This window comes from Shimazuella sp. NTD248, assembly GCF_059510395.1.
The window spans coordinates 1-115,343 of sequence record NZ_JCAJZT010000008.1; the positions used below are offsets into that span (position 1 = coordinate 1).

The window sequence follows — 115,343 nt, forward strand, 5'->3', positions numbered from 1 at the left end:
TTCGTTCAACTAACATTTTTACGGCTCATTTCTTTGTTTTCTAGCCAAGTAAAAAATGCATCTCTTCCAACCCGCTTCGATCTCCCTAATCGAACCAAGGGGAAACCTTCAAATTCCATGATTTCATAAGCCTTTCTTTTTGATATTGATAAAATTTCAGATAAATGTTTTGCGGTTAGTATTAATGGATAGTCATTCTGATTCAACTGTTACACACCTTTCTCATTGTCCTTAGACATATAGTAAAAATCAATTTTCCATCAAAATAACAATTTCAAATATGTCTAAGGACATGATGGCAAAATAAAAGCTTTTAGACAATATATTTGCAATAAAAATTGTCTAAAAGCATAAATATGTCTTAAATCTCACAATATGCAATATTAGATTGTCTGTATGCATGCAAGTAAGTTAAAATACTAATGATGAAGAAATAGAAGGGATTAAAATAAAATGAAGAATGAACTGAGGTTAGGTCAATACATTAAACAAAAAAGAGAAGAGAAAAAACTAAGTCTTTCTGAGTTGGCAAAAAGATCAGGAGTAGATCAAGGTTATTTGTCGAGGATTGAGAAAGGTGAAAAAACCAATCCTTCCGCTAATGTATTAGCTAAGATTGCTGATGGACTTCATATTAAGCGGAAACTAGTTTTTTATGTAGCTGGTTATATCTCTGATGACGAAGACAAAGAGTTAGACTTGAAAGAAGCCTTAGTTGATCATTCTACTAAAGCACATTGGGATGGTCACCCTTTGACTGATGAAGAAAGAAAAATGATACAACGAGTTATTCAAGCTGTATTAATAAGAGAATCGAAAGATCAGGATTAGCTCACTTGATTATTGTTTTTCTGTAATCGCGTATGTATTAAATTTTGAACAATAAGAACTTCCTCTAGTTCATATATGGTCAATCTTTTTTCTACGTAAAGCGATTGAACCAATCCCTTTACATCAAAAATATTCTCTATTCCCACCTTCTCCTTTATCCTCATTAATGTTTCTTCTAGAGATTCGTTCTCGTCTTCTCTCTTCAAAGTCATACCTCTAGCTCCTCGCCCAAAAGATCAACTCGCTTGATTCTTTTCACCAAACCCAATATTTTACTCTCCTGTTATAAACAGAACAAATGATCCCTTATATGGTTTAATTATTATAACACATAAAAACAGTATTAAAATTACATGTATGAAATTTATATTTTCCGAATTAATAGGCTAAATAATTTTGTTGACATAACAAGAACATATGTTTACATTTGTGATTATAGTTGATATGAAAGGAGATAAGTGAACTTTGAAAGGCTATTACCGCAAAAGAGGACAAACATGGTCTTTTACTTTGGATATCGGCTTCGATGCACAAGGCAGACGAAAGCAAAAAACAAAAACAGGATTTAAAACAAAAAAAGAGGCTGAAAGAGCGTGTGCTGAACTAATTTCACAGATTGAAAATGAGGGCTATAAAGAACCAACTACAATGACTTATGGGCAATTTATTATCGAATTTATGGAGAATCATTCCGTTCACACAGTAAGGGCATCTACCTATCAATTCCAAATGACTGTGATTAATAAACACATTCTTCCCGAGTTAGGAAATATAAAACTAGTCGATTTAAAACCCTTAACGATTCAAAAATTTTACAGTAAAAAATTAAAAGCTGGATATTCAGCAAGCTACATTAAAAGCATTCACGCTGTTATCAGTAAAATATTAAAAGCAGCTGCAGAATGGGAGTACATACCTAAAAATATTGCTCCACTTATCAAAGCTCCTCGTATCCCTACTCGAAATGTTACGGTTTGGTCCATGGAAGAGGCAAACCAATTTATAAACTTTGTACAAGGCAGAAGATTTTTTATCGCTTATATCCTTGCAATCTATACTGGGATGAGAAAAGGAGAAATTCTTGGACTCAAATGGAAAAACTGCGATCTTGAAAATGCAAGATTAAGTGTAAGCCAGACATTATCCAAAGTAAAAGAAGGACTTGTATTTCAGGAGCCGAAAACAAAAGGATCGAAACGCACCATTTCATTGCCTAGTTTTGCTGTTCAGTGTCTAAAAAAACATAAAGCACTTCAAAATGAACTGAAGCTAAAATTCGGAAATGCATATGAGGATAATGATTTAGTTGTTGCAAGTGGTTTAGGGAGACCAATTGACCCCGCTGATATCAATCATGACATGAAGTACGTGATCAAAAAGAATAACCTCCCTCCCATTTCTTTTCATGATCTGAGACATACTCATGCCACAACTTTGCTGTTACTTGGTGAGAATCCGAAAGTCGTTTCTGAACGCTTGGGGCATGCCAATGTAGGGATTACACTAGATACGTATAGCCATGTACTCCCTGATATGCAAAAAGATCTTGCTAAAAATTTTGATCAAGCTATGAAAAAATTAGAGTCAAAAAATGAGGGTTTTAAGAGCGTGTAAATCTTATGTGGTCAAAATGTGGTCAAATGAGGTTTTAAACAAAAACGAAAAGCCAAAACCCCTTATATAGCAAGGAAAATTGGCTCTCGTTTAGTGAGTGTCGATTATACTTCCATAATTATTGGTAAGATCATAGGACGGCGGCGGGTGCGTTCGTAGAGAAATTTGCTTAATGAGTCACGAATACTCGTTTTAAGCGATGCCCATTCACTTACTTGATCTTTCATACATTTTTCCATTGTCTGGTTCACAACGGTGTTTGCTTCTTCTAGAAGCCTCTCTGATTCACGTACATAAACAAATCCACGGGAGATGATATCTGGACCAGATAAAATGGTTCCGTTAGCTTTACTTAGGGTAAGAACAACAACTAAAATGCCGTCTTGGGAAAGGAGCTTACGATCTCGTAATACGATATTACCTACATCTCCAACACCAAGTCCATCAATCAAAACTTTGCCTGTTGAAATTTTGGGACCGTATCTCGCTTTACCACCTGAAATTTCTACTGTATCTCCGTTATCACAAATAAAAATATTATCGGTTTTCACACCGACAGACTCGGCTAATTGGGCGTGAGCACGGAGCATCCGGTACTCACCATGAATCGGAATAAAATATTTAGGACGAATTAAATTGAGCATTAATTTCAGATCTTCTTGTGAACCGTGTCCGGACACGTGGACATGTGAGGTCGCACTATAAACTACATCTGCACCGATTCGGAACAACTGATCAACGGTACGACCAATCATTCTTTCGTTTCCAGGGATCGGGGTAGCAGCGATTACAACTGTATCTCCAGGAAGAATCTCGATCTTCCGATGAGATGCATTTGCCATTCTCGTAAGCGCTGACATGGCTTCACCTTGGCTACCTGTTGAGATCACAGCAACCCGATGAGCTGGTAGTCGATTGATCTCATCTGGCTCAATGATTAAATCTTTTGGAACATCGAGATAACCTAGATCAGATGCGATATTTACTACGTTTACCATACTCCGGCCGACTACTGCAAGCTTGCGACCATGATGATATGCAGCATCTACTACTTGTTGAATCCGATGAATATTGGAAGCAAAAGTAGCGACAATAACACGCTGCTTGGATTTCCGGAAAACCTCCATCAAGCTTTCTCCGACAGAACGTTCCGTTCCTGTAAATCCTGCACGCTCTGCATTTGTGCTGTCAGATAACAGACAGAGTACTCCTCGTTTCCCAATCTCAGCCATTTTATGAAAATCACAATTATTATCGTTAACAGGTGTCATATCAAACTTAAAGTCACCAGTATGTACGACCGATCCTTCTGGTGTATCAATGCATACTCCTACCGAATCAGGAATACTGTGATTGGTGTTGAAGAAACTTGCTTTTAACCGACCGAGTTGAATTTCCGATTGATTGGATATCACATGACGTTTCACATCATGTACATGTGCTTCCCGTAGCTTGTGTTCGATTAGCCCCATTGTGAGTTGTGTAGCGTAAATTGGTGCTTTGATTTGTTTTAAAATATAGGCTAATCCACCGATATGATCTTCGTGTCCGTGTGTAAGAATAATGCCTCTTAATTTGCTTTGATTTTCGATGAGATAAGATATGTCTGGAATAACGATGTCGATCCCCAGCATATCCTCCTCAGGAAACATCAGTCCTGAATCAATTACTACGATGTCGTCTTCATATTGGACAACATACATATTTTTTCCGATTTCACCCAACCCACCGAGAGCAAATATATGCAACTTGCCTCGCTGGTTCTTTGTCAAAAAACTTACCTCCTATATAATTTTTGTTGTTCACCCTATAACCGCACAAATCTCACTTGGTATTCATTATATACGAATTGAAAAAGCCTATGCAAGATAACAACTTAGAAAAACGAAAATGTCACAAATAGAGCGAACAAAAACATCTTTAGGTATTTGGTAGTAATTAGATCAAAGTTGATTTTTTTACGTCCGTTTCTATTCATCGGAAAATGATCGGCCCTCCTCCCAAGATGAACTTGAGAAGAGGGCCTATCGATTGCTCTCTATTTATCTATCAAGAGGCAACCGATGTCCTTACAAACTTCATGTAGGCTTCCTGAACTTCTTCTCGCTCTACAAAGTCAAGCAGTACGATAGCGAAAAGAAGTTCAGAGAGATTGCGTTTTCTCGACCCAAATGTATCTCCTCCAGAACGCTTTATCAGAGATACATGAATTTCTGTTACCTTTGCATCGGGCTTACAGCCCAGCGTAATGGAAAGGCCTCTCAGTTGCTCTGGCTCCAGCTTTTTCAGGAGTTGCAGGTGCAACTCCTGCTTTTGCAGGATACGACCATTCACTGGAAGGCTAGGCTGATTCTGCTTCACCGCTTCCAGTAGCTCCAGAGCCAGTGCTGTATTTTCGAAGTTCTCCTTATCTAGTTTCCTACACATCTCTCGTTCTTTCATAAATTTCTCTACGAAAGATGGTGTATACGCTTCTGGATAAACCGAATATCGTGTGTTTCCATTCAGCAAACGTTGAAGATATAGCAGTTCTTCATAATTTGCATCATGATCTCCCAGACTTGCCGACGAAGCTATATTCCGCTTGGTTCGAGTAATCGCCGACTGGACATATGTCTCATGGAGTCTGTCACCTCCCTTCTTGATAAAAAGAAGGGAGGTGAGGGACAGCAGGGGAAGAGGGATCACGATGAGCCACATGTCCGCTCGCAGATAACCCCACATTACACTGGAGTATGCTGTCCCGATCACACTACCCAGTTGAAGCATAAAGCCCCAAGTAGCAAACGCTGCACCATGGCTGCTTCTGGGAATATTCTGGCTGATGGTCTCTGTGATACAAGAATTGTTCCCACACTGCGCGATCCCGATCAAAACTCCGGTTAGCAGCATGAGCAGAAAAGAATCTGCCCACCAGATCATGACAAGACACAACACCATGACCATATTGCTGCACAGAATCACAGGAAAATAAAAGTCTTTCCGGCGATTTTCCAACAGTCGAGACATGACCGTTAGGTGCAAGGTTGCATTGCTTGCTGTTGCCACGGTCAATACTAGTCCAGGTTCCTTCAGCCAGTAGTTTGCAAACCAAGTCAGGAAGGACACATATGCAGCATTGACACCTAGTCCGGGGAGCGCAAGGAAGAAAGCCTCCTTATTCATCATCCCTTGTACATAGGTGACGAAAGACTGTTTGACCTGTACGACTGGATCACTTTGCTGTTCTTCTTTATTTTTGTCCAAAAGGACAAGGCCTGTGAATACCAAGACAACTGCAGCGATTCCCAAAGCAATAACTACTTGCCAGAGGAATGTAGTCGAAGCTAGCCAAACTCCTCCAGCAATAGCAAGACCAGAACCCAAGTAAAGACTTGCACTGCTGATGGCCGTCACACGAGTTTGACGATATGCAACACGTTTCCTCACAACAAGGAAAATCGAATTTACTACGAGGGCGTAGAACATCCCATGCACCACTCGTACTACAGTGAGCACAATGGTACTATGTGTTGCAAAGGGGTACAAACAGAGGATTGCTGCCATAGACGGCAGACTCCACAGCAACAGCTTCTTCTCTCCAATTGTGTCGTTGAGCCTTCCGAAGAAGAGCCGACACAGCATAACCGAGATCAGATAGGCTGTAGTGGTGACACCGGATCCTTCTGTATCCAATCTGATGTGCAGTGCTTGAGCAAGCGCATCTTGAATCGCGGCAACTGCGATGACTTGTCCTGCGATCAACAGAACAAAGCCTAGGATTTTTCTCATGAATTCTCCAAGTGATGATATCTCTCTCTTTTATTCATTTTACTTAATATTCCGCATCTATGCAAAAAAAGACACGTGCTAACAGCTTCATTTTGCATTTAAGTGATGACATACGAGATGATTTTCTCATTTTCATGAAACGTAAAAGTCTCCTCTTTTTTGTTGTGCACAAAAAACGTTTTACAACTGGCTAAACCATAAATAACAACACCACCCTCTTCCTGTGTGAAAAGAGTGTGCTCAAGCCACAAGTATTTTCTTATAAGTGCTATTTTATCTAAAAGTTTTAACAACGAACTGACCCTCTTCTCAAGTTGAACTTGAGAAGAGGGTCCATTGATTGCTCTCTATTTATCTATCAAGAGGCAACCGATGTCCTCACAAACTTCATGTAGGCTTCCTGTACTTCTTCTCGCTCTACAAAGTCAAGCAGTACAATAGCGAGAAGTAGTTCAGAAAGGTTGCATATTCTCGACCTAACTGTATCTCCTCCAAAACGCTTTATCAAAGATACATGAATTTCTGATACCTTTGCATCGGGCTTACAGCCCTGCGAAACTCCTCTCAGTCTCTCGGGTTCCAGCTTTTTCAGGAGTTGCAGGTGCAACTTCTGCTTTTGCAGGATACGACCATCCACTGGAAGGTTAGGCTGATTCTGCTTCACGGCTTCCAGCAACATCAGAGCCAGTTCTATATTATTGAATGTCTCCCAATCTAGTCTCTGACGTATCTCTCGTTCTTTCATAAATTTCTCTACGAAAGATGGTGTATATGCTTCTGGATAAACCGGGTATCGAGTTTTTCCGTTCTGCAAACGTTGGAGATCTAACAGTAGCACATAATTTGCATTATGCTCTCCCCAACTTGCCGACGAAGCTATACTCCGCTTGGTTCGAATAATCATCGACTGGACATGTTTCTCATGGAGTCTGTCACCGCCCTTCTTGATAAAAAGAAGAGAAGCGAGAGACAGCAGGGGCAGAGGGATCACGGTGAGCCACATGTCCGTTCTCAGATAACTCCACATCACACTGGAATATGCTGTTCCGATCACATTACCCAGTTGAAGCATAAAGCCCCAAGTAGCAAACGCTGCACCATGGTTAGTTCTGGGAATATTCTGGCTGATGGTCTCTGTGATACAAGAATTGTTCCCACACAGCGCAATCCCGATCAAAACTCCGGCTAGCAGCATGAGCAGAAGAGAATCTCCCCGCCAGATCGTGACAAGACACAGCACCATGACCAAATTGCTGCCAAGAATCACAGGAAAATAAAATTCTTTCCGGTGATTATCTAACAATCGAGACATGACTGTTAGGTGCAAGGTTGCATTGCTTGCTGTTGCCAAGGCCAATACTAGTCCAGGTTCCCTCAACCAGTAGTTTGCAAACCAAGTCAGAAAGGACACATACGCAGCATTGATACCTAGTCCAGGGAGCGCAAGGAAGAAAGCATCCTTATTCATCATCCCTTTTACATAGGTGACGAAAGACTGCTCGACCTGTACGACTGGATCACTTTGCTGCTCTTTTTTATTTTTGTCCAAAAGGACAAGGCCTGTGAATACCAAGACAACTGCAGCGATTCCCAAAGCAATAACTACTTGCCAGAGGAATGTAGTCGAAGCTAGCCAAACTCCTCCAGCAATCGCAAGACCAGATCCCAAGTAAATGCTTGCATTGCTAATAGCTGTCACACGAGTTTGACGATATGCAACACGTTTCCTCACAACAAGGAAAATCGAATTTACTACGAGGGCGTAGAACATCCCATGCACTACTCGTACTACAGTGAGCACAATGGTACTATGTGTTGCAAAGGGGTACAAACAGAGGATTGCTGCCATAGACGGCAGACTCCACAACAGCAGCTTCTTCTCTCCAATTGTGTCGTTGAGCCTTCCGAAGAAGAGCCGACACAGCATAACCGAGATCAGATAGGCTGTAGTAGTGACACCGGATCCTTCTGTATCCAGTCTGATGTGCAGGGATTGAGCAAGCACATCTTGAATCGCGGCAACTGCGATGACTTGTCCTGCGATCAACAGAACAAAGCCTAGAAACTTTCTTATGAATTCTCCAAGTGATGATATATCTCTCTCTTTTATTCATTTTACTTAATATTCCGCATCTAAGCAAAAAAATACAGGTGCTAACAGCCCCATTTTTGCTTTTCAGCGATATTCCATCCTCTATGAAAAAATCCGAGAAACGAAGCAGCCCCCTCTTTTTTATTAGAGGGGGCTGGTGATCGCCTTTTTCTATATGTTACGCGATCACAAGAGCAGTGGGGTTTTCTTTTTCGTAAGCTTCCACTACTTCTGAGATGTTTACAACTCCCAACAATCCAACAGCGTTAAGTAGATCCGGGATGCGGTACTTAGGTGGAGTGAAATGCATCATTGAGCCACCGTTGGTCACCATTTCCTCAATGATCTCGCTTCCACCATGGTCATGAGACCATTTAGCTTGTTCCCTAACCCTTTCTAGTACATACGCATGCAATTCACCAATTTCGATTACATTGTTGAAACGGCTATGCATAACCATTGCAAACGGTCGCAATTCGTCTGGTTCGAGCTCCTGCAAAAGTTGCAAAAGCAACTCCTGCAGTTGAATGATAGGACCATTGACAGGAAGCTGGCTGTCCTGTAGCTTCACCATCTCCAAGTAAATAAGTGCGTCTTTTACATTCACGATCGTCGATCTCTTGTTCTCTAGGGATGAACCTGATTTGTCTTGATCATGAATGACTCTGGTTACGTGCCAATACTCCTCATTATCTCCAAGCGCCAAACATCCAGCAGCCAATCCTTTAACATAAGCAAGATCAATTGACTTGTGCTGCTCATCGTTTTCATTCACTATACTACTCCTATTCCAGATGAAAAAGAGTGAGACAAGAGACAACGTGAGAAGCGGAATCATCATAGGCCACATATAGCCCCCAAAGTTGCCCCACATCACACTGGAATATGCTGTGCCAATCACACCACCTAGTTGCAGCATGAAGCCAGATGTTCCAAACGCTGCACCCTGTTGCGCAGCGTTTACCCTCTGACTGATCGCTTCTGTGATGCTCAGACTGTTTCCACAGATTGCGATCCCAATTAGGGTTCCAGCAAGGACCATGATGGGCAGAGAATGACCCTTCCAGATCAAGATCACACTCGCAACCATGAGCAAGTTACTGCTTCCCATCAACGGAAAATAGCCCTTGGGGTGTTTCGCAAACCAAGGCATTACTGTCAGTCCTGCGACAGCGTTCCCCAAGGTTGCCATTGCCAGTACGAGATCAGGTTGTTTCGACCAGTAGTTGGTGAACCATGTCAAAAAAGACATGTAAGCAGCATATACGCCCAGCCCTGGAAGTGCTAGGAAAAAAGCATCCTTGCTCACAACCTTTTTGACACCCTCGGCAGCAAACAGACCGCGATACAGGTTTCTCACTTTCTGTCCCAAGGAAACCCAAGCATTGTCGATAAAAGCAATTCCTGTGAATACCAAGACAACAGCGGAAATTCCCATTGCAACGACTACGTGCCAAAGGAAAGCGGTATGCACTAGCCTTAGGGCGACAGGCATAGCCAGCCCTGTTCCTAGGTTAATGCATGTACCAGCAAGGGCGCTTACACGTGCTTGATGATGCTCAGCCACACTTCTGCGAGTCACAAGAAAAACTGTATTAGTGACGAGTGCGAAGGTCATCCCATACAGCACACTAACCACTGCCATTGCCGGCGTGTTCCCCATGGTGAGAGGATACCCACAGAGTGTAACTGCCATCAGGGGCAAGCTCCACAAGAGCAGGCGTTTCTCCCCTACCCGGTCGGTCCACTTTCCAAAGAAAAGTTTTCCGAACATCACCGTCATCAAATAGGATGTCATAACAAGACCGACACCCTCCACACTCAACAAAATATGGAGCGATTGGGCGATAACGGTGATGATCATGGAAACTGCTAGCACCTGTCCCAAGATCAGCAGGATCAGTCCTACTCCTTTGGAAGTAGGTACTCTGGAACTGTTTTGTTTCACGAAAAACTCCAATGGTTGGATGGAAGTCTTTTTTTCATTTTACTTAATCTTCAAGTTATATGCAAAAGATATGAATCAAACAAACCGGCCCCCTCTTGTTTCGAAGAGGGGGCTAGTGATCGCTATTTTATCTATACCGCGATCATCTAAAAAATTCCATTCCCATCAAAAAACCTGCCCTTTGTTTATATTTGAATGTTCAGAATATAATTCTTAAACGGACTGTACCCTTCTCTCTACAAAAGAAAGAAGGGTATAGATTGTGCAGCACGGATCTTTTAGCATTTTATTATTGAACAAGTTCGTGAAACCAACGATCAACTTGTTGTTTTTCATCTTCTGTCATTTCTACAAGAGGAAGCCGAACGGTAGGATGGATTAATCTTTTTTTCGCTAAAGCATATTTGAGAGGTGATGGACTCGAAGTTAGAAATATCCCTTCAAATACAGGTTGATAGCGTTGATGCAGCTTTGCAGCCTTCCGGACATCTCCTGCTAAATAAGCATCGATCATTTCCTTCATTTCCAAACCAATCAGATGGCTTGCAACACTTACAATTCCATCTCCACCAGCTGCAAGTACTGGAAGAGTCAAGCTATCATCTCCACTATATACGACAACATCATCTGGTACAGAAGAGATGACTTTTGTGATTTGAGAGAGATTTCCGCTCGCTTCTTTAATCGCTACTACATTTTTTAATGCTGACAAACGAATCATCGTTTCGGCAGTCATGTTTGTGCTGGTTCTACCCGGAACATTGTATAACATTACTGGTAGTTCGGTTGCATTTGCAATAGCCGCGAAATGTTGGTAGATCCCTTCTTGTGATGGTTTATTGTAATAAGGAACGACTCCCATCACACCATCTACACCTGTTTCAGCAGCTAAACGGGTGAATTGAACCGTTTCAGCAGTGTTGTTACTTCCAACACCAGCGATTATTTTCGCTCTACCTGCTACTTTTTTTACAGTAAAAGAAAAAAGGGCTAACTTTTCATCTTTACTTAAAGTAGGAGATTCTGCTGTGGTGCCAGATACAACAATCGTATCTGTTTCCGTATGAATTAAGTGTTCAATGAGAGCACCCTGAGCATCCCAATCAATCTCTCCATCTGGTGTGAACGGAGTACACATTGCAGTCAAAAGACGTCCAAATAACATGATTTTAACCTCCGTTAGTATTTATGAAGTTCAAACTTCCGATGTAGAGCACGTATCGCTTTAATCATATCATCCCCTGGTACTAGTACCCAGATAGTCGTATGGGAATCTGCTGATTGAAGCACTTTGACATCTTCTTCTGTCAATGCTTCTAATATCTTTGCCATCACTCCTGGTACTCCAGCGATTCCTGCTCCTACAACCGAAACTTTCGCACAAGATGGATACAGTTCAGGTTCTAATCCGATATCCATCAGTAGAGACTTCGCTAAATCACCAAGTGGATCACTAACCGTATATGCGATACTACTTGGAGTCACACTGATAAAATCGACACTGATCCCCTTTGAAGCCATCAGACGAAAAACATCTAAATGTAGATCAAGATTGTCAGATTGTGTAGGAATCCGAATCTGTGTAACATTAGGCATTTGGGTAATACCCGTAATAAGACGATCGGATATTTCCGTCAACCCAACTCGTTCTGGCCTGCTTACAACTAGCGTCCCTATCCCATCCGATAAGGTAGACCTCACTCGAATAGGAACATTCGTCTGCATAGCAATTTCTACTGCACGAGGATGAACCACTTTAGCCCCTTGAAAAGCAAGATTACACATTTCGGTGTAGGTTACCATTTCTAAAGATGTAGCTTCTTCTACAATTCGTGGATCAGCGGTGAGTACTCCATCCACATCGGTAAATATGTCTACATACTCGGCATTTAAAGCTACTCCAAGTGCCGTCGCTGTGGTGTCACTTCCACCTCTACCTAAAGTGGTAATCTCACCATCTGCTGTTTGGCCTTGAAAACCAGCTACAATCGCAACTCTCCCTTGATTTAACTCCTCTTGGAGTCGTTTCGGATTTAAAGAAACAATTTGTGCGTTATTATGCTGGTTATTGGTAATAATGCCCGCTTGTCCACCGGTGAGCACACAATTCTCGATTCCATGATGGATAAGTAAACTGCTCAATACACTGGCTGAAATGATTTCTCCACAACTGAGTAACAGATCTCTTTCTCGTGAGGAGAGGTTCTCCAGTTGTTCTCCTTTTGTCAATTCTAACAGTGTATCAGTTGCGTATGGTTCTCCTTTTCTCCCCATAGCTGAAACGACAACCACTACTCGATAATCTTCTGCTAATGCTTGTTGGATATGATACAACACACGCTCTCTCATTTGAGGTGTTGCAACAGAAGTACCTCCAAACTTCTGTACGATAACTTTCATACTTAACCCCTTCTTATTCGTTGATCCTCTACTAATGCTTCGGCGATTTGTACTGCGTTAGATGCTGCTCCTTTTAACAGATTATCCGATACAATCCACATGTTGAGCCCTTTTGGATGTGCTAGATCTCTGCGCAAACGCCCAACAAATACTTCATCGAACCCTGCGGCATCTAGTGGCATTGGATATTCTTGTTGATCTAGATCGTCTTGCACAATGATTCCTGGGAAATTTTCTAATAGAGAGCGAACATCCGAAAGCTGATAGTTTTCATTCAACTCTACATAAACCGCCTCACTATGTCCTCTATAAACAGGAATGCGAACACAAGTAGGTGTGATGCCAAGGTTATCATCGCCCAATATTTTCTTTGTCTCTTGTACCATTTTCATCTCTTCAAAAGTAAAACCATTTTCCATCCCTACATCAATTTGAGGGATTGCATTAAAAGCGATAGGATAATGTTTATCCAGCTTCCCTACTGGTAAGAGATTGGATACGGGCTCTTCCCCAACAAGCATTGCTGCCGCTTGAGCACGCAACTCTTCAATTGCTTGAGAACCAGCACCAGATACTGCTTGATACGTAGAAACGATAATACGCTCTAATCCATATTTATCCTGTAAAGGTTTTAATGCAACAACCATTTGGATAGTGGAACAATTTGGATTGGCGATAATGCCTTGATGATCAGATAATGCTTCCCGATTCACTTCTGGAACTACCAGAGGCACATTTTCATCCATTCGGAATGCACTGGAATTATCTATTACTATAGCACCACGTTTGACTGCTTCAGGGGCGAGAAATTTACTTACTCCACCACCAGCACTGAACAAAGCGATATCTACACCTTCAAATGAATCTGGTGTAGCTTCTAATACAGTAACTGTTTTTCCTTGAAATTGAACAGTTCCTCCAGCTGATCTCGCAGAAGCTAGTGGAATTAATTTTCCGACCGGAAATTTACGCTTTTCCAAGGATTGTATCATTTGTTGTCCTACTGCTCCAGTCGCTCCTACAACAGCTACGGTATATGTCACAACTTTTTCCTCCTACAAATAAAGGGTAAGTCCCCAGATGGGGACTAATTATTGCTATTTCCTATTATGAGGGGAAGTAGCGATATTTTTCAACTAGTAATGGTTGAAGTTGTTTTCCTTCCATCGCAGCCAAGCATGTATCTGGGATTAAATCCATTCGTGAAACACACGATTTTGGTTTCTTTTCTGGGGCATCTTGCCCAAATGGCACAAAATAAATATCTTTGGCTGCAAGTAATTTAGCGAGATTAGCTGCATTTAATCCAAGCGCATCATTAGTTGAAATCGCCAAAATAACAGGACGGTGGTTTCTCATCATAGCTTTAGCAGCCATAAGTACAGGACCATCTGTTAAGGCATTGGCTAGTCTTGCTAGGCTATTTCCTGTACACGGAGCCACAATATAACAATCTAGTATACCTGAAGGACCTAACGGTTCTGCTTCTTGAATCGTCGTATAAGGATCACGGTCTGTGATATCTCTTATTTTTTTCTTCCAATCTTCTGCTGTTCCAAAGCGGCTGTCTACATTAGCAACAGTATGAGACATGATCGGAATAATATTAGCTCCGAGTTGAACGAGTCTTTCCATCTGCGGAAGTACTTCATCATGAGTACAATGAGAACCTGTTAATCCAAATCCGATTGTTTTCCCTTCTAAACTCATTGTCCTACCTCCTCGGCGATCTCTTCCATTATCAACTGATGAATCGTCGCTGCGATGATTCTACCAGCAGTTTTAGGTGCTACGATACCAGGTAGACTAGGGCACAAAATTGCTTTTAAGCCTCTTTTTTCTGCATAATGATAATCAATTCCACCAGGCTTCGAAGCAATATCAATCATTACAACATCGTGGCGTACACGAGCTAATACAGATGACGTCAACACTTGGGCTGGAATAGTGTTAAAAATAAGTTCAGCTTCCTCTACATAATCTTCCAACTCATGTAGATAAAAAGGAGTTACTCCCATTTCAAAGGCCCTAGCATAGTCCGCAGAATTGGATATCCCCATTTTCACCTGGGCTCCTATGGCTTGAAGAGTACGAGCCAAAGTAATCCCTACTCTTCCTAAACCAAGGACCAAGGTGTTGGAATTATGGATCGTTATGTCTGTGTTTTGAATTGCCATCATCAATGCTCCCTCCACAGTCGGAATGGAGTTATAGATAGCGACGTCATCTCTTTCCATTAACTCTGCACAGGGGATCTGATATTTAGAGCATAATTTTTTCAAATATGGCCTTGCCAAGCCTGTGAAAATCGTGGCATGGCTTGGTAGTGCCTTCATATGCTCCTCCGTTAAAATAAGTGTCTTTGTAGTAAATATACTACTTACTTCCCCTTTGTCATCGGTTCCAATAATCGGAAGGACTACAACATCAGCTCGTGCTAATATCGCTGGTTCAAACTCTTTTTGCATCGTACCGCTAAGTGGAGTTTGTAGGTTGTCAAAACCGATGAGTGTTATGTTTGCTCTCATCTTGATAAAACTTTTTATCACTTCGAGTTGTCTTGCATCTCCACCGATAAAAATAAAATGTTTATTCTTAAGCATCCGCTCAAACCCCTTTCCCCACATGGTGCACTATATTCTTCTGGGGCTTTGCCTGTTACCCATTTGCCTATTTTTACATTTAAGATTCAGAAGAATGCACCCGCTGTTGAACAATAACAAGCTCTGGACCTATTTTTTGGATCGTAGACCAACTTAAGGACAACTCAGGTGTATTTCGCCGGAAAATGGAATTACCAAGTGGCAATATAATCTTTTGTATTTCCCCTGTCTGCTGATCTATCACGAGATCCGAACGATGAAAAGTTCCTAGTTTCTCCCCTGTATCCATATTGACACACTCTTTTTCCACAAACTTACTCCATCTCATTCCTCTCACCTCTTACTCTTAAGTTATGGGACACTAGAGGAGTTCAGAAGTAGGCTGAAAAGAATGCGTAAATCAACAAGGAACCAACGATCGTTGGTTCCTTGTTTGCTTCTTAAATTAAAATCGCTAGGCTTTCTAAATTTAAGTTACCACCATTACTTTAGAGGAAGCTTTTTGTCATGAAGAAATTGTTTCAAATATAACCTTTGAGCATTTGTCAACTTATTTGCCATCATCCCTGTCCACCGATCTTCTCTCTTGCCGCCTGTCCTTTGCTTATAATAATCGGAAATATCACGGTTATAGGAATGAAGTTGTTCATTGATCTTTTCATCTGTTTGATACTCTTCCTCATGATAGATCGCTTCCATTGGCAAACGTTGCTTTTTATCTGTGCGCTTATCTACATAGCCGACACATAATCCAAAAAGCGGGACTACATGATCTGGAGTTTTTAACAGAGCTGTTACATCATATAGTGCATTACGTAATCCTCCAATGTAACAAATACCTAAATCCATGGATTCAGCTGCTAGAGATGCATTCTGTGCTGCCAGGGTAGCATCGACCACACCAACTGTGTATAATTCCGTTGATTCAAGACTTTCTAAAATTCTTCTTTCCTCTATACCTTCTATTTGAGCAGCTAACTGCAAGCGGTGTAAGTCCAAACAGAAAACAAAAAAATGACCGTTTTTCGCTACATATGCTTGATTTCCTGCCAATCTTGCCAACTCGGCTTTCTTGGCAGGATCTTTTATCCCAATAATCGAATAAGCTTGCACAAAACTGGATGTAGAAGCCGCTTGTGCACTTTCTACAATCAGTCTGATCTGCTCCTCACTTAATTCTTTTTCCAAAAAAGAACGGATAGATCTATGATCTAAGATTTTTTTTATTGTTTCATTCATATTTTTAGCTCCAGTTCAGAAATTTAAAATACCACCGTTTGGTGGTATTTCTACTTATCATTTCCAATTGTATCATAACAGAATTCAATCTTCTTTTGCCTCTAGCATATCATCAATCTGACCTTTCATCATTTCCATACCAAATGTAAATACATACATTGTTAAATGAAAGTGAAAATCTTCTACTTCTTCATCTTCTCCATATTGCAAAATAGAGGTAATATCATTGAGATGTGCTTGCGTCAGTAGTGTTTGTATCTTTTTTCCATTTTGTAGGCACCATTGAATAAGTTGGACAATTTGCTTTCGATCATTGGGAGGAAACGATGTTAATTTTTCATGGAGATTAATATCTTCACATGAATGGAGCAAATGCCAAGCTAGATATTTTATGGCTTCCAATGCTTTTCCTCTATCGTTTGCAAAATTATTTCATCTAGAGATACAACATCGATCGTTCTCCCTACTACAAATACACTCCCATTTGCCATATCGAAGATTTCTGTATTTAGAAGATATAATTTGATGGTTTCACCATTCATAAGATGCATTTCGACTTCTTTGTTTCTCAGGTTCTTTTTTGGAACCGATTGGAATTTCTCAAATTTACATCCCATAATTCTCACCCTTCTGAAGTTAATTTACAAAACCAACTTCAACTAGCAGAAATAATCTCATCCCCAAAAAAACTTGCTTTTTTCAGGAAATCCATAAAAATGCGAATAAATTAAGATGAATCCAGTCATTTTCTAGCCCTTATCTTTAGTATAAGAGCTAGAAAATGCAAATTCAATATATTACAAAAACAAGATAATTCTTTTATTCATTATGGTAATTCGAGAAGAAACAGGTTGAAAAATTATATTTGAATGCTAAATTCTCATACTTTATGATAATTTCCAAATTGACAATTAGTCATAATTTAATGATTATAAATAGATAGACCTTGAGAATGGGGTGGTTCATTTTGGATATTCCAAAAATTGGTTTTTATATCCGTAAGGTAAGGAAAGAAAGAGGAATGACATTAGATGATTTAGCTGATCAATATATCCCTCGTGCAACTTTGTCCTCTATCGAACGAGGCATTTCTCGAAATCCTACTAAAATAAACTACCTCCTACGAAAACTAGATATTCATCTTTCCGAACTCACACAACAAGAACATGAGGAGAAAGAAGAAAGATATTTAGATCTCATAACACTAGAGAATAAAATCAATCGCGACCCTGCGGCCGTACTAAAAAAACTAAGTCAACTGCCAGATAAATACCAAGGTTCATTACTCGACTTTTTAAAGGGGCGATGCTATTTCAAGTTAAATCAAAATGAAAAAGCAACAACCTATTTTAAAGAATCTCTGAAAAACTTAGATAGAGAAATTGACTCTACTAGTACGAATTTAAAACCATATTGCTTAAATCATTTAGCCCTCATTGCATTTCACAACCAAAACTACGCTCAAGCCTTACAATTTACCAATGATGGGCTGACATCTTTTGATAGAAACGGAGAACGTAAGTATTTATACACTACCCTATTATCCAATCGTTCTATTTACCTATACAACTTAGGCAGAACCGAAGAAGCTTTGAAAACAATCAAACAAATAAAAGCAGATTCATTTGATTTGGACATGGATACCATTATCGGCATATATGATTTTCAAGCAGAATTAAACTTAAAAATCAAAATGATAGAAGAAGCTTTTGCTTGTGCAAAAAAAGGCTTAGAACTAGCACTTATCAACGATAACTACGAGAGACAACTAGAGTTATATATTACCTTGTCCAATATATATAAGGAGAATAACTACTTAAAACACGCAGAAAAATGCTTGTTAACTGCTATTGGTTTAGAAGATATCATCTCCAAACGCCATCAACTTATTTTGGAAGCTTACCTAAATCTTGGGGTGCTCTATCAAGATCAACAAAAATACCACCTTTCACAAAAAATTTTGAAGAAGGCGATTAGGATTGCGAATAAACAGAATAACATGTTAGAATACACCAAAACAATGCTACATCTTGCAAAAACCTATCAACTAGATACTTCTTACGACCAATCGATTCATTACTATAAGGAGGTACTGCAACACGCAGTTGATCATCCCACAAAACTTGAGACCCTCTCTGGGCTTGCACAAGTTTACCTCCTACTCGGCGATAATGAGAATTATCTTAAATACTCCAAAGAGTATTTTTTTAGTAGCAAGATATCCTGAAAGGAGGATTCTTGATGCGTTATGGGACTCATCCATCTGGAGACTGAAATCATTCCACCCGTTTCCCTTTCGTGATGAAAAGGAAACGGTTTTTGATTACTTCATTTTTTTACATAGAGCATCGTTAACTTGGATGCTATTTGGTACAATAAAGCTACACTTGCCCCACAAGGGGCATCTGAGACCGAAGGATTCATCAAAGATGAGCACTCATATCCTCTTCACAGGTGGCTTTACTGCAAGCCATCAGAAGATGACAGATCTCGGTTCTCGCTTCGAGAGTCGAGGAATTGGGTACACAGCTGTCCAGCTTCCTGGTCACCCGGAAGACATCGAAAGCTCCAATGATTTCCAAGAGCGATTCAAGGCTAGGGTTTTGGCTCGGTACACTGCAACCGACTGGGTAAATAGGGTAGCAACCCACTATCAACTCTTGAACCAGCAGGAAAGTGTAGACCGCATTATCCTCGTCGGACACTCGATGGGCGCATACCTCTCGATCCTCGCTGCTCTGAAGCAAGCAGAGACAAAAACAGGGCTTCAGAAGCTGGCAGGGGTTGCCATGATCAGCACTCCATTCGAGGGGAAGCTCAACAATAAGTACGCCTACTTCCTGAAGCTTGCCAATTTGGCAAACCTCCCTTTCATGGGGGGACGGTTGTTCCACAAGGGGGGAGAATCAGGCTCCAATCAGTACGTCGCACTCAAGAGTGTGCGGGAGCTCGTCCGAGTCATCCGAATGGGGATGGGTGCTCTTTGTGACGTCACTTTCCCGGTTCTCTTGTTCAACTTCGAAGAGGACCCCTCTGTTAAGGTGGAGAGTGCTAAGGCCATCTTGCAGTGTCTTCCTGATCGTATTCGGGAGAAGTCAGACTCGATCATCCTTGCAGGTGATCGACACACCCCGAACAAAGAAGATCAATTGCTCATCGTCAATGAAATCCTGCAGTTCTTCCATGTAGTGTAGAACTGCGGTCTCGGATGGTGGCTGCATCAGCAGTCACCATCCCTGCTTATTTAGAGGTAATACTATAAACCTTTTCATCAGGCACTTGCAGATGATGGGTTTCTTTTTCATTTACAAACTGTCGTTGTTCCTCCACAAAAGCAGATATATCTTCGATTTCCATGATCCATTCCTCTACATATCTCTGCAAGCTTTCCCCTCTTAATCCTAACTGGATCGCTTTCCGTTCTTGTTTTTGACCGAACGGATCGTGGTCAGGGTCCCATTGAAGCCGTACAGAGGATTTTTTTACTGCTTGTCTCCAGTTTTCTTGTGTTTGGTAAGAAGATTGATAGCTGCTGTGCACTGCTGAGTTAACTATATGTTCAAATCCCTCTCGTTTTAAACGAATAGCTAACGTAACTTCTTGATTTGGCTTCGTTCCCCAGCCTGATCGATACATCATCCACAGGAAATTGGGCTTGATCCAAGTCATTCGGTTCATCGAAAATTCTCCGCCAAATGTTTGATGATCAACTGCATAAGAAGCAATTTTTTTGTTATAAGCTTGATATACCGTAATCGATGTTTCATCATAGGCTGCAAGTATATGTTGGCCACTTTCTGGCCATGTTTGTTTTAATGTGAGGTAATTAGCAGTGTTAATAAATCTCATGCTGTCACTCCTTAGCTTGCTCATGGGCACCATTCTACCACTTGAACATAAAAATAGCACCTAAACAGGTGCCATATATCGCGCTTTCAAATTTTGATATTGAACGATGAGTAAATCTAATTCACGACTAATGGGCAAAACGGTAGGATCCAACAATCTACTTGGTTCTCCTTTAACAGATTGATGTAACTTTTTGCGTACTCGCTCCAACTCTTCTTCTAAACGCTTCAATGGACGTGCATCTTCCATGGAAAGATCCCCCTGCCCTAGCATAGAATGGTAAATTGGTAGCTATACACTTCTTCTCTAACATTTGACCCATATTTATCTTCTCTATACTTATACGCCAGTATGTCCAAATCCACCTGCTCCACGAGCAGAACTAACCAATTCTTCTACTTGTTCTAGTTGAACTTTTGCTACCTCTTGAAAAACAAGTTGTGCAATACGATCTCCCCTATTTACGCGAAAGGGTTGATCTCCAAAGTTAACCATGATTACTTTGATTTCTCCACGGTAATCTGCATCGATCGTTCCTGGTGAATTTAACATAGTAATACCATGTTTAAATGCTAGACCACTTCTTGGACGTACTTGAGCTTCTAAGTTTTCTGGCATTGCAATAGAGATCCCAGTAGGAACCAATCTCCACTCCCCAGGTTGTAAAACCAATTCTTCTGTCACAGCAGCACATAGATCAAATCCACTAGCACCACTAGACATTTTCACTGGAAGTGCTAAATCATCATTTCCTGGAACACGACATAATTGAACAGTTAACATGTCTAAATTACTCCTTAAAAAAGTTTATGTAAAAGTTTATGTAATAGTAGGCAATTTTCCATCAGGCGAAATGACAGCCATTGACTTCTCTGAATGAAAAATTTTATTGGCTAATTTATTGACGCTATCTAAGGTCACTTGTTCTACTTTGCCAATAATCTCATCCAAGGAATGATGCTTTTGTAACAACAATTCATTTCGACCTAAACGACTCATTCGATTATTGGTGCTTTCTAATCCCAACATCATACTGCCTTTTAATTGTTCTTGTGCTTTTCTTAGCTCTTCCTCCAAAACTCCCTGAACAGTTAGTTGATGAAGTACATCTGCAATCACATTGCAAACCTCTTGTTCTTGTCCATGCTTCGTACCTGCATAAATCGCAAATAATCCATTATGACGGTGAGAAGAGTGATACGAATAGACGGAATATGCAAGCCCTCTGGCTTCTCGTACTTCTTGAAAAAGACGAGAACTCATATTTCCACCAAGGATATTGTTTAATAAAATAAGAGGATATATTTGAGCATCTTTCACGGAAAGCCCTTGGAATCCAATACAAAGATGCGATTGTTCTGTCGTTTTTTGTTTCGCTATTACTTGTGAAGTAAAGGTAGGAAGGGAATTATCCGATGCTGTATTCTCTCCACGGTGTTGGGAAAAATACTTCTCCACTTGCAAAATAAAATCATCAGGAAGATTTCCTGCAAGAGCTATGACCACGTTATGTGGATTATAATACTGTTCTCGATAAGCAATCAGTTGATCTCGGGTAAAGGAAGATACATTTTCCATCGTGCCAATAACAGGATAACCAAGAGGATGAGTAGAAAAAGAAATTTCCGATAGTATGTCATGGATCAAATCATCTGGTGTATCTTCCACCATCGCTATTTCTTCCAATACAACTTTCTTCTCTTTCTCCATTTCTTGTTCATCAAAGGTGGAGTGAAAAAACATATCGGCTAAAAGATCCAAAGACATTTCAAAATGTTGATCTAACACTTTTGCATAGTAGCATGTCACTTCTTTTGATGTAAACGCATTGACTTGACCGCCAAATTGATCAAAACCTTCTGCGATTTGTTTCGCTGTGCGAGTTGTAGTGCCTTTAAAGAGCATGTGTTCCATGAAATGAGATATACCATTTATAGTTTTTGACTCTCTCTCCGAACCTGCACCAATCCAGATTCCCAAAGCGATGGAACGGACATGAGGAATCTGCTCTGCCACAATGCGTATTCCATTTGTTAACGTATAGGTAATGATGTAAAAAACCCCCTAGCATGCTACTGGCAATGCCAAATTCAAGCAGTATTTTCACTATATCAGATTCACGGAAATCACTCAACGAATATTCATTCGTTTTGTGGATAGAACTTCTGAAACAGTTGCTAGAGCTAACTTTTTTTGTTTAATAGCACGGATCATTCCAGGAAGCGCCGATACGGTTCGATCTGTTGGATGCATCAAAATTAAATTACCAGGCTCTACTTTGAAACCAATCTTTTGCACCATAGAGGAAGAAGAAGTAGTTTTTCGCCAATCAATCGTATCTAGTGTCCATAAAACCGTTCCGAGATGATAGTCACTAGCAATTTGTACCACCCTGTTGTTAAAATCACCACTTGGAGGTGCAAACCATTTACTAGGATGATGAAAAACTTGTTTGATTACTTCTTCTGTTCTGCCAATTTCCCTATTCATTCTATCTACAGGAACTTGGCTCATCATTTGGTGTGTGTACCCATGATTACCTATCTCATGTCCTGCTTTCTCCAACGATAAACCTTCTTGGCGATGACTGTTTAACCATGTACCGTCCAAAAAAAACGTGACTTTTACCTTTTCCTGTTGAAAGATTTGAAGCATCTTTGGTAAATATTCGGTTCCCCAAGCTACATTGACCATTAAGGCTACAGCTTGTTGCTGTTCGTTACCTTTAAAAATGGGTCCAGTCCCTAAGTCTTTTAAATCAACAGCTGGCTTCACAGCTTTATAAACCCATTGAATTTGTTTACTATGGAGCTGCTTTGTCTTTTCATATGTTTTTTCTTTATCAACTATGAAACCATCCAAACCAGGAACTAACTTCCATACACGGTCATTTCGCGCATTAATAGGAGCTTTTTCGTGTTTGGGAGCTTTTTGATCGATTTTTGCTTTTAATTGGATATCATCTGATAAAAATGTTGGAATTGCAGATTGATTACGGATTGCGGATATATATACAAACACTGGAGAATGATAGCAGATAATCGTAACGACAATCAACGTCAAAATACCTATAATATAATAGTTCTTTTTCAAGGCTTGTCATCTCCTCTCTTGACTTACCTTATGAGAAGAGGTATAGATAAATGTTTATATCCAAACTAAAAAGAGACAGATTTACCATTTTGGCATATCTGACTCTCATTATTACTTCGATGCTTCTTTTTTTCTCGCTTCTTCTTCTCTTAGCAATACTTTACGGGAGAGATTCACACGACCTTGGTCATCTATTTCTGTAACTTTTACCATGATTTGATCTCCTACTGAGACCACATCTTGCACTTTTGCAACACGCTCTAAGGCTAGTTGAGAAATATGTACCAAACCTTCTTTGCCTGGGAAAAGCTCCACAAATGCACCGAACTTCTCTACACGCTTCACGGTACCGAGATACGTTTGTCCAACTTCCACTTCCCGAACGAGATCTTCAATTATTTTCTTCGCTTTTTCATTTTGTTCGCTATCAGAGGAAGCAATGTATATCCGACCATCTTGCTCTATATCGATTTTTACAGCTGTTTCCTCGATGATTTTGTTGATCACACGACCACTTGGTCCAATCACATCGCGAATTTTATCTGGATGAATGCGCATGGTCACAATTTTGGGTGCGAATTCTGAAAGCTGCTTACTAGGCTCTTTAATGGTAGCTTCCATATTATCTAAAAGGGTAAGCCTTGCTTTACTTGCTTGTTGAAGCGCTTTTTCTAAAATTGGACGATCGATTCCAGCAATCTTGATATCCATCTGAAGTGCAGTAACACCTTTGCGTGTCCCAGCTACTTTAAAGTCCATATCTCCTAAGTGATCTTCCATTCCTTGAATATCCGTTAAAACACTGACCAACTCTCCTTCTTTCACAAGACCCATTGCAATACCTGCTACAGGTGCTTTAATGGGTACGCCAGCGTGCATGAGTGCAAGAGTTGAAGCACAAATACTCGCTTGAGAAGTAGAGCCATTGGACTCCAATACTTCAGACACCAATCGGATAGTATAAGGAAATTCATCTTCACTTGGAATTACTTGTTCTAACGCACGTTCTCCTAAAGCACCATGTCCAATTTCCCTCCGGCCGGGAGAACGCATTGGTCTTGCTTCTCCAACACTGAAAGGCGGAAAGTTATAATGGTGCATAAAACGTTTCGATTCTTCTAAATCCAATCCATCTAGTATTTGTACATCACCTAAAGCCCCTAATGTACAGATACTCAATACCTGTGTCTGCCCTCTGCGAAATAGACCTGATCCGTGGGTACGTGGTAAGATGTTTATCTCACTAGATAGTGGACGAATTTCATCTGTAGTACGTCCATCTGGTCGCTTGCCTTCTTCTAATATGAGTCGACGCACTTCTTCTTTGACAATCAAATCAAGAGTCTTATGGATATCTTTTTCTTTTTCTGCGTACTCTTCTTCCGAATATTCATTTTGCAATTTTTCTATAACGGATTTCTTCACTTCATCAATTGCTGCTTGACGAGCTTGTTTTTCCACTACTTGAATCGCTGAAATCATTTCCGGCAAAGCTAGGTCACGCACACGACTTTGTACATCTTCAACGATAGTTGCGAGCTCAGGAACCATTTTTTGTTCTCCGCACTTAGCAACTATCTCTTCTTGAATCGCTACTATCTTTTTAATTTCTTCATGCCCCAATAAAATGGCTTCTAGAACAATAGATTCTGGAATTTCCTTTGAACCAGCTTCCACCATATTAATGCCATCTTTTGTTCCAGCAACGACTAAGTGCAAATCTGACTTTTCCATCTGGGAAACAGTTGGATTGATGATTAGTTTTCCATCAACACGCCCTACAATTACACCAGCTATTGGTCCCGCAAAAGGAATGGATGAAATCGAAAGGGCAAGAGACGCACCTATCATCGCAGCGATTTCCGTAGAACAGTCTTGGTCCACGGACATAACTGTTGTCACCACTTGAACTTCATTGCGAAATCCGTCAGGAAATAATGGTCGGATCGGTCTATCAATTAGTCGGCTAGCTAAAATGGCTTTCTCGCTAGGACGCCCTTCCCTTTTGATAAAACCGCCAGGTATTTTTCCGACTGCGTACAATCGCTCTTCATAGTTAACAGTAAGTGGAAAAAAATCCAGTTCTTTAGGCTCTTTTGAAGCAACTACTGTTGCAAGAACCGCAGAATCTCCATATCTCACCATGATTGATGCATTTGCTAAAGCTGCATATTTGCCAATTTCAAATGAAAGTTTTCGTCCTCCAAGCTCTGTTTCAAACAGTTGAGACTCCACTTCATTGCCTCCTTTCAGACGTTTAACAATTTTCTATTCTCGTTTTTATTAGTATTTCCTGCTTTACCAAATTTCAAAAGGTATAAAAAAACGGGGTGTAATACCCCCGCTTTATCTACGTAATCCAAGTTTTTGAATTAGCTCACGGTAACGAGTAACATCCTTATCTTTTAAATAAGTAAGCAAGTTACGACGTTGTCCAACCATCTTGAGCAAACCACGACGTGAGTGGTGGTCTTTTTTGTGATCCCGCAAGTGGGAATTCAACTCGTTGATTCGATGAGTCAAAATCGCTACTTGAACTTCAGGAGATCCAGTATCGTTCTCATGCGTTTTATACTCATTAATAATTTCTCGTTTTTTCTCAAGAGTAATAGTCATCTTTCTTTCACCTCCATAAATTCAGTAAACCCCAATAACCCAGTGTACCGTTGAGGCAAACGGAAAACCGAGTCACGGTTCCTTAGCCATTATAGCGTAAAGAAAGTTCATTGTAAATGTTTGCCGATAAGTCTTCTAAATCAAGATATTTTTCCTATCATCGAGGGAAATATCTTGATCTGATAACCATTGTGTTGCATTGGTGCGATCCAATTCAATTTGTTCTACAAGAGACTTTATGGAGGAGAACTTCGCTTCTTTTCTTAAATAGTGCAGTAGTTCTACCTGTAATACTTCACCATAAAGATCCAAATGGGGGGATTGATCAAAGAGATGCACTTCCAATTTGGTTTTTACGGCTGATTTGTCAAATGTAGGTCGCACACCAACATTCATTACCCCATATCCTACCGATTCTTTGAAATATGCCCTTACAACATAAACACCGTGAACGGGAAGATAATAGGGTTGATTGGGCTCTACATTTGCCGTAGGGAAACCAATTTGCCGACCCCGTTTATCTCCATGTACAACTTCACCCTGAATACGGTATGGTCTACCTAAAAGATCATTAGCTAGAGAAATGTCACCTGAAGACAAGGCATTTTTCGTTCTAGTACTGCTGACTGCCTGATCCCCCATAATTATAGGATCAACAATCTTCACATCAAACAAACCTTCTCCTAATTTCATCAAATCATTAGCTGTACCTAATCCCCGATGACCAAAAGTAAAATTAAAACCTGTAGTCACAGCCGATACATTCAATGGTACTAAAACATCGGAAATAAATTTTTCTTTTTCTAAATTGGCAAATGATTGATTAAAGGTAACTACATACACTTGTTCTATACCAAGTTGCTCCAACTGATACAGTTTTTCTTTTAATGGTGTAAGATAGCCCATAAAAGTAGTATTCCCAAGCACTTCTCTCGGGTGAGGAGAAAAAGTCATGACCGCAGGAGGGATATTTAATTTTTTTGCTTTGGAAATTGCCTTTTTAATTACAGCCTGATGTCCCAAATGTAGTCCATCAAAAAAACCAATAGCTAAGCTAGTTGATTCGGCAGGAATTGGTTTAGCATCAAATGGGTACGTAATTTCTATCGTTTTCATTATTCATGCACATCCCGAAATACTTTTACTGGTCTTAATTCTTGATGATGGATCTCGTAAATTGCATAAAATTTACCTGTTTCATCATACATGCGAACCATAGTAGAGCTGGAACTATCTAATGTAGCATCCCAATCAAATACATTTCCATCTAGTACACGTTTTCCATCTTCTTGACTGACTACAACTGCTGGTAGATGACAGAGTGCTTCATCCATAGCAACTAAAGTATCAGAAAACAGGCCATGATCTTTTGCCGTGTCCAACTCATCAAATGTATAGCAATCAGCGATTTGAAAAGGACCACTCTGCACTCTTGTCAACTTGCTCATATGTGCTGGATAACCCATAAATTTGCCGATATCCACACATAACGTACGAATGTAAGTCCCCTTTGAACAAGTAACATCGAAAGAAAACATAGGATGATCTTTTGAGTCGATCTGCTTAATATCCAATTGATATATAGTTACACATCTGGATGGTCGTTCTATCACTTTTCCTTTTCGAGCAAGTTCATACAATCTCTCCCCTTTTATTTTCACTGCTGAATACATGGGAGGAACTTGTTCAATCTCGCCTCGGAAATGCTCTATAACTTTTTCCAATGGAAACAAATCAGTTGTAACTTCCACTTGTTCCATAATAGTCCCTGTTTGATCTTCTGTATCGGTAGAGACACCAAGGACCATCGTTCCTGTATAACGTTTTGGTAAATCTTGAATATACTCAACAAGTCTAGTAGCTTGTCCTAAACAAATTGGTAGTACACCTTCTACTTCTGGATCAAGCGTTCCAGTGTGTCCTACTCGTTTTTGACCGGCCAATCTTCGAATACGCCCTACAACATCATGAGATGTAAGCCCTTTTGGTTTCCATACAGGTATAATACCATGCAATGTCATTCATTCACGCCCTCAAAAGCTTCCGTCATTTTCTCTAGTACTTTATGAATTACTTCGTTCATTGTCCCTTTGACCGTGCAACCAGCTGCTCTAGCATGGCCACCGCCACCTAGCGAAAGAGCTACTTGAGATACATCGATAATATTACGAGAACGCATGCTTACTTTTATATGGTGTTCATCTATGGGTCGAAAAAGAATACCTACATCTACCCCTTCTATATTTCGAGCTAGATTAACCAATCCATCGTTATCTTCTTCTTCTGAAGTAAGATAGGCTACTTTTCCATCAAGTACAATCTGCATTGTCCCTAGAGCTTCTTTTAATTGTGCCAAATATCGTACACTAATGGACTCCAACAAACGATCCGCAAGTTCATAGGAGTCTGCACCAGCCTCTAGTAAATTAGCTGCAATTCGTAATACATTCGGTGATGTATTGGAATAGCGAAATCCACCTGTATCGGTCAATAAACCAGCATAAAGAACGGTAGCTAATTGCTTGGATATAGGAATATCTAGATATGCAGCCCAGTCATACAAAATTTCTACTGTCGCAGCTGCGTCTGCTTTCACAATATTAATGGTGCCGAATTGGTCATTTGTTGCATGATGATCAATGTTGATAATGATTGGATCATCGGCAAAAAGCTGCTGACATTCCCCAATACGGGAAATATCAGCAGCATCAACTGTAACAATAACAGAAAAACGTTTTTTTACTTGAGACGATAACTGAATAAGCTCTGTCCCTGGCAAAAAAGCGAGTTTTTCAGGAACAGGCGATTCATTTACAAGTGACACCGAAATACCAAGTGATTTTGCTATTAATCCCATTGCTAATGTAGAACCAATAGCGTCTCCATCTGGATTCACATGTGAAACCACTAGGATTTGACTAGCATTTTTAAGTGTTTGAGTAGCACTTGTCCAGTCTAACATAAACCGTTTCTCCTAATCTTCGTCTCGTACATCATGAAGCAATCGCGTAATTTGATCACTATGATCAAGTGAATGATCAATAGAAAACTGGATATCAGGTACATGTCTGAGTTGTACCCGACGTCCTACTTCAGAGCGAATAAAACCTTTTGCTTTTTCTAATGCCGCAATTGATTCATCTTTCTCCGATTGGCTTCCTAAGATACTCACATAAACTTTTGCAAGTTGCAGATCACCACTCATCTCTACTGCTGTCACGGTAACAAAACCGATTCGAGGATCTTTTATTTCCTGTTGAATAATTTGGCTAAGCTCTTTTTTGATCTGTTCGCCAACGCGGCTCACACGGATGCGTGCCAAGGGCGACACCTCCTACACAAAAGTGATGTCAATATGAAAGATCATCATTTCATCTGTCGCTTCTAAAAGTTTTAAAGCGAGCTGAAGCTCCTTTTCCACCACATGCTTAGTTGTTGCTACCCCAACAATGGCAAGCTCAAACACTTGGCGATCATCTTGTCTTCCAACTTCTGAAACGGAAAGATTCCATTTGTTCTTGATACGAGTAAGTACAGACTGTAGCACTCTTCTCTTGTCTTTAAGCGAGAGGGAAGTGGGGATTTTTCCATCACACGTCAATAATCCAATAAACAATTACGTACGCGCTACCTCTTCAATGACGTAAACCTCGATCAAGTCCCCTTCTTTCATATCATTATAACCTTCTAATGTAATACCACATTCATAACCTTGTGCAACTTCTTTTGCATCATCTTTAAAGCGTTTCAAGGTATCCAGATTACCTTCATGGACAACAATGCCATCACGAATCAGTCTTGCTTTTCCATCACGTACTACTTTGCCTTCGATCACATAACACCCTGCAATCGTACCGACACGTGAAACTTTAAAGATTTGTCTCACTTCAGCTGTACCTACTACTTTTTCCTCATACTCTGGGTCTAATAAGCCTTTCATTGCAGCTTCAATTTCTTCTATTGCTTTGTAAATAACTCGATGTAAGCGAACTTCTACTTTTTCTTGTTCAGCAGTTGCCCGAGCATTTGGTTCTGGACGTACATTAAAGCCAATAATGATCGCATTAGAAGCAGAGGCGAGAATCACATCTGATTCGGTTATAGCCCCGACAGCAGTATGAATGATTTTCACTCGAGCTCCTTCGATATCAATCTTTTCTAAGGAACCTTTCATTGCTTCAGCAGATCCATGTACGTCTGCTTTAATAATAACATTTAATTCCTTCACTTCGCCCTCTTGAATTTGTTTAAACAAATCATCAAGGGTTACACGTGACCGCGCACCACGCTCTTCTTCTCGTTGTTTTTGGTTCCGTTTATCAGCTATAGCTCGACCTTTTTTCTCATCATCAAATATTATAAAGGGATCCCCTGCATTTGGGACATCTGGGAGACCTAAAATTTCAACAGGCATGGAAGGCGGCGCTGCTTTGACTCGACGGCCATGATCGTTGATCATTGCTCGGATTTTGCCAAAATAATTTCCTGCGACGATTCCGTCTCCCACCTTTAGGGTACCATTTTGGATAAGTACAGTAGCAACAGCACCTCGTCCTTTATCCAGCTCTGCTTCGATAACAACACCTCGAGCACGTTTATCTGGATTTGCTCGTAACTCTTGTACTTCTGATACTAATAGTATCATCTCCAGAAGATCTTCCATACCTTCTCCGTTTATGGCAGATACAGGGACAAATATGGTGTCTCCTCCCCAATCTTCTGGTACCAATCCATACTCGGTTAACTGTTGTTTGATACGATCCGGATTTGCATCTAGTTTATCCATTTTGTTGACAGCTACTATTATGGGAACATTTGCAGCTTTAGCATGATTAATCGCCTCAACTGTTTGTGGCATTACCCCATCATCCGCAGCAACAACAAGAATGGTAATATCCGTAACTTCCGCGCCTCGAGCACGCATCGTTGTGAATGCAGCATGCCCAGGGGTATCTAGAAATGTAATTTTCTTACCATTAATTTCCACTTGATAAGCACCAATATGCTGAGTAATCCCTCCTGCTTCCCCGGAGGTTACATTCGTACTTCTAATTTTATCCAATAAAGTTGTTTTTCCATGGTCTACATGCCCCATGATCGTTACAACAGGAGGACGTTCTAAAAGATTTTCTTCTGAATCTACTTCTTCAATCTCTTCGATATTCGATTCATCAAATTCCTCTTTATAGATCACTTCAACTCCAAATTCCTCTGCTACTAGTGACATTGTTTCTACATCGATTTCTTGGTTAATCGTCGCCATAACACCAATTGGAATTAGTTTGCGGATTACTTCAGATCCTTCTTTTCTCAATAACTTGGCAAATTCTCCAACAGAAAGAGGACCAGATACAGTGATTTCTTTTGGCAATACTGGTGCTTGTTTTTCCCTGTTTTGTGATCTTTTATCATTTCTTTTGCGATTTCCTTTTCCTCTTGGGCCTTTCCCTTTGGAAAAAGAATTGTTACTACGTGTTTGCTTATTTTTTTTAATTGGCTCTTGGTTCGCTCGAGAAGAAGGTTGGCCTTTTTCTTGTATTTCTTCTTGAGAATAATTGTTTGTTTGTTCCATAGACTTCGCCGCCCCATGTTGTACAGTTTGTTTCTGACTTTTCGGTTTCTCCTGTTTTGCAGTTGTAGACCCCTGTTTTAATTTCGTTACAAACTCTTCCACTTTTTTTGTTGCAGTTTCGTCCATGATACTCATGTGGTTATTTACAGGAATGCCTACTTTTTCTAATATGTTTAAAACTTCTTTACTACTCATATCTTTCTCTTTGGCATACTCATATACACGGATTTTCGTCATCCGTTCACCCCCATTAGTTACGTAACGAGCCCCCTTAACATCTGACAGAAACCTACATCTGTAACTGCCATTACGACTCGTTCTCCTTTTCCTACCGCAGCCCCAAGCTCATATCTTGTGCCTGCTTGTAACAAAGGCACTTGATAAGAACTACACTTATCTGTGAACTTTTTTGTTGTATTTTTACCTGCATCAGTAGCTAAAATAACCAATTTAGCTTGACCATTTCGTACAGATTGAAGAACAAACTCTTCTCCCAGAGTTAACTTGCGTGCTCGCTGTGCTAGACCTAACACTTGAAAGAAATTATTCTTCATGTGAAACTCCCTCTGCATACTCCCTAAGTTGATCATACAAAGCAGAATCAATTTTTGTTTGAAAAACGCGCTCTAACGCTTTTTTCTTTTGAGCCAAATCAATATATTCGACTTTTGCGCATAGATAAGCACCTCGCCCAGACTTCTTGCCTGTCGGATCAATCAATACTTCATTTTCGGGTGTTCTCACTACACGGATAAGACTTTTTTTAGGAAACATTTCTTGAGAGACAATACATTTTCGCATTGGAATTTTTTTCTTTTTCACTCGATCTCATCCTCAGAAATAGCAGGTGTAAATTCTATTCCTGCTTCAGACTCACTCTTGATGTCTATTTTCCAATTGGTAAGTTTAGCAGCTAAACGAGCATTTTGTCCTTCTTTTCCAATAGCTAATGATAACTGGTGATCAGGAACAACTACTCTTGCCATCTTTTCCTCTTCAAAAATTTCCACGGAAGTTACTTTAGATGGACTCAAACTAGATGCTATCCACTCAGTCAAATCATCAGAAAAACGAATAATGTCTATCTTTTCTCCACGAAGCTCATTGACGATTGTTTGAACACGAACTCCTTTATGACCTACACATGCTCCAACAGCGTCTACATTGGGGTCCCGTGAAGTCACTGCAACTTTTGATCGCTGGCCTGCTTCACGTGCAATGGATTTGATTTCAATTACACCATCAAAAATTTCAGGAACTTCTAATTCAAACAGACGTTTTAATAAACCTGGATGTGTACGAGATACAAAAATTTGTGGACCTTTGGTTGATTTTTCTACTTTCGTGATGAACGTCTTTACACGATCACCGTGTTTAAATCGTTCACCTGGCATAGTTTCTGAATGAGGTAATAATGCTTCCACTCTACCCAAATCAATAAAATAGTTACGATTATCTGAGCGCTGCACAATTCCAGTTACAATATCTTCTTCTCTATCAATAAAATTAGAGTAGATGATATTTCTTTCTGCCTCTCGAATACGTTGTGTTACTACTTGTTTTGCTGTTTGTGCTGCAATACGTCCAAAATCGGCAGGAGTTACTTCGATTTCCACAACATCATCTAACGCATAGTTAGGATTGATTTCTTTTGCTGCTTCTAAGGAAATCTCTAGACGAGGGTCCAATGCTTCCTCTACAACATTTTTACGTGCAAACACACGAACTCTACCAGACTCTCTGTTAATATCCACTCTTACATTTTGAGCAGAATGGAAATTTCGTTTATACCCAGATATTAATGCTGCTTCAATTGCGTCGATCAAGATATCCTTGCTGATACCTTTTTCTTTCTCTAGTTGACCGAGCGCTTCGATGAACTCCGCATTCACCGGCATAATCCTCCCTTCATCATGAAAAAACCACGCTTAGTCTAGCACTTGCTATTTTATTTCGAGGAATTACCTGTGATGCAACTACAACTTCATCAGGTGTAACATTTTCAAGTATCCCTTCGAACTTACGCTGGCCATCAATAGGTTCATATGTACTAACGTGGATATTTTTTCCAATTGCTTTTTGATAATCGGATTCTTTTTTCAATGGTCTCTCTGCACCTGGTGAAGAAACTTCCAAATAGTAGTTTCCAGGGATTGGATCATTTTCATCTAATGCTAAACTAAGCTGTTCACTAACTTTAGCACAATCGTCCAAATCGACTGGTTTGTTAATCCCATCGATAAAAACTCTCAAAAACCAATTCGACCCTTCTTTTTTATATTCCACTTCTACCAATTCCAGTTCTAAAGATTGGAGGAGTGGAACGGCAATTTTTTCTACTTGCTCTACAACTTGTCGACTCAAGAATACTACCTCCATAAGTAGCTTTTAAAATGCAAAGAGTGGGTGTTTACCCACTCTTTCATAGGAGCCTATCTAAAATCACCATTCCCTAGAAAAGCACTCCACCTGAAGTGTTTCTATAAGGTGAAGAATTTCACATCTGCAAAAACAAATGTAGTTAATGTGTGTAGTATTGCCAAAAAGATTATAACACAATCAGATTTTTAAAACTACCTAATTTTTAGTGTCTTTTTTCGATTCCTATTCATTGAGACTCCTATTTGCAAAAAAATCGTATAGAAGAATAAATAGCGCTTCCATTTTATTTAAAAAAAAAGAGGAGGATGACTCCTGCCTCTTGGTTGATAAAAAAAGGAAAGAACTATGTTGTTTTTATTAATTCCGATTGTATGATATACCGCTTTGGAGCGGGACCAATCCAGTTAAAAGGATAACAAGTAGTAAGGGTTAGGATCTGCTTTCCTTTATGAGAGACTATAACGGTTCGATCATTAGCATCTACTATCCACATTTTTACGATTTTATAAGTAAAAACACCTGCACTGGTCTTAGTAACCAATTGGTCACCAATCTTCAGTTTACCCACATTGCGAAATACCGTATCTCTATGACCACTTAAAACGGAGTTATCCTTCTCACCCGGAAGTACACTTTGCGCAAAGTGACCTACACCTTTTTCCAATTCATCTGGATCTGTACCTTCAATGATAGGCAAACTGGCACTTAGTTTAGGAATGATAAGATCCCCAACCTTTTCACCAGTTTTGGGTCGGGTCGGATATAAAATTCGCTTATCCACATTTGTTTGATTTTTTGCTTCTGCCATTACTTTGTCGATATCCGACTTATTGACCGAACTGCCGATAAACATTTGAGGTACGTATGCGAATAGGGAATAGCACATCAGGCACACTCCTGCTGCCATCAACAAGAGTGGTATTTTTTTCATGTTCTACATTTTCACTTTTTTACGAAGAACTAGGCCTAGAAAAGCAAGACCTGCACCAATCAATCCAGCAAGTGGTAAAGGAGTAGCTGTCTTTGGTAATTCTCCACCATTAACGGTAGTAGGTTGATCTGAAGTTGTATCAGAAACAGTGGTAGAATTAGCAGAGGTATTGCTATTTTGCGCAACTACAACAGGTGTGTTTGTGCTTGGTGCATCTACCCCACCATTATTTTCAGGAGAATCTACACCACCGTTATCGGTGCTTCCGCCATTATTGGTAGTTCCGCCATTGTCAGTAGTTCCGCCATTGTCAGTAGTTCCACCGTTGTCGGTAGTTCCACCATTATTGGTAGTTCCACCATTGTCGGTAGTTCCGCCATTGTCAGTAGTTCCACCATTGTCAGTAGTTCCACCATTGTCAGTAGTTCCGCCATTGTCGGTAGTTCCACCATTGTCGGTACTTCCACCATTGTCGGTACTTCCACCATTGTCAGTAGTTCCACCATTGTCAGTAGTTCCACCATTGTCAGTAGTTCCACCATTGTCAGTAGTTCCGCCATTGTCGGTACTTCCACCATTGTCGGTACTTCCACCATTGTCGGTACTTCCACCATTGTCGGTACTTCCACCATTGTCGGTACTTCCACCATTGTCGGTACTTCCACCATTGTCGGTACTTCCACCATTGTCGGTACTTCCGCCGTTGTCGGTGCTTCCACCATTGTCTCCGTTTTCATCACAATCAACGCCTGTGCATGGTGGCTTACCATCATCGGTACCAGGAACTTGAATTTTTACTTTTGCATCTAAATCTACTAAATTTTTGTTCGCCGCTAATGCTGCTGGACTTAAAGCAAAAACGGATAAACCTAGAACAAAAAAGCCTGTTGCTACTTTTTTCTTCAAATATAATCAACCTTTCCTTTTGTTCTATTCCCTTTTTCAACCATAAATGTATGGAATACTTTTCTTTATCTGTCTATTCTCATCTTAGTGTTCAGAGAAATCAGTGTCAATTGAAATAATCAATGTTTAATAAATTTGTTATAAGTTACAACTTTTTCAGATAGAACATGAATAGCTTCCCTTCAAAACCTTAGGCCTTTTTTAAAATTTGGCCAAATAACCTATCCAACAAAATAATGCAATTTTAATAAAGAAAATAAAAACACTCTCTATTAGAATTTATCATTTCCTACCACTTCATCAGCAACAATATACAATCTTATTTCCAAAAAAGTTGCTAAAATGACCATAGAGAAAACAATTTGTATAATTAAGTTTCAAAAAGTATCATGCCTAAAAAGCAATATTTAGTACAAAAAGGATAAATCATTGAATCTAATTCATTGGTACCTGAGTCCTACCATATAAAACCCCTTCTCTAAAAAAGAAAAGGGGCTTGATCAATTATTTTTTCATTATATCTAAAAGCTCTTCCACACTAAGTTCTTGACTTTCACCAGTACGACGAAACTTTAGTTCCACTATATCATCCTCAGCTTTTGACCCCACCACAATTCGTTTGGGAATACCAATTAAATCTGCATCTTTAAATTTAACTCCAGCTCTCTCTGGACGATCATCAAATAAAACTTCAATACCTGCTTGCATCAATTGTCGATATAGCTTTTCGGCTAGCTCACTTTGGTTTTTATCTTTCATATTTACTGCAATAAGATGTACTGCATATGGAGCAATAGATTCCGGCCAAATGATTCCACCATCATCATGATGTTGTTCTACGACAGCAGAGAGTGTTCGAGATATACCAATTCCATAGCAACCCATAATATAGGTTTGTTCCCGACCATTCTCATCGAGAAAAGTACCTCTCATAGCATCACTGTACTTAGTACCTAGTTTGAAGATATGTCCAACTTCAACACCTTTTTGAAAGCGGATTGTCCCTTTGCATCGCGGACATTTGTCTCCTTCTTCCACAGTACGCAAATCTGCATACTTGCTAACTTCAAAATCTCTTCCCTCTACGGCATGTAAAAAATGATAGTCTGTCTCATTAGCTCCAATATGCCATTCATCAAATCCGCGTAGAGCAAAATCTGCAAGAATAGTTATTTTTTCATTTACATGGACTGGCCCAAGTGAACCTGGGGTTGCACCAGTAACTTTATAGATGGTTGCTTCATCTGCTAAAGAACATGTTATTGCTTCTAATACATTTTTCACTTTTACTTCATTTACTTCATGGTCTCCACGAACCAAAACCATCACAGGCTTATCATCTACAATAAATAATAAAGTTTTTACTAGAGAACTCGGAGCAACTTGAAGATATGATGCAAGTTGATCAATTGTTTTTATGTTTGGTGTATAGATTTTCTCCATTGCTTGAACATCTTGCTTCTCTGAACGAATAACATCATCTATCATAATCTCAGCCATTTCAATATTCGCAGAGTAATCACAAGATGTACAAATCGCGATCTTATCTTCGCCGGCCTCAGAGAACACCATAAATTCGTGGGTTCCCTTTCCACCTATAGATCCTGAATCCGCCTCAACCGCTCCAAACTCCAGCCCGCATCTGGTAAAAATATTGACATATGCTTGATACATATCCTTATAAGTTTCATCTAGCGACTTGTGATCAGCATGAAAAGAATATGCATCTTTCATAATAAATTCTCTACCGCGTAATAGCCCTGAACGAGGACGCTTTTCATCACGAAATTTGGTTTGAATCTGATAAAGTGTCATCGGTAACTTTTTGTATGAGTTTACTTCTTTACGGAGTAAATCGGTTATGGTTTCTTCATGAGTCGGACCAAGAATAAAATTGCGCTCATGACGATCTTGTAATTTCACTAATTCTGGACCATATGTATCATATCGTCCAGATTCTTGCCATAGTTCAGCTGGATTGAGAGCAGGCATTAGTAGTTCTTGTGAACCAATCCGATCCATTTCTTCTCGAACAATCTTAGAAATTTTTTGCAATACTCGTTGGGCTAATGGCAAATAATTATACACTCCTGCTGCCACTTGGCGAATATAACCAGCACGGAGCAATAATTGATGGCTGATCATTTCTGCTTCCGCAACACTCCTAAGTGTAGGGATAAGTGCAGTCTTCTGTCTCAAAATCCTTCCTCTTCTCTAGGTAAAAAATATTTTTACTATATCGTTGTATGTTACAAAAATCATTAGCATCATTAACATTGCAAACCCTACAAAGTGAACTAAACTCTCTTTGTTTGGATTGATAGGCCGTCCTCTCAATCCCTCTATAATAATAAAGAAAAGACGACTTCCATCTAATGCAGGAATAGGAAGTAGGTTGAAAATCCCAAGATTTAAGCTAAGAAGAGCTGTCCATTTAATCAGAGCGATAAATCCAGCATCAGCTGCTTTCCCTGTCAAATAACCCATCTGCGCTGGTCCACCTAGACTTTTGACTGATATCTGACCTGTTACTAAACTCCGGAAACCATCTAGTATCACTACTGACCAATTATAGGTCTGTTTAAATCCTTCCTGAATGGTTTCACCAAATGTAGCTTTTCGTTTCATTTGTCTTTCATCAAATGTTGTCCCAATTATATAAACATCACCTTGTTTCTTAGGGGCAATATTTAGATGCAATTCTTGATTTCCACGTTTAATTAGGAAAGGTACAGGTTTTCCTTTTGAATTGACCAATTGGATACGAAGCATATCTATTGTACTGACACGCTGACCATTAACAGATTCAATAAGATCTCCTTGTTTTAACCCTGCTTTTTGAGCAGGCGAGTCTTTCGTCACGGTATGAATAGGAAGTTTTGCCTCTATACCCGTAACGGATGTATAAATCCCAAAAAGGATAATCGTCAAAATAATATTAAATACAGGTCCAGCCAAGATGGTTAGTGCTTTTTGTCCGACTGTTTTAGAGCTAAATTGACGATCAAGTGGAGCAATTTGCATCTCATTTGATTTGCTCAGATGAATAAATGCTTCACGATGCAAGGCATAACGTACTTGTTCTCCTGTTTCCAATCGAACAGTAAGAAATAGATCTTTTTCTGTATCCATTTCCACTAAGGTACCCGAAATCATTTTTTCTGCTTGGTCTGGTTTGAACATCCAAATATCTTTAACCAACTCATTTTGGAAATCCAAATAAAGTGTTGATTCTGGCTTGATATCAATGATCTCTGGATCTTCTCCCGCCATACGAACAAATCCACCTAAAGGTAATAGGCGTATGGCATATAGTGTTTCTCCTTTTCTTCTTGAGAAAACAACAGGACCAAAACCAATTGCAAATTCACGTACCAATATTCCAGCTCTTTTTGCAAACAGAAAATGACCAAGTTCGTGCACAAACACCAATACACTCAAAACCAAAACAAATGAAATAACAGTTTGCAATACGTGCACCAACACCACCACCTATAGGGTTAATTGACGAGCAAATTCACGTGCCCACTGGTCTGCATGTTGAATGTCTTCTAGTTGTGGGTTATTGATAGATACATGTTTACTTAGTGTTCTTTCTATCATAGCCTCTATTCCTAAAAAAGGGATAGATTTATTTAAAAATTTCTCGACAGCAATCTCATTTGCAGCATTTAAAACAGTAGGCACTGTTCCTCCAGCCTTACCAGCTTCAAAAGCCATCTCTAAACAAGGAAAACGAGAATAATCTGGTTTTACAAATGTAAGCTGTCCGATTTCACTCAAAGACAAGGAAGGCATTGCAAGTGACAATCTTTTAGGATAAGACAGTGCGTACTGAATAGGTACTTTCATATCATGTATACCTAACTGCGCCATCACCGCCCCATCTTGGAATTCAACCATCGAATGAATAATGCTTTGAGGGTGAACTAGCACATCGATCTGTTCATAAGGACAAGAAAACAGCCAATGTGCCTCCATTACTTCTAATCCTTTGTTCATCAAAGTAGCAGTATCAATGGTAACCTTAGCTCCCATTGCCCAGTTTGGATGTTTTAAAGCCATCTCAGGAGTAGCATCTGCTAGCTGTTCTCTTGAAAAATCACGAAATGCTCCTCCAGAAGCTGTTAATATTAACTTTTTAACATCTTCTCTTCTCTCCCCATTTAAACACTGAAATATGGCAGAGTGTTCACTATCAATCGGTAAAATATCTATCTTATTTTTTTTAGCGAGATCCATCACAAGATGACCAGCTGTAACTAATGATTCTTTGTTGGCAAGACCGATCTTTTTACCTGCCTCGATTGCAGCTAAAGTAGGTTCTAATCCTCTACTACCAACGAGAGAGGATACAACATAAGTCGAATCTGGATGCGTTGCCACTTCTAATAAACCCTTATCTCCCCATACCACTTTGATTGTATCAGGAATTTCTCTAGCTACTCTATCGGCCAATTCTTTTGTAGACATGGAAATTAATTTAGGCCGAAAAAATTGTGCCTGATAGATCATTTCTTCAATGTTACTACCAGCAGCTAGAGCAACCACTTGAAATTGTTCTGGATGCTGCTTAACTACATTTAGCGTACTGGTTCCAATAGATCCAGTTGAACCTAAGATAGATATTTTTTCTAACATCTATGTTCTCCTTTTACATTCCCATTAAATATCTTCTCTCTAAAAAAAACCAGTAAAGATATGAAGAATAAGATAAGTGAAAATTAAACTATCAAACCGATCGAGAATACCTCCATGTCCTGGAAGAATCCGACCTGAATCTTTTGTCCCAGTGGTCCTCTTAATAGCAGATTCAACTAAATCTCCTAGTTGCCCTACTACCGAAATAAGGAATCCTAATCCTATCGCAGATTCAATTGACCAAATCTGCGGGAACAGATACCCAAAAATGCCACTAACTACTAAACCAACTAATACTCCGCCAGCAGAACCCTCAATGGTTTTATTAGGACTAATCGAAGGCCATAGCTTGTGTTTACCCAAACTTTTTCCAGTAAAATACGCACCTGTATCGTTAGCCCAAATGATTAACAATATAAACAATGCCCATAAAAAACCATTCGGATGCCAAATAATATTAATCATATATGAAAAACCAAGACCTATGTATATCGTACCAATAAATAAGTGCGCCATTTGATAAATATCAAACTGATTACGAGAAAATACCAATAAAGCAAGAAATACAACCAAAATAAGAATTAACATATTTTCACTATGTAACAAGGCAATAGACTCTAACCTTAATTGCGTCCGTAATCCAGCGACAATAATCAAGAAAACGAACACCAACCCAAGGATTACTTGGGGTTTACGGTATGAATATCCGAACAGACGACAGTATTCCAAAAAACAGATGGATGCCAGTATCCAAATGAATGTAGAATACCACCAAGAGCCTAGCCATAATGCGAGCAAAAAGAAACCTGCTCCTAGTACTCCTGAAATGATGCGTTCTTTCATAATTGCCGACAGGATAACCACCTTATGACGTTGGTGTAGAGGAATGTCGGGATTTCTCAGTTTTTAACCGAGAGCAACTATCCTCCCCTGTCCTACCTCCCTTACAGGAATTGCAAAATACAAATCCATTAGATATGGCAGAATCATAATGTCACGATTCGCTATTTTCCAACTTAATAATGTTACCCTTTTTAGAGAGATCCATATCGTCTCGATCTCCGTTGATATTCCTTTATTGCTTCAAAGAACATCTCTTTCGAAAAATCAGGCCAGAGTGCTTCTGTAAACCAAAACTCACTATAAGCAATTTGCCAGAGCAAAAAATTACTTATTCGAATCTCGCCACTAGATCGGATCACCAAGTCTGGATCAGGCAATCCCTTAGTAAGCAAGCGTTCACTGACTACTTGTTCAGATATGTCTTCTTTACTAATATTTCCCAATTCAACGTCATCTATAATCTGTTGGATCATGGAAAGAATTTCATCACGCGAACCATAGTTGATTGCAAAGTTTAAAATCATACCTGTATTGTGTTTGGTTTTATCCTCAAATTTCGTTAGAGCTTCCTGAGTAAAATTGGGGGTTTGTCGTTTTTCTCCCAACATTTGCACCTTAACATTACGATCTATTAGTTCTTGTAAATCTGTTTTTAGGAATTCGACAGGCAATTTCATAAGATAGTCTACTTCTTCTTTAGGTCTTTTCCAATTTTCAGTCGAAAAAGAATAGAAAGTGAGTACTTCAATCCCCAAATCATTTGCTGCTCTAATCGTTTCTCTTACTCTCCTCATACCTGCTGCATGACCAGCTGTCCTCGGTAATCCACGTTTTTTAGCCCAGCGGCCATTGCCATCTGTGATAATGGCTACGTGTTTTGGCAAAGTTTGTTTATCAATCTCCTCAGTAAAACCATTACCTTGGTTGTGTTGGTTAAACAGCCCCTTTAATCCTAACCGCATAATATATACCTCCGCCACTGAAAATTGCTTCTGTGGATAAAAAGGTGTAGTCGAAAACCCCTTCAAATGAAGGAGTTTTCTATTACCCAATGTTAAATTTCCATTATCTCTTTTTCTTTATCAGCAACTACCTTATCAATCAATTTGATGAATTGATCAGTTACTTTTTGAATCTCTTCTTGGCCACGACGAGAAGAATCTTCATTTACTTCACTGTTTTTTTCTAACTTTTTCAATTCATCATTAGCTTCTCGGCGTATATTTCGTACAGCTACTTTTGCTTCTTCGCCAGTTTTTCTCGCTACTTTTACTAAATCTGCTCGACGCTCTTCTGTTAGTGGTGGAATTGTGATTCGTATGGAAGAACCATCATTATTTGGTGTAAGACCTAGTTCGGATTTGAGGATAGATTTTTCGATTTGTGCTACAGCTGATTTATCCCATGGTTGGATAAACAAAGTACGAGGATCTGGTGTACTAATGTTTGCCAGTTGATTTACTGGTGTGGGGCTTCCATAATAATCTACGATCACTTTATCCAATAAAGCAGGATTAGCACGCCCCGCCCGAAGAGACATTAAATCCCGTTTTAATACTTGAACCGCTTTTTCCATCTTATCTTGAGCAGTTGATTTTACTTCATTAATCAAGTGTGATTCCCCCTCACAACAGTTCCTATGTATTCACCCATTAATACCCGGCGAATATTACCTTCTGTCGTAATATTGAATACAATCAAAGGAATATTATTATCCATACACAAGGAAGAAGCTGTAGAATCCATTACGGCTAATCCTTTGTTCAATACTTCTAGGAAAGTAAGTGTATCATATTTTTCAGCATTTGGATCGAGGCGTGGATCTGTGTTATAAACACCATCCACATTATTTTTCGCCATGAGAATGACTTCTGCCTCTATTTCCGCAGCCCGTAGAGCAGCTGTCGTATCTGTTGAAAAGTAAGGATTACCGTTTCCGGCTGCAAAAATCACAACCCGTCCTTTTTCTAGATGGCGAATAGCTCTTCGTCTGATATAAGGCTCAGCAATCTGTCTCATTTCGATAGAGCTCTGTACCCTTGTAGCTACATCCATGGATTCCAAGGAATCTTGCAGTGCAAGTGAATTCATTACCGTAGCTAACATCCCCATGTAGTCAGCTGTGGCACGATCCATCCCGCGTTTCGTTCCAGCAATACCCCTCCAAATATTTCCTCCGCCTACTACTATTGCAACCTCTACACCTAAATGAATGATCTCTTTGATTTGACGGGAAATAGAAGTAAGTACCGCTGAGTCAATCCCATACCCTTGCTCACCAGCTAGTGCTTCACCGCTCAACTTTAAGACAACCCGTTTATATTTGGGAGTGCTCACACGATCCCCACCTTTCTGTCAGTATTTGAAAAAGGGGGATACACGAAATGTGCTCCCCATATCGCTTTAGCCTTTGTTTACCTGAGACATTACTTCTTCTACAAAGTTGTCTTGGCGCTTTTCAATACCTTCTCCAAGTTCGTAACGAACAAAACGACGGATAGTAATATTTTCTCCAATACGTGAAATTTGCTCTTTTACCAATTGATCAATCGTTTTGTCATTGTCTTTTACAAATACTTGATCAAGTAAACAGATTTCCTTGAAGTGTTTTACAAGACGACCTTCTACCATTTTATCCACAATGTTAGCTGGTTTGCCCTCTTGAAGTGCTTGTTGCTTCAAAATCTCACGTTCTTTTTCTACTTCTTCTTCTCCAACATCTTCACGACGAACATATTTTGGATTCATTGCTGCGATTTGCATAGCAATATCTTTTACAAATGCTCCAAATTCAGGAGTTTTTGCAACAAAGTCTGTTTCACAGTTTACTTCTACCAGCACACCAATACGGCCGCCAGCATGTATGTAAGACTCAACTATACCTTCTGCAGCGATACGATCTGCTTTTTTAGAAGCACCAGCGATACCTTTTTCACGAAGGTATTCGATTGCTTTCTCCATGTCGCCATTTGTTTCTGTAAGCGCTTTTTTGCAATCCATCATTCCAGCGCCTGTTTTTTGTCTCAAATCTTTTACCATTGATGCAGAAATAGCCATCTATTGCCACTACCTTTCACTACAAATCAATTAATCATCTATATGGTCAAATTCCCAAAATGAAACCATTTAACAATAAACTACTAATAAAAAGGGGTGGCTCTACCACCCCTACTCAAAAAACTTACGAAGCTGAACTTTGTTGTTCACCTTGTCTTCCTTCAATAATCGCATCAGCGATTTTAGCAGTAAATAGACGCACAGCGCGGATAGCATCATCGTTACCAGGAATTACATAATCTACTTCGTCTGGGTCACAGTTAGTATCTACAATAGAGATAATCGGAATGTTTAATTTGCGAGCTTCTGCAACAGCAATCCGTTCCTTACGAGGATCTATAATAAAGATTGCATCAGGAAGTTTTTTCATATTTTTAATACCGCCAAGGAATTTCTCCAAGCGAGCTTGTTCTTTTTTCAAGAGAACAACTTCTTTTTTAGGAAGTACTTCAAAAGTACCGTCTTCTTCCATGCGCTCTAGCTCATGTAGTCGTTGAATACGTTTTTGGATAGTTCCAAAGTTGGTCAATGTTCCACCTAACCAACGATGATTTACAAAAAACATGTCAGAACGAATTGCTTCATCCTTTACTGCTTCTTGTGCTTGTTTTTTTGTTCCAACGAATAATACATTTCCACCTTCACGAGATAGATCGCGAACAAATTGGTATGCTTGTTCCATCATTTTCACTGTTTTTTGTAGATCAATGATGTAAATACCATTACGTTCAGTAAAAATAAAACGACTCATTTTTGGGTTCCAACGACGAGTCTGATGACCGAAGTGAACACCTGCTTCTAATAATTGTTTCATGGATACAACTGCCATGAATTCAGCCTCCTTATGGTTTTTAATCCTCCGCCAAGGATCATCGAGAAACAGCAACCAACATTTTTGGCACCACTGTTCACTCCTCTGGCGTGTGTTTTACACCAATGACGAATATATCATATAAAGCAAATAGCTTGCAAGGCTTAAGTTCGTAAATCAGTGTAAATTACTGGGATTCTGTTGTTTTTGAGCAAATTCTTCTTTGTCCAGCAATAAATTCCCAAGATATGACATCGCATGAGTATGACCTGCGTTGGAGGATTTTTCCAACCACATAATTCCTTCAGGTTCATTGTGTGGCAAGGTAAAACCTTCAACTAAACGCCATCCTAATTGGTACATGGATTCTGCACTACCTGCATCTGCAGCTTTTTTCAACCAGTGCTCTCCTAATTCTTGATTATAAGGAAATCCACTTGCATCTAGATAACGCCATCCCAAGCTATCCATTGCATCTAAATTTCCACCTTCTGCAGCACGAGTCAATAATCTTTCTGCTTCAGCTAGATCATTATTTGGAAGAGTTCCCTTTAAAATAGCCCATGCTAGAGAGCACATAGCATATGTATTACCTTTATTCGTTGCTTCTCTAAGCAGGCGTTCACCTTCTGCAATGTTTTGCGTAATTCCCTTCCCATCTAAAAGTCTCCAGCCCAATGCACTTAATGCCGGATCATAATTAAGAGAAATAGCTCTTTTTAGCCACATTTCCCCTTCTTGCTCATTATGAGGAAGACCCGCAGCATCTAGTAATCTCCATCCTAGATTATGCATTGCTTTTACATTACCCATTTCAGCTGATTTTCGTAACCATTTTTCGCCATCAGACATAACGTGATCACTCATGTATATCCAGCTCCTTTGTTAACATTATTACAACAAATATTATTATCACAAAAATAGAGAAAATGGTAGACAAATACGAGGAAAAACATATAATAGATATCTTTCTTTTGTGATTCTAAAAAGACATCTCTGAACATTTCAGACTCAATATTTTCACATAACAATATCGAGAATTTTCTATTAAAATAAATTATGTAACAAATGAAAATAATATCATCCTAAAACAAAAGGGGAATCAACTTTGAGAAAATTACATCTATTATTGTTTTTTGTTATTTGTTGCTCCCTTCTCTCCTTTAACCTTTTCTCTACTCCATCTGCTAGTGCCATCTCCAAAAAGAGCAGCCCTATTCCAAGTAACCAATGGAAAATAACTGGAACGGTGAAAGGAACAGGAGATGTAAGCAAAAAGTTCACTATCCGTCCTAGTAACCTCCAATCATTAAAGATGGGGGAAGAATTGAAATTCGAAATAAATTCCCAAGATAAGAGCCTTATGTATATTTTGAACATACCTGTCAAAAAAGATGTAAAAGAAGCAGTATTATATCGATATGAATCTTCTGGAGAAGAAGCGGGATATTTTCGTGTAGAAAACCAAAGCTACGATGCTAAAAAAAATAAAATTTTAGCAGAAGTAACTGGGGGAGGAAACTTTATTGTTGTCACCCAATCCAAAACATTAAAAGATCCTGATACCTTAGCTCCAAAAATAACCTCACCATCAACCCGAATTGCAAGTACTCCACCTGCCATTTTTTTTATCCCTCACCAAGATGATGAAACCTTATCGATGGGAGTTGCCATCACCCAACACCTAGATGCTGGAAGAGAAGTCATAGCGGTTTTATATACCGATGGCGCTGGATCAGTTGCTCAAAAGATATTAAATGGGGAAGTTGGTTCCAGTTGGTGGGGCGGAACACACAACCCCGCTGTGGAAGGATACAAACCAATTGATAATCAAAGATTTTCTGATGCTAGAACAAATGAACTAAAATCAGCACTGATGCAGTTAGGTGTCAAACCTGAAAATATTCATATTCGTAATCTCACATCTGATGGAACTTTGACTTTAGATGAAATGAAATCGTTGGTACTGGAATATGCACAAAAATATCCTGGCGCAAGTTTTAAAGCGATGTCCCAACACGACAGCTCTTTATCGCACTCCATCAGTGGACAAGCTTTGGTAGATTTGTATAATCAAAAAGAATTAACAGATGTCCGTTTATATGTATCTAGAAACGATTGGAATACAGTTAAAGTTGGTTCCACTGTTACTCCCAATACAAACCAAGCCTTCCGAGTGAAAAAAGCTGCATTTGTATATCAAGCTTGGAATCCCATGGTAGATTCGTTTGCTATCGGCTATCACAGTGTTTCCCCACAGTTTATTTCTATGCTAGCAAACATTCAAAATAGACAGCATACATCAACACAGTAAAAAAAGAAGCCAAAACGGCTTCTTTTTGTTTACAAAATAAATTGGCTTAAATCTCGATCCGATACTATACTATGCAATCTTTCCTTGACATACTCAGGAGTTACTGTGATTTCCTCCAAAGTAATATCAGGAGCCTCAAATGAAAGCTCTTCTAACAATCGCTCAAGTATCGTATGCAACCTTCTTGCACCAATGTTTTCAGTTTGACTGTTCACATCAGCAGCTAACTTCGCAATCTCTCTGATGGCAGATTCTGTAAAGATAACTTTAATCCCTTCCGTTTCCAACAGAGCTGCATATTGTTTCAAAAGTGCACTTTTCGGTTCTGTCAAAATACGGACAAAGTCGTCTGATGTTAGATCATTTAATTCAACGCGAATAGGAAAACGCCCTTGAAGTTCTGGGATGAGATCAGATGGTTTTGCAACATGAAATGCTCCTGCTGCAATAAACAAAATATGATCTGTTCTAATAGAACCATACTTGGTAACCACAGTTGACCCTTCTACTATCGGCAAAATATCACGTTGCACACCTTCACGTGAAACGTCTGGACCATGCTTATCTTTACCGGCGATTTTATCAATTTCATCTAAGAAAATAATCCCTGTTTGTTCTACACGTTCCAATGCTTCTTGGGTCACTTGATCCATATCGATCAATTTTTGCCCTTCTTCTTGGATCAATATTTCCCTAGCTTCTTTTACAGGAAGACGGCGTTTTTTCTTTTTCTTAGGCATAATATTACTAAACATTTCTTGCATATTCATGCCCATTTGGTCTCCACCCATACCAGCAAACATATCGAACATGGAGCCCATTTGTTCTTCAATTTCCAGTTCAACTAATTGATTTTCGAGCTCTCCTTGCTGTAATCGTGCAGCCATCCTATTTCGTTCCAGTCGCATAGATGCATTCTCTTCTTTAGAAGGCTCTTCTTTTGGCTGACCTGTTTGAAAAAGCATTTCAATTGGATTTTTAAAAGAGGAAGTTTGCTTTTTATCTGGTACCAACAACTCCACCAGACGTTCGTCTGCCAATATTTTTGCTTGTTCCTTCACTTTCGATAGCTTTTCGCCTTTTATCATTCGAATTGCTGTCTCTGTAAGATCACGAATCATAGATTCGACATCTCGACCCACATACCCAACTTCGGTAAACTTGGTAGCTTCAAGTTTTACAAATGGTGCTCCCACCAATTTTGCAAGCCTTCGAGCGATCTCTGTTTTCCCCACACCAGTAGGTCCAACCATCAAAATATTTTTAGGAACAATCTCCTCTTTTAAATCAGCAGGTAACAAACTACGACGATAACGATTGCGTAGTGCTATCGCAACAGCCCGTTTGGCTTCATCTTGACCTACGATATGCTTGTTTAATTCTGTAACAATTTGCCTTGGAGTTAACATCTTTAAGCCTCCTCAACGATGATATGATCATTGGTAAACACGCAAACTTCACTAGCAATAGTCAAAGAGGCTTTGGCTATCTCTTTTGCGGTTAAATCAGAGGCATATCTTTTTAGTGCACGACCAGCAGACAATGCATAGCTTCCACCTGAACCGATAGCTAATACATCATCGTCTGGCTCGATCACTTCCCCATTACCAGAAACTAATAACAATTGCTCTTTATTTAAAACAATCAACATCGCTTCTAAAGATTTCAACATCTTATCTGTACGCCATTCTTTTGCTAACTCTACTGCTGCTCTGGTGAGGGAACCTTGGTATTCTTCAAGCTTCCCTTCAAATTTTTCAAACAATGTAATAGCATCTGCCACAGAACCAGCGAATCCTGCTACTACCTGCCCACGATAAAGTCGACGAATTTTTTTAGCACCGTGTTTCATGATCATCTGATTTCCAAATGTGACCTGACCATCACCAGCTATCGCAGCTTCCCCATTATGACGAATGGCAAAGATAGTAGTTGCATGAAATTGCTCCATTGTATCCCTACTTTCTATCTATCATGAGATGATCTGTTTGCTTGATTGTACATTGATCTGAGAAGATATTTTATCCAACTCTACTATAGCACGCTCAGCATATTGCTCTGCCCGCTCCTTCTTTCCTCTCATTGGAGAATCCAGTGGAGCGAATAACCCAAAATTTGCATTCATCGGTTGAAAATGTTTGCTATCTGTTGTTGTTATGTAGTGAGCCAAACTCCCCATTGTTGAAACAGGAGACATAGTGACAGGTTCTTCTACTCTAGCCATACGCGCAGCATTTATCCCTGCTAATAAACCAGATGCAGCAGACTCAACATACCCTTCTACACCTGTAATTTGGCCGGCAAAAAATAAATCGTCACGACCTCGAAACTGATAAGTAGGTTTGAGTAATTTAGGCGAATTTAAAAATGTATTGCGGTGCATAACACCGTAGCGAACAATTTCAGCATTTTCCAAACCAGGAATTAGTTGAAGTACTTCTTTTTGTGGTCCCCATTTAAGGTGTGTTTGAAATCCAACTAGGTTAAACAATGTTCCAGCACTATTATCTTGTCTGAGCTGGACAACAGCAAAAGGACGTTTTCCTGTTCGTGGATCTGTCAATCCAACTGGTTTCATCGGTCCAAAGAGCAATGTTTTCTTGCCGCGACGAGCCATCACTTCTATAGGCATGCATCCCTCAAAATAGATTTCTTTTTCGAATTCTTTTAAAGGTGCGGATTCTGCTGAGATGAGTGCATCATAAAACCGATTAAATTCTTCTTCATTCATTGGACAATTGAGGTATGCTGCCTCACCTTTGTCATAACGCGATTGCAGGAAAACCTTCTCCATATCTATGCTGTCTTTCTCTACAATAGGTGCAGCAGCATCATAGAAATACAAATATTCTTCTCCTGTCAATGTTTGAAGTTTAGCAGACAAATTTGGCGATGTCAGAGGACCTGTAGCAACAACCGTTATGCCATCAGGTAACTCTTTTACTTCTTCTTTGACTACTTCTATGTTAGGATGCTCGGATAAAGTACGGGTAATCGTCTCCGAAAATGCTTCTCGATCCACAGCAAGTGCGCCACCAGCAGGAACTGCGTGCTGGTCCGCGCTTTTTATGATCAAAGAATGAAGTTTCCTCATCTCTTCTTTTAAAATACCGACTGCATTGGTAAGACCAGCAGCTCTGAGGGAATTACTGCATACTAACTCTGCAAACTGGTCTGACCGGTGTGCAGGTGTTTTCCGTACAGGTCGCATCTCGATCAATTTAACGGCAACCCCACGGGAAGCAATTTGCCAAGCTGCCTCGCTGCCTGCCAGTCCTGCACCTATTACTGTAACGCTTTTCATGTTAACTTTTCTCCTCTTCGTAATCACACTTGGTGCAAACAATGAATGTTTCTTTCTTTTTCTTTTTTTCTACTAACATCCCCTTACATCGAGGGCATGGACGAGGCACTGGTTTATCCCAAGAAACAAAATCGCACTCGGGGTAGCGTGTACATCCATAGAACAAACGATTCTTTTTACTCTTTCGCTCTACTACTTCCCCTTCATGACAAACAGGACAAGTTACACCCGTAGATTTGACGATTGCCTTTGTATTACGACAATCAGGAAATCCAGAACAAGCTAAAAATTTCCCAAAACGACCATGCTTGTATACCATTACTTTGCCGCACTTCTCACAGACTTCATCTGATTCTTCGTCTGCAATCTCTACTTCTGCCATCTCTTCCTCAGCAACGGATAAACGACTTCGAAAGGGCTTATAAAATTCAGCCAACAACTTCACCCAATCGATTTGACCTTCTTCAACTTGATCCAAATCTTCTTCCATATGGGCAGTAAAGGTAACATCTAAAATCTCCGGAAAGAATTCCTCCATCATAGCTAACACAATTTCCCCGAGTTCAGATGGGACAAAACGTTTGTCCTCCATCAAAACATAGCCGCGTTTTTGAATGGTATCCAATGTGGGTGCATAGGTACTAGGTCTGCCTATCCCTTTTTCTTCAAGTATTTTGACCAATCTCGCTTCTGTATATCGAGGCGGTGGTTGTGTAAAGTGTTGCTTTGGATCTATTTTTTTCTTGGTCAATGTTTGTTTCGGTTTCAAAGCAGGTAGAAATTTTTCCTCTTCCTGCTTCTTTTCATCTGTTCCCTCAATGTATACCTTCATAAACCCTTGAAATTTTATTTTTGAACCAGTTGCACGAAATGTCGCTTCTCCTGCTTGTATATCAGCTGTAACGGCATCCAAAACAGCAGGAGCCATTTGACTCGCAACAAATCTTTCCCAAATGAGCTTATATAATCGGAGTTGATCTCGTTTTAAATAATCCTTTACCTCCGAGGGAGTACGGAGCACAGAAGATGGTCGAACTGCCTCGTGAGCATCTTGAGAATTTGCTTTCTTAGTAGCTTCATTGCTTCCTTTGGATACATAATTATCTCCATACGTCTTCTGAATATAATTTTTTGCTTCCTCTTTTGCCGTATCACTTATTCTCGTTGAGTCTGTACGCATATAAGTAATAAGTCCTACGCTACCCGCTTTTCCAAGCTCTATTCCTTCATAGAGCTGCTGAGCTATTGCCATTGTTTTTTGTGGACGGAAATTGAGTTTACGAGCAGCTTCTTGTTGCAACGTACTGGTTATAAAAGGAGGAGACGGATTTCGCTTGCGCTCTGTTAAACGGACGTCTGATACAATAAATCTTTTTCCTTTTATCGTCGCTAATAACTTTTCAACATCGGCCTCTTTTTTTAATTCTGTCTTTTTATTTTCATATCCATAAAATTGTGCTTCAATCGTGTCTTTGCCAGTCGATAAATGAGCAGTAACTGTCCAATATTCTTCTGGTTTAAAATTTCGTATTTCTTTTTCACGATCAATCACAAGTTTAACTGCAATCGATTGTACTCGACCAGCACTCAAACCTCGTTTTACTTTTCTCCAAAGAAGCGGGCTTATGCCATAACCAACCAAACGATCGAGAATTCGTCGTGCTTGTTGCGCGTTTACCAAATCCATATTAATGGGACGCGGTTGTTTAAACGCGTCTTTCACAGCCTGTTTGGTAATTTCCCGAAAAACAACACGACAACTTTCATTTGGATCAATATTTAAACTGTTAGCCAAATGCCAAGCAATCGCTTCTCCTTCACGATCAGGGTCAGCTGCCAGATAAACCCGTTTTACACGCTTTTTGGCATCTTTTAATTGTTTCATCACATCGCCTTTACCACGAACTGTTATATATTTAGGCTGAAAATTTTGCTCCACATCTACACCTAACTGGCTCTTTGGTAAATCTCGAACATGGCCCATCGATGCCTTTACAATATAGCCTCGACCCAAATATTTACTAATAGTTTTTGCTTTTGCTGGGGACTCTACGATCACCAACGAGTCGGCCATCAGGGGCCCTCCTTCCTCGCCTTTCGTTCATACCTGATAACATACCAAACCAAACATCAGTGTGCAACAATAGGTATAAGTTGTATATTTAGGTTAAGAAAAATGATTTCACCTTACATCCAATGCAGATCAGTATGGATCTGTACTGCAAATTTAAAACAAATCAAGATTTCTTTATGTATTGCGAACCTGGTAACTGAGCGATACAACCTTTTATTTCTAAAGATAACAAAGAACTATGTAGATCGCTAATTGTCATTTTATCAGCAATTCTTTCCATTAAAGATGTAAGATGCTCAGGTTCATCAGAAAGATATTTCCATACTTCTTGTTCTAGGGGAGTGAATTCGATCGTAACTGCAATCTCCTGCTTTGTTTCCGTAAAGGCTTCTGTCCGCCAATCTGGTAGTTCTTCTAATATATCGGTTACTGATTGCACACACTTTGCTCCTTGTTGAATCAAAGAGAGTGTTCCTCTGCTTCCTTGCGAATGAATCGGACCTGGAACAGCAAAGACTTCTCTGCCTTGTTCCATGCTAAACTCAGCAGTTATTAAAGACCCGCTTCTCTCTGCCGCTTCTACGACTACTGTCCCAAAAGACAAACCACTGATGATTCGATTTCGTTGTGGAAAAAGTCCAGGATGGCCAGGTGTACTTGGCGGATATTCGGAGATCACCAAACCAGATCGAATCAACTGATGATACAATTTTTGATGATATTTTGGAAATATTTCATCGATCCCTGTCCCTAAAACAGCGATCGTCTTACCTCCAACTGCTAATACACTCTGATGAGCTATCCCATCAATTCCAGCTGCCATCCCACTGACAACCGTCCAGTTCGCCTGAGATAATTCACGACTCAATTGTTCAGTTACTCTTCGACCATATATGCTAGCTTTTCTTGTTCCGACAATGGCAATACATTTTGTATTCAATAGTGCTCGGTCGCCGAGCAAGTACAATACCCACGGTGCTTGGGGAAGCTCACGCAACAGAGGAGGGTAATCATCATCAAATATTGTCATGGTATCAATTTGTTTTCCCTCCAGTTTGCGCAGCACTTTTTCCATATAACTAGATGACCAGTTTTTACGGATCACTTGGGCAGATTTCACTGGCAGTTTACTTAAAATACTCTCTTGTATTTTGCCACCTTCCCATCCAAATTGAAATAGGTGACGAATAGTTGACCAACCAACACCTTTTAGATGATGGATAGCAATTAATGATTTGCGCAGCAAGAGATGAGCCTCCTCTATTGGAAACAAAAAAGGAACCTATCATAGGTTCCCTTTTCATACTATTAGCTCTTTACGACAAATCCATCCAATAATCCTTTTGCTTCCAATAAGTTTACCAAGGTTTCTCCGATAACAGCAGGAGTTGATGCTACAGACACACCACAACGCTCTAAGGTAGCGATTTTCTCAGCTGCTGTTCCCTTCCCACCAGAGATAATCGCACCAGCGTGACCCATACGTTTTCCAGGAGGTGCAGTTTGCCCACCGATGAAGCCCACAACAGGCTTTGTCATATTTGCTTTGATCCATTCTGCCGCTTCTTCTTCAGCGGTACCGCCAATTTCACCAATCATGATAACTGCTTTGGTCTCTGGATCATTTTCAAATGCTTCCAACACATCGATAAAGTTGGTTCCGTTTACTGGGTCTCCACCGATACCAACTGCTGTAGATTGTCCAATACCACGAGTACTGAGCTGATGTACTGCTTCATAAGTCAAGGTTCCAGATCGAGAGACGATACCTACATGACCTTTTTTATGAATATACCCAGGCATAATCCCAATTTTGCATTCATCAGGAGTGATAACACCAGGGCAGTTTGGGCCGATCAGACGAGTTTTCTTGCCAACTAAATAACGTTTTACTTTTACCATATCTAATACTGGAATACCTTCTGTAATACAAACAACAAGATCGAGTTCTGCGTCAATTGCTTCCATAATTGCATCAGCGGCAAATGGAGCTGCTACATAAATAACTGAAGCAGTAGCACCAGTTGCTGCAACTGCATCTACAACTGTATTAAAAACAGGAAGACCTTCTACAGTGGTACCACCTTTACCAGGAGTTACCCCACCTACTACTTGAGTTCCATACGCAAGCGCTTGTTGGGTATGGAAAAGACCAACTGCACCAGTGATTCCTTGAGTGATCACTTTGGTGTCTTTATTAACGAAAATACTCACCTTGCATGCTCCTCTCTATCAACCTTATTTCACTAGTTCGACGATTTTTTGTGCTCCATCAGCCATGGAATCTGCTGCTACAATTGCAAGACCGGACTCATTCAACATTTTCTTGCCGAGTTCCACATTGGTTCCTTCGAGACGAACCACAAGTGGGCGATCAAGTTCAACTTGTTTTGCAGCTTGAATAACGCCATCTGCAATAACATCACATTTCATGATTCCACCAAAGATGTTGACAAATATACCTTTTACTTTTTCATCAGACAAAATAATTTTAAAAGCTTCTGTTACTTTCTCAGCAGTTGCTCCGCCCCCAACATCCAAGAAGTTAGCTGGGTCTCCATTATAATGTTTGATGATATCCATTGTTGCCATTGCAAGTCCAGCACCATTTACCATGCAACCGATGTTTCCATCTAAGGCAATATAACTCAAGTCATATTTGGATGCTTCGATCTCTTTTGGATCTTCTTCATCTAGATCGCGAAGAGCAACGATATCTTTTTGACGATACAAAGCATTGGAGTCAAAGTTTAATTTTGCGTCAAGAGCCATAACTCGGCCATCTGTCGTCGTAACAAGTGGGTTGATTTCTGCTAATGCACAATCTTTTTCTACGAAAGCTTTATAAAGAGCGAGCATAAACTTCACTGCTTCTCTCACTTTATCTTTAGGGATATTGATCCGATTTGCAAGGCGGTTTGCTTGGAAAGGCAGCAAACCTACTGCTGGATCTACCACTTCTTTGAAGATTTTTTCAGGTGTTTTTTCAGCTACTTCTTCGATTTCTGTTCCACCTTCTTCAGAACCCATCAATACAACAGAGTTAGAAGAACGGTCGATGACCACACCGATATAATATTCTTTTTCAATAGGACAGCCTTCTTCGACAAGAAGACGTTTTACTTCTTTTCCTTCTGGACCAGTTTGATGTGTAACTAGTACTTTTCCGATTAATTCATTTGCAAATTCACGTACTTCATCTAGGCTTTTTGCTAGTTTTACTCCACCAGCTTTTCCACGTCCACCTGCATGGATTTGTGCCTTTACCACCCATAGGTTTCCACCTAAGGATTGTGCTGCTTTTACTGCTTCATCTGCATTAAAAGCGACATATCCATTTGGTACTTGGACGCCAAATTTCTTTAGCACTTCTTTTCCTTGGTACTCATGTACGTTCATGCTCCATCCTCCAGTCCATAGATAAAAAGCCAAATCAGGGTATATGTAATGGCAAATAAAATCATTTGCTCAAGTTTTCTCTCCCTCGGCTCCTCTGCAAGTATAGTCCATTTTTTTTGACTTGCCAAGAGAAAAAGGACACCAAATCAAGGTGTCCTTACATCAATAACTTGATGATGGTTGCAATGATAAAAATCCCGAAGAGCAGTCCACCTGCTACCCCTGCGGATACCATAAAATCAATAAATTCATTTTCTTTGTTTTCATTGGAATCATCATGCGCTTGCACTTGTGAACTCACCAAGGACCCTCCCCTCTTATAACAGGCTTAGTATACCAAAAAAGCGAGAGTAAAAACATCTTATAGACTGAAAACTATTTTATAGAATTATTTATTTCATCACAAACGAAAGCCGTCAATACCTAGTGAGGTTTTGACGGCTTTTCTATAGTAAATTTGATTATTGGCATTTGGATGCCGGTCACAGATTGCTCTGCGACCGGCGCTCCAGAATGAATACCCGAGACGGGAGCTCAACTAATGGAGTAGGAGCTCTACTCCACAACGACCCCACGGTAGGGAGCCGGCTTCGACGGGACAGGCTGTCCGCCGGTGATGCCGTTGCCGTGATCCGCGCGGTTCCTCGGGGTCTCCACACGCTGGATGGGAGTACCACCGCTGACACCGTCGCCGTGGTCCGGGGCACCGTACGTCGGGGACGTCTTGGTCTCCACACGCTCGATGGGGGTACCGCCGGTGATGCCGTTGTGGGTCTTGGCACCGAAGTTCATGGATTCTCCTGGAGAGAGTGATGCGAACATGATGTTCTCATCGGTTATTTGTATTGTAACAACACTACAAACGTTTTGACAAGGAAAACACGTATATATGTAATTTTCAATTAATTATTTTTAAAACTTCTTTTCATCTCATGTTTTGGATTTATAATTCCAAAAAAATATAGTCATAATATAAAAATAACCCTATAATAATATATAAGATTAGCGAACTTGCAGACTCCCATATAACAGGTAAAAGGTCGAGGTCCACCATGAACCCTAACCCTTACATTCGCTCTTTCCTGTCGGAAGAATTTTCGAAACACGATAGGATTCCTCAGGATGGCGATCTTGAGCGTGCAGCTGATGTTGCACTCTGGGAACTGAAGAGGCATGGTGTTCGAGAGAGGGCAGACTGGCCGCTGCTCGACCTCCCGTTGCACCTGAAAGTCCGGTTTATCGTCGAAGTGCTCGAAACGGTACCAGACATGCAGTTCAAAAAACTCATCCAGATCAACGGCCGTATCGACTGGGCTCTGGATGCACTCAACAAACGACTGCAAGTTCTGCGAGTCGCTTATAAAAACAACACTCCCTCAACCACTCTGTGGAGGAGAAGCCGCCTCTCGGACTAGTAAATACTCCCTTTGTCATAGAGGCAGAGGCGCCCGAGCATGTACTCACGTACAAGCTCGGGCGCCGCGCGTTCCAAAAGAAATTATCCCAATTGGAAAAAAACAAATATTTGGCATATACTTAAAGTGCAAGGCATAGCAATCGCCGCACATTTAGAAAGGACGGCACATGCTGTCAACCGCTGTCGATGCCCTTCAGGAACACCTGAAGACGTTCCACCCGGAAGAGAAGCTGCCGCAGAATGCGACGTTCCAGAACGCTCTGGCTCACATCAGCGCTACGGTTGGTCTCTCGTACTTGCCTCAGTCTGTCGAGCAGCTCATCACCCTGCTCCAGATGGTGCGCGGAAGGGGGGATTCCCTCGGTACTCTCGAAGGAGCCGTCGGAGCCATGCTGGAGGTCATCCAGTATGAGCGAATGCAGGAAGCACCTGAGTCTCCTGTGAAGGAGGCAAAGGAAAACTGGATCAGTAGGATTCTCAACGGAGAACTCTGATTCAGCAAGCGCCCGGAGCACACAACTGTGTACTCCGGGCGCCGCACTTGAAAGGAGTTTTTGTCTTGAATATAAAATTTGCCACGGATCACCAATATCTCTTCTCCCATCATCAAGTCCAACATGCCCTGATCGTTTGGGACAAAGAATCACGAAAAGACATTTACCTTGTAGACACAGAAACACCCGATACTATCACCCTTCGCTTTCCAGGTGAAACATATCGGGAACGTTTATTGGACGAACTGGAGCCTTATTTTTTTCAAGTTTTGCTAACAGAAGATGATAGTGAAATAGCCGTAATTTTAGGAGCTACTTTTGATTATCAAGATAAATTAGTCGGCATGTATTATTCCAAAACAGAACAACACAGTACCTATTTCTTCTATTTGCAAGATGGGCAACTTTTAGAAATTGTGGAAAAAGATTACGCAACAGTCATTGGACAATTCCGTCTTCTCTATCCCCAGATGTTATAAACTTGGCGTGTTCCCTTCTTCATCTTTCATAATATAAGCCATAACAATCGCTGTTTCTGTTGCTAAAATAAGCGATGGATTGTTTTTCTTTTTCCTCAGATCAAGCGCTTCTTCAAAGCGCAGGATCGCATTTTCATACTCTCCTAATTCCAGTAAACATTTCCCCATATGTTGAAGTGCGTAGTCCCGATAATTCTCTAAATCTTTGTAGCTGCTGATCGCTAAGGCTTGTTCAAAACAAGCTAGAGCTGCTTCATGTCTCTCATCATATTTAAAAGCTTCCCCAAGTCGAATCAGGGCTCGTAATTCACCCTGTAAATCTTCCTCTTTTTTTGTCAACTCTAAGGCCTTCTCCAAATATTGTACTGCTTTTGAAGTTTGGTATAATACCCGATAACCATTGCCAAGGTAACTATAGAGAAAAATCAACACTTGCGGATCGACTTTTGGTTCTTGTAATACTTGCCGAAGATATGTATTTGCTTCTTCTAAAACAGCCTTTAATTCCCCTTCATCGACTGGCTGTTCACGGAGAAATTGAGCTGGATTATATTGCATATAATGCGATAGATTCGGTAATTTCTCTTTAAGTTTTGATAATCTCATTTTATTTTTCTGGCCCCTTCCGATTCCATTATAGCATGAAATTGGATGGTCCTACCTTATCAAACAGCATCAAAATAGGAAAGAATCAGACTTTAGAAAACCGGTATCATCACTTTAGCAAAATAACAGTTTGTCTTTACTACCAATCGGGGAAACTATAACCAAAAAGGAGCTCACCTATGTCATCCCTTTTCCTGTCTCATGGTTCTCCTCTTATTGCCATTCGAGAAGATAGTTATAGCAAATTTCTACATAAGCTAGGACAAGACCTGAAACGCCCAAAAGCCATTGTCCTCTTTAGTGCTCATTGGGAAAGCGAAATTCTCACGCTATCCTATCACGATGAAACTTATAAAATGATCTATGATTTTGGTGGTTTTCCAGATGAAATGTATCAGATTACTTATCCTGCAAAAGGTTCTACTGAAGTAGCGAAACTCACCCAGCAACTCCTTTCAGATAAAGGAATCTCTACAAAATTAGATCCCGTTCGAGGTCTCGATCATGGGAGTTGGACATTGCTCAAACACCTTTATCCCGATGCCGCAATCCCGATCGTACAAGCATCTGTAAATCCATTTCTTCCAGCAGAAGAACAATATCGGATCGGAGAGGCGCTCCGCGGATTAGCCAAACATGATATTTTGCTGATCGGCAGTGGTTCTACAGTCCACAATCTTCGAATCTTAAACTGGGATCAAGAAGAGCCTGAGCAATGGGCAATACAATTTGACCAATGGCTCATCGATCAAATCACAGCTCAAAATAAAGAAGCTTTACTACAATACACTGCACTTGCTCCTCATGTTGGTCGAGCAGTTCCAAGACCTGAACATTTTGTTCCTTTTTTGATCGCCGCAGGGACATGTTCTTCTAAAACATCTGTTTTATTTCAAGGCTATGAACTAGGTAGCCTTAGCTATCTTTGTGTTGGGTTTGATTTAAATCTATAAGCGGTATATACAACGGGATCGTGTGTATAAGAAATACGATCCCAAACAAATAGCAATAACAGAAAGAAAAAAATGTAGAAACGAAATAGATATGTTAATCTTTTCGCCACCTAAATAATGCTAATTTTCTTTATAATGGAGATATTCTCATACATTCAGAAAGGGGTTACTCCATTGCGAAAAATATTTTCATGCTTTCTTATTCTCTCTTTATTCATCAGCCTATTCTCTCTTATCCCAACAACTTTTGCTCAAAATGTCAGTTCAAAAAAAGAATACACCGTATCCAAATACGAACAACAAGTAATCAACTTAGTAAATGAAGAGCGAAAAAAACGCAATTTAAAACCACTAAAATTTGATCTTAAAGTGAGTCAACTAGCTCGTCAAAAATCAGAAGATATGCGTGATAAAAATTATTTTAATCACACCTCTCCTACTTATGGAAAACCTTGTGACCATATGAAAAAAGAAGGGGTAGATTACAGATATTGTGGTGAAAACATCGCAGCAGCATACAAAACTCCAGAAGAAGTGATGGAAGGCTGGATGAAGAGCGAAGGACATCGAGAAAATATCTTAAATCCCAACTACACACATATCGGGGTAGGTTATGCAGACGGTGGAGGAAAGTACGAAACGTATTGGACTCAACAATTTATAGGATAAGCAGTGGGTATTCCACTGTTTTTCTTATGTGATTGATTCTAATTTGTTTTTATGACGTTTTCTGTATGTTTCTCATAAAAAAACAGGTAAATGATTACTTTCTATCGAATAAAAAATGAATACCTATATGAATCAGTCGAAATGCGACTAAAGTCTTAGATAAAGTTAAACCTCTAGATCGTTTTGGTTCACTTCCATCTACTATATTCTAATGCTAGCAACAACAACAAAGGGGGGAAACAAGATGAAGAAAGTTGCTGGGATTATCCTGCTTGTCATTGGTTCCATTGTGCTGCTTGTCCATTTCGGACGCATTTTCCTCTTGGTACTAATGGCAAGCCTTGCATTTTATGGAGTAAAAAAATTAAAGCATGCCCATACAAGACAAAGGAAAAACAAAGCATATCTCCTTTTGGGAATAGCAGCGATATGTTGTTTGTTTATCGTACCTTTGCTATTTGCCTTACTCATCAGCGGAACCTTACTCTACTTCGGATGGAAATTACTCTATCAAGCCTCTTCGACTAGCGTTACTGGATCAACCGCTGCCAAACATTCTTTTGACAACAGCTTTGACGCCGATTGGAAGGCCTTTGTAGAAAAAAATAAACATACTTAGGTTCATTTTAGAAGGGAGAGAATAGGAATGGGACGCTTTCGTCGTTTTTTTAAATCCACCTACCGACAGGTAATCAGTGAAATAGAAGATCCAGAATCCATGTTAAAACAATATTTAAAAGATATGGAGAAAGAAATTTTCGTAGTAAAAGATGTGATTAGTAAACAGCTTGTTTATCTCCAAAACTTTCAAAAACAACAGGAAGAAGCAAAATTGCTAATAGTGAAACGAGAAAAGCAAGCAGAAATAGCTGCAAAAGCAGGCGAAGAAGCATTGGCCACAAAAGCTTCCAATGAAAAGATTCACTATCAAGCAAAAACAGAAGAATATGCAGTATATATCGCGGAAACGGAAGCTGGAATCGAAGATTTAAAAGAAAAACTTTACACCTTAGAACGGGAATACCTAAATCTCGTAGATAAGAAAAACAGCTTGGTCGCAAGAGTAAACCGAGCAAAAGCATATCATAGCATCAACCAAACACTCGAAGCCTTAAAATCAGAGGAATTACTTCACGATTTTCAAAGGATCAACGATGAAATCAATCACTTGAATGGTCATCAGAAAGAGATTACGAAAACAAATGAGATTGAAGAATTAGATGAAATCGACTTACGAATCGAAAAGCTAAAAGAATCAAAAGAAGCACAATAGAAAAAACAGGGGATGTACGAATGTACTCCTCTGTTTTTCTACTTCCACTCTCTACCTAAAATAAGCCAAAGACGATAGATTACGTACAACCCTAAATAAGCACCAGTAACTAAGAAAAAAGGATTGAGAAACAGCCCATGAATGCTGGTCATGAAAACAGTGTGATCATGAATAATCGTATAGATCCCAATGGAAGCAATGCTGCTAAAGATTAACAGAAACACAACAGCGAAACTATTCAAGTAAACTTCTAGTCTTGGCCATATTCGTTGAACCAAACAGAGAAAAAGTGGTAAAAATATGATTCCTATCACCAGCAACACTTTCATTCTTATCACCCATTATCAGTGTTTGCGGTGAATAAACTTCCCATACATGCTTCAATTAATCTATTTCGAGCTTGTTGCATTATTCAACGTAAAAGCGCAGATGTGCACCTCAGACAAGGGCACAAGTCTCGCTTTGGGTGAGTGGAGCGTCCTTTGTGTTTTTTCAACAACAAACGCGGAAAACACTCACATCAAGCGACTTTATCCTGAGTTCCATCTTATTTATGCAACAACCTCTATTTCTTAATCATTATTCAATTTCACATGCTGCAAAGGAATATACTTTGTTTTCTTTCTCCACTTATAAACACCATATAAAATAAGGAACAACGGAATACTGATATAAGAAACAAGCACACCTTGCCAATCAATACTAGGACCAGTAAATGCTTGTATGTTTTGACCAATAATAATCACAAAGCAAAATACCCCAGCAAAAATGGGTCCAAACGGAAACCATCGTGCACGGTATGGGAGTAAGGCTAGATCCTTCCCTTGAGCTACCCATGCCTTTCGAAATCGGTAGTGACTAATTGCGATTCCTAGCCATGCAATAAAACCAGACAGACCAGAGGCATTGAGTAACCATAGATAAACTTTCCCGTCCCCATATAAAGATGACAAAAAGGTAAGTCCTCCCACTAATACGGTTATGATTAATGCAATCACAGGAACTCCTCTATGATTTAACTTCCCTAATTTTTTCGGTGCTTGTTTTTCTTTCGCCAGATTCCAAAGCATACGAGTACATGCATAGATGGCTGAGTTACCAGCAGAAAGTACTGCTGTCAATACAATAAAGTTAATAAAGGAGGCTGCACCAGCAAGTCCCGCTTTTGAAAATACGATCGTAAATGGACTGAGGGCAATTTGAGTTCCATCTCCACCCAACAGTCTAGGATCGTTAGAGGGGATTAAGAAACCGATTACAAGTAATGCTAGAACATAAAAGAGCAATATACGCCAAAAAATCTGCTTCACTGCTTTTGGCAAAGACTTCCCAGGCTCTTTGCTTTCACCTGCTGTCACTCCCACTAGTTCTGTTCCTTGAAAAGAGAAACCAGCAACAATTAGCAACTGAAACAAAGTAAAATAACCGCCATGAAAAGCACCTGATCCAGCATGGAAGTTAGAAAAACCTACCGCTGACCCACCTATCACACCAAAAATCATTAAGATACCCACAATAATAAAAACAATAATAGCCAATACTTTAATTAATGCAAACCAAAACTCTGCTTCTCCAAATCCACGGACAGAGATGAGATTAAAAATTACAAATACGATTAAAAATAATAAACTCCAAACATAAGAAGGTGTATTCGGAAACCAAAACTTCATTAAAAGTGCCCCAGCTGATAATTCTACTGCGATGGTAATGGCCCAGTTATACCAGTAATTCCAACCCATAGCAAAGCCAAGTGCTGGATCAACGAAGCGAGATGAATATGTACTGAATGATCCAGTTACAGGCATATAGCTCGCCATTTCACCTAAACTTGTCATCAGAAAAAATACCATTATTCCAATGACTGCATAAGCCAATACTGCACCGCCTGCACCGGCTTGATGTATAGCAGAACCACTAGCTAGAAATAGCCCTGTACCAATTGATCCACCAATCGCCAACATAGATATGTGACGAGAAGACAACTTGCGATGCAAATTATTTTCTTCCAAGCAAAACACCTCCATGTTCTTAAGAAAAAATACCGCTGTGAAGCGGTATTTTTCCCCCTATTTTGCCTTCTTTTAAATAATTTTACCTTCATCTAGAATAAAGCTAAAAAATAAAAATTTCAACATTATTTTTAAATAATTATATATAACTTTAAGGGAAGAGTATGCTTCTAATCTGACTTAAATCTGTATCGTCATCGACAATTGGTTTTCCGGAAGCAGGCACAGCTCTTTCTCTCCCCCACTTTCGGATGGCTTTGATTTGCTCGGGGCTTGTTTGAGAAAGTGGTACCACATTTTGAAAACTTCGGCGAAAGAGATCGACCGTGATAGAAGTATCTCCATTGAGAAATGCTTGTTTAACGACATCACGCACAGCGGACTCAATATCAGCACCTGCAAATCCATCTGATAGACGAACTAGCTCATCTAATAATCTGTCATCTAAATTTCGTTTTAAACCACGATGTATATAGATATTAATAATATCTTTTCGTTCCTCTGGTGTTGGCAAATCAACAAAAAACAACTCATCAAAGCGACCTCGCCGTAAAAGTTCTGGGGGAAGTTTAGAAACATCATTTGCAGTCGCTACCACAAACACACGTGAACGTGCTTCCTGCAACCAAAATAAAAACTGACCTACGATACGATTGGTAACTCCAGTAGAGTCTCCTTGCGTACCTGCCAAGCCTTTTTCAATCTCATCGATCCATAATACACAAGGAGATACATGATCTGCAGTACTCAATGCATCTTTTAACCTACTCTCTGATTGACCTACATACTGCCCATAGATCGTAGCTAAATCTAATCGATAAAGGGGTAGGTTCCAACTAGCAGCTATCGCTTTTGCAGATAAGGATTTTCCACACCCTGGTACTCCAACGAGCAACACTCCTCTTGGTGGACGTATTCCCCTCTCTCGTAAATCCGCAGTAAGCAATGGTCTTTCATGATCTAACCATTTTCTAAGCCCTTCTAATCCTCCAACAGTTAAATCTTGATCGCGTATATAAATTCGTTCGAGTCCGGAAATATCAGAGAAAACGCTATCTTTTACTTGTGATAGTTCGGCGAGATCTCCTTGTTCAATTTTCCCTTTGGCTAACAGAGTAGCAATTACATTCTCCGCTTCAATTTGACTGATACCAGCTAATATAGCAGCTGCTTCCTTCTCTTCTTTTTCTGTCCAAGAAATTGGCATTTGCCCTCGGTATGGATTGATCTGCTCTCGAATAATCTCCAGCATTTCATCTTCTGTAGGAACATCTAGTGTGACAGACATTCCAAGTCGCGCCAGCGGGTTCCAAACTGGATTAGAGGTGATGACTACTACAGAACCACCCGTTTCCGCTGCTAACATTGCTACATCATAAAAATAACGTGCTGTTGGTGTATCATCTTCTAAATCAGAGACTTCTGTTAAGATATATGTGAGATTTTGTCTTTGTGAAAATTGGCTACTAATAAAATCAATCGCTCCTAAAACCGATCTATCCTCACTAACTGTCCGATGCTGCACTAAATCTCTCATTCCTTGTGACAGTGTATGAACATACATAGGTATATTTATCTTCTGAGCTAAATGGCGAACTACTTCCAATACCCGTGACCGTTCCGAACTCCTAATGGAAATAAACGGTATACGTGCCTTTAAATATCTCTCTACTACATCTGTAAAGCCTTTTAGGTCGCTCATTCGAATATGATTCTCCTCTTCGTTTTTCCCATTGGAATAGGGGATTGATTTTCCTGTGGTTGATTTACCCAAATTGGAGTGTGTTGAATAATCCGAAGCAGCCTTCCACTAGATTCTTTCTTAGCTTCGTCCAAAAGATAAGACTGAATCTCTTTCACATTCTTTTCCAATTCCTCATTCATTTTGCTCCTAAGTTCTTCTGGAAATACAGGAACAGACACAAAGCGTACAAGGTAATTAATTTGACGTCGAAAAGCGAGAATAGCTTGTACCATTGCATTTTCATTTCCATGTACACGACCTAATTCTTTTGTAAACTGATTTACTGCTTTTTGCAGACGAAAAGAGACTGCTTCCCCCATCTTTTGGGTAAAACGCTCTGCAACCCCTTTTGTCCAAGGAACTTGTCCGATAGCTACTGTTTCTAGTAATTCTTCGTCATGGTCTGCTTCACGAAAAATTTGAAAACTAGCGATCCAATCAGAATACGTAGTTGGGGGTTTGAATCCGCTCATTGTTTTTTCCCTCTTTTGATCAATTTAGATGGAGGTAATAGATCCCATTTTGGAAATTGGCTATACTCCCCATCTTCTAGATGATTATCTTGTTTTACAGGACTAGTATGTTTTGCTGTTTCTTTAGCCGGCGTATCTTTAAATACACTCATTGGCTCCTCATCTTTAAACGGATTATCATCCATCTTCTTTCTCCTCCTCATCTCATAATAACGCGCGTTTTATCATAGTTCCGTTGCAATGCTTCTTTTACATGTAATGGTTTTAACAGCTCTGGCAAGCGTTCTGCTTTCTGATCCGCTTCTTCAAATGCAGCTCGATAATCTACTACATCAGCTAAAGTTGCTTGCATCTCCATCTGTACATATTGTTCTATCTCTTTTAGTTGGTCACGAAATGGTTTTTCCTTTCGCCATTTATAGAAAAAAACTCCTGCTAAGATCGGAAGCAGACCAATAATGGGCGAGTACTGGAAAGAAAGATAGGAAAATACTCCGAAAGATAACACTGCTGTCAGAATGAGTTTTGCCTTTTTATGTTTTAAATAACTTTTAGAAAAGCGCGTTTTCCACATCTCTTTTATTTTCCTTTTACTGGACTTCTTTAAGGCTTCTCGAACCGATTCTTCGCATAATTTTTCATTGTTGCCATCTTGGGTAAAAAATTTCCAATCATCCATCAAGTGTAACTCTCTTACCTTTTTCGGACTGATTAGCTGAATATCAACAGGGATTTGATTTCGAATAGATAAGGCCAGATCATTGTGCGTTTCCAGCACTACATCTTTTAAAACAGCTAAAGCATATCGCTGAGATGCAGCCGAAACTTTTAGTGTCTCTGGATACATAGCCATATTCCGTAATAACTCTAAGTAATTTTGCGTTGGAGCAAATAATTCTGCTTCTGCTTTTACCTTTTGTTCAATCTCATCATCTTCTCCACCCGCTTCAATTATGATCTGCATGGATCTTTCTTCTCGCCGGAGCGGAAGCTCATCTTCCTCGTATTGGAATACTAGTTTTTCTAGTAAATCATCCACTGCTTCTTCTACTCGTGAAGAGGGTGTAAGATCTCTATTCAGTGCTTGTTCCATATAATTACCAATCTCTTCATGATATTGAACAATCTGAGCCGAGTATCCAACTTCTTTCCAGTTGGTGCTATTTTCTGCTAAATAAGGGTAATTCTCATCTTTTGACGGATAGTTTACACGTTGGAATAGAGCATCACGCCATTTGGCTCTCTCCTCTGTCAGTAAATCTACTTTAGATGTAAATTCCTCAATCCACTGCTCACTTTGATCCATAAAGGAATTACAGATAGATAGAGGTAAGATCCCATTTGTTATTCCATCGATCACCATCACCATATCCCGATCCATCTTCATGGGGTTTACTTCTTGGAAATATTGCGCAAACCACTGTCGACATGCTTCTTGTCGATTGTATCGTCTACTGACTAATGCAAAAAATAAACTGGCCTTCTTGGGGTCCCGTCGCATAGCTTCCTCTAAAGCTCTTTGAGCCAGATCTCTTTGATCACTTACCCATCCCGTTAACGCTACCAATGCAGGTGCTAGCCAGTATTTTGGGGTAACGACCATCATCTCTTCTGTCACACTTTTTATCATATTTGATCTGACTAACGATAAATCAATTGCTTGCAAGATTCCCGTAGCGGTACGCCGGAGTTGATCATAATGACCGTATTTTTGTTCTAGTTCTTGCTTCACACGTACCAATCGAATTTCAGCTAATTGCAAATCAATATCAGGCATAGTTTCACTCCTTTACAACAGATACTTCACCATTTACAGCAATGGCTCGTAGGCAATCCGGATATACTTCGATACAAGCATAACTCGGATGAAGTGCCAACCTTCTTGCTTTAGAGAATTCTTTAGGCAGGGAATCCGTTTTTTTTATGTGTTGTAGTATTGTTTTATCTCGATCAATCAGATGCACATCGTAGCAATCATCTAAATAACACTTTGCTAATATCCCAATTAATTGTTCTTTTTTTGGTACATCCATAAATTGTTTCTCAATGGAAGTGATAACCGAATCTACGTCCATTGATACTGCACTGTGTACATCTAAATCAGCTAATAATTCCAAATATTCTTTTGTCCTCTTTCTCCTTAATCGTTCTGCCAATTCCAACTTTGAAGTAATCGGGCGAGTGACCAAATTGGTTTCCTGATCTCTTTCTTTTAATCCTGGAATAATAGGTCGACGCAAAATAATCCGCCCCTTTCCCAAAATAACTTTCCTTCATTATATTGCAAATAGAGTATACAAAAAAGAAAAGGTTTTGGCATGTCGCCTACCTTTTCTTTCTGGAACATCTATTACACTTTTCGCTAGTTTGAAACTCGATTCCGAAAGTCTTCTTGAATGGATGTAAGCAGGGATGGCTCAGTAATTAAACGGACTCCAGTAAGTGCTAAAGCCTTACTCGAACAAATCAATGCTTTATCCCCTAGCGGAGATTTAGCTGCCTGGCGAAACTCATCCGTATGACCAACTAGATCAGATGGGCCGATCTTGATATATGCATGTACGGTAGGAACAACATGGCTAACATTACCAGCATCAGTCGAACCTAAACCTTTTGTTTGTTCTACTATCTTTTCCCCTAAATTTTCCAGCTCTTTTATTAATACTTCATCAAATGCAGGGTTGAGAAGTAAATCGTCAATCTCATTTTGCAATGGTTTGATTTCTACCCGAGCACCAGTAGCTAATGCTGCACCTTCCGCGATTGCTTTTACTTTTGTTGTCACACCATTGAGGATTGTCCGTTTTGCAGCCCGAATAAAAAATCTCGCTTCAGCGTATTCGGGGACAATATTGGGAGCATCTCCACCGTGTGTAATCACTCCATGAATCCGAACGTCATCTGGAACATGTTGTCTAAGTGCATTTATACCATTGTAGAGTTGAATAACTGCGTCCAATGCATTGATCCCTTTCTCAGGAGCAACTGCTGCATGTGCAGGTTTACCATAGAAAGAAAAAATCAAAGGATCTAATGCCAGAGATGGAGATGTTCTGGCGGTTTCCGAATTGGGATGAATCATGGCACAGGCGTCCACTCCAGCAAAGCGATTATCTTTTACAAAACTAGCTTTTGCGCTCCCATTTGGTCCTCCTTCTTCTGCTGGGGTACCAAATACTACTACTTCTCCGCCAATTTCATCTAAAACTTTACTCAGTGCAATCCCTGCTGATACACTTGCTGTGCCAATAATATTATGTCCACAAGCATGTCCTAACCCTGGAAGTGCATCATACTCTGCTAGAAAACCAATCACAGGACCAGGTTTTTGGCTTTTCTTTCTTGCAATGAACCCAGTTGGGTGACCTGAGATATCCACTTCCACATCAAATCCGTGTTCTTTTAGCAATTTGGTATGCAGACCACTTGCAAAATACTCTTCATTCCCTATTTCAGGACGTTCATGTATGTCATGACTTACTTGAATCCATGTATCACGTGTTTCATCAATATATTGAGTTATTTGCTCACGAATGGTTACTATTTTAGTTTGCGCCAAGTTTATCCTGCCCCTTTTTTATAAATTTTCAATTTCAGAAATGGGAACAACCGTTGGAATTACTCCTCCATTATAGACCTTCTTAATATATTCACTTACCTCAGAAGATTGATAGATTTTTACTAGTTTTTTCAAATTAGCATTATCTTTGTTCTTGGTTTGTGTAGCGATAATATTGATATATGGCTTTGCAGTTTTGTCTTCCTTAAATATTGGGTCTTTTACTGGGCTGAGACCTGCACTTACAGCAATCCCATTGTTAATAACTGCAGCAGCTGCATCATCCATCGAGCGAGGGGTCTGTGGTGCTGCAACCGTAACAATTTTTAAATGCTTGGGATTAGAAGCTATTGCTTCCATCAGACCTTTTCCATTAGCTCCCATCACCTTTGCTGCTTCTATCACTCCAGCATCTACTTCTAATAAAGAATTTTCTACTAAGCGTCCGAAATAAGGCGCTGCATAAAAAATCAATGGTACAATAGCAGCTGCTGTACCGATTGATGAGCCTGTTACCAATCGTGTAAAAGGGATGATCGCAACCAATAAAATAATAAAAGGAACGGATCGAAAAATATTGATGATTGCGTTGAGAATCGTGAAAAGCGTTCTGTTTTCTAATATATGTCCTGGCCGAGTTACAACCAGCACCACTCCCAATGGAAAACCAATCAATATGGAAAAAACAAGCGATACGAAAACCATGATGAACGTTGCAATTGTTCCATCTACTAACTGCGGCCAAAAAACCGCCCAATCAAACGCCAATTGATGTCACCTCTTTCACTAGTACTTGATGCTGTTGTAAATATTGAATAATGTCTTCTGTTACCTTCCAATCACCTTGAATACTTATTAATAAGTCTCCAAAAGGTTTCCCTTGTAATTCTGTAATACTACCCTGCAAAATATTGATATCGGTTTGAAATTTCCTTATTGCTTCTGCAATAAGTGGTCTCTTTGCGTTTTCACCAGTAAATACAATTCGTAAGATTTGATCCTGTTTTTTCAAGGATTGGCGTACACTTTCTGGTAGTTCCTGTCCAAAAATAGTACGAACAAATCGCTGTGCTGTTTCGGACTTTGGATTGGTAAACACTTCATAAACCGTTCCTTGTTCCACAATTCTCCCTTGATCAATCACTGCTACGCGGTCACACAAATTTCTCACCACATCCATCTCATGAGTAATCAACAAAATGGTGATCCCATAGTCTGTATTCACCTTTCGAAGCAAATCGAGTACTGATCTCGTTGTATCAGGATCTAAAGCAGAAGTTGCCTCATCACACAACAAGATATGGGGATCAGTAGCCAAAGCCCTAGCAATACCTACCCGTTGTTTTTGTCCACCTGACAATTGCCCAGGGTAATGTTCAGCCTGATCTGCTAAACCAACAAAGGTAAGAAGCTGCATTACTTTTTCTTCTACTTCTTTACGCTTTTTTCCAACTAAATAGAGAGGCAATGCGACATTGTGAAAAACTGTTTTGGACTCTATCAGGTTAAATTGCTGAAAGATCATACCAATTTTTCGACGAGCTTCCCTTAATTTTTCAGATGACAGAGCAGCCAATGCGACACCATCTACTATTACTTCACCTGTGGTTGGTTCCTCTAACAGATTGACAGATCGAATTAACGAACTTTTCCCCGCTCCACTCACCCCCACTACCCCATAGATCTCTCCTTTTTCTATATGTAGAGACACTTCTTTCAGTGCTTCCACTGGTGGCGATCCAGGGTAGATTTTGCTGATATTACTCAATTCAATCAAATTCCATACTCCTAGTAAAAATATTACATCCCAATAGATGGATAAATCGTAGAAAAACAAAAAAAGCCTCTTACTATTCATCAATAGAAAGAGGCTTTTAAACTAAGGAATATCCGCTCATTTAAATAACTCTTCCTATCTGCCAAGCAAACTTGCTTGCAGGAATTAGCACAGTATCGTAAATGATCTGTTGCTGAGATATCAAAGGGCCGGTCCCTCCATCTCTCTAGATAAGAAGTTAATATTTAATTGAGGTCATTTTATATTTAAATACATAGTAAGTCAATAGAATTTTAAATATTAATCAATAAAGGGTATAATGCTTGTTTTCTCCTTAAATCGCTTAACCCAAAAGAAAATAGATATCTCTAATGAGATGTCCAACCTCCATCGATAACTAATTCGGTACCTGTAGTAAATCTCGATTCATCTGAAGCTAAATATAAGACTCCGTAAGCCACATCATTTGATTCACCTAAAAAAGGGAGCGGTGTAACGGATTCAAAATGTTTTCGAATCCCTTCATTAGCAAGCAAATCTTCCGTCATTGGTGTATGTATCATTCCTGGATAAACAGAATTTACCCGTATATTGTACTTGGCATATTCGACAGCAGCACTTCTGCTAATCGCTCGAATCGCCCCTTTTGAAGCAGTGTATGGATTGACTCCACCAGCTATTAAACCTGCAACTGAAGAAATATTTATGATCGAACCACCACCTATTTCTTTCATAACTGGAACGACATATTTCATTCCTAAAAAAGTTCCAATCATATTTATATCTAATACTCGTCTCCATTCTTCAATCAAATCGTCATGACTCGCTGTTGTACTAGCATTATTTATTAAAACATCTACTTTCCCATATTTCTTGCAAATTGCTCTTATCAAATTACTCCAATGCTCTTCAATCGAAATATCATGAAAAAAAGCAATTGCTTCCCCGCCATTTTTTTGAATATCCTCTGCTACTTTATATACTTTTTGTTTCTGGATATCTGCAAGAATCACTTTTGCACCTTCTTTGGCAAAAAGAATAGCTTCTGCTTTCCCTTGTCCACTTGCCGAACCTGTGATAATTGCAACTTTACCCGCTAAGCGCCCCATAGCACCTATCCCCTTTGAAATCGCAGATGTTTTGCGATTCTATCATGATGAACCGCTTTCTATTGAATATATGGAACATTATAACATCTTTTAATTTGTATCTACATAATATTTGTAATAATATAAAGATATTATTTTACTTTCATGTGTTATAAAAATGATAATGAATTGTCAAAGATCTTTGTTAATAGAATGAAACGTTATTTATTTATTTTCTATTTATCTTTGCTTTATATATAAAAATACAAAATTATAAATAATAATTCGAATTTATATAAGTATTTCCACCTATTGATGAAGAATTCCCAAAATAAACACGAACATATCTTGACGAAAGTTTACTCATCAAGATATGTTAATGATAGAAACGAAGTGAGAAAATCACTCCCCTACGTTTCCCAAAGAGATCACAGAGAGGACACCATGCCATTTAACGAACTACTTGGCACCGATCTAAAAGAAGCAATCGAAGGTCCATTCTTCCTTCCGGGAATTCTCCTTCCGGTAACCAGTGACACCGCTGTTTATGCCATCCCAGGATGGTATGAGAAACCCAGCTGTATGCAACCAAGTTCCACAAAGCTGTCGAGTCTGGGTCATTCCGTAGAGGTGCCGAGTTATCCTGACTTCGATAACAGCAAATGGACAGACTGGGTGCGTTCGATCTGGACACAATTGCTGGAAATCCGTTCGCGGGGAATCAAGAAACTCTACTTGCTAGGATTCTCCTTGGGCGGGCTCATCGCTCTTCAGCTATCGACACTCAAAGATCGTCTGATGCAAGAGTACGGGCTAGAGGTTATCGGAGTGATCGCCGTCAGTCCCCCTCTTAAGCTCCGATGGAAATTGCGTCTTCCAACGGAAGTAATTCGAGCTTCCACCCTCGACCGCCAGATCGCTAAGCAAGCCAGTCGATTCTTCCCGACAATCCACTTCCCTCATTCCAAATATGTATTGGAAGAATACTGGAGCTCAGAGGTGGATCGTACCTTGATTTCCACCATCGAACTGATTCGAGCAATCAGATATACCAATCAGACACTCAAAGAGAATACCCTTCAACTGCCTGTTTTGGTCGTCGTGTCCGAAAAAGACGAGCTGGTTGACAGCACACAGACCACTCGGTTCGCCAAAAAAAGAATCAGGCAGGTAGAAGTAGTGGAAGTGCCGGGAGGACACAACAGTCTTCTCAGCACTTCCTGTCCGATCGTTTGTGAAGTAATGGATGGGTTCATCTCTCGAATCCAAGGAAACTAGGAGAAAGACGGCTGTCACGCGACAGCCGTCACCCCCTAAGTGTTGATTCTCTTTTTAAAAAATTTCAAGACTACACGAAGTCACCACATATGCTTACCTCCTGCTTTACTTCCATCCCCTCTCCAAAGGCATGTCCCACTTTCTGTATACTCATATGCAACTTGACTAATATCTAATTCTTCTGCTACAAGTATATTATACGCGTATAGAAGCTTTATCTTTTTTAATGAATTACAAAAAATACGCCTTTTGTAGAACAGCCCAAACAAAATCACAAGCAAAATGAGGCGATATAGTGGAAAAAAATCGGTACTGGGTATTGACCAAGCGACCTGTCGGTAATGATTATGCTTCTGCATTAGAACTCGTTGAAGAAGAAATCCCTCCACTTGTTGACGGCGATGTATTAATTCGTAACGCATATTTTTCCCTTGATGCTGGCACTAGAATGTGGATGACCGCTAGAGAAGATTCTTACTCCCCTCCAACTCCGCTGAATTCTCCGGTAATAGGAATGGTACTAGGAACAGTTGTCGAATCTCGGCACCCTGATTTTCGTGCTGGGGATTTAGCTCGTGCTTATGGACAATGGTCTGATTATTCGATCTCCAGACCAGATGACACCTATGTAGAACGAGTCAGTTGGCAACTTGATGACCTGCGTCAACATCTAGCTGTTTTTGGTCCGAATGGTTGGACTGCCTATTTGGGAGTAGTGGAGTATGGAAAAACAAAACCGGGGGATACTTTTGTCGTCTCTGCCGCATCAGGTGTAACCGGCGCTTTAGCTGGACAAGTAGCTGCACAGCTTGGCTGCAAAGTAATTGGGATTACAGGTTCAGCGGAAAAAGGGGCTTGGTTGACAGAGAAACTAGGTTTTACAGCGACTATTGACCATCGCAAGGAAGATGTCGCAACACGCTTACGTGAATTGTGTCCAGAGGGAATCAATGTATATTATGATAATGTGGGCGGAACTATTTTGGATGCAGCTTTAGAAAATATGGCTCTGTTTGGACAAGTAGCAATATGCGGCTTACTGATGAATTATGACCAAGAAAGCCCAATCCCAGGCCCGTATAAATTTGATCAAGTTTTAATGAAACGCTTGCAATTCACCGGATTTTTCTCCCCAGATTTTTATCATCGCGGACCTGATGTGAACCGAATTATGCGCCCTTGGTATGAAGCAGGAAAACTGAAAATGGAATTTGATGTCACACAGGGACTGGAAAACACCTTAGAAGCATATAAAAGACTTTTCACTGGTCAAAAAATAGGTAAATCTTTGGTTCAACTAACGGAATTATAGTTCCCTTTTCATCAAGACATCGCATTATAACATTGTGAGCGAGAAAGCCCACGGTTTCAATCGTGGGCTGGAAGCGAGCGTTGGACTGGTGAAGGAATCTTCCTTCACCAGTCCAACCTTTGATAAAAGCAACTTTACAAACAAACATTCTCATGGTGATATATGTATAGTCGCAGCAGACGAAAACCAAGTTGTTAGCGGCAAAAAAGAAATAAACATTTGTAAACCGTGGGGCACACGGGGTTAGCTTGGTAATGAAATAGTCATAAGCTATCGTCCCAAGAATCCAACGGCTTTAGCCGTGCGGAGTTGTCAAAATTAACATAACCTTATTATCACCAACTGATTTTGCTCGCGATCACGAAAGAACTTACCAGTTAATTTTCACCCCATGTTTAGCTTGATAGATTCACTACAAAGTATCACTCCTTTTAGAAATACAAGCACCACGAGAGATGGTTCATAAAGAAACCTACTCTCGTGGTGCTTGTCAGTCTTTTAAGTTAGGAAATTACGACCATACACTATGCTCTCGAAACAGCCGGTTACACTCTTGGAGTCGCTCTTCCATCTCTTGTTCTGTGCTGGCAACAATAACCAAGGATGCCATATGATCCACACTTGATTTTGGACCATTGAATTTCTCACCTGGTTTGGCAAGTAAACGATATTCGGTTACATAATCTGGCCATACTTCTGCACGGAAACCGTTGAAAATTCCTTTTCTTGGGGGCAGTAGTGCGGAACCGGTTAAAATATGTGGTTTTACTTGTTTTCTTCCACCTGTAGGCAATTCCAAAGGTAATCCGAGCTGGGCATAAATCCAAGATTTATTCAGGTTGATTCCAAAAGATTGATCGATCTGGATATTTACCCTTCCTCCCCCTGTTCTGCTCGCTATTTCACAAAGAATAATTTGATCATCAGGTGTATGGAAAAATTCAGCGTGAAATGGTGTATGCTCTGGAGGAGCCATAATACGTAGGTGTTTCGTTACTCGGTCAGATAGTCTTTTTGCCAAATCAGTTGTCTGATCTAAAATATAACTACCTGTGAATTTACCATCTTCGTGAAAAGATAAACATGATTCAACGTATTTGCTACAAGAAGTAAAGATCAATTCTCCATGATAAATAAACCCATCTACGTGATACAAATCACCTTCTACAAACTTTTCTGCTTCCCAGTTATGCGGGACACCTTCATACAAAATAGTTTCCAGTTGCTCTTGTGTCTCAATAACCATAGTACCTACGGAACCGGCACTGTCAATTGGCTTGATCACAACCGGAAGATTATGCTCTTCCACAAACTCAATCAGATCAAAACTATTATGAATCTCACGGTAAGCCGGGCATGGTAAACCATGTCCATTCGCCAATTCTTTCATTTTGATTTTACTGCGAAAATTCCATGCACTGTCCCATGTCTGACCTTCCAAGCCAAATCGGCCACGTAAATAAGCAGCACGAAGAACATCTCGTTCGGATAAGCCAATAATAGCACGATATTTATACCGATCAAACAAATCAATTGCTCTTTGTTCCACATTTGCATTGTAATTATAGTTCGAAAAAGACTCGAAATAGGAATAATTTTCTGGATTAAAGTCTTCTGCATATTCGTCGGATGTCAATAAAATTAAATCTTCGTTTAAGTGATTTAACCATTCTTCATATGGTGCAAGATCACGCGAAACACGATTTAAAATTAAAATACTCATGCCATCACTCTTTTCTGAATATTAAAATTTTTGTTTTTACCCTTGCCATGTGCTCCCTCTTAAGATAGACCTTATTTCCAATATGAAGACTGTTCAAACCAATTGGCTATATAAGTTAGTCGATCCTCTATTTCTTCTTCTGTTTCGCCTTGTACTACAAAAGATGCGATATGGTCAATACTTAATTTGGGATGATCATAACGTTGTCCTGGTGTTGCTAGCATACGATATTCCGTTACCCAAGAAGGGGGGCTTTCTGATGGACCAGAAATAAATTCTCCTTTTTTTGGAGGGATAAGAACATCACCCGTTAGAACCCTTTGATCCATTCGCATTACACTTGATACTTGTTCAAATAAATCTATTCCACACTGAGCTTGTACCCAAGCTCGAGTCAAGTGAATGCCATATGCTTGTTCCAAATAAGCATCGAGACGTCCTCCGCCTGTTCGACTAGCGATCTCACACAAAAAAATTTCATCATTTGGAGTATGAAATAATTCTGCATGAAATGCAGTATGTTGCGGAGTATCTAGTGCTTGTAACAAACGAGTTGTAAAAGTTACAAGTCTTTCAAACATCGGATTGTCACGACTGATTAAATAACTAGCATTATACCCACCTGATTGATATGCAAGACATCCGCTCGCATATTTGGAGACAGAAATAAATGCAACCTCTCCTTCGGTAACGAGACCATCCACGTGATACATATTTCCAGCAATAAACGTTTCCACTTCTGTGGAGTGGCATATGCCACTTTCTAAAACCAATTCTAGAGCCAGCGGATCATCAATTACTTGAATATTCTGTGATCCAGCACCATCAACTGGTTTGATCACAACAGGGTAACCATACCTCTCCACAAACGTTATTAAATCCAAATTGGTAGATAAGGATTCAAATTGCGGAACAGCAAGTTGATGCGCTTGTGCAATTTGTTTCATCATTACTTTATCCCGAAAATGGATGGCACTTTCAGGCAACTGTCCTTGCAGCCCAAAATATTGACGCAAGTAACTCGCACGAAGCACATCTCTTTCAGAAATGGCGATAATGGTATGAAATTGATATCGTGCAAATAATTCAATTGCACGGAGCTCCACTTTACCATTGATGTCAAACTGAGGAAAGGATTCGATATAAGCATAGGCTTTCGCTGGGAAACTATCCATTACTTCCTCTGATGTTAGAAGAAGCAATTCTTCATCCAGACCTTTTAGCCATTGTTCATACTGACAACGGTCATGAGCAAAACGGTTAATTATTAAAATGCTCATAAAAACCTCCCCACTGTATGGAGCAATTATTTTATAAGAAGAAACGCACTCCTTTCTGTAATATCTGTGTAAAATTACAAATGTCTTTGCTGGCCTGCTTAAAATTATACCATTTCACCAAATCGTCGATCAACTACAAATAAAAAAAGTTTTCTTAAAAAATAATAGAAATGACCGATTACTCTTCAGCATTGAAGGTATTCGATCATTTCTACTTGACAATTAAACCATGATGGAAGAGTAAGTGCTTTCATAAATCTTTATGCTTTCTTTCTCTCTCATCATAATGATGTAATTAATATAAAGTTGCCACATTGCTCTCCATAGTGGGTCATGATCTGCCTTATAAACGACATTTAACCCGATTTTTCTAGCATCTTGGTAATTAATAACTTGACCATGATTGGGATACTTTTCGATGTTTATCAGCTCTTCAGCAATACGTTTGGCTTCCTCTAGCTGTCCCTTAAACATGGATCGAGACAACCATTTGACGGCTAAACGTTTGGAATGTTCAATCGATTTTAAGCAATAATCGATTAATGCAGCATCTACCCCTTTTAAGAATGGATAGTATGCAGGATTCAGCGCTTGTCCACCTGCATGTTCTCTTTTAATCATTTCCAACCCATTTAAAAAAGCTTGGGCGGGTCGGAATGCAAGCCCAAAAGCGGTGGGGATTGTAACTTGCGGATCGATAGGTCCAAGCTCAGATGTATTGCTCATCAGGATCTCATCTGCAGCTAAACTGACTAACGTTGCAGCACTTTTTGCTGCTTGGGGCACCACAACGCGTAAATGTTTTGTTTTAGCAAGCAGGGTGTGTACAATGATTTCAGCTGCATTTGGATCGCCACCAGGACTTTGAATCATAAGATCAACTTCACTATCTTTATCAAGACTTGTTACCATCTCACTAAATGGAGCAATATCCTCACGAGTAATCGCACTTTCCGGATGGTTGAAATTGGCAATATATACAATCAAACGACGGCCAGTCGCCTTCTCAATCTCTTTCATTAAAGACTGCCTAGTGTATCGATCACGGTGAACAGCTTGGTATAGTGGTTGATTTGGCGGTAGTTGTGACATACTGGGAGATAAAAAATCCACGCCTACCCCCCTTTCTTAGCTAGACCGATAGGGTCTCCCATAAAGTTTTTTTCGTTCTGGTTTCTCTTCTATTGCTACCATGTTTTTCTCAAACTCTTGGAATGACTTAACAAACATTTCAAAGTTTTTATCAGTATTCGTCTCTTCGACAAATTGTTGTTTTGCTCTTAGAAGTGATTGGAACAACCAAAAAACCCCCTTTGATATTTCATCAAACTTAGTATATGCAACCTATTGAATATGATGAACGGTTTATGGTGATCAAAACACTAAGCAACTTTATTTTAACATGGTTTGGACAAGCATGTACATAATTGGAAAAACATTTCAGCGGGAAATCAGTACACTTATTACTTAGAAAACGTATAAGCTACAGTAATCAAACTATCCCCTAGTGTTGCAGGCACATTGGCATAACGAGTCCATAAGTACTCCTCTAATTTGCGTTTATCTTCTCCTTCCACGCGTCCGTTTTCATAGTTATATACGATTAAAGGAATATCAGAACCAGCCTTTGTAAGCTCATCAACAACAACTCTCACTCTGGCATCTTGGTTATTCCCCCATGCTGTCTTATAGCGGTATACAACAATATCAAAATCGTTATCGAGCAGTTTTTCTTTAAATAATTGTTCATCAAAAGGCATAAGTGTTATATCTGTTATTCCTCTGCGCTCAATTGGTTTGAGTTCTCTTGTCTTCATAAGATGTATCTCCTCTTTTGAGCCTGTGATCAATACCCTTACTTTTTTATAAGCGAGTTCACGTTCAATCATATATTGGATCGTCTTCTTTTCCTCTTCAATGCTTTCTTGAAAATGTTGTTTGTTCCGATTTAAGCTTTCTTTTAACTCTTGATCAAACTGGCGTTCCACTTCAGATTTCATAATATCCATCGAGTCATTGATATTTTCTTTAAATTCTTTCCTGCTTTGACCAATCGTAATAGACAAGACAACGGCCATGACTCCAAATAAAAACGCGGCTACTGCAATAAAAATATTGAATGTACTAATTAAATTTTCTTGATTCTTTTCCATATTATCTTTAAAATCATCATTATTCTTTTCTATTAGATTCAATTTTTCATCTAACAAATTGGATTTATTTAATTCTAACTCTAATTCATCTATTTTTTTTTGCATTGACTCCATCTGTGGTTCTGCTGCAAACGTTAAAGGTCTAGGCATAATTGAGATAAGAAGAAAAACGATAAATGTATAAGTAACAATCTTTCGCAATCGAAATACCTCCTGTTTAGAAAAAATCCCATTAATCCAACTATATCGTATTTTGGCAAAATTGGCTTCCCCGTTCATTTTTACGTCATAAAAAATAAGGAATCACATGTGGATTCCTTATCAAATAAAATCTTCAGGTAATAATTTTGCTAAGTCTTCTTTGTCAATATTGCCTTTATTGCCAAGACGTACAGATTGTTTCCGTACAGCATGCTCAAATAAATTCCGAACAAACCTACCATTGCTTGATTTACCACTTTGTATATGCGATCGCAACACAGAATGAACGACATTTTTACATTCTGGTACAATCTGGTATTGTTCCTCTTCAGCTATTTTTAACAAAATCAAATATAATTGATCAACTGTATAATCTGAAAACTGAAATACATTAGGAAAACGCGAAGTAAGACCCGCATTGGTTTGCAAGAAAACATCCATATCATGATCATACCCAGCGAGTATCACCAACAAATTTTCTCGATGGTCCTCGATCGCCTTAACTAACGTATCAATCGCCTCTTTCCCAAAATCACCTTCGGTTTTCGAAGCAAGCGCATAAGCTTCATCAATAAATAAAATTCCACCCAATGCTTCTTGAACGACCTCATTTACTTTTTGTGCGGTTTGTCCTATATATGTTGCAACTAATCCACTTCTGTCTGTCTCTATCAATTGACCTGATTTTAAAACTCCTAATTCTTTCAATGCTTTTCCGATAATTCGCGCAAAGGTAGTCTTTCCTGTACCCGGATTGCCTTTAAAAATCATATGAAGAGATTGCCCCGTTCCTTTTGAAAATCCTCGATCTCTTCGCAACTTTTGAATTTTCACTTGAGCAACAAGACTTCGAATATGTTCTTTTACTTTTTCATTGCCTATTATTTTGGCAAATTCGGCTTCTAAGTCAAAAACTTCATCTGTTTGATTAACTCCAAAATCTTCAGGTCGTAAAATCTTTAATTCCTCTGAAGAACGATAACCATCTTGCTTCAATCTCTTCGATTGTTTACGTATAGCTTCTTGGATGACATTTCGAACCAAACGGCCATTTCCATCATCATTTCTGCCAGCTATTTGCCGACGTTCTAATACGGAAAGCAATGTTTTTTCCACTTGTGGATCAAGTTGGAACTGTTCTTTTGCCAAAGATTTTTTTGCAATCGATAACAATTCTTCTGCTGTATAATCTGGAAATTTAATCTGACTAGGAAATCTGGATTTTAATCCACTATTGACCTTCATAAACTCCATCATTTCCTTGGTGTAACCAGCTAGAATAACAACCAGATCTTCTCTATTTTCCTCCATACCTTTCACAAGAGAATCAATCGCTTCTTTACCGAAGTCATTATCTCCACCTCGTGAAAGAGCATAGGCTTCATCTATAAATAAAATTCCACCAATCGCTTTTTCTATAACTTTTCTCGTTTTTGGTGCTGTATGTCCAATATATTCTCCGACAAGATCTTCTCTTGTCACTTCAACTAAATGTCCTTTGGAAACGACACCAAGTGCTTGGAATATTTTTGCTACTATACGCGCTACCGTGGTTTTCCCAGTTCCTGGATTCCCTGTGTAAATCATGTGCAAACTTTGATTTTGGACATTTTGTCCTATTTTGGCACGTTCAATTTGGATAGCTACCATGTCTTTCATCTCATGAACAAATTCTTTCACTGGAGCTAGTCCAATCATACCATCTAATTCTCGCATGGCTTCTTTTAGTAATTGAGCTCGATCCTCTTTCTTTAACTCAAATATAGATGCTGCTGTCTCCGATGAAAAATCATATTTCCAACCCTGATGATTGGGAATGGATATAGATGCTTGTTGCATCATTTTATCTAATTGTTTTCGTCTTTCTTCTTCCGATATTTGAGTTTGAGCCATTATATTGATACGAAAATAAACGTCTTTTTGTTGTACTGCATAGTGATAAATGCGTTGATTCAAATAGACTTCCAAATATTTTTGTTCTTGAAAAGGAGTAAGTGCACTATTGGCTTGTTGTTTTTCCAAATAAAAATCAAACCAGTCTGGATAATCTTTTCCACAAGATGCAACACGATAGGAATATAGATCTTGATCCAAATTAACCAGATCTATGATCAAATTCGTATAATGGACCAAATTATTTCGAAATCGATCTAACTCACTGCCCTTGCCCATTTTCTCCATTAACCAAGAAGATCGTTCTATAAAATAACCTAAAACAGCTAACCAAATAGGGGTAACCAGCAATAGAACAAAAAAGTAAGGTATAAATTTCCAGGAAACAAAGAGATACGCAAAAAGTATAGCAAATTTGAATACCCAAGGAATACTGAAAAAGCCAATTAATATATAACGAAACATACGCAGAAATGGATAGGAAGCTAGATACTGATTTGTTTTATATTCCGATTTTTTCCTCCAGATGTTCATTTCAGCGGGGGAAATTCTTCGATATCCATCTGAACGTACACGTGTATACAATAATTCAGTTAGTTCAGCCTTTCCTTTCTGTATAGGGGTTTGAGACAAATAAACACCTCCTAAAAACTAAAACATTCTTATTAATCTTACCTTTTGATCAAATGAGACGCAAGATTGGGAAAAGGTAAATAGAACCAACTACGCATAGGTATTCCAACTATTCGAGACAATAATAGAAACATAAAAAAGGGGTGGAACGGTGAAAAAATCCATTTTGGTCTTACAACTCATTTTATTTACCATTGTCCTCATATGGTCGGGTATCCACCCTATTAAACGAAGTATATGGTTTTTCGAGGTAACACCAGCAATTGCATTAATCTTAGTACTGATCTTTACATATAAACGATTCCCTTTGACTCCATTGTCCTATTGGATTATTTTTTTCGGAACTCTCATCATGCTAATAGGTGGTCACTATACCTATGGAGGGGTACCCTTATTTAACTCATTAAAAAAAGCTCTTCACCTTAAGCGAAATGATTTTGATCGATTTGGGCATATATTTCAAGGCATGATTTCTACCGTTTTATTCCGTGAATACTTCGCCCGTACGAAACTATTAAAACAAAAAAAATGGCAATTTCTGATTATAGGCATGTTAAGCTTATCCATCAGTGCTTTTTTTGAGATATTTGAATTCAGTGTTGCATATTTCTTCGATGGTAATATTCAAAACTTTTTAGGCTATCAAGGTGATATTTTTGATTCACACTGGGATATGATTTGCGCATTAATAGGTTCGATAATCATCCTTAGTTTAGGAAAACTTCAAAACAAACAAATGATTTATATGAAGAAGAAAAAGCAGTGGATAAAACATAGACCACGCCTTCAACCAAATTAACATCAAAAAGCTGTATTTTTTCATACAGCTTTTTTAGTTTTTATAATGATGGATAGCCTCCAAATCATACATACAAACCCTTCATTGTATAGATACTTCACAAAATAATCCCACTATAAATATATTTCATGACTAAAAACTATAGTAAAGTATCCGATAATAAATTAAAATTAAATAGATTCATACCAAATTAGAATAAGTACATAGGGGGTTATTTTTTGGAGTTATCTGTACAAAAGAAACCATTAAAATGGGCATTTACAAATGTTATTGCACTCTCTCTTATTCTTACACCATTTTCGATCGCAACAGCTAAACCAAAAGATGTTGGAGAAACAGCATACAACCAAGTAAAGTATTTATCTGAACAGATTGGGTCAAGAGTAACTGGAACAACTGCTGAAAAAACAGCAAGTGAATATCTTACTGCTCAACTAAAAAATTTAGGATTAAACCCAACCACTCAAAACTTTACGTACACCCGTAAAAACACCACCTATCAATCACAAAATATTATTGCAACAAAGAAAGGGAAATCGAACAAAGAGCTTATTATCGGCGCTCACTATGACTCCGTTTCTGTTGGAAAAGGAGCAGATGATAACGGATCCAGTATCGGTGTTGTGCTAGAGACACTCCAAGCTCTCTCCAAAAAGAAAACCCCTTTCACACTAAAAATCATTTTCTTTGGATCAGAAGAAGCTGGTTTACAAGGTTCCAAATACTATGTATCTCAAATGACAGATGCCGAGAAAAAAAATACAGTAGCGATGATTAACCTAGATAGCTTAATCGCTGGAGATAATATGTATGTTTATGGTGATCAAGGGAAACAAGGGAAGCTAAGAGACTTAGCGTTAGAGATTGCCAAAAAACATAAAATTCCGATGTCTACTAACCCAGGCTTAAATCCAGACTACCCAGCAGGAACAACTGGTGATTGGAGTGATCATGCTCCTTTTAAAGCTGCTGGTATCCCTTATGCATACTTTGAAGCAACAAACTGGGAAATCGGTGATTTAGACGGTTATACACAAACAGTTAAACATGGTGAAATCTGGCACACAGAAAATGATAACCTCACCTTTTTGGAAAAAGAATTCCCTGGGAGAGTAAAAGAACATTTAAGAGGGTTTACTATTGTTCTCACAGAGTTGATCGAAAAGGCAAATAAAGCATTCTAAATGATAAGAACCTCCATTTTTTTAAATGGGGGTTCTTACTGGGGGTAGAGGGAGCAAAGACCGATTTTGGTATCATTGATCCATTAAATGATTAAATGACTTGAAGCTTTGCAAGTAGCAAACCCAAGTTATTTCGTGTTTATACAGGAAACTTCGGGATGATACGTTCATATTCATACTGAGCGTCAGTTATGGATAATTTAGAATATGCTTCAAGCAATTTACATATATGCTTGGCCAAGAACTCAACTACTGGAAAAGGAATATTTTCTGGTCCACCAGGAAAACAAGCTTCGTGCTGAAAGTATTTAAATAAAACTGTAAATTCTAATTGTGTCTCGAATTTCTTGGCTGCAATCAATAGCCTCTCCGGCTGCAATAAATTAAAATGTTCAATAAATTCTTCTTTTGTCCATTGTTATTTCAACCAAGGTGCAATCCTTTCTAAATTTCCTAGTATGGTTAGAGTCGGTACTTTTCTACCTATCTGAATATAAGGCACTTTGATTTTTCAGGCAAGACCAAAGTAAAAATGCAGAAAGTTCCAATTTCAAAACAAAATTCGGAACAACAATAAATACAAAATGACTGGAGGCTACACATGTGCGATTTCTAGTCATTTTGTATTTGTGTAGGTAATTTGGGGGATGATACCTTTCATAGTCTGGATAAAACATAATTGGTTTGGATATAGTTTCCTGTTGCCGGCAACATAGAAAGGTGTTAAATTAAATATGTGTCCGGCAACATATCATCGAGAAAGGGATATACAAAATTGGAAACGATCAATCCAACTTATATATTTAAAAGGATTAGGAGGTATTTGGAATGGCAATCGGTGATGTAACCAATAAAAGTATTAGCGAATTGATTTCTCTTAAAGATAAAGTGGCAATCGTAACTGGAGGGGCATCAGGTATTGGAAAAGCAACAGCATTGTATCCAATAGTTGTAACTGGCGAAGCCGTGGGGATTGAAAGAATGATTAGTGAATAGTACGTTGCCGATAAAGTAAATGTAATAAATGTGGTCGTCAACTAATATTAAAGGAGTGTTATTTATGAAAAAAATGTGGAGTTCAGTAAAAGTAGGAAGATTAAATCTGCCACACCGACTAGCAATGGCCCCAATGACTCGTAGTAGAGCACAGGAAGATGGGACTCCGGGTGAACTTAGTACCCTTTACTATAGTCAACGAGCATCGCTTGGTTTGCTAATCAGCGAAGGAACACAACCATCTGACGATGGACAAGGATATTTGTGGTCACCTGGAATTTACACCAATAGCCATATGGAAGGGTGGAAAAAGGTAACAGATGCAGTACATGCTGCAGGTGGTTATTTCTTCATTCAATTAATGCATGCAGGGAGAATGTCTCACCCTGACAATACCCCTCACCATCGTCAAGGGGTAGCACCTTCAGCTATTGCACCTGGGGTTCAAATGTTTACAACAAAAGGTATGCAAGATATTCCAACACCACGTGCCTTAACAAAAGCAGAAATTCAAACCACCATTCAAGATTTTGTTCATGCTGCTGCGTGTGCAATTGAAGCAGGAGCTGACGGAGTGGAAATACATGGTGCAAATGGGTATTTGGTTCATCAGTTTATAGCGGAAAATGCAAACAGTCGTACCGATGAATATGGTGGTTCTATCGAAAATCGTGCTCGTTTTGCAATTGAAGTAGCAAAAGCAGTTGCAGATGAAATTGGTGCAGATCGTACAGGTTTCCGTATCTCACCAGGAAACTTTGATTTTATGGGCATTGATGAAGGCGAACATGGTTTAGACGTTTATCGATATCTCATACCAGAGTTAGCGAAACTGAATCTTGCCTATTTGCATGTCATGCATGCTGGAAATGATAAATTTCTCCGAGAAATTCATGCCCTCTCGGTTTGGTCGAATGCGTTGCTGGTAAACCGTTCAGGAAGACCTCTTGAGGATATTGATGTCGATATCGAAGCTGGCATTGCGGACGTCGCTCCTATTGGTGCATGGGCATTGGCAAATCCAGATTTTGTTGATCGACTCCAACAAGGTGCTCCGTTAAACGAACCTGATCGGACGACTTTCTTTGGTGGGGGAAGCAAAGGTTATACCGACTATCCGACACTGGCTGAACTACAAATGCTGAAACGTTGAGTGTTATGTATGGATAGAGACAAAAATAGTAAGGATATACCGGAAATTCAGGGGATTATTGATTTCCCTGAATTTCCGGTAGGCTTTGCTATCCTTGCTCTTACACGTGCTCACCACACCCTAGCGTCTAATCTACTTCGGGAAATAGGATTGTTTCCAAAACAAGAATTTATATTGATACAGTTATGGCAGCAAGACTATCAATCTCAGAACGCCTTAGGAAAAGCATTGTGCCTGAATCATTCCACTGTCGCGAAATCTGTTCGACGACTAGAGAATTCGGGACTTGTCACCCGAAGCCGGTCACAGGAAGATAAACGAGTTACGATTGTTTCTCTTACCAAAGCTGGTCGTGATTTAAAAGAGGATGTTTTGCGTGCTTGGAACACACTGGAAATGATTACTACTGACGGACTTACCGAACAAGAAAAAACGTTATTTCTCCATTTGGCACGGAAAATAGTGTCTACCATTCACTCTTCCGTTGCTGAGTAATTCATGAAACTGCAAATGTCATTAATGGGTAGAATTGTGAATGTTGACGATGGATATACAAGTTTTAAAAGTTATTAATGCAAATCAATACGATTGTAGGAAATAGAAGGTTCGTTTAAATGAATCCCTACCTATTCAAAAATAGATAGGGATTCACTTCTTATTTAGCATCGGAAGGTATTAGATAAAAAGGAAATATTCATGCGAAGGAGGGGTAAACAGCAAATGGAAACGAAAGTAACAGAACAAACAGGGGAAACATTGATGCGCATCGTAATGTTCACCGTTACCCTTTCCTCTATGAGTGTATTAATGTTTATTTATGTGCTTCCTGATATTAGTAAAGAGTTTCATCTAACGATTGCCGAGGCAAGCTGGCTCTCTTCAGCTTATAGTTTGATTTACGCTATTGGAACGGTTACGTATGGGAAATTGACGGATAGATATAAACTTAAAAATTTGTTGACGTTTGGCTTACTCATTTTTACGATTGGTTCCCTTTTTGGTCTTTTTTCCCAAACATTTTGGATGGCACTGACCGGAAGGTGTCTTCAAGCCGTTGGAGCAGCAGCTATTCCCGCAACAGCTGTACTGATTCCTATGCGCTATTTCGCTCCGGAGCGTAGAGGAAAAGCATTGGCAATGACTGCTGTGGGTTTGGCTCTTGGTAGCGCTCTCGGCCCTGTTATTTCTGCATTCATTGTCAGTATAGCTAACTGGCGTTGGTTATTTGCTGTACCACTTCTCATCTTGATCACGTTACCTTTTTACCGTAAATATTTAGAAGATGAGCAACAAGAGCCCTCTGGAAAATTTGACTGGATTGGTGGAAGTTTGCTAGCGGCTACAGTCGCATTGTTTTTACTTGGTATTACAAATGGAACGATCTGGTTTATCCTCATCGGTTTGCTTGCTCTCGGTTTATTTATCATTCGAATTCGCTTCACTGATGAACCGTTTGTGAAGCCGGAACTCTTTCTAAACAAAAGGTATACACTTGGTTTAACCATTGTTTTTCTTATAAATGGGATTGGTAATTCTCTTTATTTGCTAAGTCCTTTGCTACTCTCCCATGTGCAACGACTCCCAGCTTCATGGATTGGATTTGCAATGGTTCCTGCAGCAACAGCGTCCGCTATTTTTGGCAGAAAAGGTGGCAAACTGGCAGATCGAAAAGGAAATTCGTTTCTATTCTTTCTTTCATCGGGATTGTTATTCACCTGCTTTGTTTTACTCTCTACCTTTACAGGAAGTTCCCCTTTCTTCATTGCTATATTTCTGATTCTTGGTAATGTAGGACAATCCTTTATGCAAATCGCGATGAACAATTCAGTCTCCCAGACATTACCAAAGAATCAGGCTGGAGTGGGGATGGGAATGCTGCAGATGTTGAATTTTATTTCGCAATCAGTCGCTACCGGGATTTACACCAAAGTAGTGGATCTTGGCTCTCATGTCCACTGGAATCCAATAAACATCCCCTCAGCTGGCTTTATTTATAGCAATATCTATGCTGTTCTTGCTGTTTCGCATATTGTAATTCTAGGAGTTTACTATTTCCAATTCAGTAGAGGCAAAAGCACAAACATCCAACCAGGAAGTTGAAAAATTATCACTTTGCTACCATTTTTACAAAATCAAAGGGGAGAATCCAATGATATTGTAATAAATAAGGGAGATGCAGTAACTTACTCTTCCTCTGAGAGATCCTTGATTCATGTATGGAAAGATGTTTCTCTTGTTCTGTTCCTTGTAAAACTTGATGCTTCAATGACATTGGTTGGGCCATTCAGTGGAAGAAAACGATAACAATTTGATTTTCAGGATACAATCCCCACGATTTGGATGTGGGGTGACGAAGATCTTCCTCGAAAGATTGGAGGATTTGGCGGATGTGAAAGCTCGATCAACATTATTTCCAAATATAGATTTTGGAATAATTTATAAATTTAAAAATTATATCTAAAAAAAATCAATTTCATGTTTGAGCTTGAGTCTTTAAATTCGAACAAAATAAAAGCGGATCAGGGAGGATTTATCTTATGAAACGAAATACAAACATAAAGTGGGATGCAAATATCGCAAAGCAGATTGACCTCACGGGAATGAACGTTGTGTTTGTTGGTGGAACCGGCGGCATAGGCCGAGCTCTTAGTCGTATGATGGCCTCACGTGGAGCGAATGTTACTGTCGTAGGTCAGACATTCCGTGATGCGGGAATATCAGGCATATCGTCTATCAAAGCTGATCTGAGCCTTATGACAGAAGTACGGCGTGTCGTGAAGTTGTTACCTGCAGAAGATCTGGATCTGCTTGTCATAACAACAGGCATCTTTGCCGCACCGAAGCGCCAAGAAACCAGTGAAGGTTTGGAGCGAGATATGGCGGTAAGTTATCTGAATAGGTTAGTGCTACTAAGGGAAGTTGCCCCAAGACTCGGCAAAGTTCGTTCTAACACGAATGGAAAGCCAAGGGTATTTATCATGGGCTTTCCTGGTACCAACCAGTCCGCCAAGATAGATGATCTTAATTCCGAGCACGCATACAGCACCATGTCTGCACACATGAATACGGTAGTTGGTAACGAAGCACTCGTGCTTGATTCAGCCAAACGCTATCCACATGTCAACTTCTTTGGTCTCAATCCAGGACTGATGAAAACTAATATTCGTAGCAATATGCTTGGTGAGAATAGCCTTAAGTTCCGTTTCTTAGAGTCGCTGATTGGTCTCATGTCGCAAAGTCCCGAGAAGTATGCCAAGCGTATCGTTCCGCTCTTTGTATCTCCAAATATTGAGCATCATAGCGGCGCGATGTTTAACCGAAAAGGTCTTGCTATCCACCCCTCTGCGAATATGACAGATGATTATGTGAGTGAGTTTATTACAGCCTCGGAAGACTTGATTTTTCGAACAAAAATGGATTGAAAACAATAATTCTTTGGGAACAGAAGTGGGGATGAAAAGTAACACTTTATAGGGAAGATACTCAAAGCGAGGAATTGATGATGCCTTCATCCAGCCTTATTCCGGAAGACATGCAAGCAGGCAATCGTCTAAGTTAGCCTTAATCAATACTCAGTACGAATATGAACGTGTGATCCCTAAGTTTCCCGTATAAACACGAAATGACTTAAGTTGCATGTTGCAATTTAAGTCATTTTTTTCATTTAATGGATTGAAAATACCAAAATCGGCCTTCTCTCCCTCTACTCCTACTGCGTTACTTTCATCTTCCCTCCTCCCATATCCTACTTCTTCTCTTGATTTTGCAGTTTTTGCAAATAATCGTCTAAAGAATCCAATCTCTCCTCCCAAATCAACTGGTAAGAATACAACCAATTTTGAAATTCTTGAAATGGCTCAGCACGAAGTTTATAGATACGTCGATTTGCTTCTGGTTGCACTTGAACAAGACCAGCTTCACTCAAAACTTTTAAATGCTTCGATACTTGTGGTTGCCGTAGATGCAATTGATCTGCAATTTCACCAACCGTAAGTGGCCCATTCTTTAACAATTCTACAATTTTAAATCTATTTGGTTCAGCTAATGCTTGAAATGTCTCTTTCATATTCAAATATTACCAATTAGGAATATTCCAGTCAAGGAATACCATTGTATATTTAGAAGAAATAAAATAACATATAACCGATAGAAATACCTGCAATATATTTTGTCTTTTTGTTGACCATTATTTTTTATATTTTACTCCAATAAATAAATACTAGATACAAGAGGTGAGCAGGTTGATAAAACTTAGTGTGTTAGATCAATCCTTAATTTCGGCTGGTTCAACAGCCGCGGATGCACTACAAAATACAGTACGATTAGCATCTGAAACGGATAAATTGGGATATACACGTTTTTGGGTATCAGAACACCATTTTGCTAAAAATTTGGCTGGTTCAAGTCCAGAAGTTCTGATGAGTCATTTGGCTACTGTTACCGATAAGATTCGAATCGGTTCAGGAGGTGTGATGCTTCCTCATTATAGCGCTTATAAAGTGGCAGAGAATTTTCGAGTGCTGGAAGGATTATTTCCCAATCGTATTGATTTAGGACTTGGAAGAGCTCCGGGTGGAACACATCTAGCAACCAGAGCTTTGCAAGAATATAAAAATACATATACAGATAAGTATCCGGAGCAATTAGACGACTTAATTACTTATTTGCACGATTCAGCCGATAAAGATTTTCGATTCCCTTCCCTTTTTGCTACCCCAAAAATCGAAACTGCACCAGAAATGTGGCTGTTAGGATCAAGCGGGGGAAGCGCACTTCTAGCAGCACAAAGGGGAACAGGTTACGCATTTGCCCAGTTTATAAATGGGGAAGGCGGAGCAGATGTTGTTCACTATTATCGCGAGCATTTTCAACCTAGTATTGTAAATGAAAAACCTCAAACATTACTTGCCATAATTGTTTTTTGTGCAGAAACAGATGAATTGGCAGAAGAACTGGCAGTGAGCGGTGACCTAGCTTTATTGTTATTAGAAAAAGGAGCATCATCACAAGGTCTCCCTACTATAGAAGAAGCAATTTCCTATCCTTATACGGATCATGATCGATATCGAATTGCAATAAACCGAAAACGAATGGTTGTTGGCAGTCCTTCTACTGTAAAGAAACAAATCGAAAATCTATGCAATATTTATCAGACAGAAGAAGTCATGATCGTATCATTTCTGAATGATCAAACGCAAAAAATAAATTCTTATCGACTACTAGCTGATACCTTTAAGCTAAAACATTAAATAGAAAAAGTGTTAGATTTCATAAAAAGTACACATATCTGTGCGCATTTTTTACTCCATTCGACTATCGAGTTGATAAGATGGTAAAGATGGTTTTAAAAATAGCAAATAGGAAGTGGAATACATGGGTGAAATGGTTACTACCTTTGAAGGTTGGTATGTAAGCCACGATTTTCGCGTTATGGATTGGACAAGTTGGAAATCGACTGACCTTCAAACAAGAGAAAGAATAATACAACAATTACTTGACTTAACTCATTCTTATCGTGCAATAGAAGATAACCAACAAGGTAGTTTTGGACTATTTTCCATCCTTGGTCAAAAAGCGGACTTACTCTTTGTACATCTACGCCCTACATTGGAAGAACTTAACGAAGTTAAAAATCAATTTGATAAAACTGACTTTGCAGGATTTCTTCTTCCTGCTTACTCTTATACCTCTGTCGTTGAATTAAGTGGATATCAAATGCGGCCTGGTACAGACCCAGATACAGACCCCCATATCCAAGCCCGTTTAAAACCAATCTTACCAAAAAGTAAATATATAAGTTTTTATCCGATGGACAAACGCCGTGATGGTGAGGATAACTGGTATATGCTTTCGATGGAAGACAGACGCAGTATGATGAAGAGCCACGGGCTAATTGGCCGTTCTTATGCTGGAAAAGTAAAACAAATCATTACTGGTTCCACTGGGCTAGATGACTGGGAATGGGGCGTTACATTATTCGCAGAAGATCCCCTTCAATTTAAGAAAATCGTTCAAGAAATGCGTTTTGATGAAGTGAGTGCTCGTTTTGGAGACTTCGGCTCTTTCTATACAGGTTGCCGACTTATGGATGAAGAATTAAATAAATATCTTTCCATTTAATTATCAGAAGGGGGATGATCTCATATCATCCCCCTTTTTCGTTGAAAAAAAGAGTTGCAAGAGCAACAAATATTTTATATAGTGGAACATACGATCTACTTAATCATTCTACTGGTTCGTATTTTTGTATTTGCAATGACCGTTATGAGTTTCGATGATATTGAAATGTCACTTTCACAAAGAAACATTTGAGTTTATGGAATGTCAACTAGTTAATCTTATTGACAATTTTAATCATCTTAGAAGCAGCGTATTCCAAATCCTCTAGATCTTCTTTATCCAATGACTGCAATTTCTCACAGATTTCTTTCCAATGTTCTCTTACTACTTCTTTTCCCTTTTCTGTAATCGATAAGTTTACAATTCGTCTATCTTTCGCATCTTGTTCTTTTATGACATATTTCTTCTCTTCCAATTTGCATATTAAAGTAGTCAACTGTTGCTTACATATTTCCGTTTTCAAGGATAACTGTGTCATGGAAATATTGGACTCACATTGAAGTAGACTTTCTAACAGATGAATTTGCAACGATGTCAAATCAGACCGTTTTCGAGTGTGAAACTTTTCATAAAACAGGGGTAATAGTCTAATAAAATTATCTGCAACACACCCTATTTCTGCTGTCATTATCAAACAACCCTTTCAATTTAAAATAAGTTGACATTTAGTAAACAATAATTTATTATCTAACATAGCACAGTATGAATTATATACAATTTATCTGTGTTAATCTACTATCCTCTATTCAATTTTATAAACAAATACTAACGAATTAGAGAAAAGAAAGGAATTTTTATTGTGTTTTAGTCTATTTACATGAACCATGCAATAGAAACTTTTTTATGGATTCCAGCCTATAAAACGTTTCAAAAATTGCATACATTTCTATTTGCGTAAGAATGAAAATACAAAATTCGACATAACCTTGATAAATGAAAAAATGGAAAGGACGATATCGATGACTTCGAACAATCACCAAGAACCAAATATGCAACGCTTGGTTCCTTGGATCATTTATATTATCTTCTTTGCTGTACTAAATGAGACAGTTTTCAATGTCTCCACTCCAAATATCGCAAGTCAGTTTCACCTTAATCCTTCCCAAGTAAGTTGGATCATCACCATATTTATCATCTTTTTTGGAATGGGTTCTGTAATCTATGGAAAACTCTCAGATACCTTCAGCATTAAAAAGCTAATTTCTTTTGGTATCCTCTTATATAGTATGAGTTCCGTTGTTGGTTTTATATTTCATTCCAACTACCCGATCGTTATCGTTGCACGAGCTCTTCAAGGTGCTGGAGCTTCCGCTATTCCAGCATTGGTCATGATCATTATCGCAAGATATTTTACAAAAGAACAACGAGGTAAACTGTTTGGAATAATTACCTCTACTGTATCCTTTGCTATTGGTATAGGACCTGTTTTAGGAGGTTATGTATCTGGAACGTACCATTGGTCCTATCTGTTTGTAATTCCGGTATTTTCATTAGTGTCTCTACCCTTTATCCATCGGATACTGCCAGATGAAGCAGGCGATGGAGGAACATTGGACATTTTTGGTACACTACTCATGGGGATAACAGTGTCTTCTCTTATTCTCTACTTGACCGAAGCTGACTGGTTTTATCTCCCTGTGTTTGTAGTTGCTTTGATCTGGTTTATCATCCATATACGTCGTACAGCCAACCCCTTTGTGGAACCTGAACTTTTTTCCAATCGGCTTTATCGTAATGGATTGATCATTGGATTTCTCATTTTTAGTACCGTGATGGCTGTAATGTTTGTTCTCCCACTCATGCTACATGACCTTTATCAACTCAAAACACAATCTATTGGTCTTATTATGTTCCCAGGAGCTTTTAGTGCTGTTATATTCGGAACCGTGGCTGGGAACTTAACAGTAAAAAAAGGAAGCCACTTTGTTGTTTATCTTGGATTAGGACTTATTACCCTCAGTCTCTTTTTACAATCTTCCGTAGTAGGAGCATGGGTATGGTATTTCGGTATTGTTCTAGTTGTTCAGTATGTGGGCTTTTCTTTCCTACAGACAGCTTTGATCGAAAGTGTGACGAATATATTGCCAAACAAACAAATCGGAGTAGGTATGGGTTTTTATAATTTGATTACTTTCGTTTCTGGAGCTATTGGAACTGCACTTGTATCCAAGGCAATGGAATTACCTATTCTAAAAGTAGCCATACACCCACTAGTATCCAATCCTAATGCGTATTTGTTCAGCAATCTCATGTTAATCTTTACTTTAATCGTCTTAGCTAGCGCCCTCCTGTATTTCTTTACATTTGGAAAACAAGAAAACCTAACCGAAGAATCCGCCTAACCCTGAAACCGACCATTAAAGGTCGGTTTTTCTATGATGACAGCACCTTTGTTGGAGAAAAAGGAAAATTTCAATATTGTATACGAATTAAAATTGTGCTATAGTTAACTCACTTAAATTTAGAGCGGAGGGGTTTCCATTGGTATGGGTAAAATTGCGTCTCATCACTTGTGTCGCTAACTGAATAGTGATCAAAAACTCTGCAGGCACAGAGTTAGTGGGATTCGTCTACCTTTTTCGATGGGAAACCAGAATTTGCATACAAAAAGAGGGTATGATAAGACAAATCTACCCTCTTTTTGCTGCGCTTTTTTATCAAATAGATAAAAAAACTCAAGTTCATCAACGCAGATTTCTTTTTATCAACAAGGATAGGCAACCCTAAAATTGATTGCTTTGCGACACATCCATTAGCAAGGATAGAACTTCTATCCATAAAAAACAAATGAAGAATAAAGTGAGGTAAGCTAATTGGAACCATTACAAAAAGCAATCATTGTCGGAGTGAAACTACAACATCAGGATGATTTCGAAACGACTTTTATAGAGCTTGCAGATTTAGCTGCGGCATGTGATGTGGAAGTTGTCGGAGAAGTAGTGCAAAAACTCGATCACATCCAAGCATCTCATTATATTGGCAAAGGAAAAGTAAAAGAAGTTTTACGACAGATCGAGGAAAAAGAAGCAAATCTTGTCATCTTTAACGATGAACTCTCTCCTACTCAAATTCGTAACTTAGAAGCAGATTTGGATTGTAAAGTCATCGATCGTACCATTTTGATCTTGGATATTTTTGCTCAACGAGCAAAAACAAAAGAAGCTCAACTACAGGTCGATGTTGCACAGTTGCAATACATGCTTCCACGTTTAGTAGGGCTAAGAAAATCACTTGGCAGACAAAGTGGTGGTGTCGGAACTCGTAATAAAGGAATAGGAGAGAAAAAGCTAGAACTAGATAGACGAAAAATTGAAGAACAAATTGATCGTTTAAATAAGGAATTAAAGTTGCTCGTTTCTAGCCGACAAACACAGCGGAAACAGCGAAAAAAAAGCGGTATTCCCATCGTTTCACTCGTTGGATACACCAATGCAGGAAAATCAACGATCATGAATGCTATCGTAGAGCAATCTCAACACATTCCTGCAAAACAAGTATTGGAAAAAGATATGTTGTTTGCTACTTTGGAAACCACGATAAGAAAGGTTGAACTTCCGGATCAAAAATCCTTTTTGCTAACTGACACAGTCGGTTTTGTAAATAAACTTCCACACCATCTGGTCAAGGCTTTCCGATCTACACTAGAAGAAGTAAAAGAAGCAGATTTATTACTACATGTCGTCGATTTTTCCAGCCCAAATTATAAGCAGATGATGGATGTCACCAATCAAGTATTAAAAGAAATAGGTGTGGAAAATATCCCTGTTATTTATGTTTATAATAAAGCAGACTTAATCAACTTCAGCATTCCACTGGTAGAACAAAGCGCAGTAACTTTGTCTGCACAAAAGAGAATTGGAATAACAGATTTACTGCAAATGATCCGTACTGAAATCTATAAAGACTATCAGCAATACGAAATGCTCATTCCTTATTCGCAAAATCATCTCCTTGCGCATTTAAAAAGCAAAGCAACTATTTTATCGACCGAGTATGAGGAGAATGGTGCAAAAGTTATTGCGGAGTGTAGGCAGGCTGATGTGGAAAAGTATCGTTCATATGTAATTCAAGAAAGTCATATGTAACTCACAAAGGCTATCCAAGAGGATAGCCTTTCAGACCGAATATCGGGTATTTCACTATGTGGTTGGAGGATACATATCATTTAACATTTTTTGCAATGCACGAAGATCAAACCCTCGTTTTAACAAAAGTACACAGTTTGCATTGGCTTCCATTGCCCAAGTTACTTTTTCATTGATTTCACTCGGATGTTTGCTGCTGCGAATACCAATGAGTTGGTAATCTTTAAAATAAGAAAGATCATACATATTGTCTACCATATCATCACCATTTTCCGATTTAATTTGAGAGATAAACGCATCCCAGCCACTTACTCTCAATTTACGTGGACAATTTTTTTTGCTCCAATGATAGTGTTGAACTACATTATTAATCGGAATATTATGTTTATTCATCAGATATTTGGTAAGCCAAACAGCATTTTTTTTTGCTTTTGAAAAATCCCCATCTTGGTTCACGCATATTTCTATCGCTAAACTTTTTCTGTTCCCTGTTCCATTTGAACCATCCATTTGCCTTCAGTGTGATTCGCAACGTCACACCCGTTCCTTATCGAAACTGCTTATAGTTACCTATAAGATGAGACTATATCATCATCCCTAACAGGATGCCCCCTGTTTCCACTATCATAAGCTTATAGTGTACTCCCTTTCGGGATAGTCGTTGAACCTTACCTATCGGTTATTAAAAGAGAACCGAAATAGGTATTGGCTGCTGATTGCCCTTGAAAGGGTGTTCCAGCAATTAAAGGGGTTATCATCTGCATATTACTATACAGAGGGGCAAATATTTACCCGCATGCCAAGCTACTTCGTTATCAGGTATAGACTGCCAAATTTCATGGTCATCAACGGAGTAATGCCAGCTAGCAGTTCTATTATTCCCTGAGACTTGTAATCGCGCATGGGCATCCGCATCTGCGCCCTTATCCGTATTATCTGTTTCATGTATAGTAATCCATTTAGGATTCATCGGAATACCAGGTCTTGTTTGTGTATTGCTCTTTGGTATAAATTTTTGTTTTATCTCCATTCTCCTCAACTCCTTTCTCTATTATGATAGATTTAATGATTCAGGAAGGGAACGGCTATCACTGACTTCTATCTTTTTTCATTAATTTTCAATTTCTGGAGGAGATAAAATAATGTTTACTTACATTTACATCTTAGGTTTAATAGCTATGATGATTATCCGCACACCATTTAATAAACAAATAAGTAAAAACGATATTATCGATAAACGAAAAACGCCATTAGAAGTGCTTATAGTGACGGTCATGATCATCGGCGTCTTGGTAATTCCATTTCTCTATTCCATCACTGCTTTGTTTCACTCTAAAGATTTTGCGTTTCCCATGTGGGGGAGATTGTGTGGATTACTTCTATCGATTGCTGCTCTCTGGTTGTTTTGGAAATCTCATAAAGACTTGGGACTTAACTGGTCCCCCACTTTAGAGATTCGTTCCGGCCACCAATTGATTCAAACAGGCGTATATCGTTATATTCGACACCCCATGTATGCATCTTCACTCCTTTGGGGAATAGCACAATTCTGGATGTTAGCAAATTGGGTTGTAGGTCTCTCTCCTTTTGTTTCATTCTTACTGTTATATCTCTTTCGAGTAAAAAAAGAAGAACAAATGATGGTAGATAGATTTGGAGACGAATATAAATCGTATATGAAACGAACAGGTAGAATCATTCCTCGATTGTTTAATAAATAAAAAAGCGAAGAAAAAAATTTTTTCTAATATCCTCCTTTCCCTTGTTGTATTTTGCAGCCATATGTACAAAAAAGAGGTAGAGAATGATCTCATACCTCGCTTAATCCATCGTCATTAAAACAACCATTTACTAAGTGTAAGTGGTTGTTTTAACCATCGACCAGTTCCTCCAAAGCGTTAGAAAAACATGTTTTGCTTAGTTCCAAAATAGCTTTTGCATATAGTTGAATTTCCTTTTGCGCATCATGTTTTAACCGCTGATTTAAGAAATGACACACTGACTGTAACGAAGCTGTCCAATACCAGCGAACATACATCCCGTACGAAGGTAAAAACAGCCTAGCTTGTTCCGCACATATCCCATCTTTAAGAGCTTGCTCATATAAGGTTACTCCAGACTCTACATAGTCCATCAACTTTTTCGTATAAGTCTTCCCTAGTTCCCAAACTACTGCTTGTCCACTTCCTTGCTTGGAATTCTCTGGTTTTTTCCTCCACTCTTCTGGTTTCGGTATATAAAATACTGGCTCTTCTGTGATATATCGTCTGCTGGATTCATTCCAAGCTTCTAGACTATCTCCAGTCCCTTCAAAATGAGCAGAACCTATAACATATTTCCACCATTGTCTCGCAACCATCAAAGGCGCATAAACTTCAAATTGCAACATTGCATGGCGAAATGGTGAAGTATGGCCTTCTCGAGCCAGAAATGCAATCAATCGTTTATCTTGATCATTAAGCTCTTTTGATTCTTTGGCATAAGATACCCTAGCAGCATTTACAACAGTCAAATCAGAACCCATATTGTTGACCAAACGAACATAACCTTTATCCAACACATATTGAAAAGAGATAATAATACCTTCTTTCCTTGCAATATATGCAATCGTTCTATGATGCTGGTGACAGGCCGGAACACGTCGAAGTGAACCAGGCTGTCACACGGCTCCATTTTGGAGCCACCAGCAGAAATCCCCGCTCAAGTGTTCTTAAGAGTCACTGCACCCGTCAGAAAACCGCCGGCAATAGAGCATACAACCGCTGTCATGCCGTATCCAAGGGACTGCAGGAATGGTGCAGCAGAAAATGCCATGATGCATCCAACAGCACAAACTACCCTCATGGAAACTCCCGGGAGATCGATCTGTGGTTATATTTATCATAACCACCTATCCATCAAAAAGAAACCCACTATAATGAATTGCCTGAATTCATATCAAATAAGCCATTCCAAAGAATGACTTACTTTTAACCTAAAACCTTTCCTCTGTTATATCTGTATTTACAGCGATGGCAGCATTAAAACCATCTGCTGCAGCTAGGATTAAAGCCGAAGGTCCAAGTTGTCCAAATTCACCTGCAACGTAAATATTTTTCTGCGAAGTTCTTCCGAGAGCATCCATTTCTACAGCTCCATTAGCTTTTAACTCACAACCCAATTGTTCAAGAAAGGGATTGGATCGATAAAATTGCGGCGCAATAAATCCACCTTCTCGGTCTCTCACTAATCCAGATGCAAACTCCACTTTCTGTAGATAACCTTCCTTACCATGTAATTTTTTGATTGGTTCCATCACAATCGCGATATCTCGTTTTTTTAATTCTGCATGTGCAACAGCGGAAAGGGTATGTCCATTTGTTGCAACTAGCAAATCCTTTGACCAATTAAAGACCAACTCTGTCAAATGGAGAACCGTTTTTTCCTTCTCCGCTATGACGATAAGAGCTTGATCTTTACGCTCCCAACCATCGCAATATGGGCAACTATGAAGCGTGACCCCATAATAATTCTCTAATTCTGGAACCGAAGGATGCTCTTCTTGAACACCAGTTGCTAAAATAATCCGCTCTGCTTTGTATTCCTTATCTTCCGATGTAACAATGTGAAATCGTTCTTGCTTCGGTTGTTTCATCACTTGAGTGATAGTTCCCTCTACCAATTGTACAGATGGATATCGCTCTAACTCCTGTATCCCAATCCTTTTAAACTCTGCTGGCTTTATTCCATCGCGGGTCAAATATCCATGAGATTCTAACGTTACCCTATTGCGATTGGTTCCGTTATCGAACAATACAACACTTCTACGTGCCCTTCCCAACACAAGCGCAGCATTTAATCCAGCTGGACCCGCTCCAATGATCGCACAATCAAATATCATTTGATACTCCTTCAACTTGATGAATTAAAAGTTTCAAACTGCTTATTTCTATTCATTTTTGCTCTAGAACCTCTTCGATATACTATTTTGGTAGAGTTTATTTCTCTCTTTCTCTATACAAATCTTTACCTACGTTCTGGATATATAAAAAGAGGGGCTTGTTATTTCTCCTCTACAGCAAAATTACATGAAACTCTCCTTATCTTTTACTTGAACAGCGAAAGATAAGGAGAGTTAGTTTGTTATGCAAACTTGTTTAAATTAATACATTTGTTTTCTTACATTTATGAATGTTATTTACTAAATATTCAAAACGAGTTCTCCCTATAAATATTACAAAAAGAAATAATAAGGTATCACTCTTATTTTCATTGACTACGACCGGCTGATTCATCTGTTTTCTCAGACAAGTCAGCCAGGCGCAGTGTATCACCAGAAGTGATGCTACTTCTAATGGAAATGGCTCGAGCCAATACTGACAAGAGCAATCACCACAACTACAAAGGCAATAATCTTATCCATCTTGGTCCCTCAGAAGGATCACTCAACACCGGTTTGATTTTATAATAGCATTCTTTCCTGTTCAAAAACATTTTTATTTATTATTAAAAAAGCAGAATATTCATCCCACATTCATTTATCTATTATTACTCTATCTTTAATTATTCTTAATTAAAGATTTTTGATTCTTGCATAAGTTTTTTTGACCAAAAAGCCTGCGACCGCCCAAATCCTAAGATTCAGACGGTCGCGTAGCTCCCGAAGGAACTACCAGTGTTCAGTCAGAGAGCCAGAGGAGGAAAACACCAACAATAAAGCTGATGACACAGCATCCTCCAAAGAACCTTCCAGTCCATCGAAAGACCATGCTGAGACGAGGCTTCTTCTTCTCCATCCATTGCCCCACTTGGAGGGTGGCAATCAACGGGAAAAGCAAGAGGGCTCCCATCGTGAAACATATCTTCGACGCTGGCATTTGGGAGAACTGTTCTATGAGTCCCACACTTATCCCTCTCGAGTCGACAACACTGTGGATACATTTTATCATGTAAGGGGATATTTGCGTACATTACAGCATGCCATTCTTCTTCATGTTGTGATACTATATAAGAGCTAGCTCGGCCCCTGACACAGAAGGGAAAAAGATGGTATTTTGGAGCACTGGTTCGGAGGAGGAGGCAGAGCCTTCTCTGACCCCCGAACAGCAGGCGTCTGTAGACCAGGCCAAGGCTGATCAGTCTGCAAAGGCTGAAGTTCTGGGCAACAATCCAAACCCCGACTCGACACAGTCATAGCACTGCCGAGCACAAAGACCGACTGGATTTCATCTCAGATGACCTCCAGTCGGTCGCTGATTTTTCACCTAGTGATGAGCATGTTCTTCACGCATGGCATCTGCTTTCGTTTTGTGCACAGTCCCAAATGGATGATTTGGCGGTGCATAGATACTATAGAGTTTGAGCGGTTTGTTTCCAGTATTAATGACGTTATGCCAAGTACCCGCAGGAACCATAATCGCATCATCATCAGCTACTCTTTTCTTGAAATATAAATTATTTTTCGTATCCCCCATGCGGACTACACCGTGCCCCTGTTCAATACGCAAAAATTGATCCACATTAGGATGAACTTCTAGACCGATATCTTCACCGACATGGATACTCATCAAAGTAACCTGCAAATGTTTTCCCGTCCACAAAGCTGTACGAAAGGTACGATTTTGCTTTGCTGCCTTGTTGATATTTACAACAAATGGTTTTGAGCCATAATCCTTTAATGGAATAGCGTTTGTATAAAAATCAGAGTAATCATCGTTAACATAAGAAGTATTCCAATAATCATAACTTTCATCATCATACATCGGTATACTCACTGGATAAGGATAAGAGTATGGATGTAGATATGGATGATAATTCATTTCCCTCGTTCCCTTCATAGCTTTTATACCTCAACTTATGCACGATTCTCTGGGAGGGTGCCTATTCATGGTACTACTACTACCTCTTCCACATTTCTTCTTATTCATTTTTATAACAAAAAAATCCAAGATTCGATTTATTCTGACAGGATTTTGTGACCTTAAAAAGAATACATATAGAGAAAGGATGAAACTTGTATGCCAGAAAAAATGATTGGTGATATAGTCAATCAATTTCTAAAGATCTCCAGATGCACTCACAATTTGATTACTGATTTAAAACATATCACTACTCGACTCACAACAACGAATGAACAAATTATGGAGCAACTTATCGAATTACAAAAGGGACAAATCCACATCCTAGAGACTATTTCTCAAATCCAAAAAGAAAAAGGAAAGAGGTAATTCTTTGTCCACATCTTTGTGGGCTTTTTTTCTTACATTATGTTCAATTATTTTACTTGAGAGATTCCATTAACAATTTGAGTCAGTGCTTCCCTGATTGATGTAACAGGACGACCAAGTAATTTTTCTAGATCATTGCTTTCTTTCTCTAATTCACCATCTCTAATCCCTTTTTGCATGTTAACGAGCATGGAAATATAGGACTTGGGTACCCCTGCATCTTTCATAATATCAGCATAGGCAGCATCATCTACTTGTCTTACAGATACTTTTTTCCCTAACACTGTCCCAAGAACAGATACTAACTCCTCTTGAGTCATCAGTTTACCGGAAAGTTCGTAAACTATATTCTCGTGTCCAATCCCGGTCAATACGGTTGCTGCTGCCTCCGCATAATCTTGTTGAAGTGCCCATCCTACTTTCCCTGTTCCTGTAGATGTTACCCAAGGCGCACCTGCCATCACTCCTTGTATACTCCCAATTTCATTTTCTAAATACCAATTGTTTCGTAAAAATGAGTAGGGAATACCCGATTCCAAAATTGCTTCTTCTCTAGCTCGATGGGATGAGGCAAGAAATAAGTTACTTTCACTTGCATTTGTTACACTAGTGTAAGCAATAAATTTCACTTGAGCATGCTCAGCAGCAGCTACAGCATTCATATGTTGTCTCAAGATTGTCACATCATCGCCAGCCGTAGATATAAGCAAAAGTCGATCAATGCCTGAAAAAGCAGAATCTAATGTTTCTGGTTGATCAAAATCTCCATGTCGAATTTCTACTCCTCGAGCTCGCAATGCTTCCGCTTTCTCTGGATTCCGAACACTAACAGCTATTTGACTCGCTGGAACAGTTTTTAATAACGTTTCTACAACTTTTGACCCTAGTTTCCCAGTTGCACCCGTGACTAATATTTTCATTTTCATTTCCTCCAATATATTTTTATGAAATTCTAGATGAACATCAAATGCATTTGCATGTCTGAGTACAGATATATAGTATATCTAGTAGTACTAAATATAAAAGTAGGTATTTTTTTATTACATAGTTCTAAAAATAATACCATGGTGTAAAGAAAGGGGGAGATACAATGGCTCGATTTAAATTCCAAATAGAAACGCCTCCTGAAGAACAAGAAGAAGTATGTCCGCTCACACTTACCCAAAATGTAATTGCTGGGAGATGGAAAATTATTATTTTATGGCATTTAAGTAAGCAAACGAGAAGATTTAACGAACTTCAAAGGTTGTTAACGGGCATTTCAAAAGGTATATTAACAAGGCAGTTGAGAGAATTAGAAGAAGATGGGCTGATTCACAGAGAAGTGTTTAAAGAAGTGCCTCCAAAAGTAGAATACTCACTAACACCAGATGGAAAAAGCTTTATCCCAGCACTGGACATGATGAAGGAATGGGGTAAAAAATATATGGAGAAAAAACTAAAGGAACACAAATACCTCACACCAAACCAATAAAACGAACTACATGCTGACTCAACTAGATATAAGAAAAAATCCTCACCAGTTATAACTAGTGAGGATTTGAGAATGAAGAAATGCAAAATAAAAAAGCCTAATCCTTGGCTTTCGATTTCTGTTCTTCTCTTCATTGATGAAACTGTTTTCGATAACGTGCATAAGGGAAGCTGCATACTTTTAGCGCCCATATCATTGCAAATGTCCAAATCCATGCAAACAGGTATAACCACAGCGTAAACAACAAAAGCCAGATCAAGTGGATATAGATAAAATTCATGATTTATCCAAACGTTTTCCCCTTTATTCATTTGGCTTATGAATCTTATTTTGAGGATTCGTTAAATATGCATTGAACTGTGCATATACACTGTGGTATCCAATGGCGAAGGCTCCGCTCACAGGATTCCAGGCCTCATAACATCGAGCAGCTCTCTTGATTTTTTCCTTTTGCGTCGCTGTAGCCGTGTACGTTGTACCTGGTCTACTCAATGCCCAATCGGAGCGAGCAATATAGAATCTTGCGTCCGTAACAATTCCCTCGTTATATAGTTCTAACAAAGCCTGTCCGCTGTATTTATGGGAATCGCTTGTATCATAATAACTCATTGCTTTATAGGATACTCCTGCTGTTCCGTAATTATTGACATATTCCAGCATGAGAGATTTAACCGTATCTTTGGTAACGGGTCCACCCTCTAAATCTACTGGCCGAATATGAATACTCTCAGGAGGTACCCCCAATTGACCAAGAGCAGAACAAAACTCACGGTTACGAGCTGCGGAAAACTCATCATCGGTCAGTTCCATATATCCTTCTAGATAAGGATTATGAGTAGTACCCCAATATGTGGATGTTTCATTTCCATTCAGTACATTTTGGACAAATGAGCCTTTGCCAGTCGTATATAGGACAACTATTACCTCTCGCCCTGCTGTTAAGTAGTTTAAGATATCAACTGATGCTTGTAGAGTCTCGTCATCTTGGTGAGCTATAAAAAATATTGCAGGTCCTATCATCCGACCATCCCCTTAGCTTCATTTAATTAGCAAATTCCTCATAATAAAAAGAAGCTGCGTAATGGTTAGCAAACGCTGCTTCTTCTTTTGTTTTGTAATAACCTAAACATTTTTGTTTACCTTTGAAAGTGATATATTCACCAAATTACTTTTCCCATTTGTCATATGATACACCTTTTAACCAGAAATATTTGTATGAAGTACAACCTATTCATTGTATTCTGTGATCGATTTGCTTTTCTTAGATTATATCGTCGATTGTCTAATTTATTACCATTAATATGATCAATTTATTTTAGAATCATCTACACCAATTATAGCTCGATGCATCTCCTGAAATCGCTTCATTGCTCACTACTAAAACCAATTAGACAATTTGCAATTATTAGGAGATAATACAAGTAGGTAACTACCTAATATCCTCAAATTGGAGGTACTCCTATTGCAGAGTGTTTGGAAAAAGTTTTGGATTGTAACTATTTTTTTTAGTTTTCTCTTTCCAGTTTTCAACACTGTTAAAACAGATGCAGCAAATGATCATCTTGTTACTTACTTTCAAGCTTACAACCAGTTTTATGTATCAGTTGAGGCAAATGGAAGTATTACTGTTACTTCAAAAAAAGTAGGTAAATCAGAGCAATTTGAAGTAATCGTGGTGAATGAGAAGTATCATGCCTTTCGTTCTGTTTCCAACGGGAAATACCTCTCGGTAAATTCTAAAGGGATTCTTTCTGCAACTGCAAAAAGAATTGGAGAAAATGAAGAATTCATTGCTAATAAAAATTGGGACTTTACTATGTCCTTGAAATCCAGATTAACTTGCAGATGGGTTACTGTAACAGATGAAAAACTGCTGGCTAATAAAATATTTATTGGAAAAAAGGAAAAATTCAATGTAGTTTATTAAAAAAATCTGTGGTTAGGGAAATCCCTTAACCGCAGATTTTTTTAATCTTAATAAGTCCTATCATTACACGAAAAGCAGATTACAATTACTGGGAGGCGATGACATGGAACCTTTTGCAATAAATGATATCTGGTATGGTCCAAGAGTGGTCCTGATATTTTGTCACGATATCGCTGGTTTGTTGTGCATTGCACATACATGAGCGATCTTCCGTGCGATGCCTAAGAAGAAACCTTTAAAGTTGAAGATCTATGTCATTTAAAGTCCCATTCAATATTTATCTGATTTTCTCCGCCAACTCTAAAATAATTCCCTCTGGACCACGAACGTAGCATAACTTATAATTTTCTTCATATTGCTGTATCTCACTAAAGATTTCCGTGCCCTTCTTTTTCAATTTTGCAACAATAGCTTCAATATCTTCAACAGCAAAGCAAATATGACGGATACCCAGCGTATTTGCAAAAGGTTGCTGAATATCCTTTTCATCTGACGGCGAATAAAATTTAACCAGCTCTATCCATGCCTGACCATCTGGCATCCTCAATCCTACACATGCCGTTTTAACATCATTAAGCCCAACTATTCTGTCCAACAATTCTCCATCCAATTCCCATTCCGCCTGCACTTCAAGTCCTAAATCAAGAAAAAACGCTTTAGCCTCTGAAAGATCATTTACGTTTATACTCACATGATCTATTCTATTGATCTTCATATCTCATACCTCCTATGTTCCATATTGAAGGATTTCCCTGTTTCATCGAAATACTGTCTAGCTCGACAGGCTACTTCTTTATCAACGAAACAGCCTGAACTGAGGTACGTGCCTCCATAATACGAAATGATATGGAGAAAAATGGAGGAAAGTAATGCTCATTTTCCAATAGAGAAATTTCAAAAATCACTTTACAATTTTGCGAAAAAATGTATTAGCATTGTTAGAGATTACTCATATAGGCTAATTTCCATATTGGATACAAGTCTTGTATTCACCTCTTAATTGTCCATTCATAATAGTTGATGTATTTAGAGATTTAAAAAAAGGATAGAATGTACACTGCTTGCTGGGCGAACAAAACAAAAACCTCAATATCTTCTGAATATAACAGAAAATATTGAGGTTTTATTTAGGTTGGATTTACATCCACATTAGCAGTGGTTAAGCTGGATGTGGAAGTGTAACCAGTATATCCAGAATTATAAAGTCTTATATAATAATAGGAACCAGATACTGCGCTAGAATAATAAAAATAGTTTTCTTTTCTAGTACTTTTTGAACAGTATACTTTTTGTGTGGCACGAAGACTCCATTGCCCATTAATCTTACGATATAGATTCATGGTTTGGTAGTTTCCTTTTGAATTTTTACAATCGACATAAACCCCCAAACCACCTTTAGAATATTTAAATACAGGAGTATCATCATACATTCTAAATGAGCTATCATAAAGTCTGTAATAAAATGCATATGCGTCATTCACAGGTAACAATGCGCTGACCAAGGCAATAAACGACAAAACGACAAAACGACAAAAGCAAGCGATTTCTTTAAGTGAAACCTAGCTAACATTTGCCATAACCTCCTTTGGCCTAATAATCTATTTTGTATAAATAGTATACTTATAAACAACATTTAATACAAATGGAATTTTTCGCATTTAATTATTATTTATATAATAAAAAAGAATGATTTTACAAAGAGGCTTCATAATGTTGCACTCCGCTTCCCTGAATTTATTGCATAGTAAGATATATCTAGAATTCTAAAACTATTAAGGTCATAAATGTTTATGTTCCCATTGATTTTCCTCATCACTGATATTTATTTAAAGTATATTTACGTTTTGAATCAGCTTGCCAAAATTCAATTTCATCAGCAAACACTCCATACAACTTCCAGTTTTGTGATGTAGTATCAGGTTCTTGTTGAATTAGCTTCTTTTTCAGCAATAAAGTTTCCTCTAGGTAATTTGGATCAATTAATTCTTCATTCTGCCTCCCTATTAAAACTATCGTCCGCACATCTACGGATCTTTCTAGAAAATCTTTTTTACTAGCTCAATCCCCATGTCATAGTTGATCTCACACTCCGCTTCCGCCTTCCCATCAGCTTTTACACCTTTGACATAGCCATTGGTGTGACCCTCGACGTAACCGAAGGTATAGCCCTCTTGGTAGCCATCCTCATGACCATTGGAGTAACCCCTCAGGTAACTCTCCTTTTCCTTGAGGCGCTCAGTGTTGTTCTTTCCCATTTCTATAAACAGGAAATACGAGCATATGTGTGGAATGAATATACACATATAGAAAATATGTTCTGGTGGTGTGGAGATATGTATGCCAAAATGATGAGTGCTAGTGTTCTTGGAGTGGATGGGTTTCTAGTGGAAGTTGAAGTAGATATCAGCAACGGTTTACCGATGTTTGATATTGTTGGGCTGCCTGACTCTGCGGTAAGAGAAGCAAAAGAGAGAGTAAGAGTAGCGATTCGAAATAGCCATGCTAACTTTCCCCTGCAACGGATTACTACTAATCTAGCACCAGCAGATATAAAAAAAGAAGGTTCTATCTTTGACCTAGCAATCGCCCTGGGTGTGATTGTGGCGAGTGGACAAGGTGAGATTCCTAATTTTAATCAATATCTCATTGTAGGAGAACTGGCTTTAGATGGTACGCTGCGTCCTTTATCTGGAGTTCTACCCATGGTTATGGCAGCAAAAGAAAAAGGCTTAACAAAAGTAGTACTCCCTCGTCAAAACGCTAATGAGGCAAAACTAGTTAGTGGCATGGAAGTTATTCCTGTAGAAAACTTACAACAAGCAATGTTGTACTTCAAAGGGGAATGGAAGCCAGAACCACTGCCGATGGAAGAAACAGTAAACACTTACCTTTCATTACTAGATTTAGCAGATGTACAAGGTCAAATACATGTAAAGCGAGCAATGGAAGTAGCAGCTGCAGGTTCACACAACTTGCTCCTCATCGGTCCACCAGGATCTGGGAAGACCATGTTAGCTCGAAGAATCTCCTCCATTCTGCCAAACATGGATATTCAGGAATCATTGGAAGTTACCAAGATTTGCAGTATAGCAGGTCTTATTCAAGATAGGGGAAGGTTGATATCGGAACGTCCCTTTCGCTCCCCTCACCACACCATTTCCCAGGCAGGTCTTGTAGGGGGAGGAGCAATTCCGAAACCAGGGGAAGTAAGTTTGGCCCATCGTGGAGTATTATTTCTCGATGAGCTTCCGGAGTTCTCTAAATCTTCCTTAGAAGTTTTACGTCAGCCATTGGAAGACCGAGAAGTTACCTTGGGAAGAGCACGGGCGGTCCTCACTTTTCCAGCAGAATTTGTGCTCGTGGGATCGATGAATCCATGTCCATGTATATAAGTACTTTGGGTATTTATATAGTCAATTTCGGTAATTTTAAGAAATGAAATTCGATTTCTATTTCAGCTTTTTTTCTTGCACGTTGTTTTGCTTGAGTTACTTTTCCTTCTTCATCGAATACAGTGTGAACTGTAATGCTTTTTATTAGTGTTCGTACAATTTCTTTTCTTTCATCTTGTGTAATATCTTGATTCAATTTTTGTCTTAATGATTCTAATAGAGTCTCCACTGATTTGAAACCTTTAAATTTGTTTTGTTCTATTTCTTGGAGTACAGTTATCTCTTCGATTTTTTTAGTAAGTCCTTCTTTTTCCAATGAGATTTTTGCGAATTGATTTTCTACATCATTGCTACTTATTAGCTTTTTACGAAATAAATCTAAGATGCTTTCTCTTTCATTTTCTAACTCATCTAATTGTTTTTGTAGTATATTGAGATCAGTTGACCAATTCTTTTCTTGTTTCTGATCTAATGTAGCTGATAGTTCCTTAAGAACTTTTCCAGGTTCTGCAACAAAGGAAACACAATAATCCCAAATTAAATTTTCTAGCCAAACACCGTTTACATTTTTAGCTTCACATCGGTTTGTTCTTTGTTTTACATAGTTGACTTTACCACCGCACTGATAGTACATTTTTTGTTTTTCATTCTCGCTTTTATAGAAAACTCCATGATAATTCCTTCCACAGATTGAGCACTTTATTAGTCCAGTAAGTAGATAATTTCTAATACCATTTTTTTGTGTGAAGATTCGATTTTCCTTTAATGTTTTCTGGGCATTTTCCCACAATTCTTCTGATACTATTGCTGGTACCTCTCTAGTTATAATATCTCTTTGTTTAGTTGAACGTTGACCGTAATGATGAATTCCCATATACGTAGTATTTGTGATGATAGTACGAATTCTACCTGGATGCCAAATTCCTATGGTATTCGATTTCCTCTTGTTTTTAACGACTTTTCTACCATCTCTTTTATAATGGGGTGGAACTCCAAGTGAATTTAAGTGGTCACTGACTTTAATTGTGGACCATCCTTTTTCACCAACTAATTGAAATATCATCTCAATTACTTCCTTTTCAGTAATTCCCCAATAAGATGGATCGTCATTGATTTGAAGGTAGCTATCTTCGACTCGATAACCATAGGGGACTATTCCTCCTATCCATTTTCCTTCTCGTGCTGCGCGATTAGCTCCATACCATAATCTTTCTAAAATTGTTTCCCTTTCTAAGTCGGCTACACCAGCTAGCATGGTCAGTAGAAATCTACCACTAGGATCTCCTGTATCAAAAGGTTCTGTCATACTCTTGACTTTTACACCATATCCTTCAAGCTCATGGACTGCATTTAAGATGATTCGTGCAGATCTCCCAAATCGATCCAATTTATAAATAAGCAGGAGATCAAATTTCCCTAACTTCGCATCCTTTAATAACTTAGAACCATAATCACGTTCTTCAAGCGGTAATGTTCCAGATACACCGTCATCTTTATACCATTCCACTACTTCTAACTGATGTAGATCACAGTATTTTTTGGCGAATTCGATTTGGTTTTCAATAGTACCACGTTCTTGTTGATCATCAGAAGACACTCTTGCATAAATTGCTACTTTGATAAAATCACCACTCTTCTAAATATTAGGTAAATATAGTTTAACACAAAATATTCATGTGTGTACATTGGTTATCATTTTTTAATTCATGGCATCTAACAAAAAAGGAGAGAAATGATTATTTATGATTACAAAACAGAGGTACATTATGACAATCATTTCGAATACAAGGGGTCATAGAACGTTTTGAAATATTTCGGAATACAGGAGGGAAGGGGAGTATTATAAATCATCCAATAATAGCACATACTCCCCGAAATATTTAACCTATCAATCGACTCCTTTGGTATAATAGCCCATCCATGTATCAAAAGAGGGAAACTCCTTGCTAATATGTCACATTTGGCAAGGGGATTCCTTTATTCCGTTCTCATAATCGCTTTTAATATCTGATAAGTTACTTGAGGAACAATACTATTTCCCAATGCTTTTAGCCTCTCCTTACGATTTTTTACACCTTCTGCAACTCTTGGTGGTTCAAATCCATGCTGAGGTTGACCATAATAAGCTGGCCACTGATTTAATCTATATTGGTCCAACCAATCGGGTAACCCATCAAGCATTCCACCCAATCCGGATTGATTGATCCTTTTTGATTCGATTTGATCAATGCCCCTGGTATTAAATCCCTCTCTTTCTGTGATGGAGGTAATGTTGCATTCTTGCTGTCTTGTGCTGTTGGTGTTGGCCACATCTTCTTTTTCCAGTTGTAAATATCCGTTCTTAGTGACTTTCCTTGACCACCTCCATGACTGCCCACTGCATCCGCTGCGTTTGGAGTAGCCCACAACGAAGACTCTTTCTCTTTTGTGCGGCGCACCGACTGCTGCAGCTGGAATAACAAATGTCCTTGTTTCGTAGTCCTCGTTTTCCAAATCATTGACAATGAGATCGAGGGCCAATTTGATAAATCCAGTAACGTTTTCGACAAGTACCCAAGTGGGTCTAACTTCCTGTATAAGTCGGTACATTTCAGGCCATAAGTGCCGTTCATCTTCTGTTCCAAGCTGTTTTCCTGATACGGAGAAGGGCTGGCATGGTATGCCACCGCAAATAAGTCTAATTGGATCGCTGCCATCCATAACACCATCCTTTTCTAGTTGTTCACGTGTTAGCCTAGTTACATCTTCATAAATCGGAACACTAGGAAAATTTTTATGGAGCACCTTTTGACAAAACGGATCAATCTCGCAAAAAGCTGCTGTTGTCATTCCCGCCCAATGTTCAGAGAGGGCGAATCCCCCTATACCAGAAAAGAGATCAAGCACTTTCATGATGCTCACCCCTTGATCTGCCCACTGTATCTGTGTACAATGGACTTTGAAATTTCCTTAAATTTCACCACATTTTAGATTAAAGCCCGCTCACCTTAGCTGGGCTTATTTTTGTCTAGAACCCATTCCCACTATTCCGCCTTTTCTCTTACCAATGACCCCTTTTCTCGCTCTGTCAATCGCAAGTAATATAACCTCATCTGGATCGCGATCAAAAAGTTCTGCTATATCCATAATGTTTGTACCATTGTTCCATAGCTGATCGAACCATAACACCTCCTTTTCATCCCAAAAGAAATTCAGGTTGTCATCATCTAGGGCCATATATAGTGCTTGTGTGGTACGGATCATGTGAACTTCACCTGCAATTTTTTCAACTTTAGCCACCTAGATCGCTCCTTTCTGCATAGCCATCAATCGTTGTTGTGCTTTGTACTTTCTGTAGGAACCAGCATGCACAGGTAAAGGCAATGTGCTACCCATTAACCTATCGAATAAGCGTCCATCTGGATCGAGTGGTTTTCCAACCTTATCTACTGCAAACCATCTTTCAAGACGATCTAAGTCCAGATTACTGGTGAAATTGGTTAACTTTCCTTTTCTGCCATTTAAGATTTGGAACAAGATTTTGAATTCATATTCGGTCAAAGGGGCTAGTCCCATTTCATCCAGTGTTAGAAGTTCACATTTTATTGCTGCTTGTATATAATCCTGATCGCTTTTTTTATCATCTTTGAATGTACTCTTCGCAAGTCCAAACAGTTGAGTCACATCGATGTAAACAGATGCATAACCCTGTTGGATAAGCTCCTTATGGATGGATGCTGCTAAGTGGCTTTTTCCAGTTCCAACTGAACCAAATAAATAAAGGCCATATTCTTGTGATTCAAAGTCTGATACAAACTTTCTAGTAACTTGATATGCACTCTGCAATTCTGGTCGTTTAACGAAAGTATCAAAGCTGGCGTTTTTTAACTCCTCATCTATTAACCCCTCACCGTAAATGCGTTTAACCTTTTCCCGTTCAGCGGCTAACTCTCGTTCCCTGTGCTCAGCAAGCTCTTTCTCTTTGATGCAGTTGCATACAGGAAGAGGGCGAATAATCTTATCTAAAACATGTAACTCCAACCGTCGAATCTCTTTTCTACATATCAAGCAACAATGAGCGGAATTCATTTCATCCACGGTAGACGAGATGATCCCATTTTCCATTTGTCTGTTCAGTGGATTGGGTATTTGATCCAGAGCTTTGTGAAAATCCATCATAGTTTTTTGCCCCTTGTTGTTTGTTATGGAAAGGAATTACTTTCTGTTGTTGCGGTTTTGGTGTTTCATTCATCCATTGTTCAACCATGTCAGCATTACGACAGATAAATTCTATATGTGCATAAAATTTGTTGTTATTTTGGGATTGCCCACAATGGTAATCAGATTTACGAATGTTACTTATTGCAAGCTTGATATCATCTACAGAGAATAGAAACTCTCTTTTCTTCTCTGGATGCAATTCTTTTAGCCTTGATGCAATTGCTTTTCTACGATTTTTAGTCAGTGTAAGTCTTGAAAAAAAACCATCAAAGGTTTGCAAATAATGATTCCAAATATCTTTAACTTGTTCATCAAGGATATTAGAAGCGTTAGCTTCGGCTCTCTTTTCTTCTTCTTTTTCTTTTTCTTTTTCTTTTTCTTTTTCTTTTTGTCCACTTGTCGTGGGTCGTGTCGTTGACGTATCGTGTGACGTATCGTCTAACTGCGCTAAATATAAGGATTTCAAACGATCATTACCGACTTTTTGAGCAACCAAATGAATC

General features: G+C 39.1%; 120 protein-coding genes, 1 pseudogene and 1 riboswitch (1 of these 122 running past the window's edge). Of the genes and pseudogenes, 30 read left to right on the forward strand and 91 right to left on the reverse strand.

What is annotated here, in order from left to right:
* Window positions 1–5: 5 nt before the first annotated feature.
* Window positions 6–206, reverse strand: a complete 201-nt coding sequence (locus tag AC5WOE_RS16205) for a helix-turn-helix domain-containing protein (RefSeq protein WP_496053046.1) — start codon at window positions 204–206, stop codon at window positions 6–8.
* A gap of 247 nt (window positions 207–453) precedes the next feature.
* Here AC5WOE_RS16205 and AC5WOE_RS16210 point away from each other — a divergent pair, with 247 nt between their 5' ends.
* A complete protein-coding gene (locus AC5WOE_RS16210) occupies window positions 454–831 on the forward strand; it encodes a helix-turn-helix domain-containing protein (RefSeq protein ID WP_496053047.1) in 378 nt (125 codons plus the stop codon).
* Here the strand turns inward: AC5WOE_RS16210 and AC5WOE_RS16215 are convergent.
* A complete protein-coding gene (locus AC5WOE_RS16215) occupies window positions 828–1,043 on the reverse strand; it encodes a hypothetical protein (protein ID WP_496053048.1) in 216 nt (71 codons plus the stop codon). The two genes, AC5WOE_RS16210 and AC5WOE_RS16215, sit on opposite strands and share 4 nt — an antisense overlap.
* 253 nt (window positions 1,044–1,296) lie before the next feature.
* Between AC5WOE_RS16215 and AC5WOE_RS16220 the strand changes: the two genes are divergently transcribed.
* On the forward strand, window positions 1,297–2,445 hold the full coding sequence (locus AC5WOE_RS16220) for a tyrosine-type recombinase/integrase (protein WP_496053049.1): 1,149 nt from the start codon (window positions 1,297–1,299) through the stop codon (window positions 2,443–2,445).
* A gap of 104 nt (window positions 2,446–2,549) precedes the next feature.
* Here AC5WOE_RS16220 and AC5WOE_RS16225 read toward each other — a convergent pair whose 3' ends face one another.
* The 14 genes from AC5WOE_RS16225 to AC5WOE_RS16290 all read right to left on the reverse strand — a co-directional run bounded on the left by AC5WOE_RS16225 (window position 2,550) and on the right by AC5WOE_RS16290 (window position 17,115).
* Window positions 2,550–4,217, reverse strand: coding sequence for a ribonuclease J (locus tag AC5WOE_RS16225; protein WP_496051060.1), 1,668 nt, complete (start codon window positions 4,215–4,217; stop codon window positions 2,550–2,552).
* A 277-nt stretch (window positions 4,218–4,494) separates the two neighbouring features.
* Window positions 4,495–6,216 carry an MFS transporter gene (locus AC5WOE_RS16230; protein WP_496051059.1) on the reverse strand — a complete coding sequence of 574 codons (1,722 nt, stop codon included), beginning with the start codon at window positions 6,214–6,216 and terminating at the stop codon, window positions 4,495–4,497.
* A gap of 98 nt (window positions 6,217–6,314) precedes the next feature.
* The gene (locus tag AC5WOE_RS16235) at window positions 6,315–6,509 is read right to left on the reverse strand and encodes a hypothetical protein (protein ID WP_496053050.1); all 195 of its coding nucleotides are present in this window, start codon (window positions 6,507–6,509) and stop codon (window positions 6,315–6,317) included.
* Between the two features lie 65 nt (window positions 6,510–6,574).
* Entirely contained in the window at window positions 6,575–8,326 is a 1,752-nt protein-coding gene (locus tag AC5WOE_RS16240; RefSeq protein ID WP_496053129.1) for an MFS transporter, read from the reverse strand.
* A gap of 160 nt (window positions 8,327–8,486) precedes the next feature.
* Entirely contained in the window at window positions 8,487–10,256 is a 1,770-nt protein-coding gene (locus tag AC5WOE_RS16245) for an MFS transporter (RefSeq protein ID WP_496051056.1), read from the reverse strand.
* A gap of 289 nt (window positions 10,257–10,545) precedes the next feature.
* Complete coding sequence (gene dapA / locus AC5WOE_RS16250; RefSeq protein ID WP_496053051.1) at window positions 10,546–11,421, reverse strand: 4-hydroxy-tetrahydrodipicolinate synthase; 876 nt, start codon at window positions 11,419–11,421, stop codon at window positions 10,546–10,548.
* A 14-nt stretch (window positions 11,422–11,435) separates the two neighbouring features.
* A complete protein-coding gene (dapG, locus tag AC5WOE_RS16255) occupies window positions 11,436–12,656 on the reverse strand; it encodes an aspartate kinase (protein WP_496053052.1) in 1,221 nt (406 codons plus the stop codon).
* A 2-nt stretch (window positions 12,657–12,658) separates the two neighbouring features.
* Entirely contained in the window at window positions 12,659–13,699 is a 1,041-nt protein-coding gene (locus tag AC5WOE_RS16260) for an aspartate-semialdehyde dehydrogenase (protein WP_496051052.1), read from the reverse strand.
* 64 nt (window positions 13,700–13,763) lie between these two features.
* The gene (locus AC5WOE_RS16265; RefSeq protein ID WP_496051051.1) at window positions 13,764–14,366 is read right to left on the reverse strand and encodes a dipicolinate synthase subunit B; all 603 of its coding nucleotides are present in this window, start codon (window positions 14,364–14,366) and stop codon (window positions 13,764–13,766) included.
* Complete coding sequence (dpsA, locus tag AC5WOE_RS16270; RefSeq protein WP_496053053.1) at window positions 14,363–15,259, reverse strand: dipicolinate synthase subunit DpsA; 897 nt, start codon at window positions 15,257–15,259, stop codon at window positions 14,363–14,365. The genes AC5WOE_RS16265 and dpsA overlap by 4 nt, the downstream gene beginning before the upstream one ends.
* A 79-nt stretch (window positions 15,260–15,338) precedes the next feature.
* Window positions 15,339–15,587, reverse strand: a complete 249-nt coding sequence (locus AC5WOE_RS16275; protein ID WP_496051049.1) for a YlmC/YmxH family sporulation protein — start codon at window positions 15,585–15,587, stop codon at window positions 15,339–15,341.
* A 155-nt stretch (window positions 15,588–15,742) separates the two neighbouring features.
* A complete protein-coding gene (nfsA, locus tag AC5WOE_RS16280) occupies window positions 15,743–16,498 on the reverse strand; it encodes an oxygen-insensitive NADPH nitroreductase (protein WP_496053054.1) in 756 nt (251 codons plus the stop codon).
* Window positions 16,499–16,582: 84 nt separating this feature from the next.
* On the reverse strand, window positions 16,583–16,900 hold the full coding sequence (locus AC5WOE_RS16285; protein ID WP_496051047.1) for a hypothetical protein: 318 nt from the start codon (window positions 16,898–16,900) through the stop codon (window positions 16,583–16,585).
* Window positions 16,888–17,115: a hypothetical protein gene (locus AC5WOE_RS16290; RefSeq protein WP_496051046.1), complete on the reverse strand. Its 228-nt coding sequence runs from the start codon at window positions 17,113–17,115 to the stop codon at window positions 16,888–16,890. Before AC5WOE_RS16290 ends, AC5WOE_RS16285 begins: the two co-directional genes overlap by 13 nt.
* Before the next feature lie 350 nt (window positions 17,116–17,465).
* Between AC5WOE_RS16290 and AC5WOE_RS16295 the strand changes: the two genes are divergently transcribed.
* Window positions 17,466–18,725, forward strand: coding sequence for a helix-turn-helix domain-containing protein (locus AC5WOE_RS16295; protein ID WP_496053055.1), 1,260 nt, complete (start codon window positions 17,466–17,468; stop codon window positions 18,723–18,725).
* A 202-nt stretch (window positions 18,726–18,927) separates the two neighbouring features.
* On the forward strand, window positions 18,928–19,692 hold the full coding sequence (locus AC5WOE_RS16300) for an alpha/beta hydrolase (protein ID WP_496053056.1): 765 nt from the start codon (window positions 18,928–18,930) through the stop codon (window positions 19,690–19,692).
* Between the two features lie 46 nt (window positions 19,693–19,738).
* Here AC5WOE_RS16300 and AC5WOE_RS16305 read toward each other — a convergent pair whose 3' ends face one another.
* The 29 genes from AC5WOE_RS16305 to AC5WOE_RS16445 form a co-directional block, all read right to left on the reverse strand.
* Window positions 19,739–20,347: a DUF4291 domain-containing protein gene (locus tag AC5WOE_RS16305; RefSeq protein WP_496051043.1), complete on the reverse strand. Its 609-nt coding sequence runs from the start codon at window positions 20,345–20,347 to the stop codon at window positions 19,739–19,741.
* Between the two features lie 60 nt (window positions 20,348–20,407).
* Entirely contained in the window at window positions 20,408–20,596 is a 189-nt protein-coding gene (locus AC5WOE_RS16310; protein ID WP_496051042.1) for a Spo0E family sporulation regulatory protein-aspartic acid phosphatase, read from the reverse strand.
* Between the two features lie 90 nt (window positions 20,597–20,686).
* A complete protein-coding gene (gene dut / locus AC5WOE_RS16315) occupies window positions 20,687–21,130 on the reverse strand; it encodes a dUTP diphosphatase (RefSeq protein WP_496053057.1) in 444 nt (147 codons plus the stop codon).
* A 36-nt stretch (window positions 21,131–21,166) separates the two neighbouring features.
* Complete coding sequence (locus AC5WOE_RS16320) at window positions 21,167–22,363, reverse strand: M16 family metallopeptidase (RefSeq protein WP_496053058.1); 1,197 nt, start codon at window positions 22,361–22,363, stop codon at window positions 21,167–21,169.
* Between the two features lie 114 nt (window positions 22,364–22,477).
* Window positions 22,478–23,440: a polysaccharide deacetylase family protein gene (locus AC5WOE_RS16325; protein ID WP_496053059.1), complete on the reverse strand. Its 963-nt coding sequence runs from the start codon at window positions 23,438–23,440 to the stop codon at window positions 22,478–22,480.
* Between the two features lie 111 nt (window positions 23,441–23,551).
* Window positions 23,552–25,675, reverse strand: a complete 2,124-nt coding sequence (gene pnp / locus AC5WOE_RS16330; RefSeq protein WP_496053060.1) for a polyribonucleotide nucleotidyltransferase — start codon at window positions 25,673–25,675, stop codon at window positions 23,552–23,554.
* A 111-nt stretch (window positions 25,676–25,786) separates the two neighbouring features.
* On the reverse strand, window positions 25,787–26,056 hold the full coding sequence (rpsO, locus tag AC5WOE_RS16335; RefSeq protein WP_496051037.1) for a 30S ribosomal protein S15: 270 nt from the start codon (window positions 26,054–26,056) through the stop codon (window positions 25,787–25,789).
* A gap of 135 nt (window positions 26,057–26,191) precedes the next feature.
* Window positions 26,192–27,172, reverse strand: a complete 981-nt coding sequence (locus AC5WOE_RS16340) for a bifunctional riboflavin kinase/FAD synthetase (RefSeq protein ID WP_496053061.1) — start codon at window positions 27,170–27,172, stop codon at window positions 26,192–26,194.
* Window positions 27,172–28,077, reverse strand: coding sequence for a tRNA pseudouridine(55) synthase TruB (gene truB, locus AC5WOE_RS16345; protein WP_496053062.1), 906 nt, complete (start codon window positions 28,075–28,077; stop codon window positions 27,172–27,174). The genes AC5WOE_RS16340 and truB overlap by 1 nt, the downstream gene beginning before the upstream one ends.
* Window positions 28,074–29,018 carry a DHH family phosphoesterase gene (locus AC5WOE_RS16350; protein WP_496053063.1) on the reverse strand — a complete coding sequence of 315 codons (945 nt, stop codon included), beginning with the start codon at window positions 29,016–29,018 and terminating at the stop codon, window positions 28,074–28,076. Before AC5WOE_RS16350 ends, truB begins: the two co-directional genes overlap by 4 nt.
* 12 nt (window positions 29,019–29,030) lie before the next feature.
* Window positions 29,031–29,378 (reverse strand): 30S ribosome-binding factor RbfA, encoded by a 348-nt coding sequence (gene rbfA / locus AC5WOE_RS16355; RefSeq protein WP_240876738.1) that lies wholly within the window; start codon window positions 29,376–29,378, stop codon window positions 29,031–29,033.
* Between the two features lie 12 nt (window positions 29,379–29,390).
* Window positions 29,391–29,672, reverse strand: a complete 282-nt coding sequence (locus AC5WOE_RS16360; protein ID WP_496051033.1) for a DUF503 domain-containing protein — start codon at window positions 29,670–29,672, stop codon at window positions 29,391–29,393.
* On the reverse strand, window positions 29,673–31,865 hold the full coding sequence (infB, locus tag AC5WOE_RS16365; RefSeq protein WP_496051032.1) for a translation initiation factor IF-2: 2,193 nt from the start codon (window positions 31,863–31,865) through the stop codon (window positions 29,673–29,675).
* A 17-nt stretch (window positions 31,866–31,882) separates the two neighbouring features.
* Window positions 31,883–32,182: a YlxQ family RNA-binding protein gene (locus AC5WOE_RS16370; RefSeq protein WP_240876735.1), complete on the reverse strand. Its 300-nt coding sequence runs from the start codon at window positions 32,180–32,182 to the stop codon at window positions 31,883–31,885.
* Window positions 32,172–32,450, reverse strand: coding sequence for an RNase P modulator RnpM (rnpM, locus tag AC5WOE_RS16375; protein WP_496051031.1), 279 nt, complete (start codon window positions 32,448–32,450; stop codon window positions 32,172–32,174). Before rnpM ends, AC5WOE_RS16370 begins: the two co-directional genes overlap by 11 nt.
* Window positions 32,447–33,520, reverse strand: a complete 1,074-nt coding sequence (gene nusA / locus AC5WOE_RS16380) for a transcription termination factor NusA (RefSeq protein ID WP_496051030.1) — start codon at window positions 33,518–33,520, stop codon at window positions 32,447–32,449. Before nusA ends, rnpM begins: the two co-directional genes overlap by 4 nt.
* A 19-nt stretch (window positions 33,521–33,539) precedes the next feature.
* A complete protein-coding gene (gene rimP, locus AC5WOE_RS16385; protein ID WP_496053064.1) occupies window positions 33,540–33,992 on the reverse strand; it encodes a ribosome maturation factor RimP in 453 nt (150 codons plus the stop codon).
* Window positions 33,993–34,353: 361 nt separating this feature from the next.
* Window positions 34,354–34,941 carry a class D sortase, LPxTATN-specific gene (srtD, locus tag AC5WOE_RS16390; RefSeq protein ID WP_496051028.1) on the reverse strand — a complete coding sequence of 196 codons (588 nt, stop codon included), beginning with the start codon at window positions 34,939–34,941 and terminating at the stop codon, window positions 34,354–34,356.
* Between the two features lie 3 nt (window positions 34,942–34,944).
* Window positions 34,945–35,847, reverse strand: coding sequence for a hypothetical protein (locus AC5WOE_RS16395; protein ID WP_496053065.1), 903 nt, complete (start codon window positions 35,845–35,847; stop codon window positions 34,945–34,947).
* A 504-nt stretch (window positions 35,848–36,351) separates the two neighbouring features.
* The gene (locus AC5WOE_RS16400) at window positions 36,352–38,046 is read right to left on the reverse strand and encodes a proline--tRNA ligase (RefSeq protein ID WP_496053066.1); all 1,695 of its coding nucleotides are present in this window, start codon (window positions 38,044–38,046) and stop codon (window positions 36,352–36,354) included.
* Window positions 38,047–38,061: 15 nt separating this feature from the next.
* Entirely contained in the window at window positions 38,062–39,327 is a 1,266-nt protein-coding gene (gene rseP / locus AC5WOE_RS16405) for an RIP metalloprotease RseP (protein ID WP_496053067.1), read from the reverse strand.
* Between the two features lie 12 nt (window positions 39,328–39,339).
* Entirely contained in the window at window positions 39,340–40,488 is a 1,149-nt protein-coding gene (locus AC5WOE_RS16410) for a 1-deoxy-D-xylulose-5-phosphate reductoisomerase (RefSeq protein ID WP_496051024.1), read from the reverse strand.
* A gap of 39 nt (window positions 40,489–40,527) precedes the next feature.
* Entirely contained in the window at window positions 40,528–41,331 is an 804-nt protein-coding gene (locus AC5WOE_RS16415) for a phosphatidate cytidylyltransferase (RefSeq protein ID WP_496051023.1), read from the reverse strand.
* A 191-nt stretch (window positions 41,332–41,522) separates the two neighbouring features.
* On the reverse strand, window positions 41,523–42,293 hold the full coding sequence (gene uppS / locus AC5WOE_RS16420; RefSeq protein ID WP_496053068.1) for an undecaprenyl pyrophosphate synthase: 771 nt from the start codon (window positions 42,291–42,293) through the stop codon (window positions 41,523–41,525).
* Window positions 42,294–42,385: 92 nt separating this feature from the next.
* Window positions 42,386–42,907 (reverse strand): ribosome recycling factor, encoded by a 522-nt coding sequence (frr, locus tag AC5WOE_RS16425; RefSeq protein ID WP_496053130.1) that lies wholly within the window; start codon window positions 42,905–42,907, stop codon window positions 42,386–42,388.
* 32 nt (window positions 42,908–42,939) lie between these two features.
* Window positions 42,940–43,668, reverse strand: a complete 729-nt coding sequence (gene pyrH, locus AC5WOE_RS16430) for a UMP kinase (RefSeq protein ID WP_496051021.1) — start codon at window positions 43,666–43,668, stop codon at window positions 42,940–42,942.
* Between the two features lie 66 nt (window positions 43,669–43,734).
* On the reverse strand, window positions 43,735–44,388 hold the full coding sequence (gene tsf, locus AC5WOE_RS16435; RefSeq protein ID WP_496051020.1) for a translation elongation factor Ts: 654 nt from the start codon (window positions 44,386–44,388) through the stop codon (window positions 43,735–43,737).
* A 124-nt stretch (window positions 44,389–44,512) separates the two neighbouring features.
* Complete coding sequence (rpsB, locus tag AC5WOE_RS16440) at window positions 44,513–45,217, reverse strand: 30S ribosomal protein S2 (RefSeq protein ID WP_240876723.1); 705 nt, start codon at window positions 45,215–45,217, stop codon at window positions 44,513–44,515.
* Window positions 45,218–45,376: 159 nt separating this feature from the next.
* Complete coding sequence (locus tag AC5WOE_RS16445) at window positions 45,377–46,066, reverse strand: tetratricopeptide repeat protein (protein WP_496053069.1); 690 nt, start codon at window positions 46,064–46,066, stop codon at window positions 45,377–45,379.
* Between the two features lie 241 nt (window positions 46,067–46,307).
* On the opposite strand from AC5WOE_RS16445, the gene AC5WOE_RS16450 reads away from it, so the two are divergent.
* Window positions 46,308–47,513 carry a PIG-L family deacetylase gene (locus tag AC5WOE_RS16450; RefSeq protein ID WP_496053070.1) on the forward strand — a complete coding sequence of 402 codons (1,206 nt, stop codon included), beginning with the start codon at window positions 46,308–46,310 and terminating at the stop codon, window positions 47,511–47,513.
* A gap of 29 nt (window positions 47,514–47,542) precedes the next feature.
* On the opposite strand, the gene hslU is transcribed toward AC5WOE_RS16450, so the two are convergent.
* From hslU to AC5WOE_RS16490, 8 genes are all read right to left on the reverse strand, one after another.
* On the reverse strand, window positions 47,543–48,922 hold the full coding sequence (hslU, locus tag AC5WOE_RS16455) for an ATP-dependent protease ATPase subunit HslU (RefSeq protein WP_496051016.1): 1,380 nt from the start codon (window positions 48,920–48,922) through the stop codon (window positions 47,543–47,545).
* 2 nt (window positions 48,923–48,924) lie between these two features.
* Complete coding sequence (gene hslV, locus AC5WOE_RS16460) at window positions 48,925–49,464, reverse strand: ATP-dependent protease subunit HslV (RefSeq protein WP_496053071.1); 540 nt, start codon at window positions 49,462–49,464, stop codon at window positions 48,925–48,927.
* A gap of 21 nt (window positions 49,465–49,485) precedes the next feature.
* A complete protein-coding gene (trmFO, locus tag AC5WOE_RS16465) occupies window positions 49,486–50,817 on the reverse strand; it encodes an FADH(2)-oxidizing methylenetetrahydrofolate--tRNA-(uracil(54)-C(5))-methyltransferase TrmFO (protein WP_496053072.1) in 1,332 nt (443 codons plus the stop codon).
* Window position 50,818: 1 nt separating this feature from the next.
* Window positions 50,819–52,891 (reverse strand): type I DNA topoisomerase, encoded by a 2,073-nt coding sequence (topA, locus tag AC5WOE_RS16470; RefSeq protein WP_496053073.1) that lies wholly within the window; start codon window positions 52,889–52,891, stop codon window positions 50,819–50,821.
* A gap of 163 nt (window positions 52,892–53,054) precedes the next feature.
* Window positions 53,055–54,137 carry a DNA-processing protein DprA gene (gene dprA / locus AC5WOE_RS16475; RefSeq protein ID WP_496051013.1) on the reverse strand — a complete coding sequence of 361 codons (1,083 nt, stop codon included), beginning with the start codon at window positions 54,135–54,137 and terminating at the stop codon, window positions 53,055–53,057.
* A 62-nt stretch (window positions 54,138–54,199) separates the two neighbouring features.
* On the reverse strand, window positions 54,200–55,105 hold the full coding sequence (gene sucD / locus AC5WOE_RS16480) for a succinate--CoA ligase subunit alpha (protein WP_496051012.1): 906 nt from the start codon (window positions 55,103–55,105) through the stop codon (window positions 54,200–54,202).
* 24 nt (window positions 55,106–55,129) lie between these two features.
* Window positions 55,130–56,290, reverse strand: coding sequence for an ADP-forming succinate--CoA ligase subunit beta (gene sucC / locus AC5WOE_RS16485; protein ID WP_496051011.1), 1,161 nt, complete (start codon window positions 56,288–56,290; stop codon window positions 55,130–55,132).
* 157 nt (window positions 56,291–56,447) lie between these two features.
* Window positions 56,448–56,591: a YqzM family protein gene (locus AC5WOE_RS16490; RefSeq protein ID WP_496051010.1), complete on the reverse strand. Its 144-nt coding sequence runs from the start codon at window positions 56,589–56,591 to the stop codon at window positions 56,448–56,450.
* A 751-nt stretch (window positions 56,592–57,342) separates the two neighbouring features.
* Here AC5WOE_RS16490 and AC5WOE_RS16495 point away from each other — a divergent pair.
* The 3 genes from AC5WOE_RS16495 to AC5WOE_RS16505 all read left to right on the forward strand — a co-directional run bounded on the left by AC5WOE_RS16495 (window position 57,343) and on the right by AC5WOE_RS16505 (window position 58,680).
* Entirely contained in the window at window positions 57,343–57,705 is a 363-nt protein-coding gene (locus AC5WOE_RS16495; protein WP_496051008.1) for a hypothetical protein, read from the forward strand.
* A 169-nt stretch (window positions 57,706–57,874) separates the two neighbouring features.
* Window positions 57,875–58,201, forward strand: coding sequence for a hypothetical protein (locus AC5WOE_RS16500; protein ID WP_496051007.1), 327 nt, complete (start codon window positions 57,875–57,877; stop codon window positions 58,199–58,201).
* Between the two features lie 65 nt (window positions 58,202–58,266).
* Window positions 58,267–58,680: a hypothetical protein gene (locus tag AC5WOE_RS16505; protein WP_496051006.1), complete on the forward strand. Its 414-nt coding sequence runs from the start codon at window positions 58,267–58,269 to the stop codon at window positions 58,678–58,680.
* On the opposite strand, the gene AC5WOE_RS16510 is transcribed toward AC5WOE_RS16505, so the two are convergent.
* Window positions 58,675–59,286, reverse strand: a complete 612-nt coding sequence (locus AC5WOE_RS16510) for a tetratricopeptide repeat protein (protein ID WP_496051005.1) — start codon at window positions 59,284–59,286, stop codon at window positions 58,675–58,677. The genes AC5WOE_RS16505 and AC5WOE_RS16510 overlap by 6 nt on opposite strands.
* Before the next feature lie 179 nt (window positions 59,287–59,465).
* Between AC5WOE_RS16510 and AC5WOE_RS16515 the strand changes: the two genes are divergently transcribed.
* From AC5WOE_RS16515 to AC5WOE_RS16530, 4 genes are all read left to right on the forward strand, one after another.
* A complete protein-coding gene (locus tag AC5WOE_RS16515) occupies window positions 59,466–60,239 on the forward strand; it encodes a DODA-type extradiol aromatic ring-opening family dioxygenase (protein WP_496053074.1) in 774 nt (257 codons plus the stop codon).
* Between the two features lie 174 nt (window positions 60,240–60,413).
* Complete coding sequence (locus tag AC5WOE_RS16520) at window positions 60,414–60,908, forward strand: CAP domain-containing protein (protein ID WP_496051003.1); 495 nt, start codon at window positions 60,414–60,416, stop codon at window positions 60,906–60,908.
* Between the two features lie 244 nt (window positions 60,909–61,152).
* A complete protein-coding gene (locus AC5WOE_RS16525; protein ID WP_496053075.1) occupies window positions 61,153–61,527 on the forward strand; it encodes a hypothetical protein in 375 nt (124 codons plus the stop codon).
* 27 nt (window positions 61,528–61,554) lie between these two features.
* Window positions 61,555–62,181: a PspA/IM30 family protein gene (locus AC5WOE_RS16530; RefSeq protein WP_496053076.1), complete on the forward strand. Its 627-nt coding sequence runs from the start codon at window positions 61,555–61,557 to the stop codon at window positions 62,179–62,181.
* A gap of 38 nt (window positions 62,182–62,219) precedes the next feature.
* On the opposite strand, the gene AC5WOE_RS16535 is transcribed toward AC5WOE_RS16530, so the two are convergent.
* From AC5WOE_RS16535 to AC5WOE_RS16585, 11 genes are all read right to left on the reverse strand, one after another.
* Complete coding sequence (locus tag AC5WOE_RS16535) at window positions 62,220–62,510, reverse strand: transposase (RefSeq protein WP_496053077.1); 291 nt, start codon at window positions 62,508–62,510, stop codon at window positions 62,220–62,222.
* Window positions 62,511–62,753: 243 nt separating this feature from the next.
* Window positions 62,754–64,205 carry an amino acid permease gene (locus tag AC5WOE_RS16540; protein WP_496053078.1) on the reverse strand — a complete coding sequence of 484 codons (1,452 nt, stop codon included), beginning with the start codon at window positions 64,203–64,205 and terminating at the stop codon, window positions 62,754–62,756.
* A 136-nt stretch (window positions 64,206–64,341) separates the two neighbouring features.
* A complete protein-coding gene (locus AC5WOE_RS16545) occupies window positions 64,342–65,892 on the reverse strand; it encodes an AAA family ATPase (RefSeq protein WP_496050998.1) in 1,551 nt (516 codons plus the stop codon).
* Window positions 65,889–66,407 (reverse strand): hypothetical protein, encoded by a 519-nt coding sequence (locus tag AC5WOE_RS16550; protein ID WP_496050997.1) that lies wholly within the window; start codon window positions 66,405–66,407, stop codon window positions 65,889–65,891. The genes AC5WOE_RS16545 and AC5WOE_RS16550 overlap by 4 nt, the downstream gene beginning before the upstream one ends.
* Entirely contained in the window at window positions 66,404–66,592 is a 189-nt protein-coding gene (locus tag AC5WOE_RS16555) for a hypothetical protein (RefSeq protein ID WP_496050996.1), read from the reverse strand. Before AC5WOE_RS16555 ends, AC5WOE_RS16550 begins: the two co-directional genes overlap by 4 nt.
* 14 nt (window positions 66,593–66,606) lie before the next feature.
* Entirely contained in the window at window positions 66,607–68,184 is a 1,578-nt protein-coding gene (locus AC5WOE_RS16560; RefSeq protein WP_496050995.1) for a hypothetical protein, read from the reverse strand.
* Window positions 68,185–68,188: 4 nt separating this feature from the next.
* Window positions 68,189–68,647 (reverse strand): hypothetical protein, encoded by a 459-nt coding sequence (locus tag AC5WOE_RS16565; protein ID WP_496053079.1) that lies wholly within the window; start codon window positions 68,645–68,647, stop codon window positions 68,189–68,191.
* Between the two features lie 122 nt (window positions 68,648–68,769).
* Complete coding sequence (locus AC5WOE_RS16570) at window positions 68,770–69,966, reverse strand: M20 family metallopeptidase (protein WP_496053080.1); 1,197 nt, start codon at window positions 69,964–69,966, stop codon at window positions 68,770–68,772.
* 18 nt (window positions 69,967–69,984) lie between these two features.
* Complete coding sequence (locus AC5WOE_RS16575; protein ID WP_496053131.1) at window positions 69,985–70,671, reverse strand: MetQ/NlpA family ABC transporter substrate-binding protein; 687 nt, start codon at window positions 70,669–70,671, stop codon at window positions 69,985–69,987.
* A gap of 52 nt (window positions 70,672–70,723) precedes the next feature.
* A complete protein-coding gene (locus AC5WOE_RS16580; RefSeq protein ID WP_496053081.1) occupies window positions 70,724–71,743 on the reverse strand; it encodes a methionine ABC transporter ATP-binding protein in 1,020 nt (339 codons plus the stop codon).
* Window positions 71,744–71,875: 132 nt separating this feature from the next.
* Window positions 71,876–71,980, reverse strand: a riboswitch (SAM riboswitch).
* A gap of 131 nt (window positions 71,981–72,111) precedes the next feature.
* On the reverse strand, window positions 72,112–72,852 hold the full coding sequence (locus AC5WOE_RS16585; protein ID WP_496050992.1) for an SDR family NAD(P)-dependent oxidoreductase: 741 nt from the start codon (window positions 72,850–72,852) through the stop codon (window positions 72,112–72,114).
* Between the two features lie 423 nt (window positions 72,853–73,275).
* On the opposite strand from AC5WOE_RS16585, the gene AC5WOE_RS16590 reads away from it, so the two are divergent.
* Together AC5WOE_RS16590 and AC5WOE_RS16595 are read left to right on the forward strand one after the other, a co-directional pair.
* Window positions 73,276–74,109: an alpha/beta hydrolase gene (locus AC5WOE_RS16590; protein WP_496053082.1), complete on the forward strand. Its 834-nt coding sequence runs from the start codon at window positions 73,276–73,278 to the stop codon at window positions 74,107–74,109.
* 295 nt (window positions 74,110–74,404) lie between these two features.
* Window positions 74,405–75,421, forward strand: a complete 1,017-nt coding sequence (locus tag AC5WOE_RS16595; protein WP_496050990.1) for an NADP-dependent oxidoreductase — start codon at window positions 74,405–74,407, stop codon at window positions 75,419–75,421.
* Between the two features lie 511 nt (window positions 75,422–75,932).
* Here the strand turns inward: AC5WOE_RS16595 and AC5WOE_RS16600 are convergent.
* The 6 genes from AC5WOE_RS16600 to AC5WOE_RS16625 all read right to left on the reverse strand — a co-directional run bounded on the left by AC5WOE_RS16600 (window position 75,933) and on the right by AC5WOE_RS16625 (window position 83,304).
* Window positions 75,933–77,144, reverse strand: coding sequence for an ATP-grasp domain-containing protein (locus tag AC5WOE_RS16600; protein WP_496053083.1), 1,212 nt, complete (start codon window positions 77,142–77,144; stop codon window positions 75,933–75,935).
* A gap of 71 nt (window positions 77,145–77,215) precedes the next feature.
* Window positions 77,216–78,424 carry an ATP-grasp domain-containing protein gene (locus tag AC5WOE_RS16605; protein WP_496050988.1) on the reverse strand — a complete coding sequence of 403 codons (1,209 nt, stop codon included), beginning with the start codon at window positions 78,422–78,424 and terminating at the stop codon, window positions 77,216–77,218.
* A gap of 222 nt (window positions 78,425–78,646) precedes the next feature.
* A complete protein-coding gene (locus AC5WOE_RS16610; protein WP_496050987.1) occupies window positions 78,647–79,537 on the reverse strand; it encodes an SDH family Clp fold serine proteinase in 891 nt (296 codons plus the stop codon).
* A gap of 15 nt (window positions 79,538–79,552) precedes the next feature.
* A complete protein-coding gene (locus AC5WOE_RS16615) occupies window positions 79,553–79,723 on the reverse strand; it encodes a hypothetical protein (protein ID WP_496050986.1) in 171 nt (56 codons plus the stop codon).
* A gap of 164 nt (window positions 79,724–79,887) precedes the next feature.
* Window positions 79,888–80,778 carry a hypothetical protein gene (locus tag AC5WOE_RS16620; protein WP_496050985.1) on the reverse strand — a complete coding sequence of 297 codons (891 nt, stop codon included), beginning with the start codon at window positions 80,776–80,778 and terminating at the stop codon, window positions 79,888–79,890.
* A gap of 120 nt (window positions 80,779–80,898) precedes the next feature.
* On the reverse strand, window positions 80,899–83,304 hold the full coding sequence (locus AC5WOE_RS16625; RefSeq protein WP_496053084.1) for an AAA family ATPase: 2,406 nt from the start codon (window positions 83,302–83,304) through the stop codon (window positions 80,899–80,901).
* A 151-nt stretch (window positions 83,305–83,455) separates the two neighbouring features.
* On the opposite strand from AC5WOE_RS16625, the gene AC5WOE_RS16630 reads away from it, so the two are divergent.
* Window positions 83,456–84,103, forward strand: coding sequence for a DUF2238 domain-containing protein (locus AC5WOE_RS16630; protein ID WP_496053085.1), 648 nt, complete (start codon window positions 83,456–83,458; stop codon window positions 84,101–84,103).
* 218 nt (window positions 84,104–84,321) lie between these two features.
* Entirely contained in the window at window positions 84,322–85,287 is a 966-nt protein-coding gene (locus AC5WOE_RS16635; protein WP_496053086.1) for a M20/M25/M40 family metallo-hydrolase, read from the forward strand.
* Window positions 85,288–85,426: 139 nt separating this feature from the next.
* Here the strand turns inward: AC5WOE_RS16635 and AC5WOE_RS16640 are convergent.
* A pseudogene (locus AC5WOE_RS16640) lies at window positions 85,427–85,687 on the reverse strand (DUF4158 domain-containing protein); the annotation flags it as partial.
* Between the two features lie 428 nt (window positions 85,688–86,115).
* Here AC5WOE_RS16640 and AC5WOE_RS16645 point away from each other — a divergent pair.
* The 5 genes from AC5WOE_RS16645 to AC5WOE_RS16665 all read left to right on the forward strand — a co-directional run bounded on the left by AC5WOE_RS16645 (window position 86,116) and on the right by AC5WOE_RS16665 (window position 90,858).
* Window positions 86,116–86,283, forward strand: coding sequence for a hypothetical protein (locus AC5WOE_RS16645; protein WP_496050981.1), 168 nt, complete (start codon window positions 86,116–86,118; stop codon window positions 86,281–86,283).
* Window positions 86,284–86,347: 64 nt separating this feature from the next.
* Window positions 86,348–87,436, forward strand: a complete 1,089-nt coding sequence (locus tag AC5WOE_RS16650) for an alkene reductase (RefSeq protein WP_496053087.1) — start codon at window positions 86,348–86,350, stop codon at window positions 87,434–87,436.
* 9 nt (window positions 87,437–87,445) lie between these two features.
* A complete protein-coding gene (locus AC5WOE_RS16655; protein ID WP_496053088.1) occupies window positions 87,446–87,931 on the forward strand; it encodes a MarR family winged helix-turn-helix transcriptional regulator in 486 nt (161 codons plus the stop codon).
* Window positions 87,932–88,156: 225 nt separating this feature from the next.
* On the forward strand, window positions 88,157–89,536 hold the full coding sequence (locus AC5WOE_RS16660) for an MFS transporter (protein WP_496053089.1): 1,380 nt from the start codon (window positions 88,157–88,159) through the stop codon (window positions 89,534–89,536).
* A 437-nt stretch (window positions 89,537–89,973) separates the two neighbouring features.
* The gene (locus AC5WOE_RS16665) at window positions 89,974–90,858 is read left to right on the forward strand and encodes an SDR family NAD(P)-dependent oxidoreductase (protein ID WP_496053090.1); all 885 of its coding nucleotides are present in this window, start codon (window positions 89,974–89,976) and stop codon (window positions 90,856–90,858) included.
* Window positions 90,859–91,181: 323 nt separating this feature from the next.
* Here AC5WOE_RS16665 and AC5WOE_RS16670 read toward each other — a convergent pair whose 3' ends face one another.
* The gene (locus tag AC5WOE_RS16670; RefSeq protein ID WP_496053091.1) at window positions 91,182–91,502 is read right to left on the reverse strand and encodes an ArsR/SmtB family transcription factor; all 321 of its coding nucleotides are present in this window, start codon (window positions 91,500–91,502) and stop codon (window positions 91,182–91,184) included.
* A gap of 175 nt (window positions 91,503–91,677) precedes the next feature.
* Here AC5WOE_RS16670 and AC5WOE_RS16675 point away from each other — a divergent pair, with 175 nt between their 5' ends.
* The gene (locus AC5WOE_RS16675) at window positions 91,678–92,685 is read left to right on the forward strand and encodes an LLM class flavin-dependent oxidoreductase (protein ID WP_496053092.1); all 1,008 of its coding nucleotides are present in this window, start codon (window positions 91,678–91,680) and stop codon (window positions 92,683–92,685) included.
* Between the two features lie 124 nt (window positions 92,686–92,809).
* Window positions 92,810–93,556: a hydrogen peroxide-dependent heme synthase gene (gene hemQ / locus AC5WOE_RS16680; protein ID WP_496053093.1), complete on the forward strand. Its 747-nt coding sequence runs from the start codon at window positions 92,810–92,812 to the stop codon at window positions 93,554–93,556.
* Between the two features lie 208 nt (window positions 93,557–93,764).
* On the opposite strand, the gene AC5WOE_RS16685 is transcribed toward hemQ, so the two are convergent.
* Complete coding sequence (locus AC5WOE_RS16685) at window positions 93,765–94,184, reverse strand: MarR family winged helix-turn-helix transcriptional regulator (RefSeq protein WP_496050973.1); 420 nt, start codon at window positions 94,182–94,184, stop codon at window positions 93,765–93,767.
* Between the two features lie 331 nt (window positions 94,185–94,515).
* On the opposite strand from AC5WOE_RS16685, the gene AC5WOE_RS16690 reads away from it, so the two are divergent.
* Window positions 94,516–95,898 (forward strand): MFS transporter, encoded by a 1,383-nt coding sequence (locus AC5WOE_RS16690; RefSeq protein ID WP_496050972.1) that lies wholly within the window; start codon window positions 94,516–94,518, stop codon window positions 95,896–95,898.
* A 471-nt stretch (window positions 95,899–96,369) separates the two neighbouring features.
* Window positions 96,370–97,641: a GTPase HflX gene (gene hflX / locus AC5WOE_RS16695; RefSeq protein ID WP_496050971.1), complete on the forward strand. Its 1,272-nt coding sequence runs from the start codon at window positions 96,370–96,372 to the stop codon at window positions 97,639–97,641.
* A gap of 54 nt (window positions 97,642–97,695) precedes the next feature.
* On the opposite strand, the gene AC5WOE_RS16700 is transcribed toward hflX, so the two are convergent.
* Window positions 97,696–98,151: a peptidoglycan recognition protein family protein gene (locus tag AC5WOE_RS16700; protein ID WP_496050970.1), complete on the reverse strand. Its 456-nt coding sequence runs from the start codon at window positions 98,149–98,151 to the stop codon at window positions 97,696–97,698.
* A gap of 244 nt (window positions 98,152–98,395) precedes the next feature.
* On the reverse strand, window positions 98,396–98,671 hold the full coding sequence (locus AC5WOE_RS16705) for a peptidoglycan recognition protein family protein (protein ID WP_496050969.1): 276 nt from the start codon (window positions 98,669–98,671) through the stop codon (window positions 98,396–98,398).
* Window positions 98,672–98,783: 112 nt separating this feature from the next.
* On the opposite strand from AC5WOE_RS16705, the gene AC5WOE_RS16710 reads away from it, so the two are divergent.
* Window positions 98,784–99,362: a protein-S-isoprenylcysteine O-methyltransferase gene (locus AC5WOE_RS16710; RefSeq protein WP_496053094.1), complete on the forward strand. Its 579-nt coding sequence runs from the start codon at window positions 98,784–98,786 to the stop codon at window positions 99,360–99,362.
* Between the two features lie 149 nt (window positions 99,363–99,511).
* On the opposite strand, the gene thyX is transcribed toward AC5WOE_RS16710, so the two are convergent.
* The 4 genes from thyX to AC5WOE_RS16730 all read right to left on the reverse strand — a co-directional run bounded on the left by thyX (window position 99,512) and on the right by AC5WOE_RS16730 (window position 103,439).
* On the reverse strand, window positions 99,512–100,177 hold the full coding sequence (gene thyX, locus AC5WOE_RS16715; protein WP_496053095.1) for an FAD-dependent thymidylate synthase: 666 nt from the start codon (window positions 100,175–100,177) through the stop codon (window positions 99,512–99,514).
* Window positions 100,178–100,615: 438 nt separating this feature from the next.
* Window positions 100,616–101,521, reverse strand: a complete 906-nt coding sequence (locus AC5WOE_RS16720; protein ID WP_496053096.1) for an NAD(P)/FAD-dependent oxidoreductase — start codon at window positions 101,519–101,521, stop codon at window positions 100,616–100,618.
* A gap of 778 nt (window positions 101,522–102,299) precedes the next feature.
* Complete coding sequence (locus tag AC5WOE_RS16725; RefSeq protein ID WP_496050965.1) at window positions 102,300–102,524, reverse strand: hypothetical protein; 225 nt, start codon at window positions 102,522–102,524, stop codon at window positions 102,300–102,302.
* A gap of 360 nt (window positions 102,525–102,884) precedes the next feature.
* A complete protein-coding gene (locus tag AC5WOE_RS16730) occupies window positions 102,885–103,439 on the reverse strand; it encodes a cupin domain-containing protein (RefSeq protein WP_496050964.1) in 555 nt (184 codons plus the stop codon).
* A 198-nt stretch (window positions 103,440–103,637) separates the two neighbouring features.
* Between AC5WOE_RS16730 and AC5WOE_RS16735 the strand changes: the two genes are divergently transcribed.
* On the forward strand, window positions 103,638–103,847 hold the full coding sequence (locus AC5WOE_RS16735; protein ID WP_496050963.1) for a hypothetical protein: 210 nt from the start codon (window positions 103,638–103,640) through the stop codon (window positions 103,845–103,847).
* Window positions 103,848–103,894: 47 nt separating this feature from the next.
* Here the strand turns inward: AC5WOE_RS16735 and AC5WOE_RS16740 are convergent, their stop codons facing one another.
* A complete protein-coding gene (locus AC5WOE_RS16740; protein ID WP_496053097.1) occupies window positions 103,895–104,767 on the reverse strand; it encodes an SDR family oxidoreductase in 873 nt (290 codons plus the stop codon).
* A gap of 170 nt (window positions 104,768–104,937) precedes the next feature.
* Here AC5WOE_RS16740 and AC5WOE_RS16745 point away from each other — a divergent pair, with 170 nt between their 5' ends.
* On the forward strand, window positions 104,938–105,321 hold the full coding sequence (locus AC5WOE_RS16745) for a winged helix-turn-helix transcriptional regulator (protein WP_496050961.1): 384 nt from the start codon (window positions 104,938–104,940) through the stop codon (window positions 105,319–105,321).
* A gap of 130 nt (window positions 105,322–105,451) precedes the next feature.
* On the opposite strand, the gene AC5WOE_RS16750 is transcribed toward AC5WOE_RS16745, so the two are convergent.
* The 3 genes from AC5WOE_RS16750 to AC5WOE_RS16760 form a co-directional block, all read right to left on the reverse strand.
* On the reverse strand, window positions 105,452–105,601 hold the full coding sequence (locus AC5WOE_RS16750) for a hypothetical protein (RefSeq protein ID WP_496050960.1): 150 nt from the start codon (window positions 105,599–105,601) through the stop codon (window positions 105,452–105,454).
* 23 nt (window positions 105,602–105,624) lie between these two features.
* Window positions 105,625–106,341, reverse strand: coding sequence for a PIG-L family deacetylase (locus AC5WOE_RS16755; RefSeq protein WP_496050959.1), 717 nt, complete (start codon window positions 106,339–106,341; stop codon window positions 105,625–105,627).
* Window positions 106,342–106,502: 161 nt separating this feature from the next.
* Window positions 106,503–106,631, reverse strand: a complete 129-nt coding sequence (locus tag AC5WOE_RS16760) for an HNH endonuclease (protein WP_496053132.1) — start codon at window positions 106,629–106,631, stop codon at window positions 106,503–106,505.
* Window positions 106,632–106,783: 152 nt separating this feature from the next.
* Between AC5WOE_RS16760 and AC5WOE_RS16765 the strand changes: the two genes are divergently transcribed.
* A complete protein-coding gene (locus tag AC5WOE_RS16765; protein ID WP_496050958.1) occupies window positions 106,784–107,248 on the forward strand; it encodes a fascin domain-containing protein in 465 nt (154 codons plus the stop codon).
* A 277-nt stretch (window positions 107,249–107,525) separates the two neighbouring features.
* Here AC5WOE_RS16765 and AC5WOE_RS16770 read toward each other — a convergent pair whose 3' ends face one another.
* Together AC5WOE_RS16770 and AC5WOE_RS16775 are read right to left on the reverse strand one after the other, a co-directional pair.
* Entirely contained in the window at window positions 107,526–107,963 is a 438-nt protein-coding gene (locus AC5WOE_RS16770) for a VOC family protein (protein ID WP_496053098.1), read from the reverse strand.
* Window positions 107,964–109,060: 1,097 nt separating this feature from the next.
* Entirely contained in the window at window positions 109,061–109,270 is a 210-nt protein-coding gene (locus AC5WOE_RS16775; RefSeq protein ID WP_496050955.1) for an FMN-binding protein, read from the reverse strand.
* A 164-nt stretch (window positions 109,271–109,434) separates the two neighbouring features.
* Here AC5WOE_RS16775 and AC5WOE_RS16780 point away from each other — a divergent pair, with 164 nt between their 5' ends.
* Window positions 109,435–110,640, forward strand: coding sequence for a YifB family Mg chelatase-like AAA ATPase (locus tag AC5WOE_RS16780; protein WP_496053099.1), 1,206 nt, complete (start codon window positions 109,435–109,437; stop codon window positions 110,638–110,640).
* A gap of 13 nt (window positions 110,641–110,653) precedes the next feature.
* Here the strand turns inward: AC5WOE_RS16780 and AC5WOE_RS16785 are convergent, their stop codons facing one another.
* The 5 genes from AC5WOE_RS16785 to AC5WOE_RS16805 form a co-directional block, all read right to left on the reverse strand.
* Window positions 110,654–112,261: a recombinase family protein gene (locus AC5WOE_RS16785; RefSeq protein WP_496053133.1), complete on the reverse strand. Its 1,608-nt coding sequence runs from the start codon at window positions 112,259–112,261 to the stop codon at window positions 110,654–110,656.
* A 356-nt stretch (window positions 112,262–112,617) separates the two neighbouring features.
* The gene (locus tag AC5WOE_RS16790) at window positions 112,618–113,532 is read right to left on the reverse strand and encodes a DNA cytosine methyltransferase (RefSeq protein WP_496053100.1); all 915 of its coding nucleotides are present in this window, start codon (window positions 113,530–113,532) and stop codon (window positions 112,618–112,620) included.
* 105 nt (window positions 113,533–113,637) lie between these two features.
* Window positions 113,638–113,919 (reverse strand): helix-turn-helix domain-containing protein, encoded by a 282-nt coding sequence (locus tag AC5WOE_RS16795; protein WP_496053101.1) that lies wholly within the window; start codon window positions 113,917–113,919, stop codon window positions 113,638–113,640.
* On the reverse strand, window positions 113,920–114,798 hold the full coding sequence (locus tag AC5WOE_RS16800) for an ATP-binding protein (protein ID WP_496053102.1): 879 nt from the start codon (window positions 114,796–114,798) through the stop codon (window positions 113,920–113,922).
* Window positions 114,710–115,343: the 3' portion of a hypothetical protein gene (locus AC5WOE_RS16805; protein WP_496053103.1), read on the reverse strand. Its footprint extends 353 nt past the window's final position; 634 of the gene's 987 nt are visible here — the last part of the coding sequence; the start codon falls outside the window, past its right edge; it ends in the stop codon at window positions 114,710–114,712. The genes AC5WOE_RS16800 and AC5WOE_RS16805 overlap by 89 nt, the downstream gene beginning before the upstream one ends.

Excerpts from the sequence above, each read along its gene's own strand:
- AC5WOE_RS16210 (WP_496053047.1), top strand. The coding sequence starts at position 454 with ATGAAGAATGAACTGAGGTTAGGTCAATACATTAAACAAAAAAGAGAA.
- AC5WOE_RS16215 (WP_496053048.1), bottom strand. The coding sequence starts at position 1,043 with ATGACTTTGAAGAGAGAAGACGAGAACGAATCTCTAGAAGAAACATTA.
- AC5WOE_RS16230 (WP_496051059.1), bottom strand. The coding sequence starts at position 6,216 with ATGAGAAAAATCCTAGGCTTTGTTCTGTTGATCGCAGGACAAGTCATC.
- dapA (WP_496053051.1), bottom strand. The coding sequence starts at position 11,421 with ATGTTATTTGGACGTCTTTTGACTGCAATGTGTACTCCGTTCACACCA.
- dapG (WP_496053052.1), bottom strand. The coding sequence starts at position 12,656 with ATGAAAGTTATCGTACAGAAGTTTGGAGGTACTTCTGTTGCAACACCT.
- AC5WOE_RS16265 (WP_496051051.1), bottom strand. The coding sequence starts at position 14,366 with ATGAGTTTAGAAGGGAAAACAATCGGATTTGGATTAACAGGTTCTCAT.
- dpsA (WP_496053053.1), bottom strand. The coding sequence starts at position 15,259 with ATGCTTAAGAATAAACATTTTATTTTTATCGGTGGAGATGCAAGACAA.
- AC5WOE_RS16275 (WP_496051049.1), bottom strand. The coding sequence starts at position 15,587 with ATGAGATGGAGTAAGTTTGTGGAAAAAGAGTGTGTCAATATGGATACA.
- nfsA (WP_496053054.1), bottom strand. The coding sequence starts at position 16,498 with ATGAATGAAACAATAAAAAAAATCTTAGATCATAGATCTATCCGTTCT.
- AC5WOE_RS16290 (WP_496051046.1), bottom strand. The coding sequence starts at position 17,115 with ATGGGATGTAAATTTGAGAAATTCCAATCGGTTCCAAAAAAGAACCTG.
- AC5WOE_RS16300 (WP_496053056.1), top strand. The coding sequence starts at position 18,928 with ATGAGCACTCATATCCTCTTCACAGGTGGCTTTACTGCAAGCCATCAG.
- AC5WOE_RS16305 (WP_496051043.1), bottom strand. The coding sequence starts at position 20,347 with ATGAGATTTATTAACACTGCTAATTACCTCACATTAAAACAAACATGG.
- AC5WOE_RS16310 (WP_496051042.1), bottom strand. The coding sequence starts at position 20,596 with ATGGAAGATGCACGTCCATTGAAGCGTTTAGAAGAAGAGTTGGAGCGA.
- dut (WP_496053057.1), bottom strand. The coding sequence starts at position 21,130 with ATGTTAACTGTTCAATTATGTCGTGTTCCAGGAAATGATGATTTAGCA.
- rpsO (WP_496051037.1), bottom strand. The coding sequence starts at position 26,056 with ATGACTATTACTCTTGAGAAAAAACGAGAAATTATTAATGAGTATAAA.
- AC5WOE_RS16340 (WP_496053061.1), bottom strand. The coding sequence starts at position 27,172 with ATGAAAACGATAGAAATTACGTACCCATTTGATGCTAAACCAATTCCT.
- truB (WP_496053062.1), bottom strand. The coding sequence starts at position 28,077 with ATGACATTGCATGGTATTATACCTGTATGGAAACCAAAAGGGCTTACA.
- AC5WOE_RS16350 (WP_496053063.1), bottom strand. The coding sequence starts at position 29,018 with ATGTTAGACTGGACAAGTGCTACTCAAACACTTAAAAATGCTAGTCAA.
- infB (WP_496051032.1), bottom strand. The coding sequence starts at position 31,865 with ATGACGAAAATCCGTGTATATGAGTATGCCAAAGAGAAAGATATGAGT.
- AC5WOE_RS16370 (WP_240876735.1), bottom strand. The coding sequence starts at position 32,182 with ATGAAGAATAATTTCTTTCAAGTGTTAGGTCTAGCACAGCGAGCACGC.
- srtD (WP_496051028.1), bottom strand. The coding sequence starts at position 34,941 with ATGAAAAAAATACCACTCTTGTTGATGGCAGCAGGAGTGTGCCTGATG.
- AC5WOE_RS16410 (WP_496051024.1), bottom strand. The coding sequence starts at position 40,488 with ATGTTAGAAAAAATATCTATCTTAGGTTCAACTGGATCTATTGGAACC.
- AC5WOE_RS16415 (WP_496051023.1), bottom strand. The coding sequence starts at position 41,331 with ATGAAAGAACGCATCATTTCAGGAGTACTAGGAGCAGGTTTCTTTTTG.
- uppS (WP_496053068.1), bottom strand. The coding sequence starts at position 42,293 with ATGCGGTTAGGATTAAAGGGGCTGTTTAACCAACACAACCAAGGTAAT.
- frr (WP_496053130.1), bottom strand. The coding sequence starts at position 42,907 with ATGGAAAAAGCGGTTCAAGTATTAAAACGGGATTTAATGTCTCTTCGG.
- tsf (WP_496051020.1), bottom strand. The coding sequence starts at position 44,388 with ATGGCTATTTCTGCATCAATGGTAAAAGATTTGAGACAAAAAACAGGC.
- rpsB (WP_240876723.1), bottom strand. The coding sequence starts at position 45,217 with ATGGCAGTTGTATCCATGAAACAATTATTAGAAGCAGGTGTTCACTTC.
- AC5WOE_RS16445 (WP_496053069.1), bottom strand. The coding sequence starts at position 46,066 with ATGAGTGATCACGTTATGTCTGATGGCGAAAAATGGTTACGAAAATCA.
- hslU (WP_496051016.1), bottom strand. The coding sequence starts at position 48,922 with ATGTTAACTCCAAGGCAAATTGTTACAGAATTAAACAAGCATATCGTA.
- hslV (WP_496053071.1), bottom strand. The coding sequence starts at position 49,464 with ATGGAGCAATTTCATGCAACTACTATCTTTGCCATTCGTCATAATGGG.
- trmFO (WP_496053072.1), bottom strand. The coding sequence starts at position 50,817 with ATGAAAAGCGTTACAGTAATAGGTGCAGGACTGGCAGGCAGCGAGGCA.
- topA (WP_496053073.1), bottom strand. The coding sequence starts at position 52,891 with ATGGCCGACTCGTTGGTGATCGTAGAGTCCCCAGCAAAAGCAAAAACT.
- sucC (WP_496051011.1), bottom strand. The coding sequence starts at position 56,290 with ATGAACGTACATGAGTACCAAGGAAAAGAAGTGCTAAAGAAATTTGGC.
- AC5WOE_RS16495 (WP_496051008.1), top strand. The coding sequence starts at position 57,343 with ATGAACCCTAACCCTTACATTCGCTCTTTCCTGTCGGAAGAATTTTCG.
- AC5WOE_RS16500 (WP_496051007.1), top strand. The coding sequence starts at position 57,875 with ATGCTGTCAACCGCTGTCGATGCCCTTCAGGAACACCTGAAGACGTTC.
- AC5WOE_RS16510 (WP_496051005.1), bottom strand. The coding sequence starts at position 59,286 with ATGAGATTATCAAAACTTAAAGAGAAATTACCGAATCTATCGCATTAT.
- AC5WOE_RS16515 (WP_496053074.1), top strand. The coding sequence starts at position 59,466 with ATGTCATCCCTTTTCCTGTCTCATGGTTCTCCTCTTATTGCCATTCGA.
- AC5WOE_RS16525 (WP_496053075.1), top strand. The coding sequence starts at position 61,153 with ATGAAGAAAGTTGCTGGGATTATCCTGCTTGTCATTGGTTCCATTGTG.
- AC5WOE_RS16530 (WP_496053076.1), top strand. The coding sequence starts at position 61,555 with ATGGGACGCTTTCGTCGTTTTTTTAAATCCACCTACCGACAGGTAATC.
- AC5WOE_RS16535 (WP_496053077.1), bottom strand. The coding sequence starts at position 62,510 with ATGAAAGTGTTGCTGGTGATAGGAATCATATTTTTACCACTTTTTCTC.
- AC5WOE_RS16540 (WP_496053078.1), bottom strand. The coding sequence starts at position 64,205 with ATGGAGGTGTTTTGCTTGGAAGAAAATAATTTGCATCGCAAGTTGTCT.
- AC5WOE_RS16545 (WP_496050998.1), bottom strand. The coding sequence starts at position 65,892 with ATGAGCGACCTAAAAGGCTTTACAGATGTAGTAGAGAGATATTTAAAG.
- AC5WOE_RS16550 (WP_496050997.1), bottom strand. The coding sequence starts at position 66,407 with ATGAGCGGATTCAAACCCCCAACTACGTATTCTGATTGGATCGCTAGT.
- AC5WOE_RS16555 (WP_496050996.1), bottom strand. The coding sequence starts at position 66,592 with ATGGATGATAATCCGTTTAAAGATGAGGAGCCAATGAGTGTATTTAAA.
- AC5WOE_RS16560 (WP_496050995.1), bottom strand. The coding sequence starts at position 68,184 with ATGCCTGATATTGATTTGCAATTAGCTGAAATTCGATTGGTACGTGTG.
- AC5WOE_RS16575 (WP_496053131.1), bottom strand. The coding sequence starts at position 70,671 with ATGGTTTTCGTATCGCTTGTTTTTTCCATATTGATTGGTTTTCCATTG.
- AC5WOE_RS16585 (WP_496050992.1), bottom strand. The coding sequence starts at position 72,852 with ATGGGGCGCTTAGCGGGTAAAGTTGCAATTATCACAGGTTCGGCAAGT.
- AC5WOE_RS16590 (WP_496053082.1), top strand. The coding sequence starts at position 73,276 with ATGCCATTTAACGAACTACTTGGCACCGATCTAAAAGAAGCAATCGAA.
- AC5WOE_RS16600 (WP_496053083.1), bottom strand. The coding sequence starts at position 77,144 with ATGAGTATTTTAATTTTAAATCGTGTTTCGCGTGATCTTGCACCATAT.
- AC5WOE_RS16605 (WP_496050988.1), bottom strand. The coding sequence starts at position 78,424 with ATGAGCATTTTAATAATTAACCGTTTTGCTCATGACCGTTGTCAGTAT.
- AC5WOE_RS16645 (WP_496050981.1), top strand. The coding sequence starts at position 86,116 with ATGGCAATCGGTGATGTAACCAATAAAAGTATTAGCGAATTGATTTCT.
- AC5WOE_RS16650 (WP_496053087.1), top strand. The coding sequence starts at position 86,348 with ATGAAAAAAATGTGGAGTTCAGTAAAAGTAGGAAGATTAAATCTGCCA.
- AC5WOE_RS16655 (WP_496053088.1), top strand. The coding sequence starts at position 87,446 with ATGGATAGAGACAAAAATAGTAAGGATATACCGGAAATTCAGGGGATT.
- AC5WOE_RS16660 (WP_496053089.1), top strand. The coding sequence starts at position 88,157 with ATGGAAACGAAAGTAACAGAACAAACAGGGGAAACATTGATGCGCATC.
- AC5WOE_RS16665 (WP_496053090.1), top strand. The coding sequence starts at position 89,974 with ATGAAACGAAATACAAACATAAAGTGGGATGCAAATATCGCAAAGCAG.
- AC5WOE_RS16670 (WP_496053091.1), bottom strand. The coding sequence starts at position 91,502 with ATGAAAGAGACATTTCAAGCATTAGCTGAACCAAATAGATTTAAAATT.
- hemQ (WP_496053093.1), top strand. The coding sequence starts at position 92,810 with ATGGGTGAAATGGTTACTACCTTTGAAGGTTGGTATGTAAGCCACGAT.
- AC5WOE_RS16685 (WP_496050973.1), bottom strand. The coding sequence starts at position 94,184 with ATGACAGCAGAAATAGGGTGTGTTGCAGATAATTTTATTAGACTATTA.
- AC5WOE_RS16690 (WP_496050972.1), top strand. The coding sequence starts at position 94,516 with ATGACTTCGAACAATCACCAAGAACCAAATATGCAACGCTTGGTTCCT.
- AC5WOE_RS16700 (WP_496050970.1), bottom strand. The coding sequence starts at position 98,151 with ATGGATGGTTCAAATGGAACAGGGAACAGAAAAAGTTTAGCGATAGAA.
- AC5WOE_RS16705 (WP_496050969.1), bottom strand. The coding sequence starts at position 98,671 with ATGGAGATAAAACAAAAATTTATACCAAAGAGCAATACACAAACAAGA.
- AC5WOE_RS16710 (WP_496053094.1), top strand. The coding sequence starts at position 98,784 with ATGTTTACTTACATTTACATCTTAGGTTTAATAGCTATGATGATTATC.
- AC5WOE_RS16720 (WP_496053096.1), bottom strand. The coding sequence starts at position 101,521 with ATGATATTTGATTGTGCGATCATTGGAGCGGGTCCAGCTGGATTAAAT.
- AC5WOE_RS16730 (WP_496050964.1), bottom strand. The coding sequence starts at position 103,439 with ATGAATTATCATCCATATCTACATCCATACTCTTATCCTTATCCAGTG.
- AC5WOE_RS16735 (WP_496050963.1), top strand. The coding sequence starts at position 103,638 with ATGCCAGAAAAAATGATTGGTGATATAGTCAATCAATTTCTAAAGATC.
- AC5WOE_RS16740 (WP_496053097.1), bottom strand. The coding sequence starts at position 104,767 with ATGAAAATATTAGTCACGGGTGCAACTGGGAAACTAGGGTCAAAAGTT.
- AC5WOE_RS16745 (WP_496050961.1), top strand. The coding sequence starts at position 104,938 with ATGGCTCGATTTAAATTCCAAATAGAAACGCCTCCTGAAGAACAAGAA.
- AC5WOE_RS16750 (WP_496050960.1), bottom strand. The coding sequence starts at position 105,601 with ATGAATTTTATCTATATCCACTTGATCTGGCTTTTGTTGTTTACGCTG.
- AC5WOE_RS16755 (WP_496050959.1), bottom strand. The coding sequence starts at position 106,341 with ATGATAGGACCTGCAATATTTTTTATAGCTCACCAAGATGACGAGACT.
- AC5WOE_RS16770 (WP_496053098.1), bottom strand. The coding sequence starts at position 107,963 with ATGAAGATCAATAGAATAGATCATGTGAGTATAAACGTAAATGATCTT.
- AC5WOE_RS16780 (WP_496053099.1), top strand. The coding sequence starts at position 109,435 with ATGACCATTGGAGTAACCCCTCAGGTAACTCTCCTTTTCCTTGAGGCG.
- AC5WOE_RS16790 (WP_496053100.1), bottom strand. The coding sequence starts at position 113,532 with ATGAAAGTGCTTGATCTCTTTTCTGGTATAGGGGGATTCGCCCTCTCT.
- AC5WOE_RS16800 (WP_496053102.1), bottom strand. The coding sequence starts at position 114,798 with ATGATGGATTTTCACAAAGCTCTGGATCAAATACCCAATCCACTGAAC.